Genomic DNA, 115,343 nt, shown 5'->3' with positions numbered 1-115,343 from the left:
AGGGCAACGACTGCAGCGGCCGTTGCGACTCCAAGCTTCACGGAATGACGCACTTGAGCCTCCATTGTTTTGACTTTTTGGTTGGCAGGTTGATTATCGTTTAAGTGCGGCCGCAGTCCTGTTGTGATCGGTGCGCAAACGAGTGAAAAATAATATGGGCCTGATGGTGCGTCAGCTCTGTGGTTCGGGAGGCTTCGGTGAACTCGCCGTTGGGGAGGGGCTCAATGGTGCGTGTGACCAGGCCCGCCCCACTGGCGACAGGCCGCCCTTTGCTATCGGCGTGCCCCGTGGCCAACAATCGTCCGGGAAGTCGCCTCCATCGCCGCCGAGCGTGGCGTCTCCCGGGCTCAGGTGGCGTTGGCGTGGGTCTCACGCAACCCCGTGGTCTCGGCACCGATCGTCGGCGCCACGAAGCCGCACCACCTCCAGGACGCGATCGGCTCCCTCGGCGTACCCCTGACCGATGAAGAGGTGGCGCGCCTCGAGGCCCCCTACGCGCCGCAGCCCCCCCGCCGGCTTCTGAACCCTCGTACCAACAGGAAAACGACATGACGCACGACCGCATCACCAGCTCGTTCGACGCAGCCTCCACCGCAGCCGAAGTCGTCGACGGGATCGACCTCCACGGCAAGCGAATGATCGTCACCGGCGGTTCCTCCGGCATCGGGAACGAGACCGCACGCGTACTGGCCGGTGCCGGTGCCGACGTCCTGAGCGCCGTGCGCGACCCGGAAGCCGGCCGCAGCGTGGCCGACGACATCAACACCGGCCTCGACTCCCCCGGGTCACGGTCGCTCAGCTCGACCTCGCCGACCTTCCCTCGGTACGACGCTTCGCCGCCGAGTGGGGCAGGACGCCCGTGCACGCCCTGATCGACAACGCCGGCATCACGGCGACCCCGCTGACGCGGACCGCATCCGGCTGGGAGGTGCAGTTCGCCACCAACCACCTCGGCCATTTCGCGCTCGCCAACGCCCTCCACGACGCCCTGGCGGCCGCGAACGGCGCCCGGATCGTCTCGGTCAGTTCCCGCGGCCATCTGCGCTCGCCCGTCGTGTTCGACGACATCGACTTCACCGAGCGCGAGTACGACCGTGGCTCGCCTACGGGCAGTCCAAGACCGCCAATGCGCTCTTCGCCGTCGACGCGACCCGGCGCTGGGCCGACGACGGGATCACCGCGAACGCGCTGCACCCGGGCGGGATCTGGACAAATCTGGTCCGCCACCTGCCCGAGGACGTGCTCGAGGGCCTGCGCACGGACCCGACGGCCGTGTACAAGACCCCGGAGCAAGGAGCCGCGACGTCTGTGTTCGTGGCAACGTCGCCCCTGCTCGACGGTGTCCGCGGGCGTTACTTCGAGGACTGCAACCAGGCCGTGCCGTATGAGGGCGGCCCGGAGCGTGTCGGTGTCGCCGACTACGCCCTCGACCCCGAGGCCGCACAGCGCCTCTGGGATCTCTCGGCAGACGCCATCAGCAACTGAAGCCACGGGCGAGGGCGGCCCGAGCACCGGTCCTGGGGGCCGGCCCCGGTTCGACGTGATCGGTGGCGCCCCCTTCCCGATGGGGAGGGGGCGCCGGGACGGAGGACTCGTGCCGGCCCACCGAGGCCGCCCGCTCGTCCGCCGTGAGCGGTTCAGTCTCCGCCCGAACCCGAGCCGTAGAGCGCGGCGATGTCCTTGGACGTCGTCCACCGGCTGTAGGTGGGCGACTGGGGCCAGCCCTCCGGTGAGTCCTGCCATTCCTCCTGTCGTCCGTACGGCAGGAGATCGACCAGCGCGAAGGTGTGACCGAGCTGCTCCGTACCACGGCCGTTGGTGTGCCAGGTGCGATAGACGGTGTCGCCGTCGCGCAGGAACACGTTGACCGCGAACCCTCCGTCGGGCGGTGCGCCGACATCGGCCCCGAACGAGCTGTCGGCCGTCGAGTACCACGGCATCCGGTTGCCGACCCGCTGCTTGTAGGCGAGTGCCTCTTCGATGGGGCCCTGGGTGACGATGACGAATCGCGCATCGTAGTTGTCCAGGAACTCCAGGCGGGTGTACTGCGAGGTGAACCCCGTGCAGCCCGGGCACTGCCACTCCTGGCCGGCGAACCACATGTGGTTGTAGACGATCAGTTGCCTCTTGCCTTCGAAGACGTCCGCCAGCCGAACGGGGCCGTCCTCACCCTCGAGGGTGTAGTCGGGCATCTCGACCATCGGCAGGCGGCGACGCTCGGCGGCGATGGCGTCGAGCTCCCGCGTCGCGGCCTTCTCCCGGGCACGCAGTGCTTCGAGCCGCTGCTCCCAGGTCGCGGCGTCGACGACGGGTGGTAGGGCGTGGGTGGTCATGGTCCCCTCACAGAGTTCGTGCGCGGCTTTCCCTTGTGCAGAGGCAGACCCCACCGGGCTCCGGAACTCATCGGTCGCCCCGCCCGATCTCATCCGCACGCGCATCACGGTCATGGTGGACATCACCACGCTGCTGCTCGTACGAGGTCGGCTCGGCCTGGCATCGGGCCCGGCCGCGTGAGAGCCTGGGCGGCGTGGTGGCGGCGATGCGCCGCCCGGCCGTGTTGTCGTTGTGCGTGCGTGCCACCCGCGTGGGGTGGGGGAAACCCCCGTGAGAACAGGGACGTTGCCCGGATGGGACGGGCGGGCGTGATCCGCGAGGCTCGTGTGTATGAAGAAGAGCATGCGCACAAGGGCCGCCTGGACGGCCGTCTCCGCCGCTGTCCTCGGCCTCGCCGCCCCCTTATCCATGTCCCCACCCGCGTCCGCGGCGCCTCCCGCCCCGGTCTCCTCCCTGCACTGGACCCGCTGCGCGGACACCGGGCTCGATCCGCGTCAGGAGTGCGCGTCGGTGAAGGTGCCGATGGACTACGCGCACCCGGGCGGCCGGAAGATCGACGTCGTCATCTCCCGGATACCCAGCGAGAAGCCGGCCACCCGCCGGGGCGCGCTGCTGCTGATCCCCGGCGGCCCCGGCGGTTCCAGCCTCGACGACCCCTCGGGCAAGGGACAGAAGCTGCCGCAGTCCGTACGGGACGCCTACGACCTGATCGGCTTCGCCCCTCGCGGCCTCGCGCCCTCCACCTCGGTCAACTGCGGCCTCGACCACGGCGACCTCGCCGTCTCCAAGCTGCGGCCCTGGCCCGCCCCGGACGGGTCCATCGGACAGAACATGGTCACCGCCCGGCGGATGGCAGCCGCCTGCGTGCGCAACGGCGGCGAGCTGATACGGCACATCAGCACGGCCGACGAGGCCCGCGACATCGACCGCATCCGGGCGGCACTCGGCCAGCACAGACTCTCCGCCTGGGGCGTCTCGTACGGCACGTATGTCGGCGCCGTCTACAGCCAGTTGTTCCCGCACCGCACCGACCGCATCGTGCTCGACAGCAACGACGACCCTGACCCCACCCGGGTCTCCCGGGGCTGGCTCGCCGCCTACGAGACGGGCGTCGAGGACAGTTTCCCCGAGTTCGCCAAGTGGGCCTCGGCGTCCGGCAATCCGGACCGAGTGGCGGTGTCGGCGGCCGAGGTGCGGCCCCTGTTCCTGCGCCTCGCCGCGCACCTCGACCGGGCACCGATCCCCTGGCCCGGTGCCAACCCCGAGGAACTGAACGGCAACGTGCTGCGCCAGACCATGCTGGACAGCCTCTTCTCGCCCAACCGTTTCCCGGCCCTGGCGAGGTTGATACGGGCGGCCCGGCACGGCACCGTGCCGCCCGCACCCACGGCGCCTTCGGACGCGGCGCGGCAGAACGTCACAGCGGTCGCCGCCACGACCATCTGCAACGACGTGGCATGGCCCAAGTCGGCGGCCGAGTACCGCAGCGGGGTCGCTCGGAGCCGCGAGGAGCACCCGCTGACGGCGGGCATGCCGCGGAATGCCATGGTGTGCGCGGCCTGGCCGTACCCGCCCGAGCACGCGCCCGTACGGATCACCGCCCAGGGGCCGTCCAACATTCTGCTCGTGCAGAACGAACGCGATGTCGCCACGCCGCTGAGCGGTGCCATGAAACTGCGCGACGCTCTGGGCACCCGTGCCGTCATGGTGGCCGTGGACTCCACCGGCCACGGTTCCTATCTCGCCAACGGGAACGCGTGCGGCGACGACACCGTCTCCCGTTTCCTGGCGACCGGAGAGCGACCCGACGGGGATATTCGCTGCGCGGTATGACTTCAGGTTGAACCTCCGGCAGATCCGGCAGCGCATTCGAGCGGGGGCGGCCGGGAATCCGTCAGGTCGATACTTTCACACGATGATAGATGGATTCATGTGAGGGAATGAATTCCCTCACATGGTCGAGAAATCCGCTGGCGGGTGGCGGGTGGCGGGGTGGGTGCCCGCTCCCGCGGCCCGTGGGCGGGGGAGGAGCAGCCTTGTGGGTCACGGAGATGGTCAGGGGTGGCTTCTGTCAGGGGAATATGCGCGAGTGCGGTCGCAGCTGCGAGGACCTCTTTCCTGGAATCTCTTAAAAGTAGTGCAATCTCGGCGCGTTCCCGATTGGGGCGGGCTGGCCGGGTGATATTTGGGCGGACGCTCCTGGGCGGTGTTCGCGTGAAGCCTTCTGCGGGCCGATATTGGCGCTTCATGGCAGAGCGGGGCGGGTGTGTTCTGCGCATGCGCAGGGCGCCACAGGTGCGCAGGGCGAGACCGGCGCTCAGGGGCCGTCCGGCGGTCCGCAGGGTCCGCAGGGAGCGGCAGGCACTCAGGGGCCCGTCGGCGGGCCGCATGGTGTTCAGGGTGCCGACGGCACACAGGGTCCGCAGGGCCTCCAGGGAATCACCGGCGCTCAGGGTACGAGCGGGGCGCAGGGCACGGCGGGTACGCAGGGCTCGACCGGCGCTCAGGGTTCCGTCGGTCCGCAGGGCTCCAGCGGCGTCCAGGGCGAGGCCGGTGCCGATGGCCCGCAGGGTGTCCAGGGCGCGACCGGTTCGCAGGGTTCCACCGGCCCGCAGGGTTCCACCGGAACTCAGGGGAGGACGGGCGTTCAAGGCGCGCAGGGCTTCCAGGGGTCCGCCGGTGCGCAGGGCTCCCGGGTGCGCAGGGCACGCAAGGTGTCCAGGGCGCGACGGGTGCGCAGGGTGCGCAGGCAAGCAGCGGTGCGAACGGAGCGCAGAGCGTCGTGGTGTTCCGTACTCTCGCGGGCGGTCAAGGCGCCGGTACCTTCAACACGGTGACCTGCCCCGCGGGTTCGTACGCCACGGGCGGCGGCGCGTATGACCTCAACACGAGCACAGGGAGCGTCTCCGACTTCCGGGGAGGATGGCGTCCGATCGGTTCGCCCCCCACCGGCTACCAGTCACAGCTCTCCAGCAACACCAGCAGCAACGAAAGCACCGTGGTGTTCGCGATCTGCCGGCCGTAGGCCCACGGAGCCGATGATCCGTATCGCATCGCCGAGCGCCCTCCGCGCCTGGAGGGGGCTCGGCGCTTGCTTTTCCTGCGCGGTTCCTCGGGACCCTCTTCCGGTGGATCTTCTTGGAGCGGGTGCAAGAGGGACATGAACGGTGCCCACGCCCGTCGGGCGCATCGTCCCTGGGCACGGTCCCGGAACCCCGCGAGTTCCGGAGGATCTCCCTCCGGGAACCGATGGCCGGGCGGACACGTAGTCTTGGTAGCAGGATGACCGCTCTCACGAAGGACTGAACGACACTGGGCAAGCGACAGCCCGAAGGCCCGCCGCCCGCACCCGCGGTGCAGCGCATCCGACTGCGCTACACAAAGCGCGGCCGCCTCCGGTTCACCAGCCACCGTGACTTCCAGCGCGCCTTCGAGCGTGCGCTGCGCCGTGCCGAGGTGCCGATGGCGTACTCGGCGGGGTTCACGCCGCATCCGAAGGTGTCGTACGCCAATGCCGCACCCACCGGCACGGGCAGTGAGGCGGAGTATCTGGAGATCGCGCTCACCGAGGCGCGCGACCCGGACAAGCTGCGTGAGCTCCTCGACGAGTCGCTGCCCGCCGGGCTCGATGTCATCGAGGCGGTCGAGGCCCACACCTCCGGGCTCGCCGACCGGCTCACGGCATCGGTGTGGGAGCTGCGCCTGAACGGCGTGGACCCCACGGACGCCGAGCGTGCGGTCGCGGCCTTCAACGAGGCAGGCACCGTCGAGGTCCAGCGCATGACCAAGAACGGTGTGCGCACCTTCGACGCCCGCCCCGCGGTCGTGAGCCTGGAGAGCGTGGACACACACAGTTCGCATGCCGATAGGCCGACCGACCAGCCCTGTGCGATACTGCGGCTGGTTGTTCGGCACGTGACGCCTGCCGTACGACCCGACGACGTCCTGTCCGGTCTCCGCGCCGTGGCCGACCTGGCGCCGCCGGTCCCCGCAGCGGTGACCAGGCTGGCGCAGGGGCTGCTCGATGAAGAGACCGGCACGGTGACCGACCCGCTCGCGCCCGACCGCGAGGCAGCAGCGACCGAGCCGGTGACGGCCGGTGCGACTGCCGCCGCGACGGCGCCGGCGTAAGGGAGGTCCCGCGTAGGGACGGACGTCGTAGCGCCACCCTTGTACTCGGGAGCCACCTGGGTCGGGCAGCGCATCGACCAGAAGACTTTCGCCAGGCCGTGCGCACATGGGCGTACGGAACCGGTGAGACAAGACACAGAGAGCTCCCGTGCGGCGCCCGCGCCCCGGACGGCGGCACCGCGCATCGCGCGAGCCGCGGACGTCACCGGCGATGCCGGACCAGGCACGGCGCCCGGGAGCCTGACGGGAGAAACGCCCGCATGCTCGAACCGACCGAGCCCACCGAGGGCTCCGAGAACAACACCCCCAGCGACACCCTGCCGCCGCGCCGTCGGCGCCGTGCCGCGTCGCGTCCGGCGGGCCCGCCGACGGCCGCGGCCGACACCGTGACCTCCGAGGCCACGACGACCGAGGTCGTGACCGGGGCGGCATCGGCCATACCGACCGGGCAGCCCGCCGAGGCCGCCCCGGCAGCGGAGGCCGTCGAGGCCACTGGGGCAGAAGAGAACGAAGAGACCGAGGCCGCGACCGCCGTCACCGGTGGGGCCGAGCCGACGGAGCCGGTGGCCGAGGAGGCCGCTCCGGCTCGTACGCGCCGCCGCGCCACGCGCCGCGCGTCCGCGCCGACCGGTGCGCCCGAGTCCGCCGAGCCGGTGGAGGTTGTGATGGCCGCTGGTGCGGAGGGTGCCGAGGCGCCCGCGCCTGCCGTGGAGACCCCGGCCGAGGCCGAGGAGGCCGCTCCGGCTCGTACGCGCCGTCGCGCCACGCGCCGCGCGTCCGCGCCGACCGGTGCGCCCGAGTCCGCTGAGACGGTGGAGGTTGTGATGGCCGCTGGTGCGGAGGGTGCCGAGGCGCCCGCGCCTGCCGTGGAGACCCCGGCCGAGGCTGAGGAGGCGGCGGTTCCGGCTCGTACGCGCCGTCGCGCCACGCGCCGCGCGTCGACGCCTGCCGGAGCGCCCGAGTCCGCCGAGGTGGCGGAGGTCGTGGTGGCCGCTGGGGCTGAGACTGTCGAGACGCCCGCGGCCGCTGCGGAGACCGAGCCGTCGGTTGAGGAGGCCGCCCCGCGCCGTGCGCGTCGCCGTGCCACGCGCCGCGTGTCCGCGCCCGCCGGAGCGCCCGAGTCCGCCGAGATCGTCGAGGCTCCCGTCGCCGAGGAGGCCGCCCCCGAGGCACCGGCGGCCGCCGAGGAGACCACCCCCGAGACTCCCGCCGCCGAGGAGGCCCCCCGTCGCGCCCGTCGGCGTGCCACCCGTCGGGTGTCGGCGCCCGCGGACGAGACCGCCGCAGCGCCCGAGGAGGCGCCCGTGACCGCCGCCGAGGCCCCCGAGGCACCGGCGGCCGCCCCGTCGCAGGCGGAGCCGGTCGCCGAGGAGGCCGCCTCGCGCCGCTCCCGCCGTCGCGTCGTGCGCAAGGCCGCCACCGGGTTCTCGGAGCCCGCGCGGTCCGCCGGCGACGAGTCGTCCGAGGCCGCACAGCGCCCCGCGCGCCCCGCCGTGGCCGTCTTCCAGGCGCCGGTGTTCGCCGAGCCGATGTTCCAGACTCCGGAGCGGGCCGCCGCCGCTGCCGCCGCCGAGGCCGCGGAGCAGCACGAGACGGTCGTCGAGGAGGAGCCGGCCGGTCAGCGCCGTCGCCGTCGTCGCCGCGGTGGTGACGAGGAGCCGGTGGCCGTGGCGCCCGAGACCGCCGACGAGGCGGAGGAGGCCGAGGAGCCGGAGGAGTCCGCCGAGGTCGAAGAGGCCGACGAGACGGAGGAGACCGGTTCGCGCCGTCGTCGCCGCCGTGGTGGCCGTCGCCGCCGTCGGGGCGAGGCCGCCGAGGGCGAGGAGGCCGAGGAGCTCACCGCCGAGCAGGCCGCGCAGGACGCCGAGGACACCGCCGAGCAGCTGGACGAGGACGCCGAGGACGCCGAGGACGCGTCTGAGGAGCACGGCGAGGAGTCGTCGGCCGGCGGCTCCAGCAGCAGCCGTCGCCGCCGTCGGCGCCGCCGCCGGGCCGGTGACAGCGGCGTCGACAGCGAGCCGTCGTCGGACGACCCGGAGCGCACGGTCGTCAAGGTGCGCGAGCCCCGCAAGAAGGACGAGCGCTCCGGTGACGGCACCGACGAGGTGCAATCCATCAAGGGCTCGACCCGTCTCGAGGCCAAGAAGCAGCGCCGCCGTGAGGGACGCGAGCAGGGCCGTCGCCGTGTGCCGATCATCACCGAGGCCGAGTTCCTGGCCCGGCGCGAGGCCGTCGAGCGTGTGATGGTCGTGCGGCAGAGCGGTGAGCGCACGCAGATCGGCGTCCTGGAGGACGGCGTGCTCGTCGAGCACTACGTCAACAAGGAGCAGTCGACCTCGTACGTCGGCAACGTCTACCTCGGCAAGGTGCAGAACGTGCTGCCGTCGATGGAGGCCGCCTTCATCGACATCGGCAAGGGCCGCAACGCCGTCCTGTACGCCGGTGAGGTCAACTTCGAGGCGCTCGGGCTCTCCGGCGGCCCGCGCCGCATCGAGAGCGCCCTCAAGTCCGGGCAGTCGGTCCTGGTGCAGGTCACCAAGGACCCCATCGGACACAAGGGTGCCCGTCTGACCAGCCAGGTCTCCCTCCCGGGCCGCTACCTGGTGTACGTCCCCGAAGGCTCCATGACCGGCATCAGCCGCAAGCTGCCCGACACCGAGCGGGCCCGGCTGAAGACCATCCTCAAGAAGATCGTCCCCGAGGACGCGGGCGTCATCGTGCGCACCGCCGCCGAGGGCGCGAGCGAGGACGAGCTGCGCCGGGACGTCGAGCGACTGCAGGCGCAGTGGGAGGACATCCAGAAGAAGGCGAAGAACGGCAACGCGCCGACGCTGCTGTACGGCGAGCCGGACATGACCGTCCGGGTCGTGCGCGACATCTTCAACGAGGACTTCTCCAAGGTCATCGTCAGCGGTGACGAGGCATGGGGGACGGTCCACGGATACGTCGCGCACGTCGCGCCCGACCTGGCCGACCGTCTGCAGCGGTGGACCAGCGAGGTCGACGTCTTCGCCACGTACCGGATCGACGAGCAGCTCGCCAAGGCGCTGGACCGCAAGGTCTGGCTGCCCAGCGGTGGTTCGCTGGTGATCGACAAGACCGAGGCCATGGTCGTGATCGACGTCAACACCGGCAAGTTCACCGGCCAGGGCGGCAACCTCGAAGAGACCGTGACCAGGAACAACCTGGAGGCGGCCGAGGAGATCGTGCGCCAGCTGCGGCTGCGCGACCTCGGCGGCATCGTGGTCATCGACTTCATCGACATGGTCCTGGAGTCCAACCGCGACCTCGTGCTGCGGCGTCTGCTGGAGTGCCTGGGCCGCGACCGTACGAAGCACCAGGTCGCCGAGGTGACCTCGCTGGGCCTCGTGCAGATGACCCGTAAGCGGGTCGGCCAGGGTCTGCTGGAGTCCTTCTCCGAGACCTGTGTCCACTGCAACGGCCGTGGCGTGATCGTGCACATGGAGCAGCCGTCCGCCACCGGCGGCAAGCGCAAGAAGCGCGGCCGGGGCGGTGCTGAGGCCGAGCCCGAGACGCACGAGGCCGTGGCCGCGGAGGTCGAGGAGGCCGTCGAGGCGGTTCCCGCCGTCGCGGAGTTCGAGGCCGAGGTGGCTGCCGAGATCGCGGCCCCGGCCGCCCTGCCGGAGCCGGCGTTCGCCCCCGACGAGGAGCTGTACAGCAGCGTCGCCGAGGCCGAGGCCGCCGCTTCCCGGGGTCGTTCGCGGCGCCGGGCGACCCGGCGGGCATCGGCTCCCGCGGGCGCGCCGCGCAGCGAGGAGCGGGCGCCGAGGTCCCGTAAGGACGAGCGTGCTCCGAAGCCGCGGCAGGACGCCGAGGCGGAGCCGGTGGCGGTCGAGGACCCGGTCGTCGAGGCGCCCGCGCCGGTCGAGGAGGAGGCCGCGCCCAAGGGCCGTACGCGCCGCCGTGCGACCCGCAGGGTGTCGGCGCCCGCAGGTTCGCCCGCGGAGGCCGTGGTGACGGTCGGCGAGGCCGCACCGCAGGCCGAGGCCCCTGTCGCGGCGGCTGTGGCGACCGTCGAGGTCCCCGAGGCGGTCGAGACGGCCGAGGCCGCGACTCCGGCCCGTCCGCGCCGTCGCGCCGTGCGCAAGTCCACCGCGCCCACCTCCTCCGAGGAGGCGGCCGTCGTGGTCGTCCCGTCGGCGGCCGAGGAACCGGCTCCGGCCGGGGAGCCGGCGGCGGAGGCGGAGGCCGAGGCCGAGGCCGAGGAGTCCGCGCCCGCCAAGAAGGCGGCCCGCAAGACCGCCAAGAAGGCGACGGCGAAGAAGGCCGCCACGAAGAAGACGACGGCCAAGAAGACGGCTGCCAAGAAGACCGCCGCGAAGAAGACCACCGCCAAGACGGCGGCGGCCAAGAAGACGGTCGCCAAGAAGACGGCCGCCGCCGAGCAGCCGGCTCAGCCGACGGTCTCGGTGACCACGGAGGACTGACCCACCGACCCCTCCACGGTCACGGCATCGCACGACGGCGGCCCGCCCCGGTACCTCCCGGGGCGGGCCGCCGCGGTGTGCGACGCGCCGTCAACGTGGCCGCTGCCGCTGCCTTCGAGGAGTCGCCGGCCGCTTCGTACGTCGTCAGGCCGAGCCCGGTTTGACCCGTCAGGCCCGTCCCCGTAACCTTGACCGTCGGCGTGTCCACTGATGCGCCACATCCCCGTAAACCTCTTCCTTCCGGGCGCCGGGCGCCTCGGGAGAGGCCGTTCGCGGTGTCGGACGGCTGGACTGCGGGGGTGCCGTTTCCCGAGTGATGAGAGTGAGATCCGCGTGTACGCCATCGTGCGCAGCGGTGGTCGCCAGCACAAGGTTGCTGTCGGCGACATCGTTGAGGTTGACAAGATTTCCACTGCCAAGGTTGGCGACACGGTCGAGCTCTCGACCCTGCTCGTGGTCGACGGCGACGCTGTGACCAGCGACCCGTGGGTGCTGGCCGGCATCAAGGTCCAGGCTGAGGTCGTGGACCACCACAAGGGCCAGAAGATCGACATTCTGCGCTACAAGAACAAGACCGGCTACCGTCGTCGGCAGGGCCACCGCCAGCAGTACACGGCGATCAAGGTCACGTCGATCCCCGCGGCTGCGAAGTAAGGGACTGAGGAGAAATGGCACACAAGAAGGGCGCATCGTCCACCCGGAACGGTCGCGACTCCAACGCCCAGCGGCTCGGCGTGAAGCGCTTCGGCGGTCAGGTCGTCAGCGCGGGTGAGATCCTGGTCCGCCAGCGCGGCACCCACTTCCACCCGGGCTCGGGCGTCGGCCGCGGCGGCGACGACACGCTGTTCGCGCTGCAGCCCGGTGCGGTGGAGTTCGGTACCCACCGCGGCCGCAAAGTCGTGAACATCGTTCCGGTCGCCTGAGACATCCCCTTTCGGGTTCAGGCGCCGTAGAGCGTTGCGTGAGGCGGACCTCACTTCCCGGTAGGGAAGGCGGGTCCGCCTTTCGCTTGTTACTCAAGCACACCCCGTACGTTTCTGGAGGCACCCACCATGACCACCTTCGTGGACCGCGTCGAACTCCATGTCGCCGCGGGTAGCGGAGGCCACGGCTGTGCCTCCGTACACCGCGAGAAGTTCAAGCCGCTCGGCGGCCCCGACGGGGGCAACGGCGGCCGGGGCGGCGACGTGATCCTCACCGTCGACCAGTCCGTCACCACGCTTCTCGACTACCACCACTCCCCGCACCGCAAGGCCACCAACGGCAAGCCCGGCGAGGGCGGCTTCCGCGCCGGCAAGGACGGCCAGGACCTGCTCCTGCCGGTGCCGGACGGCACGGTCGTGCTCGACAAGGCGGGCAACGTGCTGGCCGACCTGGTCGGGCACGGGACGTCGTACGTCGCCGCCCAGGGCGGCCGCGGCGGCCTCGGCAACGCGGCGCTGGCCTCCGCCCGCCGCAAGGCGCCCGGCTTCGCGCTGCTCGGCGAGCCCGGCGATCTGCAGGACATCGTGCTGGAGCTGAAGACGGTCGCGGACGTGGCCCTCGTCGGCTACCCCAGCGCGGGCAAGTCCTCGCTGATCTCCGTGCTGTCCGCGGCCAAGCCGAAGATCGCCGACTACCCGTTCACCACCCTCGTCCCGAACCTGGGCGTGGTCACCGCGGGCGAGACCGTCTACACGATCGCCGACGTGCCGGGGCTCATCCCGGGCGCCAGCCAGGGCAAGGGGCTCGGCCTGGAGTTCCTGCGGCACGTCGAGCGGTGCAGCGTGCTCGTGCACGTGCTGGACACGGCCACCCTGGAGTCCGACCGCGATCCCGTCTCCGACCTCGACATCATCGAGGCCGAGCTGCGCGAGTACGGCGGGCTGGACAACCGCCCTCGCATCGTCGTCCTCAACAAGACCGACGTTCCGGACGGCAAGGACCTGGCCGAGATGGTGCGACCGGACCTGGAGTCGCGTGGCTACCGCGTCTTCGAGGTGTCCGCCGTGGCCCATCTCGGGCTCAGGGAGCTCTCGTTCGCCCTCGCCGACCTGGTCGCGAGGGCCCGCGCCGCCAAGCCGAAGGAGGAGGCGACGCGGATCGTCATCCGGCCGAAGGCCGTGGACGACGCGGGCTTCACGGTGACGCGCGAGGACGAGGGGCTGTTCCGGGTGCGCGGCGAGAAGCCCGAGCGCTGGGTGCGGCAGACCGACTTCAACAACGACGAGGCCGTCGGCTACCTCGCCGACCGGCTCAACCGACTCGGTGTCGAGGCAGCGCTGATGAAGGCGGGCGCCCGGTCCGGCGACGGCGTCGCCATCGGACCCGAGGACAACGCGGTCGTCTTCGACTGGGAGCCGACGGTCACGGCCGGTGCGGAGATGCTCGGCCGACGGGGTGAGGACCACCGGTTCGAGGCGCAGCGGCCCGCCTCGCAGCGGCGCAAGGACCGGCAGGCTGAGCGGGACGAGGTCCTCCAGGAGTTCGACGACTTCGAGCCGTTCTGACGGACGGCGGGTTCCGCGGAACCCGCGGACCTGTAGCAGGGCCGGGGTGGTGGCCGTACTGACGGCCGCCACCCCGGCCTTTGCGTACGTGCCCCCGGTCGCCCTTCATGCGGTTGTCATGCCCGCGCTGTGCATCGTTCAGCGGTCGGGTCGCCCCGCCGGTGAGCCTCCCTCTGTCCGCGAGGCCACCGACGCAAGGGAGTTCGCCCATGACCGGACCAGCCCTGCCCGATCGCCGACGCCTTCTCGCGGCGGGCGCCGCGGTACTCGGTGCCGGCGCCACCGCCCAGTTATGGCGGCCGCGGTCCGTGCGCGCCGCGGAATCCCCGCTGCCCGACGGCGTGTTCAGCCTCGGCGTCGCCTCCGGGGACCCGTTGCCCGACGGCATCGTGCTGTGGACCCGGCTCGCCCCCGCCCCGCTGAACGGCGGCGACATGCCCGCGCGGCCGGTCCTGGTGGAGTGGGAGATCGCCGAGGACGAGCGGTTCCGCACCGGCGTACGGCGCGGCACCGCCCCGGCGCTGCCGGAGAGCGGCCACAGCGTCCACGTCGACGTCCGCGGACTGGGGGCCGGCCGCACGTACTGGTACCGCTTCCGCGCCGGCGGCCAGGTCTCACCCGCCGGGCGCACCCGGACCGCTCCCCCCTCGGACCGCTCCGGCGGACATCTGCGCATCGCGCTCGCCTCCTGCCAGAACTGGCAGTACGGCTACTTCACGCCGTACGCCGACATGCTCGACCAGGACCCGGACATCGTGCTGTTCGTCGGCGACTACATCTACGAGTCCCGACCCTCCGCCACTGCGGTGCGCCGTCACGAGGGCGGCGACGAACCGTACAGCCTGGTCCAGTACCGCAATCGCCACGCCCAGTACCGCACCGACCCGCACCTCGCCGCGATGCACGCCGCCGCGCCCTGGGTGGTGACCTTCGACGACCACGAGGTGGACAACGACTACGCGGGCCAGGTCCCGCAGGACCCCGGCAAGCAGTCGCACGACGCCTTCGCGGCCCGGCTGGCCGCCGCCTACCAGGCGTACTACGAGCACATGCCGCTGCGGGCGAGCGCGATCCCCACGGGTGCGCACATCCAGATGTACCGGCGCCTGGAGTTCGGCCGCCTGGCCCGGCTCAGCGTTCTGGACACCCGGCAGTTCCGCAGCAACCAGGCGACCGGCCAGGAGGGTGCCGAGGACCCCACGACGACCATGCTGGGCGGCCGGCAGAAGCAGTGGCTGCTGGACGGACTGCACCGCTCGCCGGCCCACTGGAACCTGGTCGCCTCGCAGATCATGATGGCCGAGACCGACCTCCGGACCGGCCCGGGCAAGCTGTGGTACTACGACGCCTGGGACGGCTACCAGCGCGAACGCAACTCCCTGATGCAGGAGTTCACGACCGTCCGCAACCCGGTGGTGCTCTCCGGCGACCGCCATCTGACGATGATCAGCGATCTCAAGCGGGACTTCGCGGATCCCGGCTCGGCCGTGGTGGGCGCCGAGTTCGTCGGCACCTCGATCTCCAGCGGCGGCGACCAGAACCTGGACGCCTTCCATCGCGCGTGGGATCCGCGGATGGCGGACAACCCGCACTGGAAGCTGATCGACGCCCACCGCGGCTACCACCTCTTCGACATCCGCCCCGACGGCATCGACGCGGCGGTGCGGGTCCCGGAGACCGTGCTGCGACCGGAGGCCGCCTCCAGCACCTTCGCCCGGCTGCGGGTCGAGTCGGGTGTGCCCGGCGTGCGACTGCTGTGAGTCGCGGCACACAGGCCCGTACGACAGGAGCCCGGGACGCGTCCGTGTCCCGGGCTCCTCTCACCTTTGTCTCAGGAACGCCTCTTACTCTTTCTTCGACCTCTGCCCGTCGACACGACGGCCCATCCCGCACTCGGTCACCGAACGCTCAGGCGTGGCTGCCCTCGGTGAGCAGCCCCTGCTCCCGTCCGTCGTGACCGGAATGCAACACGGGTAAAGGGCGGCGATATCGCGTGAGAAACGTGTGGAGTCACTCACGGCAAATCCGGGCAATTCGCCCCAGCCTCTCGGCAATGACGGACGGTGCAAGGTAAATAACAGGTTGCGCGTACATATGCATCAGACGGCGCTCACCTTGCACTCCGCTTACCGAAAGTGGGACCATCCGACGGTTCCCTGAAGCCCCGAGGTAGGTCACCTGTGTCTGAGCGCATAGCCAAGCCCCGTACCACCGCAGTGATCCTGGCTGGTGGCACCGGTCAGCGCGTGGGTCTGTCGATTCCGAAGCAGCTGCTGAAGATCGCCGGCAAGGCGGTGATCGAGCACACGCTGACCACCTTCGAGAGCGCCGACTCGATCGACGACATCATCGTGCTGATGGCTCCGGGCTATGTGGCGGACGTCGAGAAGATCGTCGCCAAGGCGGGCGTCACCAAGGTGAAGCACATCATCGAGGGCGGAACGACCCGCAACGAGACAACCGAGCGTGCCATCGCCGTGCTCGGCGAGGGCCTGGCCGAGGGCGAGGACCGCAACGTCCTGTTCCACGACGCCGTGCGCCCCCTGCTGTCGCAGCGGGTCATCGACGACTGCGTCGCGGCCCTGGAGCGCTACCAGGCCGTGGACGTCGCCATCCCCTCCGCGGACACCATCATCGTCACCCGCACGCACGGCGAGGACGGCGAGTTCATCACCGAGATCCCGGACCGCTCCCGGCTGCGCCGTGGCCAGACCCCGCAGGCGTTCAAGCTGTCCACGATCCGCCGCGCCTACGAGGTCGCCGCCGGCGACCCCAACTTCCAGGCCACCGACGACTGCAGCGTCGTGCTCAAGTACCTGCCGGACGTGCCGATCCATGTCGTGGCGGGTGACGAGTACAACATGAAGGTCACTCAGCCCGTCGACGTCTTCATCGCCGACAAGCTGTTCCAGCTCGCCTCCACCACCGCGCCGGAGCAGAACGGCGAGGAGGTCTACCGGGAACTCCTCACCGGCAAGACCGTGATCGTCTTCGGCGGCTCGTACGGCATCGGCCAGGACATCGCCGACCTGGCCCGCTCCTACGGTGCCACGGTGTACGCGCTGGGCCGTTCCACCACCGGTACCCATGTCGAGAACCCGGAGGAGGTCGACGACGCGCTGTCCAAGGCGTACGCCGAGACCGGGCGCATCGACTACGTCGTCAACACCGCCGGCGTGCTGCGCATCGGCAAGCTCGCGGAGACCGACAACGCCACCATCGAGGAAGCGCTGAAGGTCAACTACCTGGCGCCGGTGCAGATCGCCCGCTCCTCCTACAAGTACCTCGCCGAGAGCGGCGGCCAGCTGCTGCTGTACACCTCCAGCAGCTACACCCGCGGCCGCGCCGAGTACAGCCTGTACTCCTCGACCAAGGCCGCCATGGTGAACCTCACCCAGGCCCTGTCCGACGAGTGGGCCGCCGACGGCATCCGCGTCAACTGCATCAACCCGGAGCGCACCGCCACCCCGATGCGCACCAAGGCCTTCGGCCAGGAGCCCACGGGGTCGCTGCTGTCCTCCGAGGCCGTGGCGCGCGCCTCGCTCGACGTCCTCGTCTCCGAACTCACCGGCCATGTCATCGACGTGCGCCAGCAGGACCCGACGGCCGGCGCGGGCAGGGCGTCCGGCTTCGAGGCGGCCCTGGCCGCCGTCCTGGACCGTCAGGACGGCGTGGCGTAATCAGCGGTTCACCGGTGTTCCGGAACTCAGGCCTCTGTGATGGCGCGGCGAACGTGCGGGCACAGGGGCCTGAGCCGTAGAACTCCGGTCCGGAAACACCGCAGAGATTCCGTTCCGGATTCCTTCCCCGGGCATTTCAGGAGCTCCTTTCCGAGCCTCATTCAAAGTCTCTCTCCGAACCGCTTTCCCTAGTCCTTTCCATCGCTTTCCCACTGCTTTTCGAATCGCTTCATCCGTACTTCCACCGGCACTCCCCTTCAAGAGCAGGTTCATCCGTGATTTCCACCGCTATACGCGTTGCCCGGGTGGGCAGTGCGGCCGAGCTGGCCGCGGCGGCCCTCATGATGCTGGGCTATCCCGCGCTCATGCTGGCCGCGCTCCTCCCGAGCGTCGGTGCCTTCGCGGCCGCGGCCGCAGTGACGTACCTGGCGGACCACTATCTGCACCGGCGCGGCAGCTATCTGATCAGCCGCCTCAGCAAGGTGCGGGCCGGTCTGTCCATCCGGTTCCTGATCCGGCAGCTGTTGCTGGTCCTGCTCCTGGCCCGGGCCCCCCTCGCGGACCTGGTCTTCTATGTCGCGATCGCGTGCTTCCTCGCCTTCTACGCCTTCCAGGCCCCGCACGGCGCCCTGGTCACGCTGATCCGCAACCGCCGCCGGATGCCGGTCGCCACCCGTAACGTGGACCTCGGCTCGCGGATCCGCATCCCGGACGCCCCGCCGCGGGGGCTGCTCAACCGCGCCGCGGAGAAGATGCTCCACCTCGACCTGGTGGCGGTCGCCGGTCTGCTCGTCACGGCGGCCACGGGCACGAACGTCTACGGCTACGTGGGCGCCGTGGTCACCCTGGCGCTGGCCTTCCTCTACGTCGCCGCGCTCGTCCCCTATGTGCGCGGCAAGAAGTCCCCGCCCAGGGCGGAGCGGGTGCTCGCGGCCGTCGACGGCTGGCTGCGCGAGTACCGCCCGCAGACGGTGTTGTACTTCTCGGGGTCCAAGGACTCCGCGTACCAGGTGAACATGTGGCTGCAGACGATGGAGCAGCTGGAGACCCGCCCGCTGATCCTCCTGCGCGAGCGCGCCATCCTGCAGAACCTCGCGCCGACCACGGTCCCCGTCGTCTGCGTGCCCGGAGGGGTGCACCTGATGAACATGGACCTGTCCAGCGTGCAAGTCGCGCTGTACGCGGCGAACGTCGGCAAGAACATCCACATGCTGCGCGTGCCCACCATGAAGCACGTGTTCATCGGCCACGGCGACAGCGACAAGCTCGCCAGCGTCAACCCGTTCAGCAAGGTGTACGACGAGGTGTGGACCGCCGGCCGCGCGGGCCGCGACCGCTATGCCATCGCCGACGTGGGCGTCCGCGACGACGACATCGTCGAGGTCGGCCGGCCGCAGCTCGCGCCCATCCGGCCCGCGGCGGGTGCGCCCGAGGACCGCATCCCGACGGTCCTCTACGCCCCCACCTGGGAGGGCTGGGACGACAACCCGGGCAACACCTCGATCCTGCTGGCCGGCGAGAACATCGTCCGCGCCCTGGTCCAGGCCGACCCGCCGGTCCGCGTCCTGTACAAGCCGCACCCGTTCACCGGCACCCGCAGCACCAAGGCGGCCGCCGCCCACCGGCGGATCACCGCCCTGGTCGAGAAGGCCGCCGCCGAGCGCGCCGCCGACGCGCGCTTCACGACCGACGCCGCCGCCCAGGCGCAGGCCAAGGCCGAGCTGGTGCGCATCGAGGCCCGCCTCGCCGAGCTGGCCGGGCCCACCGGGGACAGGGGCGACGAGGCCGAGGCGACCCGCGACGGCGTGGTCGACGTCGCGCGGCACGAGGGGATCGCGCGGCTGCGCGACGAGTGGAACGACGCCTACTGGCGCTCCTTCGGCAGCTGGGAGCACCGCGTCATCACGGGTGCCGAGCCGCGCCTGTACGACTGCTTCAACGTCTCCGAGGCGATGGTCTCGGACATCTCCAGCGTGGTCTCCGACTTCATCGCGAGCGGCAAGCCGTACGCCGTCACCGACTCCGCGGAGCTGGGCGTCGAGGAGTTCAAGCTGCAGAACACCGCGGTGCGCGCGGCCGTGATCCTGTCGAACTCGGCGCGCGAGCTGCCCGAGCTGCTGGCCGCCGTGCGCGCGCCGGAGGCCGACCCGCTGGCCGCCGAGCGCCAGGAGCTCAAGCGGTATCTGCTCGGACCGGACGAGCCCACGTCCATGGAGCAGTTCAACTCCGCGGTGCACCAGCTGGCGCAGAAGGCCGAGGCCCGCAACCGCGGCCAGGAGGCCGGCGGCCGGGCGGCCGCCGCCGGGAACGCGAACGCGGTGCCCGGCCAGCGCACCGCCGACCAGGCGAGCGACGCGATCAAGGGCTGACCGCGACGGGACACCGGGCCCGGTTGCCGAGGACTCCTCGGCAACCGGGTCCTTTCCCGTTTCTTACCGAAGTCGCATACGGTGTTTTCTGTATGTTCACCATGTGACCTGCGCCACGAAACCTTCGGGCGAAGGCAACCCCAGTCCGCCGATGGCTGTCTTGTCGTCAAGCGATCGATGCGATACGGGGAGATCCCGTGACGAGGGGGAAGTGTGACCGTTGCGCAGCCTGATGTGAGTGTGATCATCGGGGCGTACGAGGCGATGCCGTACCTGGTGGAGTGTCTGCGGTCCGTCGAGGACCAGACCCTCGATCCCGCACGCATCGAGGTGATCGCGGTCGACGACGGTTCGACCGACGGCACCGCGGACTACCTGGACGAGTTCGCCGAGCGGGCCCCCATGACGGTCACCGTCATCCACCAGGAGAACTCCGGCGGCCCCAGCGGTCCCCGCAACGTCGGCCTCGGCAAGGCGCGCGGACGCTACGTCTTCTTTCTCGACGCGGACGACCGGCTCGGCACCGAAGCGCTGGAGCGCATGGTCGCCATGGCCGACGAGCAGCGGACGGACGTCGTCCTCGGCAAGGTCGTCGGCGTCAACCGCACCGCCCCGAAGTCGATGTGGGGCAAGACCCTGCCGCGCACCGACGTCTTCTCGTCGCAGATCAAGTTCACGCTGAGCGCGCAGAAGCTCTTCCGCCACGAGCTGCTCACCCGGCACGGCATGCGGTTCGACGAGACGCTCAAGACCGGCGAGGACGCGCTGTTCACGCTGGAGGCGTACCTCCGCGCGGACGGCGTCTCCGTGATCTCCGACTACACCTGCTACTACCTGGTGGGACGCGACGACGGCAAGCACGTCACCAAGAGCGGCAGCTACACCCTGCGCTTCGACTCCGCCCGCGCCCTCATGCGGCTGATCGCCGACATGGTGCCGGCCGGGCCGCGCCGCGACTCCCTGATGCTGCGCCCCTTCCTCATCACCCTGCTTCCGCAGTTCGGCCCCGGCTTCCTGACGGACAGCGAGGAGGTCCGCGCCCACAAGCTCGAACTGGCGAAGCCGCTCATGGACGCCTACTGGCACGAGGGCATCGCCCGCCGGCTCAAGGTCAACGAACGGCTGCGGCTGCACCTGGTGGCGCGGGGCCGGGCCGATCTGCTCGCCGACGTCGTCCAGTTCGTGAAGGCGAAGAAGGCCCCCACCGCCCATCTGGACGCCCGCGCCGGCAAGGCGTATCTCGCCTACCCGCACTTCCGTGACCGCGCGGCGGGGCTCCCGGACGACTGGTTCGTGCCGACGACCCGCGAGACGGTCACCATCGAGGCGTTCAAGGCGACGACGTCGGTCGCCTTCCCGCGGCTGCGCAAGGCCGCCCGGAAGGTGCTCAAGGTCCGCCGCGCGGCCTGAGACCGGGCGTGAGCCCCCGGTCACTCCCCGATGGTCCGCCCACTGGACCGATGCACGGTGCCCGGCCCCCTTCGCGTAGATTGCGGGGCGGGGCAGGCGCATCGACGTGAGGGAACCGAGGGCAAGGTGTCAGGGGCAAGGCAGGCCGTGAGCGAGGCCCACAGGATCGTCGTCAAGGTGGGCTCGTCGTCGCTGACCACGGCCACGGGCGGGCTCGACGCCGATCGTGTCGACGCCCTCGTGGACGTCCTTGCCAAGCACCGCAGCGGGGGAGAGAAGGAGATCGTCCTCGTCTCCTCCGGCGCCATCGCGGCCGGCCTCGCCCCGCTCGGGCTGCGCCGCCGCCCCCGGGACCTGGCCCGGCAGCAGGCCGCCGCCAGCGTCGGACAGGGTCTGCTGGTGGCCCGCTACACAGCCTCCTGCGCCCGCCACGGCATCCGTGTCGGCCAGGTGCTGCTCACCTCCGACGACACCAGCCGCCGCGCCCACCACCGCAACGCCTCCCGCACCCTCGACAAGCTCCTCGCGATGGGCGCCCTGCCGGTCGTCAACGAGAACGACACGGTCGCCACGGACGAGATCCGCTTCGGCGACAACGACCGGCTCGCCGCGCTCGTCGCCCACCTCGTCCACGCCGATCTGCTGGTCCTGCTGTCGGACGTGGACGGTGTCTACGACGGGGACCCGAGCAGGCCCGGCACCTCACGGATAGCGGAGGTGCGGGGGCCGGAGGACCTCGCGCACGTGGAGATCGGCAGCGCGGGCAAGGCGGGCGTCGGCACCGGAGGCATGGTCACCAAGGTCGAGGCGGCCCGGATCGCCGCGGCGGCCGGCATCCCCGTGGTGCTCACCTCCGCCGTGCACGCCGCCGACGCCCTCGCGGGCCGCGACACGGGCACCTACTTCCATCCGACCGGCAAGCGCTCCGCCGACCGGCTGCTGTGGCTGCAGCACGCCTCCACCCCGCAGGGCGCCCTCGTGCTCGACGACGGGGCCGTGCGCGCGGTCGTCGAACGCCGCACCTCGCTGCTGCCGGCCGGCATCGCGGCGGTCGAGGGCGAGTTCACCGCCGGAGACCCCGTGGAACTGCGTGACAGCCAGGGGCGGGCGGTGGCGCGCGGGCTCGTGAATTTCGACGCCAAGGAGATCCCCCGGCTGATCGGCCGCTCGACGCGGGAACTGGCGCGCGAATTGGGTCCCGCCTACGAACGTGAGGTCGTCCACCGGGACGACCTGGTCCTCCTGCACCCGTAACGGCTCGAAAAGCCCGCATTGCGGGGCGGTCCGGTGGGGGACGTTCCGTAAAACCGCCCCGCGGACCCGTGCGGCCTGCTCAACTTTGTCTCGGGAACCCATTCCGCACGAGCACGGACACGAGCACTGCAAAGGAGGCCGTCGTGAGACGAGTGCGCCCTGGAGCGGCGACGTCCCGCGGTCGTGGCACCTCCGGCACCGTTCGCGGCGGTGCCCCCCGTGCGGCGGGCGAGGAGCGCGCACTGACCAGCGTCGCGGCCGGTCACGCCTGCGAAGAGCCCGGCGATGTCCCCCGCCTGTGGCATGTCACGCTCAGCCTCGCCGGAGACGAGGCGCCGCTGACCGAGGTACGGCGCGCCCTGGAACAACTCGCCCACGACCACCCCTTCCTGCTGACCAGCCGCTACGCGGGCGACCACGCGGAGATCCGCTACTGGGAGGAGGCCCGCGACCTGCACGACGCCGCCGCGGTCGCACTGCGGCTGTGGGGCGAGCACCGCCGCAGCGCGGGACTCCCGCCCTGGGAGATCGTCGGCCTGGAGGTCATCGACCGCGACACCTACCATCAGCGGGTCGCCGAGGGGCAGGGACCGCCGCGGGCGACACCGGTCGGAGTTCACCCGTTTTGAGGGCGTCTCGGGGTGCAAGACGTACGCCGGTCGGCCGCGCCCGCGCACTACCCTTCCCTCATGACCACGCTCCTGCCGTACGACTCCATGTCCCCGGTCGCCCAGACCGCCTACCGGGCCCGGGCCGCCGCCGCCGACCTCGCGCCGCTGCCGCGTGCGGACAAGGACGACGCGCTGCTCGCCGTCGCGGACGCCCTGGAGGTCCGTACGAGTGAGATCGTCGAGGCGAACGCCAAGGACATCGCCAAGGCCCGCGAGGCCGGCACCAGCGAGGCGATCATCGACCGGCTGACCCTCACGCCCGAGCGGATCCGTGCCATCGCCTCCGATGTGCGGGACGTCGCCGCCCTGCCCGACCCGGTCGGCGAGGTCGTGCGCGGCTCCACCCTGCCCAACGGCATCGACCTGCGCCAGGTCCGCGTTCCGCTCGGCGTCGTCGGCATCATCTACGAGGCCCGGCCGAACGTGACGGTCGACGCCGCCGCCCTGTGCCTGAAGTCCGGGAACGCGGTGCTGCTGCGCGGCTCGTCCTCCGCCTACGAATCGAACACCGCCCTCGTACGGGTGCTGCGTGACGCGGTGGGCGGCGCGGGGCTGCCCGCCGACGCCGTCCAGCTCGTCCCCGGGGAGAGCCGCGAGTCGGTGCACGAGCTGATGCGCGCCCGCGGCCTGGTCGACGTGCTCATCCCGCGCGGCGGCGCCTCCCTGATCCGCACGGTGGTGGAGGAGTCCACGGTCCCGGTGATCGAGACCGGCACCGGCAACTGCCATGTCTACGTCGACGCCCAGGCCGACATCGACATGGCGATCGAGATCCTGATCAACTCCAAGGCCCATCGGGTGAGCGTGTGCAACGCCGCCGAGACGCTCCTCGTCCACCAGGACATCGCCCCCGAGTTCCTGCCGCGCGCCCTGGACGCCCTCGCGGACGCCGGGGTCACCGTGCACGCCGACGCGCGGGTGACGGCCTACGCCAAGGACTCCCGGGCCACGGTGGTGGAGGCCACGCCGGAGGACTGGGACACCGAGTACCTGTCGTACGACATCGCCGCCGCGGTCGTGGACTCCCTGGACAAGGCCGTGCAGCACATCCGGCTGTGGAGCTCCGGTCACACCGAGGCGATCGTCACCACCTCGCAGCAGGCCGCCCGCCGATTCACCCAACTGGTCGACTCGACCACGGTCGCCGTGAACGCCTCGACGCGCTTCACCGACGGCGGCCAGTTCGGCTTCGGCGCGGAGATCGGCATCTCCACGCAGAAGCTGCACGCCAGGGGCCCGATGGGCCTGCCGGAGCTGACCAGCACCAAGTACATCGTCACCGGCGACGGGCATGTACGGCGCTGAGCGGGCGCTCGGCCAGGGGCGGTCCCTCGCCCCTGGCAACCACCTGTGAATCCCGTCTCGCCAGGCGGTTGAATTTCCTTACCGTCTGCCCAAATTGACCCCTCAGGTCTACTCTGGATCCGTGCCGGAGGACGTGGGGGGCACGCCGTTCGCTGACGGCCGGGAGCCCGACGACGACCGCGACCGCGGAGGTATGGACGAAGAGTTCGCCTCCGTGGTCTTCGACGAGGCCTTCGTACGGGCGGCCGTGGTCCACGAACCGACAGCCGTGGAGAGACTCCTCGCCGCCGCACAGGCCCGCGCGGAGGCCCAGGAGGCCGAGGCCCGCCGGGCGCACAGCCGGGGCACCCACGGCGACGAAGGGTTCGACCCCGACGAGGACGCCGTCTTCGCCCACCACCGCGAACTCGACGACCTGGACGACGCGGAGTTCCTGGAAGGCCGCTACGGCCCCTCGGGCTACTGGGGCAGGCCGTACGGCAAGGGCGCCCGCTGGCACCGCCCGGTCGCCTGGATGCTCGCCCTCGTGATGGGCATAGGCATGGTCGCGCTGGCCTTCACCGCGGTCTACCGGGGCGGGTCCGCGGGCCGGCAGGAGGTCCCGCCGACCGCCCCGACGGGTCTGGAGCAGGGCCAGGGCACCAGAGTCGCCCCGGGCCCCTCGATCTCCGCGGAGAGCTCGCCCCCGGCCTTCTCGGCCGTACCGCGGACGCCCTGAGGTCCGCTCGGGATTCCGTTCGAAAACCTGGTGAGAACCTGTCAGAAGTTGTCGTGTACCAGGGCGTTTACCGGAGCTCCGGGAGACCTACTCTGAAAGTATGGGCGGGCCTGGAGACCCACCTGAGGGGACGCCCGAGGGTGCTCCCGGTGGTGGCGAGGACGAGTACCGATCCGTCGTGTTCGACGAGTCGTTCGTCCGGGCTGCCCGCCTCCAGGAGTACTCCGCGCAGGAGCGCATGGCCGACCACGCCCCGGCCGTCCGCCGCCGCCCGCCGCTGCACCGCGGACTGCCCCGGCAGGCGCTGCTCCTCGTCCTGCTGGTCGCCCTCGCCTTCGGCACGGCCGTCTACATGGGAGTGCGCCACCCGACCCAGCTGCCCAAGGCCCAGATCGTCGAACAGCTGCGGATGACCGTGATACCACTGGCCCCCCAGTCCGCCGTGCCCGGCGCCACGAACCCCGAGGCCCTGTACGACCACAGCCCCGCAGCCCAGTTCCGCATCGGCGCCGAGGGCTTCACCCTGCCCCCGGTCCGGCGCACCGCGCACTTCTCCGAGAGCCAGGTCGTCGCCGCCGTCACCATCGCGAAGGACTACCTCGTGGCGTCCTCGCTCGACCCGGACGTCCTCACCGGCGACACCGTGCGCGGGGTGCGCCTCCTGGTCGCCCCCCAGCAGCTCGACCAGTTCGACCAGAGCTTCTACCGCCCGGCCGCGGACGGGCGGCACTCGCCCACCGGCTGGCTCGTCCGCTTCGACCCCGCGCACGCGCAGCTGGCCGACCACCGGATCCGCGTCCAGGGCACGCTCCAGGCGGTGGAGCCCAGCTCCGACGCCCTGGAGGTCACCGCCGACCACACCCTCGTCTACGCGCTGAAGCCGGCCGGCGCGGATGCCAGGGCGAAGTCCTCGCTGGTCACCGTGCGGCGCGAGCTGACCTTCCGCTTCGACCGCGACGACCTGCGGACGCACCAGGCCGAGCTGCTCACCTCGTACGTCCAGGCGGGCCCGCTCGCCTGCGGCGGGGACACCGCGGACCACCTCAGCCCGCTGCTCGCGGGGCAGACCGCCAAGGCGGGCGCACCGCCGGGCACCAACCCGTACGAGAAGGACAGCGCCACGGCCCTGTGCGGCACCCTGTCCTCCAGCGCGCAGCCGAGGGTCTGAGGCCGGGGGAGACCCGCGGGCGGCCTCCGGGCCCCGGTGGCCCCCAGGGGCCCCAGCGGGCGGCCAGAGCCCCGGGCGGGCCGCCGGGAGCCGTGCCCGGCCCGCGCGGGCGGCTCAGCCCTTGCCGCCGCCGGTGTCGTCGTCCGGGTGGCCGTCGCCCGGGCGGCTGTCGTCGGGGCCGCCGTCCTCGTCACGGTGGTCGCCGTGGTCGTGCGGGGCGTCCTTGGGGGCGCCGCCCGCGAAGCCCGTGAAGCCGCGCCGTACCCGGCCCCCGAGATCGCCCGCGCCGCCCGCCAGGTCGCTGACCAGCTTCATCAGCGGGTCCTTGGACTGCTTCACATCGTTCGCGTAGTGGGCGGCCGACTGGCGGAAGGAGTCCGACACCGAGGTGTCCTTGTCCTCGCTGCGCCGGTCGTAGTGACCGTCCATGATCCGCTGGTGGTCACGGGACTCGGCCCACAGCTTCAGCTCGGCCGCGCGGACCGCCGCGAAGGGATGCGTACGCGGCAGGACGTTCAGGATCTTCAGCACGGAGTCGCGCAGATCGCCCCCGGCCTCGTACTCCGCGGCCTGCTCCAGGAAGGCGTCCACGTTCATCTCGTGCAGATGGTTGCCGCCCGCGATCTTCATCAGCCCGCGCATCGAGGCCTGAAGATCCTGGCCGACCAGGAGTCCGGCCCGGTCGGCCGACAGCTCCGACTTGCGGAACCACTCCCGCAGCGCGGTCACGATCGCCATGATCGCGAGGTTGCCCAGCGGGATCCACGCGACCCGCACCGCGAGGTTGGTCAGGAACAGCAGGATGGTCCGGTAGACGGCGTGGCCGGAGAGGGCGTGCCCCACCTCGTGGCCCACGACCGCCCGCATCTCCTCCTCGTCCAGGAGCTCCACGAGCCCGGTGGTCACGACGATGATCGGCTCGTCCAGGCCGATGCACATCGCGTTCGGCTGCGGGTCCTGCGTGACGTACATCGGCGGGACCTTGTCCACGTCGAGGATGTGACAGGCGTCCCGCAGCATGTCGTTGAGGTGGGCGAACTGCGCGTCCGAGACCCGCACCGAGTCGGAGAGGAACAGCAGCCGCAGGCTCCGCTCGGGCAGCAGACCGCTGAGCACCTTGAAGACCGTGTCGAAGCCGCTCAGCTTGCGCAGGGCCACCAGGGCCGAACGGTCCGCCGGATGCTCGTACGTGCGTGAGGAGATCCCCGGAAAGCGCCGGCGCCGCCTGCTCGGCACGGCTCCGTGCCCCTGGCCGGACGCGTTCTGCCCAAGACCGTCGTCGGACATGTGTTCCCCCATGTGTCTGAAGGCCGGATGGTTCGTGGGTCCCTCGCGGATCGCGACCGCGCGACGAGCGACGACCCTGTGTGCCCCCGAAGCGGAGTCCAGCCTAGGCGGAGATACCGTGGCAGGGCAGCACACCGTAAGGAGCGATCCCATGGAGCACATGCCAGCCGCCTGGCTCACCGAGGCCGCGCAGGCCGCCGAACGACAGGGTGCGGGCGATCTGCTCCGTGTCGTGCTGATCGTGATGATCCTCGGCTGCATTCTCACCGCGTGGTTCCTGCTGCGCGGCTACAAGCGCAAGTGACGGCCCGCGGGCGCACGGCCACCGACGGCCCGTGCCCCGTTCCGGCGCCGGAGCCGCCTGACCGGAGCCGACCTGCCCCGGAGTCGGCGCGCGACGGCGGCGTCGGCCTGAACGGCGGAGTCGGCGTGATCGACGCGACGGCACCCGCATACGATGAGCCGACGTCTTTATCCCGCCCACACCGGATAGGTTCTGCTGAAGATGAGCTTCCACAGCACCGCTGCCCAGTTGGCCACCCTCGCCGAGGGCGAGACCGAGCGCCACGCGAGCATCAGCCCCTTCATGACGGGCGGCGCCGCCCTCGTCATCCTTCTTCTGCTGCTGTGGATCACCACCCGCTTCAACCGCGACCGCTGAGATTGGCCCCGGGTCCGGCCCCGGCCGCCCGCGGGGACCTGTCGGCCGGTACCCGTCGGCCGGGCCGGTAGGGTCTGCACGCATGGGAGAGCACCACATGCCCACCGGTCTTGCGAAGGGCACGAGAACCGGCCCCGGCAGCGGCCCGTCCAACCCGGGCAAACGCCGGCTCGGCGTCATGGGCGGAACGTTTGACCCGATCCACCACGGGCACCTTGTCGCGGCCAGTGAGGTCGCCGCGCAGTTCCACCTCGACGAGGTGGTGTTCGTGCCCACCGGGCAGCCGTGGCAGAAGACCGACCGCAAGGTCTCCGCGGCCGAGGACCGGTATCTCATGACGGTCATCGCCACCGCCGAGAACCCACAGTTCTCGGTCAGCCGCATCGACATCGACCGCGGCGGTCCCACCTACACCACGGACACCCTGCGCGATCTGAAGGCCCTGAACCCGGACACCGACCTCTTCTTCATCACCGGTGCCGACGCGCTGGGCCAGATCCTCACCTGGCGCTACACGGACGAGTTGTTCTCGCTGGCGCACTTCATCGGCGTCACCCGCCCCGGCCACACCCTGGCCGACCCGGGCCTGCCCGAGGGCGGCGTCTCGCTGGTCGAGGTTCCCGCACTGGCCATCTCGTCCACAGATTGCCGTGCGAGAGTCGCCAAGGGCGATCCCGTCTGGTACCTGGTGCCGGACGGTGTGGTGCGTTACATCGACAAACGCCAGCTGTACCGCGGCGAGTGAGCCGAGAGGGGCACCGGTGAACGACCGATACGACGGGTACGCGGGCGGCGACCAGTACGAACTCGTCGGCTACGACGAGTTCGGGCAGCCTGTGTACCGGCAGGTGCCGACCCAGCGCACCCCGCAGGGCTACGACCCCTACGGCACGCAGGCGCACCAGCAGCCCCAGGGCCATCAACAGCCCCAGGGCTACGGCTACGACCCCTACGCGAGCGGCCCCCAGCAGCCCCAGCCGCCGTATCACCACGGTCAGCAGCAACCCCCTTACGACACCGACACCGGCACGCAGCCGTCCACCGGGCCGTACGACTCCTACAACCCGTACGGCACCACCACGGCCGGCGGCTACGACCCGTACGGCCGGGCCTCAACCAGCGGACGGCAGCCGCGTGTTGCCGAGCAGACCGCCTACATCCCCCAGCAGGCGGGCCCGGCCGACAACGACTCGGCCGACCCCGCGGGTGCCCCCGAAGGCGGCGCGAGCGGACGGTCCGGGAGCGCCCGGAAGAAGCCGCACGGTGACCCCGACGCGGGCGACGGGCAGTTCGCCTTCGCCGAGGAGCCCGACGGCGACTCCGAAGACGTCATCGACTGGCTGAAGTTCACCGAGAACCGCACCGAGCGCCGCGAGGAGGCCAAGCGCCGCGCCCGCAGCCGGGTCGTCGCCCTCGTCGTGGTCGTCGCCCTGGCGGCCGTCGGCGGCGTCGGCTACCTCTGGTACTCGGGCGTCTTGCCCGGCACCTCCTCCGGCGGCAAGTCCGCCACGACCACGGCCACCGGCGCCCAGAACCGTGACGTGCTCGTCGTCCATCTGCACAACACCCAGGGCGGCGGCACCTCCACCGCGCTGCTCGTCGACAACACCACCCTCAAGCAGGGCGCCACCGTCCTGCTGCCCAACTCCCTCGGGCTGACCTCCGACGACGGCTCCACGACCACCCTCGCCAAGTCGGTCTCCGACGACGGCTCCTCGGGCACCAGCGACGCCATCGACTCCGCCCTGGGCACCAAGATCGAGGGCTCCTGGCGCCTCGACACCCCGTACCTCAACAACCTCGTAGAGCTGGTCGGCAACATCGAGGTCACCACCAACGCCGACGTCCCCGACCCCGGCGGCAAGAAGAAGGGCGGCTCCCCCCTCATCCACAAGGGGGAGGACCAGACCCTCAGCGGCAAGACGGCTGTCGCCTACGCCACCTACCGCGCCCCCGGCGAGTCCCAGGACGCCCAGCTGGAGCGGTTCGGCCAGGTGATGCAGGGCGTGCTGCGCAAGCTGTCCTCGGACCCGCAGGCCGCGACGACCACCGTGCAGACGCTCGCCCAGATCCTCGATCCGCCCCTGACCGACAAGGACCTCGGCAGCTTCCTCGCCAAGCTCGCCGACCGCGCCAAGGAAGGTGCCTACAAGACCGCGCTGCTGCCGGTCGGGTCCGACGGCACCGTGAACAACAACGACTCCGTGGTCAAGACGCTGCTCGGCGGCACCGTGAAGAGCCCCCAGGCCGGCGACGCCGTCCGGGTCGGCATCCAGAACGCCACCGGCTCCAAGGCCACCGCGGCACAGGCCCGCGTCGCCCTCGTCAACGGCGGCTACAGCTTCGTCGACGGCGGCACCGGAGCCGTCCAGGCCGCGTCCCGGGTCATCTACGCCGACGACGGCGACAAGGAGAACGCGATCGAGGTCGCCAAGACCCTCGGCCTGCCCACCAGCGCCGTGCAGAAGGGCAAGGTCACCTCGAACGCCAACGTCTCCGTCGTCCTCGGCCAGAACTACAAGGCGGGCTCGTGACGCGGGCCACACTCCGGGCGCGGGGCGTGCCCCGTTAATCACATGCGGTGCCGTCGGCGGTCCGTGAGACCCTTGAGGTATCACTGACCGCCGACCGAAAGCCTCGTAGTGACCGCCACGGACCGTTCTCTGGAGCTCATCAACGCCGCCGCCCAGGCGGCGGCCGACAAGCTCGCGCACGACATCATCGCCTACGACGTCAGCGATGTGCTGTCGATCACCGACGCCTTTCTGCTGGCCTCGGCGCCCAACGACCGCCAGGTCAAGTCGATCGTCGACGAGATCGAGGAGCGGCTGCTCAAGGAGCTCGGCGCCAAGCCGGTGCGCCGCGAGGGCGACCGCGAGGCCCGCTGGGTGCTGCTGGACTACGTCGACATCGTCGTGCACGTGCAGCACAGCGAGGAGCGCGTCTTCTACGCCCTGGAGCGGCTGTGGAAGGACTGCCCCGAGCTGGAGCTGCCCGCCGACGCCCAGGCCACCCGCGGCAAGGCCGAGGAGCACGCCCGGCTACAGGCCGCCGGGGACGCCGCCGCGCTGAACGCCGAGCTGGGCGGGGAACTGCGGTGACCGGCCCGGGCGCCGAGACCGGGAGGAAGGGCCGGGGCCGCCGGCTCATCCTGTGGCGCCACGGCCAGACGTCGTGGAACGTGGAGCGCCGCTTCCAGGGCTCCACGGACGTCGAGCTCACCGAGACCGGCGTCGGCCAGGCCCGCCGCTCCGCCCGCCTGCTCGCCTCCCTGAAGCCGGACGCCATCGTCGCGTCCGACCTCAGGCGCGCCGCCGACACGGCCGCCGAGCTGGCCGCGCTCACCGGCCTGGAGGTCACCGTCGACGAGGGCCTGCGCGAGACGTACGCGGGCGTCTGGCAGGGCCTGACCCACGAGGAGATCATCGGCCGCTACGGCGACGAGTACGCCGCCTGGAAGCGCGGTGCGCCCGTCCGCCGGGGCGGCGGCGAACTGGAGACCGAGGTCGCCGACCGTGCCGCCCCCGTGGTGCTGCGGCACGCCGAGAAGCTCCCCGAGGACGGCACCCTCGTCGTGGTCAGCCACGGCGGCACGATCCGCACCACCATCGGCCGTCTGCTCGGTCTGGAGGCCCGCCACTGGGAGAGCCTCGGCGGTCTCTCCAACTGCTGCTGGTCGGTCCTCGGCGAGGGCGTGCGCGGCTGGCGGCTCCTGGAGCACAACGCGGGCACCCTGCCGGAACCGGTCCTCGGCGACGACGACTGACACCGCCTCACGGGGCGCGCGACCCGGATTTCACTTTCCGGCAGGTCGCAGGCTAAAGTTCTTCTTGTTCGCCCCGCCGAGCGGAGCGAAGCACCAAGCGGCCACACCGCCTGGTAGCGAGGGGCTATAGCTCAGTTGGTAGAGCGCCTGCATGGCATGCAGGAGGTCAGGAGTTCAATTCTCCTTAGCTCCACGGATCGACACTATCGAGTGTCAGAGATCGACAGAAGATCCCGTCCCACGAGGGGCGGGATTTTTTCTTGCCGGATATCCGGCCGAGCGCCGCATCCCGCTGTGTCCTGCCTCACACCGACCGGGGCCTGATCCGGCGTCACCTCCTGGGTGAGGCGGAGCGGGACGCGACGAGCGGGCGGTTCGGCCGGCTCCGGGCCGCGGTCCCCGGCACACCGTTCTCGAACCGGCTTGAGTCACTTGGGGCCTCCGGGGCGTATACCTCTACGGACGCGCTCCTCCTGTGCACGTACGCGCTGGCCCTGACGGCCACACTGGGGGCCGTGTCCGGACTGGTACGAAGGCGTCGCTGACCGTATTGGTCCGGCCGTGGCAGAATCAAACGGCCGGAAGGGGGCGCGGCCCGACGGGAGGGAGTAGCGATGCCTGCGAGCATCCGCGGGGAGGTCCACGATCTCCCCGCAGTGGCGGTGACACGTCGGAATGCGACCCTCCTCGACTGCCCTTACTGCGGCTCGTCCCATGTCGCCCAGGTCCTCGGCGACAACGGCGGCATCTCGTACGTGTGCACGGCCTGCGGCCACAGCTGGAGCTGATCGATGGGTGCACACAGGCGGAAGTGCGACTGGTGCGGCAGCGGCACACCGATCGTCCGGGACATGGAGCCGGTCAACCCGGACTACCAGTACTGGTGTGAGGAATGCGCGCGGGCGCTGATCATAAAAGGCGACCCGATCGAGACGTATCGGGAGCTGGAGGGCGAGCCGATCTACGGCCGCCTCCTCGACGAGCACTGCACGCTCAAACGCTTCTACTCGTTCGCCACGGCTTGACCCGGGGCGCGCCCGCAACGGCCGCCGGCCCGTGTTCGCGCGCCCCAGGGAAACGATTTGGTGTTCCACCCGGTGGACCGTGTAATGTTGGCGTCGCCGCCAGGGAAACCGGGCGACAAGGTGAACATCCGGTTCCGCCGGATGGCCACGAGGGGCTATAGCTCAGTTGGTAGAGCGCCTGCATGGCATGCAGGAGGTCAGGAGTTCAATTCTCCTTAGCTCCACAAGAGTTGAAGGCGGTCCATCCGATCAGGATGGACCGCCTTCGTCGTATGGGCTGCCTTCCGTCGTGTGGACCACTGCCGGCCTCGTGAGGCGCCCCGCCTTCGCCCTGTGAGCCCGTGGAACGCCGACGGCGGGCCGCCCCCTCTCGGAGGCGGCCCGCCGTCGGCGATCTCGTGTCCGTGCGCGTCAGCGGCCGAGGGCCCGGCGCCCGCGGCCCTGAGACAGCACCGGGAGGTTGCTGCGGGACGGCGCAGACCGGGTGTCCTCCTCGATCCGCAGCGCGAGCGCGGGACAGCGGCGTACCGCCCGGAGCGCCTTGGCCTCCGCGTACAGCGGCACCGGCGCCTGGGCGACCGTCGGGAAGCCGTCGGCGCCCAGTTCGAAGACCTCCGGGAGGATGTCCGCGCACAGGCCGTGGCCGCGGCACAGCGTCCAGTCGACGTAGATCTTCTGCCGGCTGGCGCCCGCCTCGGGCTCGGCCTGGCCGCCGCCCGGGATCCCCGAGGGGGCCCGGCCGCCCTCGAAGAGCGGCAGCACGCCCTCCACGGGCCTGCCGCAGCCGTTGCCCAGGACATGCGCCGCGAGGTCGTCCGTGAAGGCCTTGATGGTCGATTCCAGGAACATCGCCGAGCCGTCCGGGTGCGAACAGGCACCACGTCTCTTCACGGCCTTGGCGACCTGCTTGAGGGCCTCCAGGGCGGCCGGACCGCCGCCGTTGAGGATGTCCTCCATGCCGCGCGCCGCGGCGGGCAGTCCGAGGTAGCAGGGGCCGCACTGACCCGCGCTCTCCTCGGCCAGCCACTTGGCCACCTGCAGGGACTCGCCGAGCGGGCAGGTCTCCTGGCTGATGGGCAGGATCGCGCCGGCGCCGAGCGCGCCGCCGACGGCGTCCAGGTTGTTGCGCGAGACGATCGCCTCGTTGACGGTCGCCGCGTCGATCCACTTGCCGTGGTAGCCACCGGTCAGCACGCCCTGCGGGACCGGCGGGGCGCCGGCCAGCTGGAGCACGTACCGCAGCGGCACGCCCGTGGGGACCTCGACCACCATGGGGCGGTTGACGGCACCCGAGACCGTGAGCATCACGGTGCCCGGCTCGTCGTACAGACCGGTGTTGCAGTAACGCTCGGCGCCGATCCGCGCGGCGATCGCCAGCTGCGCGAACGTCTCGGCGTTCGACAGCAGGGTGGGCGCGCCGCCCACGCCGCTCTGGGAGGCGCTGGTCTTGCGGCCAGGCGGGATGGCCGGCCCGCCGTCGATGGAGCGGATCAGCGACGCGGCGGCGCCGGTGACCATGCGCACCGGGTTTCGCTGCACACGCGCGCGTATCGGCGCGCCGCGGCGGTCGCTGAGGCCCCGCTCGGCCAGCGCCTGCTCCATCGAGCGCTCGGTGGAGGCCCGGGTCACGCCGACCACGAGCTGCCGGGCGCCGAGGGCCTCGGCGACCAGCAGCGCACCGTCCAGGATGAGGTGCGGCGCACGGTTGATCAGCACCGTGTCCTTGCGGCAGGCGGGCTCGTCCTCGCTTCCGTTGACGACCACCACGGGCCTGATGCCCCGCCGGATGGCCGACTCGGCGACCGAGCGCAGCTTCTTGTGGAAGGGGAAACCGGCGCCGCCGCGCCCCTTCAGGGAGATCTGCTCGGCCAGCTGCGCGAGCTGTTCGCCGCCCACCGGTTCGAGCGGGCCGTGCACCTTGAGGTGCATCGGAAGGTCGAGTCTCTCGACAAGGTCAAAGCCCGACGTGAGCTGCGGAAGGCCGACCACGCGGACTTCCGGGACGTCGGGCAGGGCCTCGTTCACTTAAAAACCTCCGGAAGGCGCGTTCCAGGGTTCGCCGGCCCCCGGCGTGGAGCCGGGGAGCGTTTCCGTCGCGGGACCGCTGTTGTACGTGTTGTTCGAGTTGTACGTGCCGTAGGCGGCGTTCGTCTCACCCGTGTCGTACATCTCACCCCCGCCGTACCCGTTGTATCCCGAATTGCCGTAGGCCGGGATGTTGTTGTAGCCGGTGTCCTGGAGTGGGTCGTACGCGGAGGGCGGTGCCTCGCCGACGGGCGGCGGGGAGGGGATCGGCCAGCTGCCGGAGGTGCTGCTCACTCCGTCGACGCGGGGCATCGCCTCCGTGACCTGCATGTCGATGCGCTGGGTCGCGTCGGGGGTCATCTGGCCCTGCGCGGTCGGGGTGCCCGACATGGCCCGGTAGGCCGCCGCGAAGCCGTTGCCCGGCTCCGGGGTCATCGTGCGGGCCGGAGGGGCGTCGTAGAGGGGCGCGGAGGGCTGCGGAGGAATCAGCCCCTCACCGCCGCCGCCACGGCTCGCGGAGCGCGCTCCCAGGCCCGCCAGAGCGGCCGCCGCCTCCGCGTTGCGGGCACGGCTGGCGTCCAGCTCGTCCCGTCCGTACCGGATGTCGGTCCCGATGATCGCGAAGATCTGGTCGGCGACCTTGCGCTTGAACGAGCGCGGGGCCGCACGCAGGCCCAGCGCCGCCATGACGCCGAGCAGGCACAGTTCGTACGACACCGTGAAGAACGGCTTCGCCGCGCGCCCCGCGTACAGGCCGTGGACCAGCGCGGCGCACCAGGACGGGTAGGCCAGCATGTGCATCGCCCGCCAGCGCGCGGCGACCGGCGCCGGGGTGGCGAAGTTGCTGCGCAGGGCGCCGGTGACGCCGACGAAGATCATGAGCAGTCCGGCCAGGGAGCCGAGGCCGATGAGCCCGCCCGAGCCGCTGATGCCCGTGCTGAAGGGGATCAGCGCGGCGATCAGCACGGTGTGGTCGAGTGCGAGCTTGACCGTGATGTGCACCAGGAGGAACGCGATCGAGGCCACCGCGGTGGTCCGGTGCACGGCCTGCGCCACGATGCGCTGGCGGATGTTGAGGAAGATCCGGTCCTGGGCGACGAGTCCCCAGATCACGGAACAGCTGAGGGAGACGAGCGAGAGAACGCCCGCTCCGAAGTTGAGGAAGTCCCGGACTGCGTTCCCGCCCGCGAGCACGATGACGGGTATCAGCAGCAGGACCACAGCCGACGCCACGCCGTAGGCCGAGCGGCCCGGCTTGGGTAGCGAGCTGTTACTACGTGGAGGGTTCATGGGGGCAACTCCGAACAGTTTCGGGAAGGCGGTCCCGCTGCCGCACTTTAAGGGGCTCCAAACCGAGCAGTACGAGGTTTGAGTTATTGCGTTGTTATCAAGAGGTGACGGCGCGGTAGCGTTGTCCGATTAGCTGCTGTTACGCGAAGTAACAGTTGAACTTTGTTCAGCTTTTCGGGACCTTCACAACCAGACCATCGGTGACTGAGTACGGTTCCGCTCCCCGTTGAGTTCAGTCACTTCGTACGCAGGTGTGCAGTCCCCGGCCCGTCGCGGTGCGCTCGGGCGCTGGGGTACCCTGGCGCCATGCGTGCCGTACGCCTTCTGCTTAGCGGGCCGCGCTGATCAGTCCCGACCACCGGTGCACCGGATGGTCGGCCTCGGCGCGGCGTCCCCTCCTGTGCGAGGGGATTTTTCGTTTCTTGGATGTCACAGCCGCAGGCAGAGACGATCGATGGAGCTTTGAGGACCATGAGCGAGACGAACCCCGCTGCCACCGCCGCGTCGGCAGAGGCCGCGCCGCACCGCTACACGGCCGCCATGGCGGCCGAGATCGAGGCACGCTGGCAGGACTTCTGGGACGCCGAGGGCACCTACGAGGCGCCGAACCCCAAGGGTGACCTGGCCGGCGACCCGGAGCTGGTCGCCAGGCCCAAGAAGTTCATCATGGACATGTTCCCGTACCCCTCCGGTGCGGGCCTGCACGTCGGTCACCCCCTGGGCTACATCGCCACCGATGTCTTCGCCCGGTTCCAGCGCATGACCGGCCACAACGTCCTGCACACCCTGGGCTTCGACGCCTTCGGCCTGCCCGCCGAGCAGTACGCCGTGCAGACCGGCACGCACCCGCGCGTGTCCACCGAGGCCAACATCGAGAACATGAAGGCGCAGCTGCGCCGGCTGGGCCTGGGCCACGACAGGCGCCGGTCCTTCGCCACGATCGACCCGGACTACTACCGGTGGACCCAGTGGATCTTCCTGCAGATCTTCAACTCCTGGTACGACGAGGAGGCCCGCAAGGCCCGCCCCGTCTCCGAGCTGATCGCCCAGTTCGAGTCCGGCGAGCGCGCCGTCCCCGGTGACCACGGGCGGGCGTGGAACGAGCTGACCGCCGCCGAGCGCGCCGACATCCTGAGCGAGTACCGCCTGGCCTACGCCTCCGAGGCGCCCGTCAACTGGTGCCCCGGCCTGGGCACCGTCCTGGCGAACGAGGAGGTCACCGCCGACGGCCGCTCCGAGCGCGGCAACTACCCGGTCTTCAAGGCCAAGCTGCGCCAGTGGAACATGCGCATCACCGCCTACGCCGACCGGCTGCTGGAGGACCTGGACGGGCTGGACTGGCCCGAGGCCATCAAGCTGCAGCAGCGCAACTGGATCGGCCGCTCCGAGGGCGCCCGCGTCGACTTCCCGATCGACGGCGAGCACATCACGGTCTTCACCACACGCCCCGACACCCTGTTCGGCGCGACCTACATGGTCCTGGCGCCCGAGCACCCGCTGGTCGACAAGTTCACCCCGGCCGCCTGGCCCGAGGGCACCCACGAGGTGTGGACCGGCGGGCACGCGACCCCGGCCGAGGCCGTCGCCGCGTACCGCTCGCAGGCCGGGGCCAAGTCCGACGTGGAGCGGCAGGCCGAGGCCAAGGAGAAGACCGGCGTCTTCACGGGCGCGTACGCGACCAACCCGGTCAACGGCGACCGCGTCCCCGTCTTCATCGCCGACTACGTCCTGATGGGCTACGGCACCGGCGCGATCATGGCCGTCCCGGCGGGAGACCAGCGCGACTTCGAGTTCGCCCGCGCCTTCGAGCTGCCGATCCACTGCATCGTCGAGCCGACCGACGGCCGGGGCACGGACACCTCGACGTGGGAGGACGCCTTCGGGTCGTACGACGCGAAGATCATCAACTCCTCCAACGACGACATCAGGCTGGACGGCCTGAGCGTCACCGACGCCAAGGCGCGCATCACCGAGTGGCTGGAGCGCAAGGGCATCGGCCAGGGCACCGTCAACTTCCGTCTGCGCGACTGGCTGTTCAGCCGCCAGCGCTACTGGGGCGAGCCCTTCCCGATCGTCTACGACGAGGACGGCGTCGCCCACGCGCTGCCCGAGTCGATGCTGCCGCTGGAGCTGCCCGAGGTCGAGGACTACTCGCCGCGCACCTTCGACCCGGACGACGCCGACACGCAGCCCGAGACCCCGCTGTCGCGCAACGAGGAGTGGGTCAACGTCACCCTGGACCTGGGCGACGGGCCGAAGAAGTACCGCCGCGAGACCAACACCATGCCCAACTGGGCCGGTTCCTGCTGGTACGAGCTGCGCTACCTGGACCCGCACAACAGCGAGAAGCTGGTCGACCCGGAGATCGAGCGTTACTGGATGGGCCCGCGCGAGGGCATGCCGCACGGCGGTGTCGACCTGTACGTCGGCGGCGCCGAGCACGCCGTGCTGCACCTGCTGTACGCGCGCTTCTGGTCCAAGGTCCTGTTCGACCTGGGCCACATCTCGTCGCCCGAGCCGTTCCACAAGCTGTTCAACCAGGGCATGATCCAGGCCTACGTCTACCGCGACAGCCGTGGCATCGCGGTGCCGGCCGCCGAGGTGGAGGAGCGCGACGGCGCGTACTACTACCAGGACGAGAAGGTCACCCGTCTGCTGGGCAAAATGGGCAAGTCCCTGAAGAACGCGGTCACTCCGGACGAGATCGCCGCCGAGTACGGGGCCGACACGCTGCGCCTGTACGAGATGGCGATGGGCCCGCTGGACGTGTCGCGGCCATGGGACACGCGCGCGGTGGTGGGCCAGTTCCGGCTGCTGCAGCGGCTGTGGCGCAACGTCGTCGACGAGACGACCGGCGAGGTCACCGTCGTCGACGCCGAGCCCGACGAGGACACCCTGCGCGCGCTGCACAAGGCGGTCGACGGTGTGCGCCAGGACCTGGAGGGGCTGCGGTTCAACACCGCCATCGCCAAGATCACCGAGCTGAACAACCACCTGACCAAGGCGGGCGGGGCGCTGTCGCGTCCGGTCGCCGAGGCCCTGGTGCTGCTGATCGCGCCGCTGGCCCCGCACATCGCCGAGGAGCTGTGGCGCCGGCTGGGTCACACCGACTCGGTCGTCCACCGGGACCTGCCGGTCGCGGACCCGGCGTATGTCGTGGACGAGACCGTGACCTGCGTGGTCCAGGTCAAGGGCAAGGTCAAGGCGCGTCTGGAGGTTCCCCCGTCGATCTCCGACGGGGAGCTGGAGAATGTGGCGCTGGCCGACGAGAAGGTCGTCGCCGCGCTGGGCGGTGCCGGGATCCGCAAGGTGATCGTGCGCGCGCCGAAGCTGGTGAACATCGTCACGGCGTAGCCTCCGGCGGCCGGTCCGGTCCACGCCGGTCACCGCCGTGTCCGGGGTGCCGGTGTCGGTATCGCGGGGGCTGTCCCGGCGGTGGTGTCGGCCGCTGTCGGGGTAGTTCCCTAAGGGCAGGTTCGGGGTTCTGACGGAACCCCGGACCTGCCTGCTGCGTTTAACGTGGAGAGCGGTGCAGCCGCCGTCATGGCCGGCCGGAGGAGGAGCGTCGTGGAAACCGTGTTGATCGTCATCGCGCTCCTGTTCGTCCTGTGCCTCGTGCTCGGGGTGTACGCGACGGTGAAGGCGGTCGGCGCCGCCAAACGCGGCGTGGACCGTACGATCGCCCAGGCCCGGCGCACGGTCGAGGACACCACCCTGCGGGCCAGAACCCTCGCCCAGCCGGGTCCGGCGGGTGAACTCGCGCAACTCCGCCTGACGCTGCGCACGTCGATGCGGGCCACCCAGGACGCGTTGCACGCGGGGGTCACCGAGGACGAGTCGCTGAAGGAGTCGCTGGGCCTCTTCGAGCGCCTCGACGTGCACGGACGCGAACTGGACGCCGAGCTGCGCCGCTTGGAGACCGAGCCGGACCGGGGCACGCTCGCCTCCCGGCTGCCCGACCTGCGCGAGCGCACCGAGCGGATCACACGGTCCGCGGACGCGCTGCGCTGGGCGGCGCACGACCGGGCCCGCCGGTTCGCGGACGACGACCTCGACAGCCTGAGCGCGCAGATCGACGTGGAGGCGGGCGCCTTGCGCCACTGGACCAAGGAGCGGCCGGCGTCGTCCGCCACCCCCTGGCCGGAGGCAGCGGAGCCCGAGGCCGACGCCGCCGACCGGCAGACCTGGCCGGAGACACCCGAGTCCCGCGCGGCGCACGAGCCGTCCCGGCCCGCTCTCGCCCCGCCCGGACAGCGGCCCGTGCACCCCTGGCAGAGGAAGCCCCGGCCCGAGAGCACCACATGATTCCGCCAAGGTACGACCAGGTGGGAGGGGGCGGACTGCCCCCCGCGCGCTCCGGCAGGTAACCTCCAGCACATGTCCCGCCATGTCGCTGTCGTCACCGATTCAACGGCCTATCTGCCGCAGTGGACGATCGAGCGCCACGGCATCACCGCGGTGCCGCTCACGGTGGTCCTGGGTGACCAGGCGCTCGAGGAGGGGACCGAGATCTCGGCCCGCTCCCTCGCCCAGGCCCTGCAGAAGCGACGGCCCGTCACCACGTCACGGCCCAGCCCCGAGACGTTCGCCGAGACCTACCGCAGGGTCGCCGAGGCGGGCGCGACCGACATCGTCTCGCTGCACCTGTCCTCCGAGCTCTCCGGCACGTACGACGCCGCCGTGCTGGCCGGGCGCAACGCCCCGGTGCCGGTACGGGTGGTGGACACCGGGATGGTCGCGATGGCCCTCGGCTTCTGCGCGTTGGCGGCTGCCGAGACCGCGGAGGCGGGGGGCAGGGTCGACGAGGCCGTCACCGCCGCACAGAAGCGGGCCGCGGACACCTCCGCCTACTTCTACGTCGACACGCTGGACTATCTCCGGCGGGGCGGCCGGATCGGAACCGCACAGGCGCTGCTGGGCTCGGCGCTCGCGGTGAAGCCGCTGCTCCAGCTGAACGGCGGACGCATCGAGCTGCTGGAGAAGGTGCGCACCGGGTCCAAGGCGATCGCCCGCCTGGAGGAGATCGTGGCGGAGCGCGCGGGCAGCGGGCAGGTCGACATCGCGGTCCACCATCTCGCCGCCCCCGAGCGGGCGTCGGCCCTCGCGGACCGGCTGAGCACACGGGTGCCCGGTCTGGGTGATCTGCATGTGAGCGAGGTCGGCGCGGTGATCGGGGCGCACACGGGGCCCGGACTGCTCGGGGTCGTGGTGTCGCCGCGCTGAGGGCCCGTCCCTCGCGTGGGTGACGGAGTTATCCACAACTGGCAAGTAGTCCCCGGGAATTGACCAAGATCATCGCGAGGCTGACGGTCTGCCCGATCCTCGCCGTATGGCACTTCGATCACGTTCACGCACGGTCGTCCCCACCAGCGGTCCGGGCCGCGGCCCCGCCTCCGACGGCCGCACCCGCCACCGCCCGCACCCCGCGCGGGAAGGTCCGCGGCGGCATCACAACACCCCCTCGGCCGACACACTGCGCCTGCGCGCGGAGGCCCTCTTCACCCCGGCACCGACGGACGGGCGGACCGGGGGGAACGGTCCGCCGGGGACGGCCCGGCAGAAACCGGCAGCCCACGACGTGGCCTTCCCGGCGGCCGGTGGCCTGGCCTTCCCGGCGGTCGACGCCCCTGCCGCCCCTGCCACCCCTGCGGTCCCCGCCGCCCCTGAGCCCCCGGCGACGGACATGCGGTGGCGGGAGCGGTTCGGTGCCGCTCTGCGGGAGCGGATGCCGCTGTGGCTGCAGTCGAGGTGCGGTCTGGAGCGCAGGAGCGTGGTCGCGCTTGGGGTGCTGCTCGTGGTGTCCGTCGTCTTCGCCGCGCAGCACTTCTGGTCCGGCCGGACGCAACAGGTGCGCGCACCGGAGGTGGTGCGGGCGGCGGCGCCCTACGGAACCCCGGACGCACGCGCGGCCAGGCGGCCCGCGGAGCCCGCGGCAACGCCGGGCCCCCGGCCCGCGGCCGGTACCGGGCCGACGGGCGCGGCGGTCGTCGTGGATGTCGCCGGCAAGGTGCGCAAGCCCGGACTGCTGACGCTCCCGGCCGGGTCCCGGGTCGCGGATGCCCTGCGCGCAGCGGGCGGAGTGCGCCCGGGCACGGACACCGACGGCCTCAACGGTGCGCGGCTGCTGGTGGACGGAGAGCAGATCGTGGTGGGCGGACCCGCACCTGCGCCGGGTCCGAACCCGGCCGCCGCGGCCACCGGCCGCACGTCGGCCGGTACGGCGCCCGCCGGTCCGGTCTCCCTCGGCACCGCGACCGTGGACCAGCTCGACACGCTGCCCGGGGTGGGGCCCGTGCTGGCCCAGCACATCATCGACTACCGCTCCCAGCACGGCGGATTCCGCTCGGTCGACCAACTCCGCGAGGTCAACGGCATCGGCGAGCGCCGCTTCGCCGACCTACGGAATCTCGTCCGGCCATGAGCCCGCCGCGGAAGCTGAGCGACACGGCCACCAGCGGCCTCGGGGACGCACATCCCCGCCAGGAGGGGCCGGTGGATCTGCGGCTGGCGGGGCCCGCGGCGGGAGCATGGGCGGCGGCCGCCTGGGCCCTGGGCGCCCCGGCCGGATCGGTCACCGTCGTGGTGGTCGTCGCTCTGGCCGTGGCCGGAGGGCTGCTGGCGGTGCGCAGAGGTGAAGCCGGGGGAGGCCGCCGTCGTATCCGCGGCTCATGGTCGACGGTGTCGGCGGCTGCGGCACTGCTCTGCGTCGCGGCCGCGGCGGCATCCGCCGGGCTGCAGGCGGCGGATCTGCGGCGGGGGCCGATTCCCGCGCTGACGCGTCGGTACGCCGAGGTGACCGCGGACATCGATATCACCTCCGATCCACGGCTTACCAGGCCCAGGATCACGGGGGACCACCCGGCGCCGACCGCCGTGCTGCTCGACGGGGAGATCCGGCGGCTGACGAAGGCGGACGGAACGGTGGTGCTGACCCGGACCCCGGTGCTGATGGTCGTCGACCTGAACACCCGTGGGGCCCGGCGCGGTTCGGCGGACGCCGCCGGGGGAGCCGTGCGGTCCCCGTGGTTGGCGCTGCTGCCTTCCGCACGGGTGCGGGTCACCGCCCCGCTGGCCCCCGCGCTGACCGGGGGCGACCGCGTCGCCGCCGTGGTGCGCCTACGGGACACACCGCCCCAGGTGGTCAACGGCCCGTCTGCGGTGCAACGGTGGGCAGGACGGCTACGGGCCGGGCTGCGTACGGCGACCGACGGGCTCGACCCGGACGCGCGGGCGCTGCTGCCCGCACTGGTCGTCGGAGACACCTCGCGGGTCGCGCCCGACCTGGACGACGCCTTCCAGCGGACGGATCTCGTGCATCTGCTCGCGGTGAGCGGGGGCAACTTCACGATCCTGCTGGCCCTGATCGTCGGCCCGGCCGGGCTGGCGCAGCGTGCGGAGCGCCGCGGGCTCGCACCCCGGCTCGGCATCCCGCTCCGGGGGACGGCACTGCTCGGCGGAGTGCTCACGCTCGGTTTCGTGGTCGTGTGCCGGCCGGACCCGAGTGTGCTGCGGGCCGCGTCCTGCGGGGCGATCACTCTGTTCGCCCTCGCGACCGGACGCCGTAGAACCCTGATCCCCGCGCTGGCCGCGGCGGTGCTGCTGCTGGTGCTCTGGGACCCCTGGCTCGCCCGGAGCTACGGCTTTCTGCTCTCCGTGCTGGCGACCGGTGCCCTGCTCGTCGTCGCCCCGCGCTGGAGTGCGGCGTTGCAGCGGCGGCGTGTGCCGCCGCGACCGGCCGAGGCGCTGGCGGCCGCGGCCGCCGCGCAGGCACTGTGCGCGCCGGTCGTCGCGGTGCTGTCGGCGCGGGTGAGCCTGGTCGCGGTGCCGTGCAATCTGCTCGCGGAGTTCGCCGTGGCCCCGGCCACCGTGCTGGGGTTCGCCGTGCCGGCGGTGGCGCCGGTGTCGATGCCGGTCGCCAAGGGGCTCGCATGGTGCGCGAGTTGGCCCGCCGGATGGATCGCGGACGTCGCGCGCACCGGTGCCTCGCTGCCGGGTGGCTCGGTGGCGTGGCCGGGCAGCTGGGCCGGAGCGGTGCTGCTGGCGGCGGTGACGGCGGCCGTCGTCCTCCTCGGCCGGCGGCTGCTGCGGCGCCCCTGGGCGGCCGGGGTCTGCGCCGTGGTGCTGCTGCTCGTGGTGGTGCGGCCGCCGCCGCTGATCCGGGTGATCACCGGGTGGCCGCCGCCGGGCTGGCGGTTCGCGATGTGTGACGTGGGGCAGGGAGACGCGACCGTGCTCGCGGCGGGCCGGGGCACGGCGGTGGTCGTGGACACCGGTCCCGATCCGGCGCTGGTCGACCGATGCCTGACCGCGCTCGGGGTCACCCGTATCCCCCTGCTCGTGCTGACCCACTTCCACGCCGACCATGTGGCGGGGCTGCCGGGGGTGCTGCGCGGCCGGTCGGTGGGGGCGATCGAGACGACCGGGTTCGAGGAGCCGCCGGAGGAGGCGGCGTTCGTCCGCGCCCGGGCGGCGGCCCGGCACATCCCGCTGACGCGGGCCCTGGCCGGGGAGCGGCGCCGTATCAACACCCTCGACTGGCGGGTGTTGTGGCCTCCGCCGGACCCGGCCCCCGCGCCGGACGGCCCGAACGACGCGAGCGTCGTGCTGTCCGTACGGTCGGCGGGCCTGACCCTGCTCCTTCTCGGCGACCTCGAACCTCCCGCGCAGGAGGCCCTGTTGAGATCGCCCGAGGGCGCCGGACTGGGACCCGTGGACGTGCTCAAGGTCGCGCACCACGGGTCGGCGTTCCAGGCCCCCGAGTTGATACGGAGGGTCGCGCCACGGCTCGCGCTGATTTCTTGCGGCAGGGACAACCCGTACGGTCATCCGTCGCCGAACACGGTCGCGGCCCTGCGGGGCGAAGGCGCGCTGGTGCTGCGGACGGACCGGGACGGCGCGATCGCGGTGGTCGGAGCGGGCGATGAGCTGAGGGTCGCGAGAGACTGAGGCCGTCGTCAACCGCCGTTGTCCACCTCGGTGTCGTGCGGCCAGACGCGGCGGCTCAGTACCGGACGACCCAGTACCGGCTGTTTCCGAAGACGTCCTCACACTCGTAGTCGTGATCGGGGCCTTGGTCGTTGTACCGGTCGGCGGCGGCCTGGCAGTCCTCCTCGTGCGGATAGCCGGAACCGACGCTGCCACCGTCTCAGAGGCACTTGCGCGGCTCGCCCGGTTTGGTGACGGGAGCTCCCAGGATGCAGTGGGCGGCGGTTGAGGGAGTGACCGCACCGAACAGGCCGACGGTCAGGGTGGCGGTGGCCGCCGCAAGGATGACGCGCTTCATGCAGGATGCCTCTCGTCGGAGAAGTCGTCCCTCTGTCGGCACCAGCCGGGGGCGCCTTGAGACCGGTCACCGTGGTGGACGAGGCCGTCGGAGCAGGCAGGGGGCCCAAGGCCGCGAGAGACTGGGGCCATGGACTCCGCACAGGTTGACGCGTATCTCGACAGGATCGGCTCGGACCGTCCCGCATGGCCCACCATCGAGGTGCTGCGCGAGTTGCACCTCCGTCATCTGCAGACCGTTCCGTTCGAGAACCTGTCGATCCATCTCGGCGAGGAGATCGTGCTGGAGGAGAAGCGGCTGTTCGACAAGATCGTCGGGGCCCGCCGGGGTGGCTTCTGCTACGAACTCAACGGCACGTTCGCGGCGTTGCTGACGGCGCTCGGCTTCGACGTCACGCTGCTCGCGGGGCGGGTCCACGGGGAGCAGGGGCGGCTCGGGGTGCCGTACGACCACCTCGCTCTGCGGGTGCGGACGGTGGACGGGGGCGACTGGCTGGCCGACGTCGGCTTCGGGACGCACAGCCACTTCCCGCTGGAGATCGCGGCGCGGGGCGAGCAGCGGGATCCGGGCGGTGTGTTCCGGGTCATCGAGGCCACGGTGGACGCGGCGGGGGTACGAGGGGGCGGGGGTTCGGCGGATTCCTCGGACCTCGATGTGCTGCGGAACGGCACGCCGCAGTACCGGCTGGAGATGCGTCCGCGGGTGCTCGAGGACTTCGTGAGCGGGGTCTGGTGGAACACCACCTCGCCGGTCTCGCACTTCGTGCGGTCGCTGGTGTGCTCACGGGTCACCGAGGAGGGGGGACGGATCACGCTCAGCGGCCGCCGTCTCACGGCGACCGCACCGGGCGGGCAGAAGGAGGTGTCGGACCTGGCGAGCGACGAGGAGGCGCTGGAGGTGTACCGGGAGACGTTCGGGATCGTCCTGGACCGGGTGCCGACGGTGCGGCAGGGCGGCCGGAACGACTGACCGGGACCCGGGTCCACGGCGTCGGGACGTCACGACGGCGGCGCGTTCGGTGCGCGGGGCGGTGCGGGTCCCAGGTGCGCACCCCGGCGTCGGTGGTGTCCTTTCGTAGCGGAAGATGTCCGTGTGAGCGATGTGAGACATGTGCTGGTACTGCCCGACCGCGACGCGGCGGAAGAGGCGGCGGAGGCACTCGGGGAGCGGTTCGTCCTGGACGAGGAACCGAGGATCGTGCGGGACGCGCTGGCCGGTGAGGACGACGCCGAGGACGCGCAGTGGCTGGTGGTGCTGCGGGACGAGGACGAACGTCTCGACCCGGCGGCGCTGGACACGTTCGCGGCCGAGTGGGACGGCTGGCGGGAGGAGCCCTAGGCCCGAACTCCCGCCTGCCCCGCGACGCCATGCACGCTCCCCCACGCTCGACTTCGCTCGCGCGGGCGGTGCCCCCACCGCCGCACCGGGCGAAATCCCGCGTACATCCAGTACGAGGGCTTCCGCCCGGCACTGCCCCAAGCTCTTCGAGCAGGGGGTACCCCCAGAGCACGCTCCCCCACTCTCGGCTTCGCTCGAGCGGGAGGGGCCCCCACGTCGCCGCAGAGCCCGCCCTCCGGGCGGACGGCGGCAGTTTGACGACAGGACCTAGAGCTCCGAGTGACAGGGGCGCCGCTCCGGGGGGCCGGTCGGGCGGGGCGGTGGCCGGACCGCGATGTCAGTGGCGCGTGCGATGCTGTCCGTGATGGCCAAGAAGACCGCGAATGACGACCCTCTCGCCCCCGTCACCCTTGCCGTGGGCCAGGAGGACCTTCTCCTCGACCGCGCCGTGCAGGAGGTGGTGGCCGCCGCCCGGGCCTCCGACGCCGACACGGACGTGCGGGACCTGACCTCGGACCAGTTGCAGCCCGGCACGCTCGCCGAGCTGACGAGTCCGTCGCTGTTCGCCGAGCGCAAGGTCGTGGTCGTGCGCAACGCGCAGGACCTGTCGGCCGACACGATCAAGGACCTGAAGGGGTACTTCGGCTCGCCCGCCGAGGAGATCACCCTCGTGCTGCTGCACGCGGGCGGAGCCAAGGGCAAGGGCCTGCTCGACGCCGCCCGCAAGGCGGGGGCGCGCGAGGTGGCCTGCCCGAAGATGACGAAGCCGGCGGACCGGCTGGCGTTCGTGCGGGGGGAGTTCCGCGCGCAGGGCCGTTCGGCGACGCCGGAGGCGTGTCAGGCGCTGGTGGACTCGATCGGCAGCGATCTGCGGGAGCTGGCGTCCGCGGTGTCCCAGCTCGTCGCCGATGTCGAGGGCACGATCGACGAGGCGGTGGTCGGGCGGTACTACACGGGACGCGCCGAGGCGTCGAGCTTCACGGTCGCGGACCGGGCGGTCGAGGGACGTGCCGCGGAGGCGCTGGAGGCGCTGCGGTGGTCGCTGGCCACGGGCGTGGCGCCGGTGATGATCACGAGTGCGCTCGCGCAGGGCGTGCGGGCGATCGGCAAGCTGTCCTCGGCCCGTGGCGGGCGTCCGGCGGACCTCGCCCGGGAGCTGGGCATGCCGCCGTGGAAGATCGACCGGGTGCGGCAGCAGATGCGGGGATGGACGCCGGAGGGGGTGGCCGTCGCGCTGCGAGCGGTGGCCGAGGCCGACGCGGGCGTCAAGGGCGGCGGTGACGACCCGGAGTACGCCCTGGAGAAGGCGGTCGTCACGATCGCGAGGGCGGCCAGGTCCAGGGGCCGGGCGTAGCCCGAGGCCCAGGGCTCGTCCGCGCGCCGGGCGTAGACCGGGACCTGGGGCCTGGGGCTCGACAGCGCGCCGAGCGTAGCCCGAGGGCTCGCCCACGCGCCGGGCGTGGCCCGATGCCCCAAGTTCACCCGACGCCCCGAGTCCACCCGCCGCGTCCGTACGGCGGTGCACATGCCGAAGGCCCCGCCCGTCCGTCCTGGGGAAGGACGGGAGGCGGGGCCTTCGGTCAAGCTCGTGGGTCCGTACCCGCGTGGCGAACGCAGGCCGCGTACGGACCCGGGTGCCGGGTGGGAGCGGATGAGAGAGGGCCCGCTCGGTTCCCCCCGGCGTCAAATCAAGTGTCAGCCCTTGAGGGCACCGACCTTGGAGGCCAGCGCCGACTTCTTGTTGGCAGCCGCGTTCTTGTGGATGACGCCCTTCGAGACGGCCTTGTCGAGCTGACGCGCAGCGGCGCGCTGGAGCTCGTTGGCCTTCTCGACGTCACCCGCGGCGGCGGCCTCACGGGCCTTGCGGATCGCGGTGCGAAGCGAGGACTTGACGGCCTTGTTGCGCAGGCGCGCCTTCTCGTTCGTCTTGTTCCGCTTGATCTGGGACTTGATGTTCGCCACGAATGAGCCTTTACAGGTTCAGGCACGCGAGACGGACCGTCCCACGCGCCGGTGATTTCTTGAGCGTGCCTCGCGCTGAGAGGGCATGAGACACAGCCACCCAGGCTACCAGCCGCCTTCCGGCCCGCCCAAACCGGTCTCGCCGAGCCCCGCCCCGGACGACTCTCGCACACCGTAAACCGGTGGCAAACCGGTCACAGCGCCCCCGAATGCGTCCCCGCGCACGCCACCACGGCCGGTCCCGGCACGGCCCTCACCGGTCGCAGCCTCCCGCGCGTGGGACCATGGAAGCTACGTATAGATCCGACCCGAGACCGCAGACACTGCGGACGCCTCAAGAATCAGGACCCTGCGTGCCCGCGATCCCTAGCCATGTGCCCGAACCGAGCCGTACCGACCCGGCTCTGATCCGCAATTTCTGCATCATCGCGCACATCGACCACGGCAAGTCCACGCTCGCCGACCGGATGCTCCAGCTGACCGGCGTCGTCGAGCAGCGGCAGATGCGCGCTCAGTACCTCGACCGCATGGACATCGAGCGCGAGCGCGGCATCACGATCAAGTCCCAGGCGGTGCGTCTGCCGTGGGCCCCGACCCACGATCCGGGCAGCACGCACATCCTGAACATGATCGACACCCCGGGGCACGTCGACTTCACCTACGAGGTCTCGCGGTCGCTCGCCGCCTGCGAGGGCACGGTCCTCCTCGTGGACGCCGCCCAGGGCATCGAGGCCCAGACCCTCGCGAACCTCTACCTCGCGATGGAGAACGACCTCACGATCATCCCCGTGCTGAACAAGATCGACCTGCCGGCCGCGCAGCCCGAGAAGTTCGCCGAGGAGCTGGCCAACCTCATCGGGTGCGAGCCCGACGACGTCCTCAAGGTCTCCGCCAAGACCGGCCTCGGCGTCGAGGCGCTCCTCGACAGGGTCGTGGAGCGGATCCCGGCGCCGGTCGGCGTCGCGGACGCGCCCGCCCGCGCGATGATCTTCGACTCGGTCTACGACTCCTACCGCGGCGTGGTCACGTACGTCCGTGTCGTCGACGGCCAGCTCAACAAGCGCGAGCGCATCAAGATGATGTCGACCGGCGCGACCCACGAGCTGCTGGAGATCGGCGTCAGCTCGCCCGAGATGCTCCCGGCGGACGGGCTCGGCGTCGGCGAGGTGGGCTACCTCATCACCGGTGTGAAGGACGTCCGCCAGTCCAAGGTCGGTGACACGATCACCAGCCTGTCCAAGGGCGCCACGGAACCCCTCGGCGGCTACAAGGACCCGAAGCCGATGGTGTTCTCGGGCCTGTACCCGCTCGACGGCTCCGACTACCCCGACCTGCGCGAGGCGCTCGACAAGCTCCAGCTCAACGACGCCGCGCTCGTCTACGAGCCGGAGACCTCCGCCGCCCTCGGATTCGGCTTCCGCGTCGGCTTCCTCGGCTTGCTGCACCTCGATGTGGTCCGCGAGCGGCTGGAGCGCGAGTTCGGGCTCGACCTGATCGCCACCGCGCCCAACGTGGTCTACCGCGTGATCATGGAAGACGGCGAAGAGCACGTCGTCACCAACCCGAGCGAGTTCCCCGAGGGCAAGCTCGCGGAGGTGTACGAGCCGGTCGTGCGGGCCACGATCCTCGCGCCCACCGAGTTCATCGGCGCGATCATGGAGCTGTGCCAGACCCGCCGCGGCACCCTGCTCGGCATGGACTACCTGTCCGAGGACCGCGTCGAGATCCGCTACACCCTCCCGCTCGCGGAGATCGTCTTCGACTTCTTCGACCAGCTGAAGTCCAAGACCCGCGGATACGCGTCGCTGGACTACGAGCCCACCGGCGAGCAGAACAGCTCCCTGGTCAAGGTGGACATCCTGCTGCACGGCGACAAGGTCGACGCCTTCTCGGCGATCACCCACAAGGACCAGGCGTACGCGTACGGCGTGCGGCTTGTAGCCAAGCTGAAGGAGCTCATCCCGCGGCAGAACTTCGAGGTGCCGGTGCAGGCCGCCGTCGGCTCCCGGGTGATCGCCCGCGAGACCATCCGCGCCATCCGCAAGGACGTCCTCGCCAAGTGCTACGGCGGTGACATCTCCCGTAAGCGGAAGCTGCTGGAGAAGCAGAAGGAGGGCAAGAAGCGGATGAAGATGGTGGGTTCCGTGGAAGTTCCCCAGGAGGCCTTCATCGCGGTGCTCTCCAGCGACGACAGCGCAGGCTCCGCAAAGGGCAAAAAATAGACGCCATCAGCGGTGCAAACCGGGTGGAACGAGGCCCGTCGTGCGCGGTACGGCGGGCCTCCGCGTGTGTCTCCGGCCGCTCCTCGGACGAACCGAGTGACCTGCACCCCTTACAAACCGGCTGGTCGGGCTCTACCCTGATCCCTGCTCGAACGTTACTCGCGAGTTAAACAGCGCCCGCGAGCAGAAACAGCAGGAATGAGCCAGCCGCACTGTCGCGGGCCCGGAGGATGTCGTGAGCCACACACAGACTTTGATCGAGAACCGTCCGCCCTCTGTCGCGGCCCTCTTCCTGGAGCGTGTGACGGCCACACCGGACACCGAGGCCTATCGCTACCCCGTGCCGTCGGCCACCGGCCAGGGCCCCGACGACTGGAAGTCGATGAGCTGGGGGCAGGCCGCCGAGCGGGTCCACGCGATCGCCGCCGGACTGATCGAGCTGGGTGTACGGCCCGAGGAGCGCGTCGCGCTCGCCTCCTCCACCCGTCTGGAGTGGATCCTCGCTGACCTCGGCATCATGTGCGCCGGTGCGGCCACGACCACCATCTATCCGCAGACCAACGCCGAGGAGTCGGCCTTCATCCTCTCCGACTCCGACAGCAAGGTGCTCGTCGCGGAGAACGCCGACCAGCTCGCCAAGGCCCTGGAGAAGCGCTCCGAGCTGCCCGAGCTCCACCATGTCGTCGTCATCGACCCGACGGGCGTCGAGTCCGGGGACTGGGTCCTCACCCTCGCCGAGCTGGAGGCCCGTGGCGCGGCCTATCTGGCCAAGCACCCCGGGCTGATCAAGGAGCGGGTCGGCGCGATCACCAAGGAGCAGCTGGCCACCCTCATCTACACCTCCGGCACCACCGGCCGGCCCAAGGGCGTGCGCCTGCCGCACGACAACTGGTCGTACATGGCCAAGGCCATCGCCGCGACCGGGCTGCTCGGCGCCGACGATGTGCAGTACCTGTGGCTGCCGCTCGCCCACGTCTTCGGCAAGGTGCTCACCTCCGGGCAGATCGAGATCGGGCACGTCACCGCGGTCGATGGCCGTGCCGACAAGATCATCGAGAACCTTCCTGTGGTGCAGCCGACGTACATGGCGGCCGTGCCCCGCATCTTCGAGAAGGTGTACAACGGCGTCGCTGCCAAGGCCCGCGCGGGCGGGGCGGCCAAGTACAAGATCTTCCAGTGGGCCGCCGGGGTCGCCCGCGAGTACGCCAAGGTCACCCAGGACAACTTCCGGCGCACCGGCACCGCCTCCGTGCCCTTCGCCCTCGCCGCCAAGCACAAGGTCGCCGACGCGCTCGTGTACGCCAAGATCCGCGAGGCGTTCGGCGGCCGGCTGCGGGCCTGTGTCTCCGGCTCCGCCGCCCTCGCGCCCGAGATCGGCTACTTCTTCGCCGGCGCCGGCATCCACATCCTGGAGGGCTACGGCCTCACCGAGTCCTCCGCGGCCTCGTTCGTGAACCCGGGCGAGGCGTACCGCACGGGCACGGTCGGCAAGCCGCTGCCCGGCACCGAGGTACGCATCGCCGACGACGGCGAGATCCTGCTGCGCGGCCCCGGCATCATGGAGGGCTACCACGGGCTGCCCGACAAGACCGCCGAGGTGCTGGAGGCGGACGGCTGGTTCCACACCGGGGACATCGGCGAGCTGTCGCCCGACGGATATCTGCGCATCACCGACCGCAAGAAGGACCTCATCAAGACCTCCGGCGGCAAGTACATCGCGCCCGCCGAGGTCGAGGGACAGTTCAAGGCGGTGTGCCCGTACGTCTCCAACATCCTGGTGCACGGCGCCGACCGGAACTTCTGCACCGCGCTCATCGCCCTCGACGAGCCCGCGATCCTCGACTGGGCGAAGGAGAACGGCCTGGGGGGCAGGTCCTACGCCGAGATCGTCGCCGCTCCCGCCACGGTCGAGATGGTCGACGGCTATGTCCGGGAACTCAACACCGGGCTCCAGCGCTGGCAGACCATCAAGAAGTTCCGGCTGCTGCCCCGGGACCTCGACGTGGAGCACGGTGAGATCACGCCGAGCCTGAAGCTGAAGCGCCCGGTGGTGGAGCGGGAGTACAAGCACCTCATCGACGAGATGTACGCGGGGACGCGCGAGTCGTAGGACCCGCTCCCGGACCCGGGCCCGCGGTCGGGTCCGGGGCCCCGGCGGGCATATTCCGCACGAGCAGAGGACGTAGATCCGTTGCTCGAATCCGACCGTCTTCGGGCACATCCGTAGCACGGTTCTCACCCATGACGGCCCACTTCGGTAACTCGGCGCTTATGAGCGGGTCCGGTCTGTCACTCTGTCCGCATCGCCGGAGGCGTATTCGTCGGAGTTCACCGGAACCGCTCGGGGAGCCGTCCATGGGGACCATTCCCACGCAACGGGAGACCATCTCCCGCGCCTCGGACATGCCCGTGCACGAGGGCGCGGCGCTGCACACGGTGGTCCGTACGACGCTGCCGGGCGGACCGCTCGCGCCGGGCGCCGCCCGCCGTTTCGTCCGCGCCGCCCTCTCCGCGTGGGCCGAGGCGGCCGAGCCCGACACCTTCACCGAGCGGCTGGCCGACGACGCCCTGGTCGTGGTCAGCGAACTGGTCACCAACGCGGTCGTGCACGCGGGCACCGACGTCGACATCGTCTGCCGTCTCCACGAGACGGAGGACGAACCCCCCGGTCTCCTCGTCGAGGTCTCCGACCACCACCCCTCGCGCCCGGTACGGGACGCCGCCGCCGAGCACACCTACGGCATACCCGAGTACGGTCGCGGGCTGCGCCTCGTAGGCGCGCTCGCCACGGCCTGGGGGATCACCTACCGCACCGCCACCAAGACCGTCTGGGCACAGCTGCCCCTCGACGGCGCCGCGGCCGGTGAGGACGGCATCGAGGCCTACGCCGGTGAGGACTTCCTCGCGGGCGGGCTAGGCACGGCCGAGATCCTCGGGCCCGAACCCGCCGCCTACGCCGAGCCCGGACGCGGTGTGCCCGACCGGGACTGGCGGGGCCGCGGCGCGCTCTCCTTCCTCGCCGAGGCCTCCGACCTGCTCGCGGGACAGCTCGACGAGGACCTGGTCGCCGCGCTCACCGGGCAGCTCCTGGTGCCGCGGCTCGCCGACTGGTGCGCGGTGTGGCTGGAGGACGAGGCGACCGGCTGGCACGGGCCCGAGGCGGCGGTCGCCACCGGGCCGCGCCTCGCCCGGGTCTGGCACGGCAGCGAGAACCGCATCGAGGAGCTGCGCCGGGTGCTGGAGAAGGACCCGCCGCGGCTGCCGGAGTCGGTGCGTTCCCGGGCGGTGCCCGTGCCCTGGCCGGGGGAGGCGCTCGGCCCGCGCGGCACAACCGGGGCGGCGCTCGCCTACCGGCTGATCGCCGGCGGCCGCCCGCTCGGCACGCTGGTCATCGGCCGTACGGGACTGCTGCGCTTCCCCGACGAGGTCACCGGGCTCGTCGAGGACCTCAGCCGCCGGGTGGCGCTCGCCATCGGGGCGGCCCGGCAGTACGCGCGCCAGGCCACCATCAGCAGGGTGCTGCAGCGGGGCCTGCTGCCCGGGGCCGTCGCCGAGATCCCCGGGGTGAGCAGCGCGCTCGTGTACGAACCGTGCGACAAGGGCGGCGGCCCCAGCGGCGACTTCTACGACCTCTTCCCGGCCGGCCGCGGACGGTGGTGCTTCGCCCTCGGCGACGTCCAGGGCAAGGGCCCGGAGGCGGCGGTCGTGATCGGGCTGGCCCGCCCCTGGCTGCGGCTGCTGGCCCGCGAGGGGTACGCGGTCCCCGACGTCCTGGACCGCCTCAACCAGCTCCTCCTGGACGACGCCACGGAGGCGGCGGACGCGGCGGCGCGGGCGCTGGTGGCGGCGGGCGCCCCCGTGCCGGTCGCCGACGGCGGCCCCCACGCGCGCTTCCTCTCCCTGCTCTACGGCGAGCTGGTCCCCTTCGACGGCGGGGTGCGCTGCACGCTCGCCTCCGCCGGGCATCCGCTGCCGCTGCTGCTGGGCCCGGACGGCGACGTACGGGTCGTGGCCCAGCCGCAGACCCTCCTCGGGGTCGTCGAGGACGTCACCTACGTGTGCGAGACGTTCGAGCTGTACTCCGGCGACACGCTGCTGTCCGTCACGGACGGGGTGACCGAGCGGCGCAGCGGCTCCCGCCAGTTCGACGACGGGGACGGGCTCGCGGCGGCGCTGGCCGGCTGCGCCGGGCTGAGCGCCGAGCTGATCGCGGAGCGGATCCGGACCCTGGTGCACGAGTTCGGGGGGCAGCCCCCGGAGGACGACCTGGCACTGCTGGTGCTGCGCGCCGAGTGACGTGCGTCAGAACGGTCACGTCGTCGGTGCTGGACAATGGAGGACATGCCTTCCGCACTCCCCGACGGCGAGCCCGTCCCCCACGACGGCGCACTGCCCGCGCACGCCCTCGCCGGAGCCGCCGAGCGCCCCCTCGGGTTCTATCTCCATGTGCCGTACTGCGCCACGCGCTGCGGCTACTGCGACTTCAACACGTACACGGCGACGGAGCTGCGCGGCACGGGCGGGGTGCTGGCGTCCCGCGACAACTACGCACAGACGTTGATCGAAGAGATCCGGCTGTCCCGCAAGGTGCTGGGCGACGACCCGCGCGAGGTCCGCACGGTCTTCGTCGGGGGCGGCACCCCGACCCTGCTGGACGCGTCGGACCTGGTACGGATGCTGGGGGCGATCCGCGAGGAGTTCGGGCTCGCGGACGACGCCGAGGTCACCACGGAGGCGAACCCCGAGTCGGTCGACCCGGCGTATCTCGAGACCCTCCGGGAGGGCGGCTTCAACCGCATCTCCTTCGGCATGCAGAGCGCCCGCCCCCACGTACTGAAGATCCTGGACCGCACCCACACCCCGGGCCGCCCCGAGGCCTGTGTGACCGAGGCGCGGGCGGCGGGCTTCGAGCACGTCAACCTCGACCTGATCTACGGCACCCCGGGCGAGAGCGACGACGACTGGCGGGCCTCCCTGGACGCGGCGCTGGGCGCGCGCCCCGACCATGTCTCGGCGTACGCGCTGATCGTCGAGGAGGGCACCCAGCTCGCCCGCCGCATCCGCCGGGGCGAGATACCGATGACGGACGACGACGTGCACGCGGACCGCTATCTGATCGCGGACGAGGTGCTCGGCTCCGCGGGCTACGACTGGTACGAGGTCTCCAACTGGGCCACCTCGGAGTCGGGCCGCTGTCTGCACAACGAGCTGTACTGGCGCGGTGCCGACTGGTGGGGCGCGGGCCCCGGCGCGCACAGCCATGTGGGCGGCGTGCGCTGGTGGAACGTGAAGCACCCGGGGGCGTACGCGGCGGCGCTCGCCGAGGGCCGCTCCCCGGGGGCCGGACGGGAGCTCCTGTCGGCGGAGGACCGCCGGGTGGAGCGCATCCTGCTGGAACTGCGCCTGAGGGAGGGCGTCCCGCTGTCGCTGCTGCGGGAGGAGGGGCTCGCGGCCGCACGCCGGGCCCTGACGGACGGCCTCCTGGAGAACGGCCCGTACGAGGAGGGCCGAGCGGTCCTCACCCTGCGGGGACGGCTGCTGGCGGACGCGGTGGTGCGGGACCTGGTGGACTGATCACTCCGGCGGGTGAATCGGTGCGGAACGCCGCGTCGGTCCCTAACCTGATTCGTAGGCTGCCGCCGACAGGACGCGGCGGATGTGGAGGGCCACGGAGATGACCGCTGTGGACGAGCGCGGGATGACCAGGTACTTCGAGGAGCTTGAGCCTCCCGAGGGCGTCAGGGTCGAGCTTCTTCGGGGGGAAATCGTGATGATGGCCAGTCCCGACCTGGTGCACAACATGATTGTGGAAGACGTGTTGGACCAGATTCCGCGCAACCGGTGGGCCCGCCTCCAGACCCAGGATGTCGATGTCCTCGACGAAGCCAGCGAGCCCGTACCGGACTTGGTGGTCCTGGAGCGTGACCTCATGCCCCGCTCCGGGCGCCTGCTGCCGTCCTCACTGATCACGATGGTCGTCGAGGTCGTCTCCAAAACCAGCGTCGCACGAGACTACGAGGTCAAGAGGTCGATCTACGCCGCAGGCAAGGTGCCCGCTTATCTCATCGTCGATCCGGTCATGGCGCAGTGTGTCCTGCTCACGAACCCCGATGGCGAGGGCGAGAGAGCCGACTACCAAACGCAGCACGTGACGAAGTTCGGCGCCGGCCTGCCGCTGGCGATCCTGGGAATCGAGCTGGACACCGGCGAATTCGGGACGTCTCCCGGTGTCAAGCCCCACCGCTATCCGTGACGAAGTCGATCAGTTCCTCCACCCGCCCCAGCAACTCCGGCTCCAGGTCCCTGTAGGACCGCACCCGCGCCAGGATCCCCTGCCAGGCCGCCCCCGTGTTCTCCGGCCACCCGAGCGCCCGGCACACGCCCTTCTTCCAGTCCTGTCCGTGCGGAACGCGCGGCCATTGAGCGATCCCCACGGCCGCGGGCTTCACCGCCTCCCAGATGTCGATGTACGGGTGGCCGACGACCAGCGCGTGCTCGCTGGTCACCGACTCGGCGATACGCCACTCCTTCGTACCCGGCACCAAGTGGTCCACGAGCACGCCCAGCCGCGCGTCGGGACCCGGCGCGAAGGACGACACGATCGAGGGCAGGTCGTCCACGCCCTCCAGGTACTCCACCACCACGCCCTCGATGCGCAGATCGTCGCCCCACACCTTCTCCACCAGCTCGGCGTCGTGGCGGCCCTCCACATAGATACGGCCGGCGCGGGCCACCCTCGCGCGCGCTCCCGGGACGGCCACCGAGCCCGACGCCGTACGGGTGGGACGCACCGGCGCGCTCGACGGGCGCACCAGGGTCACCACCCGGCCCTCCAGCAGGAACCCCCGCGGCTCCAGCGGGAACACCCGGTGCTTGCCGAAGCGGTCCTCCAGGGTCACCGTGCCCGCCTCGCAGCGGATCACCGCGCCGCAGAAGCCGGTGCGCGGCTCCTCGACCACGAGACCGGGGTCCGCCGGGACCTCCGGCACGGGCTTGGGCTTCTTCCACGGCGGGGTCAGGTCCGGCGAGTACTGGCGCATTCGGATGACGATAGGAGAAGCCCGGTCGTCACGGATGGGGAAGGCCTCACGACACGCCGAAACGGGACGCCAGCTCGTCGCGCTGCGCCCGGACGAACGCCGCGTCCACCACGGCACCGTGCCCCGGCACGTACACCGCGTCCGGGCCGCCCAGTCCGAGCAGCCGGTCCAGGGCCGCCGGCCAGTGCGCGGGGACCGCGTCCGGGCCCGCCTGCGGCTCGCCGGACTCCTCCACCAGATCCCCGCAGAACACCACCTCCCGCTCGCCGGGGACCAGAACCACCAGGTCGTGCGCCGTGTGGGCCGGGCCCACGTTCGCCAGCAGCACCTGCACCCCGCCCAGGTCCAGCGTCCGTTCCCCCGACACCTGATGGCGCGGGCGCACCAGCACGTCCCCGGCCTCGGCCGCCTCGGCCGGGTCCAGGCCGTGCCGTACCGCGTCCGCGACCAGCACGTCACGCTCCCGGAGGAACACCGCGTCCGTGCCCACCGCCCCGAACACCTCCACGCCCGCGAACGCCGCCGCCCCGAGGACATGATCGAAGTGGGGGTGCGTCAGGGCGAGATGTGTCACACGCCGGTCCCCGCCGAACGGCGCGAGCAGCCGTCGTGTCTCGGTGCGCAGCCGCGCGCCCTCGCGGAGACTCGACCCGGCGTCGATCAAGAGCGCTCCGCGCTCGCCGACCACCAGTCCCGTCGTGCAGTCCCATCCCGGCAGCCGCGTACGCCCTGCCCGGGCGCCGAGCGCCTCCCACCCGGACTCTTCCCACCTCACCGTCATGGGGTGACGCTATCCGCAGGCGCCCGGCCGGACAGGACAGGGCGGGACAGGTCGGTACACGTCGGCGCGGCACAGGTGCCCGCCCTTGCCGGGGGCGTACCCGACGGCCGTACACTTGGCCCGGGGATGCTGGCACTCACCCGCGCAGAGTGCCAGGGAAGCGCCAAGGGGAACGGACCGCTGGAGGTGTGCGCATGCTGAGTGAACGCAGGCTCGAAGTGCTGCGCGCGATCGTCCAGGACTACGTGGGCACCGAGGAGCCGGTCGGTTCCAAGGCGCTCACCGAGCGGCACAACCTCGGCGTCTCCCCGGCCACCGTCCGCAACGACATGGCCGCGCTGGAGGACGAGGGCTACATCGCCCAGCCGCACACCAGCGCCGGACGCATCCCCACGGACAAGGGCTACCGCCTCTTCGTCGACAAGCTCGCGGCCGTCAAGCCGATGACCCCGCCCGAGCGCCGCGCGATCCAGAACTTCCTGGAGGGCGCCGTCGACCTCGACGACGTCGTGGCGCGTACGGTACGGCTGCTCGCGCAGCTCACCCGGCAGGTCGCCGTCGTGCAGTACCCGTCGCTGACCCGCTCGACGGTGCGGCACGTGGAACTGCTGGCGATGGCGCCCGCGCGGGTGATGCTGGTGCTGATCACCGACACCGGCCGGGTCGAGCAGCGCATGATCGACTGCCCCGCGCCCTTTGGAGAAACGTCACTCGCTGATCTGCGGGCGCGGCTCAACAGCCATGTCACCGGCCGCCGTTTCGCGGACGTCCCGCAGCTCGTGCAGGACCTGCCCGAGGCCTTCGAACCGGAGGACCGGGGCACGGTCTCCACGGTGCTCTCCACCCTTCTGGAGACCCTCGTGGAGGAGACCGAGGAGCGGCTGATCATCGGCGGCACCGCCAATCTCACCCGCTTCGGGCATGACTTCCCTCTCACCATCCGCCCCGTGCTGGAGGCGCTCGAGGAGCAGGTCGTGCTCCTCAAGCTCCTGGGTGAGGCGAAGGATCCGGCCATGCGGGTGCGTATCGGTCACGAGAACGCTCACGAGGGACTCAACTCCACGTCGGTCGTCTCCGTGGGCTACGGTTCGGGCGGCGAGGCAGTAGCGAAACTCGGCGTGGTCGGACCGACCCGCATGGATTACCCGGGAACGATGGGAGCGGTACGAGCGGTGGCACGGTACGTCGGACAGATCCTGGCGGAGTCGTAAGTGGCCACGGACTACTACGCCGTACTCGGCGTGCGCCGCGACGCGTCGCAGGAAGAGATCAAGAAGGCGTTCCGCCGGCTCGCCCGCGAGCTGCACCCGGACGTCAACCCTGATCCCAAGACGCAGGAGCGGTTCAAGGAGATCAACGCCGCGTACGAGGTGCTCTCGGACCCGCAGAAGAAGCAGGTCTACGACCTCGGTGGCGACCCCCTGTCCCAGTCGGGCGGCGCGGGCGCGGGCGGCTTCGGCGCGGGCGGCTTCGGGAACTTCTCGGACATCATGGACGCGTTCTTCGGCACGGCGTCGCAGCGCGGACCGCGCTCGCGCACCCGCCGCGGCCAGGACGCCATGATCCGGCTGGAGATCGAGCTCGACGAGGCGGCCTTCGGCACCACGAAGGACATCCAGGTCGACACGGCCGTCGTCTGCAACACCTGCAACGGCGAGGGCGCCGCGCCCGGCACCTCGGCGCAGACCTGTGACATGTGCCGCGGCCGCGGTGAGGTCTCGCAGGTCACGCGGTCCTTCCTGGGCCAGGTCATGACCTCCCGGCCCTGCCCGCAGTGCCAGGGATTCGGCACGATCGTCCCGAACCCGTGCCCGGAGTGCGCGGGCGACGGACGGGTGCGCTCCCGCCGGACGCTCACCGTCAAGATCCCCGCGGGCGTCGACAACGGCACCCGGATCCAGCTCGCCGGCGAGGGCGAGGTCGGCCCCGGCGGCGGTCCGGCCGGTGATCTGTACGTCGAGATCCACGAGCTGCCGCACCCGATGTTCCAGCGCCGCGGCGACGACCTGCACTGCACGGTCACCCTCCCGATGACGGCGGCGGCCCTCGGCACCAAGGTGCCGCTCGAGACGCTGGACGGCATGGAGGAGGTCGACATCCGCCCCGGCACGCAGTCCGGGCAGTCGATCCCGCTGCACGGCCGAGGCGTCACGCATCTGCGCGGCGGCGGCCGGGGTGACCTGGTCGTGCATGTCGAGGTGCAGACGCCGTCGAAGCTGGACCCCGAGCAGGAGCGCCTGCTGAGGGAGCTGGCGCAGCTGCGCGGCGAGGAGCGGCCGCAGGGCCAGTTCCAGCCGGGACAGCAGGGGCTGTTCTCGCGCCTGAAGGACGCCTTCAACGGGCGCTGACCCTCCGCGACACCCCAATGGCGCCGGCTCCCCTCGGACCGGCGCCGTTGTGTTTCCCGGGGCTGCCGTCGGCTGCCGCTCCGGCCCGTTCCGGTCGCCCGTGAGCACCCCCACTGCCCTGACCCGCGGACCTTTCCGGGGGCATATGCCAGCGGAAGCCCGGATTCGGACTTGTTCGAAGGACGTGACAACATGCCGTCATGTCCTCCGTGCTGACCGATCTCCTCCGCCATCCGATCGTGCAGGCCCCCATGGCGGGCGGAGTCTCCGTGCCACAGCTCGCCGCCGCCGTGTCCGAGGCGGGCGGCCTCGGGTTCCTCGCCGCGGGTTACAAGACCGCCGACGGCATGTACCAGGAGATCAAGCAGCTCCGCGGGCTCACCGCCCGTCCCTTCGGCGTGAACGTGTTCATCCCGCAGCCCGACCAGGCGGACCCCGCCGCCGTCGAGGTCTACGCCGAACAGCTCGCCGGCGAGGCCACCTGGTACAAGGCCGAACTGGGCGACCCCGAGAGCGGCCGCGACGACGGCTACGACGCCAAGCTCGCCATCCTGCTCGACGACCCGGTGCCCGCGGTCTCCTTCCACTTCGGCGTCCCCGCCCCCTCGGTCCTTCAGTCCCTGCGCCGCGCGGGCACCTTCACCCTGGTCAGCGCGACCACCGCCGAGGAGGCCCTCGCCGTACAGGAGGCGGGCGCCGACGCGGTCATCGCACAGGGCGTCGAGGCCGGCGGCCACCAGGGCACCCACCGCGACAGCGCCGAGAACGACGGCTCCGGCATCGGGCTGCTCACCCTGGTCACCCAGATCCGTGAGGCCGTACGCATCCCGATCGTCGCGGCCGGCGGACTCATGCGCGGCAGCCAGATCGCCGCGGTGCTCGCGGCGGGCGCGAACGCGGCCCAGCTGGGCACCGCGTTCCTCGCCAGCCCCGAGTCCGGCGCGCACCCCCTGCACAAGCAGGCGCTGACCGACCCCCTGTTCGTCCGTACGGAGCTGACGCGCGCGTTCTCCGGGCGCCCGGCCCGTGCCCTGGTCAACCGGTTCATGCGGGAGCACGGGCCGTACGCGCCCGCCGCCTACCCCGAGATCAACCACCTCACCTCGCCGCTGCGCAAGGCGGCCGCCAAGGCCGACGACCCGCAGGGTATGTCGCTGTTCGCCGGCCAGGGCCACCGTCTGGCCCGTGACCTGCCCGCCGGACGCCTGGTGGAGGTCCTGGCGGCGGAACTCCGCGAGGCCGCGACAGCGTTGTCCGCGGGCGGTGCCGGTCGATGACGGCACCCGTGTTCGTCGTGGACCGGCTCGACGCCGTCGGTCCCGAGTTCGTGCTCGACGGCCCCGAGGGGCGGCACGCGGTCTCGGTGAAGCGGCTGCGGCCGGGGGAGGCCGTCGTCCTGACCGACGGCGCCGGACGCCGGGCGGAGTGCGAGGTCGTCGGCACCGAGGGCAAGGACCGGCTGGTCGTCCGGGTGACCTCGGTGTCCGAGGAGCCGCCGCAGACACCCCGGATCACCGTCGTCCAGGCCCTGCCCAAGGGCGACCGGGGCGAGCTGGCCGTGGAGACCATGACCGAGGTCGGCGTCGACGCGATCGTCCCCTGGCAGGCCTCCCGCTGCATCACCCAATGGAAGGGCGACCGGGGGCTGAAGGCCCTCGGCAAGTGGCGGGCCACCGCCCGCGAGGCGGGCAAGCAGTCCCGCCGGGTGCGCTTCCCCGAGGTCGCGGACGCGGCGACGACCAAGCAGGTTGCGGCACTTCTCGCCAAGGCCGACTTCGCGGCGGTCCTGCACGAGAGCGGCGAGGACCCCCTCGCGACCGTGGAACTCCCCACCGAGGGCGAGATCGTGCTGATCGTCGGGCCCGAAGGGGGCGTCGCCCCCGAGGAGTTGACCCTGTTCGAGGAGGCGGGTGCGCGGGCCTTCCGGCTGGGGCCCACCGTGCTGCGCACCTCGACCGCCGGCACCGCGGCGGCCGCGCTGCTGCTCGGCCGCACCGGACGCTGGTCCTGACCTTCGGGGGTACACCATGGAACTCGCCCAGGTACGGCTGCTGGTCTCGGACTTCGCCGCCTGCTACCGGTTCTACGCCGACGTCCTCGGCCTCAAGCCCCAGTCGGGAGCCGGGGACGGGCCGTACGAGAAGTTCTCTCCCGCCGTCGGCTCGGCGGGCATCGCCCTGCAGGACCGGGAGATGATGGCCCGCGTCCTGGGCGAACTGGGCGACGCCGCGATGGGCCACCGCTCCCTCGTGGTGCTGCGCGTGGACGACCTGGACGCCTACTGCGAGCGCATCGTCTCCCGCGGCGCGACCCTGCTGCATGGCCCGGCCCCCATGACCGACCGTATGCGCGTCGCCCACCTCAAGGACCCTGAGGGCAACCTGGTCGAACTCCAGGAATGGCTGCTGCTGCGCGGCTGACGGCGCGTCGGGGGAGTGACACGGGAGCGCTCGGTGGCCGTATGCGCTCTACCGCTGACGGCGGGTAAGTGGCAGGCTGCCCTCCATGGGGGCATTGAGGCGGATTCGGTGGCGCCCGCGGGGACGGCGGGCCCTGGCGGCGACCGGACTCGTGGCGGTCGCCGTCGGCGGAGCCGTGGCGTGCCAGCCCGGTGACCTGAGTACCGTGGCGGCGGCGTACACCACCGACCAGACCGCGACCAGGGAACTCCAGCAGCACCATGTGAAGGTGCGCTGGCTGAGCTGCACGGGCGGCTACGGCACCGGCGCCACCGCCACCCGCTCCGCGAGGACACCCGCACCGACCGAGACCACCGTCGTCAGCGTCGACTGCCAGGGCAAGACCGACGACGACAAGGACATCACCGTCAAGGGCAGGATCACCCGGGTCGTCGACGGCAGGTGCGTCCGCGGGGACCTGCGGGCCACCGTGGGCGGCAGGCAGTGGTTCCATGTGAGCGGCCTCGGCAACTGCGACGGCCCGCCGACCCCGACGTACCAGCCGCCCGGCACCTACCAGCCGAACCCCGGCCTGCCCGGCCCCACCGTCACCGTGACGAGGACCATCTGGTGCCAGGGCGACCCCACCTGCTGGCCCGTCCAGGGCAAATGATCCGCTCGACCCTCACGGCCACGCACGACGAGCCGGGGCGACTGACAAAACCCCTGTCCGTGAACACACTTGCTGCTTAGGGTGACCTGGTGACTCAGTCCACATCGCCCGCGTACCTCCGCTTCCCGCATCTGCACGGCGAGTCGGTCGCCTTCACCGCCGAGGACGACGTCTGGGTCGCCCCGCTCGACGGCGGCCGTGCCTGGCGGGTCAGCGCCGACAACGTCCCGGTCAACCACCCCCGGATATCCCCGGACGGCCGGACCGTGGCCTGGACCTCGACCCGCGACGGCGCTCCCGAGGTGTACGCCGCCCCGATCGACGGCGGTCCGGCCCAGCGCCTGACCCACTGGGGCAGCGGCAAGACCCAGGTGCGCGGCTGGACCCCCGACGGACGGGTGCTCGCCGTCAGCACGGTCGGCCAGGCCTCCCTGCGCCGCTCCTGGGCGCACTCCGTACCGCTCGACGGCGGCCCGGCCACCACGCTGCCGTACGGGCCCGTCGGCGAGGTCGCCCACGGCCCGGCCACCGTGCTGCTGTCGGCGCCCATGGGCCGCGAGGCCGCCTGGTGGAAGCGGTACCGCGGCGGCACGGCGGGCAAGCTGTGGATCGACCGGTCCGCCGACGGCGAGGGGGCCGGGGAGTTCGTCCGGCTGCACGAGGACCTCGACGGCAACATCGAGTACCCGTGCTGGGTCGGGGAACGCATCGCCTTCCTCTCCGACCACGAGGGCGTCGGAGCGCTGTACTCCTCGCTCGCCGACGGCTCGGACCTGCGCCGCCACACCCCCCTCGACCACTTCTACGCCCGGCACGCGGCCACCGACGGAACCCGGGTCGTGTACTCCTCCGCCGGTGAACTGTGGCTCCTGGAGGACCTGGACGGGGCCGAGCCCCGCCGGCTCGACATCCGGCTCGGCGGACAGCGCGTGGATCAGCAGCCGTATCCGGTGAGCGCGAACCGCTGGTTCGGGGCCGCCTCGCCCGACCGCACCGGGCGCGGCAGCGCGATCTCGGTGCGCGGCGCCGTCCACTGGATCACCCACCGCTCGGGGCCCGCCCGCGCGCTCGCCGCCGAGCCCGGCGTACGGGCCCGGCTGCCGCGCACCTTCCGCGCCGACGGCGAGGAGTGGGTGGTGTGGGTGACGGACGCGGAGGGCGACGACGCGCTGGAGTTCGCGCCCGCCACCGGAGTCGCACCCGGCGCCACCCCGCGGCGGCTCGCGGGCGGGCGCCTCGGCCGGGTGCTCGGGCTCGCGGTCGCCCCCGACGGCAGCCGGGTCGCGGTCGCCGCGCACGACGGGCGGGTGCTGCTCGTCGAGCGGGACAGCGGCGAGGTGCGCGAGGTCGACCGCAGCGAGGACGGCGAGGCCGACGGGCTCGTCTTCTCCCCGGACTCGGCCTGGCTGGCCTGGTCGCACCCCGGCCCCCGCCCGCTGCGCCACCTCAAGCTCGCCAACACGGCCGATCTGTCGGTCACGGAGGCGACCCCGCTCCGTTTCCGGGACTACGCGCCCGCGTTCACCCTGGACGGCAAGCACCTGGTGTTCCTCTCGGCCCGCTCCTTCGACCCCGTCTACGACGAGCACGTCTTCGACCTGGCCTTCGTGGGCGGCTCCCGGCCGCATCTGATCACCCTCGCCGCGACCACCCCGTCCCCCTTCGGGCCCCAGCGGCACGGCCGTCCCCTCCAGGCGCCGGACAAGGACGAGACACCCGACAGCGAGGGCGCGCCCACGACCCGGGTCGACCTGGACGGCCTCGCCGACCGGATCGTGCCGTTCCCCGTCGAGGCCGCGCGCTACTCCGGCCTGCGGGCCGCCAAGGACGGCGTGCTCTGGCTGCGGCACCCGGTGCGCGGAGTCCTCGGCACCTCACGGGCCACCCCCGACGACCCCGACCCCCAGTCCGAACTGGAGCGCTACGACCTCGTCCAGCAGCGCATCGAGCATCTCGCCTCGGACGCCGACCACTTCACGGTCACCGGCGACGGCAAGCGGGTGCTGCTGTGGACCGACGGCAAGCTCAAGGTCGTGCCGAGCGACCGGCGCGCCCCGAACGACGACGACAGCGACGCCAACATCACCGTGGACCTGTCCCGGATCCGGCAGACCGTCGACCCGGCGGCCGAGTGGCGGCAGATGTACGAGGAGACCGGCCGCCTCATGCGCGACAACTTCTGGCGGCCCGACCTCGGCGGGGTCGACTGGGACGGCGTGCTGGACCGGTACCGGCCCGTCCTGGAGCGCATCGCCACGCACGACGACCTGGTGGACCTCCTGTGGGAGGTGCAGGGCGAACTGGGCACCTCGCACGCGTACGTCACACCGGGCGGCTACGGGCCCGGCGCTGACCGTAGGCAGGGCCTGCTCGGGGCCGACGTCTCCCGGCACCCGGACGGCAGCTGGCGCATCGACCGGGTGCTGCCGTCGGAGACCTCCGACCCGGACGCCCGGGCGCCGCTCGCCGCACCCGGAGTGGCGGTACGGGCCGGGGACGCGATCGTGGCGGTCGGCGGCCGGCCCGTGGATCCGGTGGCCGGGCCGGGACCGCTGCTGGTCGGGACGGCGGGCAAACCGGTGGAGCTGACCGTCTCGCCGGCGGGCGGGGGCGATCCGCGGCATGTCGTCGTCGTGCCGATCGCGGACGAGGAGCCGCTGCGGTACCACGCGTGGGTCGCGGACCGGCGGTCGTATGTGCACGAGAGATCCGGCGGACGGCTCGGCTATCTGCATGTGCCGGACATGGTGGGCTCCGGGTGGGCGCAGCTCCACCGCGATCTGCGGGTCGAGGTCGCCCGGGAGGGTCTGGTCGTGGACGTCCGGGAGAACCGGGGCGGCCACACCTCCCAACTGGTCGTGGAGAAGCTGGCGCGGCGGATCGTGGGCTGGGACCTGCCGCGCGGGCTGCGCGCGTACAGCTACCCGGAGGACGCTCCGCGCGGCCCGGTCGTCGCCGTCGCCAACGAGTTCTCCGGCTCGGACGGCGACATCGTCAACGCGGCGGTCAAGGCGCTCGGCATCGGACCGGTGGTCGGGACGCGGACCTGGGGCGGCGTCATCGGCATCGACAGCAGGTACCGGCTGGTCGACGGGACGCTGGTGACCCAGCCCAAGTACGCGTTCTGGCTGGAGGGCTACGGGTGGGGCGTGGAGAACCACGGTGTCGATCCCGACATCGAGGTGGTCCAGACGCCCCAGGACCACGCGGCCGGGCGGGACGTCCAGCTCGACGAGGCGGTGCGGCTGGCGCTGGCCGCCCTGGAGGAGCGCCCGGCGAAGCGTCCCCCGGAGCTGCCGGCCCTGTGAACCGCCGTACCGCGGCGGGCATTCCCCGGCCCCGCCCGCCCTCCGGCCCTTTCCGGACCGGCGGGCGGGGCCGATACGATGCCGTCGTAGTGATCAGTCCGTGTGAGGAGGAGGCACGCACATGGCGGGAGAGCCGCAGGACGACTGTCTGTTCTGCAAGATCGTCGCGGGGCACATCCCGGCGACGATCGTCCGGGAGACCGACACCACGATCGCGTTCCAGGACATCAATCCCCAGGCACCCACGCACATACTGATCATCCCGAGGCTCCACCACCGGGACATCGCGACCCTCGCCGCCGCCGCACCGTCGGTGGCCGCCGATGTGCTCCGCGAGGCCGGCGAGGTCGCCGCGCAGGAGAAGCTGGAGAGCTACCGCGTCGTCTTCAACACCGGCAGCGGCGCCGGGCAGACCGTCTGGCACGCCCACGCCCATGTGCTCGGCGGCCGCGGTCTGCAGTGGCCCCCCGGATGACGCGCCATGTCCGCCCGTGAACTGGTGGTGCTCGGCACCGCCAGCCAGGTCCCGACCCGGCAGCGCAACCACAACGGCTACCTGCTGCGCTGGGACGGCGAGGGCATCCTCTTCGACCCCGGGGAGGGCACCCAGCGGCAGATGCTCCGCGCCGGGGTCGCCGCCCACGATCTGCACCGGATCTGCGTCACGCACTTCCACGGGGACCACTCGCTGGGGCTGGCCGGGGTCATCCAGCGGATCAACCTGGACAAGGTGCCGCACGAGATCACCGCGTACTACCCGCGGTCGGGACAGCGGTTCTTCGAGCGGCTGCGGTACGCCACCGCCTACCGCGAGACCGTCCGGCTGACCGAGGCACCGGTCGCCGAGGACGGGGTGCTCGCGACGACCGCCGCGTACACGCTCGAGGCGCGCCGGCTCTCCCATCCCGTGGAGTCGTTCGGCTACCGGCTGGTCGAACCCGACGGGCGGCGGATGCTGCCCGAGCGGCTCGCCGAGCACGGGATCACGGGCCCCGACGTGGGCCGTCTCCAGCGCGAGGGCTCCCTCGGCGGTGTCCCGCTGGAGGCCGTGAGCGAGGTGCGCCGGGGACAGCGGTTCGCGTTCGTCATGGACACCCGCCTCTGCGAGGGGGTGTACGCCCTCGCGGAGGGCTGCGACCTGCTCGTCATCGAGTCGACCTTCCTCGACGAGGACGAACAGCTCGCCGTCGAGTACGGCCATCTGACGGCTGGTCAGGCGGCCCGGGTGGCCCGGGAGGCGGGGGTGCGGCACCTGGTCCTCACCCACTTCAGCCAGCGCTACTCGGAGCCGGAGGAGTTCGAACGGCAGGCACGGGCCGCCGGGTTCGAGGGAGAGCTGACCGTGGCGCACGACCTGCTCAGGGTGCCGGTCCCGAAACGGCGCTGACCAGGCCTTACGATGCTTTGATGCCCCTCCCCAAAGCTGAACTGCACCTTCACATCGAAGGCACCCTGGAGCCGGAGCTGGCCTTCGAGCTGGCCGCCCGCAACGCCGTCGAACTGCCGTACGCCGACACCGACGACCTGCGCAAGGCCTACGCCTTCGAGGACCTCCAGTCCTTCCTGAACCTGTACTACGAGCTGATGGCCGTGCTGCGGACCGAGCGGGACTTCGAGGATCTCGCCAATGCGTATCTGGAGCGGGCCGCCGCGCAGGGCGTGCGGCACGCCGAGATCTTCTTCGACCCGCAGGCCCATATCGCCCGGGGCGTCCCCATGGGGACTGTCGTCGAGGGCCTGTGGCGCGCGCTCGGCCGCAGCGAGGAGAACCACGGCGTCTCCACCCAGCTGATCATGTGCTTCCTGCGGGACGAGTCCGCGGACTCGGCGATGGAGACGCTGCGGGCGGCCGAGCCGTACCTCGACCGGATCGTCGGCATCGGCCTCGACTCCGCCGAGGTCGGCCACCCGCCCGCCAAGTTCCGCGAGGTGTACGAGGCCGCCGCCGCCCTCGGGCTGCGCCGGGTCGCGCACGCGGGCGAGGAGGGGCCGCCGGAGTACATCACCGAGGCCCTCGACGTGCTCGGCGTCGAGCGCGTCGACCACGGTCTGCGCTGCATGGAGGACCCGGCGCTGGTGGAGCGGCTGGTGCGGGAGCAGGTGCCGCTCACGCTCTGCCCGCTGTCCAACGTCCGGCTGCGCGCGGTCGACGTCCTGGCGGAGCATCCGCTGCCCGCGATGCTGGACGCCGGACTGCTGTGCACGGTCAACTCCGACGACCCGGCGTACTTCGGCGGCTATGTGGCGGACAACTTCCACGCCGTGCACGACACCCTCGGGCTGAGCACCGAGCGGATGCGCGAACTGGCCCGCAACTCGTTCCTCGCCTCCTTCCTGGACCACGACGAGGAGCGGCGGGCCCGCTACCTCGCCGAGGTGGACGCGTACGAGTTCACCGGGAACTGAGGGGTTCTACGGGGTACCGGGTCCCGGCGCGGCGGTCGTCTGCCGGGGCCCGGCCGTGCCGTAGGCCCCCTGGTCCGGGGCCGCCGGTGTGTCGAACGGGATCTCCACGACGGGCTGTTCGGTGGTGTCGGCCGGTGCGATCGCGCCCATCGCGCCGCCCGGCGACACGGCGACCACGGTGACCTGGACATCCCGGCGGCGGCGCACGCCGCCCCGCAGCAGCGGACGGCCGCCCGGCTGCCGGGCGACGGCGGCCAGCGGGAGGGCGATCGCCAGCAGGCCGGCCGCGAGGATCGTGCCCATCGCCGGGAAGCCCGCCCGCGCGGCCAGCACACTGCCGGTGAGGGGCCCGGCCGCGGTGCCGAGCGAGGACGCCGAGCCGACGAGGACGGCCCAGCGGCCACGCCGGTCCAGGGAGGCGGCGAGGCCGATCAGATACGACAGCACGATCGGGTAGAGCGTGTTCCAGGCGATCTCACCGCTTGCGAAGGTGCCGAGGCCGGTGGCGGAGGCGCTGAGCGCGATACAGCCGGCGATGAGCGCGGTGCCCACGCCGACGGGGAGCGCACGGCCGAGTCGCGGCCCGAGCACGCTCGCGCCGATCACGCCGAGCAGCCCGGCGCCGAGTGCGACGGCGAAGACCAGACCGACGGTGACCTCGCTGAGGTGCGCCTGGCTGAGGCCGATGCGCCCGCTGACGCCCCACAGGGAGTTCTGGGCCAGGGACCAGCACAGGATGCCGCCGGCCAGCACGAGCCCGGAGCCGCGATGGGGCAGCCGGCCCGTCTCGCGGGGAGCCGTTGCGACGGGCGCGGGGGAGGAGAGGCGGCCGGTCGCGGGCCACACCAGGAGGGCGGTGAGCGCGATCGCGGCGAGCGGGAGGCCGTGTCCGGGGCCGAGGTGGGGGATCGTCAGGTAGACCGCTCCGGCGAGCGCGGAGACACCCAACAGGCCCAGCGTGGAGACCCGGTGCGGGTCGCGCTGGGCGGCGATGCCGGTCGCCGCGACCGTGGTGGCGGTGCCCGACCCGAAGCCGCCGGCGACCGCTCCCGCGACGACCACGGGGATGCTGTGGCTGACGGCGGCCGTGCCGTATCCGGCTGCGGCGAGCAGCAGCCCCAGGCGGGCCAGCCGCCGGGGGCCGACGCGATGGACGTGGGCGGCCAGCAGAAAGCCCGCGGCGGCCGAACTCAGCAGCAGGGCACTGCCGATGGAGCCGGCCTCGGTGGCGGAGAGCGGCAGACCCGCGTCGAGTCTGCCGACGGTGGTGGGCAGAAGGTACGCGGCGAGATACCCGGCCGTGAAAAGGGCGACGAGGGGCCAGGGCGGGGCGGTGCGCGAGGACACGGGCGTTCCAGGGCGTGCGAAAGGACGGCTCAGAAAAAAGGGGGGGTGGGCGCCGTCCGTCGACCGACAGGAACGCGCGGGCAATTTGTATCAAGCACGCGGTTCGAGAAAAAGCGCGGGATGTGTGATCTGAGTCACTCGCAGGTTTGTGGCTGGTGAGCTCGGGTATACGAGCGCGATTTCCGGGTGGCCGGGCCGGGTTCAGCGCCAGTGCGGCGCCCCCGCGAGGCCCGGCCCGGCCCCCTCGATCCCGGCCCGCACCTCCCGCATCACCGCCACGATCCGCTCCTCGTGCTCCGGTGTCAGCCGGGCCACCGGCACCGAGCAGCTGATCGCGTCCAGCGCCGGGGTGTCGTAGCGCAGGGCGAAGCCGAAGCCGACGATGCCGGTGACGCTCTCCTCGCGGTCGACCGCGTGACCGCGCTCGCGGGTCGCGGCCAGGTCCGCCGTCAGGGACGCCCGGGTCGTGCGGGTGTTCGGGGTGAGTGCCGGGTAGGGGCCCGGGGGCAGTGCCTCGTCGGGCCGTTCGGCCAGCAGTGCCTTGCCGAGCGCCCCCGCGTGGGCGGGCAGGCGCCGGCCGACCCGGCTGATCGTCCGCAGATAGGCGTGCGACTCGCGGGTGGCCAGATACGCCACGTCCATGCCGTCCAGGCGGCCCAGATGGATCGTCTCGCCCAGCGCCTCGGACGCCTGGTCCAGGAACGGGCGCACGGCACGGACGCGCGGGTCGGAGTCCAGATAGCTCGTGCCCGTCAGCAGGGCGCTGATGCCGATGCCGTAGAGCGAGCCCGTGACGTCCGTGCGGACCCAGCCCCGCGAGATCAGGGTCTGCAGCAGGGCGTACATCGAGCTGCGCGGCACCGAGAGCTGGTCGGCCAGTTCCTGAAGCCGTGCCGGGCGGTCGCCGCGGGCCGCGAGCACCTCGAGCAGTTCGACCGTGCGCGCGGCCGACTTCACCTCGCGGACGCCCCCTGTGTCTGACATGCGCCGATCGTAATCCGGGCACGGGAGGGCACCGCCCGGCGCACGCCGGGCCATTGACGAGCCCCGTTCACCTACTTAGGCTTCATCTTCATACATAGACGGTGTCTCCATGGGGAGACTGCCAGAGGAGGACAGTCAGGGGAAGACCGGCTCATGCCCCTGCTCACCGCCGCACCCGACCTCTTAGGAGCCGCCCCGTGACCGCCGCGACCCGCCCCGGCCTCACCATCGACGAGGTGCGTCTGACACCGATCCTGGTCGCCGACCCGCCGCTGCTCAACACCCAGGGCGTCCACCAGCCGTACACGCCCCGGCTGATCGTGGAGGTGGTGACCGCCGACGGGACCACGGGGGTCGGAGAGACCTACGGCGACACGAAGTACCTCGATCTCGCCCGGCCCTTCGCCCAGCGGCTGATCGGCCGCCAGGTGACCGACACCACCGCCCTGTTCGACCTCGCCGACGAGATCGGCGTGGCGGGCTCCCCCGGCGGCGACCGGCTCGACGTGGGCGGGCTGCGCGGGGTCCAGACCGCCGACAAACTCCGGCTGTCCGTCGTCTCCGCCTTCGAGGTCGCCTGCCTCGACGCCCTCGGCAAGGCGCTCGGGCTGCCCGTGCACGCCCTGCTCGGCGGCAAGGTGCGGGACGAGGTCGAGTACAGCGCGTATCTGTTCTACCGATGGGCCGGGCACCCCGAGGGCGTGGCCGCCGAACAGGACGACTGGGGTGCCGCCCTCGACCCGGCGGGAGTGGTCGCACAGGCCCGGACCTTCAAGGAGCGGTACGGCTTCGGCTCCTTCAAGCTCAAGGGCGGGGTGTTCCCGCCCGACGAGGAGGTCGCCGCGATCCGCGCCCTCGCCGAGGCCTTCCCCGGACACCCGCTGCGCCTGGACCCCAACGGGGCCTGGACCGTCGAGACCTCACTGAAGGTCGCCCGGGAGCTGGACGGCCTCCTCGAGTACCTGGAGGACCCCGCCCTCGGGACGGACGCGATGGCCGAGGTCGCCGCGGGCACCGGCATGCCGCTGGCCACCAATATGTGCGTGACCACCTTCCCGGAGATCGAGAAGGCGTTCACCCGCGGTGCCGTCCAGGTCCTGCTGTCCGACCACCACTACTGGGGCGGCCTGCGCAACACCCGGGAACTGGCCGCCGTCTGCCGCACGTTCGGGGTCGCGCTGTCCATGCACTCCAACACGCACCTGGGCATCTCCCTCGCCGCGATGACCCATGTCGCCTCGACCGTGCCCGACCTGCACCACGCCTGCGACACCCACTACCCCTGGCAGTCCGAGGACGTCATCACCGAGCGCCTCACTTTCGAGGGCGGCAGGATCGCCGTACCGGACGCGCCCGGTCTCGGCGTCACCTTGGACCGCGACCGGCTGGCCGCCCTGCACGCCCGCTGGCTCGCCGACGACGGCACCCTGCGCGAGCGCGACGACGACGCGGCGATGCGCGTCGCGGATCCCGGCTGGGTCACTCCGGTGGTGCCCCGCTGGTAGGCGCACGGCTCCCCACGACGGCGGTGGGTGACGGTCGCCGGTGGCGGCCGCGGGCAGCGGCTGCGGACAACCGCCGCCGCGCACCGTGACGATTGGTGCACACTGGCTGGATCCGCACCACGTCAGGGAGCCCACCGTGACCGCCACCACCGGAGAGGGACCGCACCGCCACCCCGGCACGCAGGAGAAGCCGCACCCCCATCCCCACATCGGGGACGAGCCGCACCGTACCTCCCAGGTCGACCCCCTGGCCGCCCTGCGCGCGCCCGGGGACCCGCCCCGGGACGTGTACCTCACCGGGACGGTCTTCCTCGACATCATCTTCACCGGGCTGGAATCCGCCCCCGTGCGCGGCACCGAGTCCTGGGCGCGCGGGATGGGGTCGAGCCCCGGCGGTGTCGCCAACATGGCCACGGCGCTGGCCCGGCTCGGTCTGAAGACCTCCCTGGCCGCGGCCTTCGGCGACGACCACTACGGCGAGTACTGCTGGGACGAGCTGGAGCAGGGCGAGGGCATCGACCTCTCGCCGTCCCGGCGGGTCCCCGGCTGGCACTCCCCGGTCACCGTCTCCATGGCCTACGAGGGTGAGCGGACCATGGTCTCCCACGGCCACGAGCCGCCGCCGGAGCAGCCCGCACCCGCCTGCCCGCCCCGTGCCCGGGCCGCCGTCGCCTCGCTGACCCCCGGCCGGCGCGCCCCCTGGATCGCCGAGGCCGCCAAGCGGGGCACCCGTGTCTTCGCCGACGTCGGATGGGACGACACCGGGGCCTGGGACCTCGCGGGCCTCGCCGACCTCGAACACTGCGAGGCGTTCCTGCCGAACGCCGAGGAGGCGATGCGGTACACGGGCACCGACTGCCCGCGCGCCGCCGCGCACGCGCTCAGCGCCCATGTGCCGCTGGCCGTGGTCACCCTCGGCGCGGAGGGCGCGTACGCCGTGGACGGACGCACCGGCGACAGCGCCGCCGTGCCCGCGATCGCCGTCGAGGCGCTGGACCCGACGGGCGCGGGCGATGTCTTCGTCGCGGGCTTCGTCACCGGCACGCTGGCCGAGTGGCCGCTCGCCGACCGCCTCGCCTTCGCGGGCCTGACGGCCGCGCTGTCGGTGCAGGAGTTCGGCGGGTCGCTGTCGGCGCCGGGGTGGTCCGAGGTCGCCGCGTGGTGGCGCCGGGTCCAGTCCTACGAGGACCAGGACCCGGCGGCCCTCACCCGGTACGCGTTCCTCGACCGGTTGGTCCCGGAGGGGCGTGTGGAGCCCTGGCCGCGGCGGCGCGCCGTTCCGACGATCGGGTTCCGCCGATCGGCGTGAGCACGTCCGGCGATCGGCGTGCGCACGTCCGGCGATCGGCGTGCGCACGGCCGCCGCCGGGTGCGGGCCGCTCAGAAGCCCAGCCGGCGCAGCTGCTTCGGGTCCCGCTGCCAGTCCTTGGCCACCTTCACATGGAGGTCCAGGAACACCGGGGTCCCGAGCAGCGCCTCGATGTGCTTGCGGGACTTGATGCCGACCTCCTTCAGCCGCTTGCCCTTGGGACCGATGATGATCCCCTTCTGGCTGGGACGCTCGATGTAGACGTTCGCGTGGATGTCGAGGAGCGGCTTGTCCGCCGGACGGTCCTCGCGCGGCAGCATCTCCTCCACCACCACCGCGATGGAGTGCGGCAGTTCGTCCCGCACGCCCTCCAGGGCCGCCTCCCGGATCAGCTCGGCCACCATGACCTGCTCCGGCTCGTCCGTCAGATCACCCTCGGGGTAGAGCGCGGGCCCCTCGGGCAGCAGCGGGATCAGCAGCTCGGCGAGCAGCTCCACCTGCTTGTCCCCGGCCGCCGACACGGGCACGATCTCCGCCCACTCGATCCCCAGCTCCTTGCCGAGCTGGTCGATCGCGATCAGCTGCTCGGCCAGGGCCTTGGAGTCCACCAGGTCCGTCTTGGTGACGATCGCGACCTTCGGGGTCTTCTTGATCCCCGCCAGCTCCTTGGCGATGAAGCGGTCACCGGGGCCGATCTTCTGGTCGGCGGGCAGACAGAAGCCGATCACGTCCACCTCGGCCCAGGTCGTGCGCACGACGTCGTTGAGCCGCTCGCCGAGCAGCGTCCGCGGCTTGTGCAGGCCGGGGGTGTCCACCAGGATCAGCTGCGCGTCCGGCCGGTGCACGATGCCCCGTACCGTGTGCCGGGTCGTCTGCGGCCGGTTCGAGGTGATCGCCACCTTCTGCCCGACCAGAGCGTTCGTGAGGGTGGACTTGCCCGCGTTGGGACGGCCCACGAAACAGGCGAAGCCCGCCCGGTGGACGGCCTCGCTCGGCTCGGATGACTGACTGCGCACGCTCATGACGCCCATTCTCCCTGATCCACGGAGCCCCACCGCACGCTCGTGCGCCCACCGGGGTCCGGTGAGGTCCCGGAAACGCCGACGCAACACGAAACGTCACGGAAACACACGCGTACAGGACCGGAAACGCGCGACCGCGCCCCTCGGACGAGCCCGCCCCCCGAGGAGACCCGCCTGTGGAGATCGTCCTGGCCGCCGGAAAGGCCCCCGCCCTCGACACCGGCGACACCGCCTGGCTGCTCGCCGCCACCGCCCTCGTCCTGCTGATGACCCCGGGTCTGGCCCTCTTCTACGGCGGCATGGTCCGCACGAAGAGCGTCCTCAACATGCTGATGATGAGCTTCGTGTCGATCGCCCTGGTCACCGTGGTGTGGCTGACCGCCGGATACTCCCTGGCCTTCGGCGACGACAGCGCGGGCGGACTGATCGGCGGCCTGAGGCACGTCGGCATGGCGGACATCGGCCCCCAGAGTCTGCACGGCAGCGTCCCCACCCTGCTCTTCGCCACCTTCCAGCTCACCTTCGCGATCATCACGGCGGCGCTCGTCCACGGTGTCCCTGCTCGGCGCGCTGGTCGTGGGCCTCGCCGCCGGGGCCGTCTGCTCGTACGCCGTGAGCTGGAAGTTCAAGCTGAACTACGACGACTCGCTCGACGTCGTCGGCGTCCACCTGGTCGGCGGTGTCATCGGCACCCTGCTCATCGGACTGTTCGCGGTCGAGGAGATGACCGGCGGGGCGAAGGGCCTGCTGTACGGAGGCGGACCCGCCCTGCTCGGCAAGCAGTTGCTGGCCGTGGTCGTGGTGGCCGTCTACGCCTTCGCGGTGACCTACGCCCTCGGCAAGGTGATCGACAAGCTGATGGGCTTCCGCGCGAGTGAGGAGCAGGAGCACACCGGCCTGGACCTTACGGTGCACGCCGAGACCGCCTACGATCACGGAGTCCTGGGGCATGGCGCCCCGGTCGCCCACTCCGCCGCCCAGAAGGTCACGTCCCAGGCATGAAGCTCATCACCGCGATCGTCAAGCCCTTCCGCCTCGACGCGGTCAAGACGGCCCTGCAGGAACTCGGTGTTCAGGGCCTCACCGTGACCGAGGCCAGCGGCTACGGCCGTCAGCGCGGCCACACCGAGGTCTACCGCGGCGCCGAGTACCAGGTCGACCTCGTACCCAAGGTCCGCATCGAGGTGGTGGTCGAGGACGCCGACGCCGACGCGGTGATCGACGCGGTGGTGAGCGCGGCGCAGACCGGCAAGATCGGCGACGGCAAGGTCTGGGCGGTACCCGTGGACACCGTCGTACGGGTGCGCACGGGCGAGCGCGGCCCCGACGCCCTCTGACCCGAAGGGCCGCACCCCCCCGGGGGAACGGCCTTAGAGCTCATCAACCCGCCGTCACGCTCGCGCGGACCGTGCCGTCCGGGCCCGCCACCAGCACCGGCGTCGCGGGGCCGCCCAGGTCCCGCACCGCCGCCCGGTCCTCCGCGGACGCGGACTCGGCCTCCGTGACCACGGCCGCCGCCTCCAGCGACTTAGCGCCCGACGCCACCGCCATCGCCACCGCCGTCTGCAGGGCGCTCAGCTTCAGCGACTCCAGGGCGACGGTTCCGGCCACATACGTACGCCCGGTCTCGTCGCGCACGGCGGCACCCTCCGGCACGCCGTTGCGGGCCCGCGCCGAGCGGGCCAGGGTGACGATCTTGCGGTCCTCGGGGTCGAGCGCGCTGTTGTCGGTCATGATCCGAGCATACGGATGCGACCGGACCGGACGGCCCTCAGGGGCGCACGTCCGAGCCGGGCCGGGAAGCGGGACTTCTCCCGCGCTCCCGGCCGCCGCCGACTCACTCCGGCTGCGGCTCCTGCGCCGCGGGCTCGGTCTCGCCCACTGGCTCCACCAGCACGGTCACGATCTTGTTCCTGCGGCCCGCCGCGGCTTCCGCGGTCAGCTGCAGCTCCCGGCCGTCGGGGAGCTCGACCACGGACGACGCCCCGGCGATCGGCACCCGGCCGAGCGCCTTCGCGAGCAGTCCGCCCACCGTCTCCACGTCCTCGTCGTCGTACGCCTCCAGCCCGTACAGCTCGCCGAGGTCGCCGATGTCGAGGCGGGCGGTGACGCGGTAGCGGTCGTCGCCCAGGTTCTCCACCGGCGGCAGCTCACGGTCGTACTCGTCGGTGATCTCGCCGACGATCTCCTCCAGGATGTCCTCGATGGTGACGATCCCGGCCGTGCCGCCGTACTCGTCGATCACGACGGCGACGTGGTTGCGCTCCTTCTGCATCTCCCGCAGCAGGTCGCCCGCGTTCTTGGTGTCGGGCACGAACGCGGCCGGCCGCATGGCGGTGGACACCAGCTCCGACTCGGCGTCCCGGCTGATGTGCGTCTTGCGGGCCAGGTCCTTCAGATACACGATCCCGACGATGTCGTCCTCGCTCTCCCCGGTGACCGGGATCCGCGAGAAGCCCGACCGCAGGGCCAGGGTCAGCGCCTGACGGATGGTCTTGTAGCGCTCGATGACCACCAGGTCCGTCCGCGGGACCATCACCTCCCGCACCAGGGTGTCGCCCAGCTCGAACACCGAGTGCACCATGCGGCGCTCCTCGGCCTCGATGAGGGACTCCTTCTCGGCGAGGTCGACCAGCGCGCGCAGCTCCGCCTCGGAGGCGAAGGGGCCGCGGCGGAAGCCCTTGCCGGGGGTGAAGGCGTTGCCGAGCAGGATCAGCAGGAACGGGATCGGGCCCATGATCCGGGCCAGGGGCACCAGGACGTACGCCGCCACCGTCGCCGTGTTCAGCGGGTGCTGGCGGCCGATGGTGCGCGGGGAGACGCCGACGGCGACATACGACACGAGGACCATGACCGCGATGGCGACCAGCAGGGCCTCGGCCGTCCCGGAGAACTCCCGCAGACAGGCGTAGGTGACCAGCGCGGCGGCGGCCATCTCACAGGCGACCCGCACGAGCAGCGCCACATTGAGATAGCGGGTCGGGTCCGCCGCGACCTGGGCGAGCTTGGCGCTGCCGCGCCGGCCGCTGCGCACGGCCTCCTCGGCCCGGAAGCTGGAGACGCGCGCGAGGCCCGCCTCCGCGCAGGCGGCGAGCCACGCGACGACGACCAGTGCGACGGCGCCGACGACGAGCTGGGGGCTCATGACACGGTGGGGGCCGGGGACGGGCCGGTCAGGCCCTTCTCCGCACGCCAGCCGTCCACGATGGCGGCCTGCAGGCCGAACATCTCGGCCTTCTCGTCGGGCTCCTCGTGGTCGTAGCCGAGCAGGTGCAGCACTCCGTGGACGGTCAGGAGCTGGAGCTCCTCGTCCATGGAGTGCTGCGTCGGCGCCTCGGCGCCCTGCCGGGCGGCGACCTCCGGGCAGAGCACGATGTCACCGAGAAGCCCCTGCGGGGGCTCGTCCTCGTCCTTGGCCGGGGGCCGCAGTTCGTCCATCGGGAAGGACATGACATCCGTCGGCCCCGGCAGGTCCATCCACTGCACGTGCAGCTGCTCCATGGCGTCGGCGTCCACGACGATCACCGAGAGCTCGGAGAGCGGGTGGATGCGCATCCGCGCGAGCGCGTAGCGGGCGATGTCGAGGATCGCCTGCTCGTCGACCTCGGTGCCGGACTCGTTGTTGACGTCGATCGACATGGTGCTGCTGTTCTACTTCCCCTTGTGCGCGTGCCCGGCCTTGCCGCGGCCGGGCTTGTGCGTGCCGTTCTCGGTGCCGTTCTTGCTGTCGTACTTCTCGTAGGCGTCGACGATACGGCCGACGAGCTTGTGCCGTACGACATCGTGGGACGACAGACGGGAGAAGTGGACGTCCTCGACGCCTTCCAGGATCTCCTGCACCTGCCGCAGACCGCTCTTGGTCCCGTTGGGCAGGTCCACCTGGGTCACGTCACCCGTGATCACGATCTTCGAGTCGAAGCCGAGGCGGGTGAGGAACATCTTCATCTGCTCGGGGCTCGTGTTCTGGGCCTCGTCCAGGATGATGAAGGCGTCGTTCAGCGTGCGACCGCGCATGTACGCGAGCGGTGCGACCTCTATGGTCCCGGCGGCCATCAGCCGCGGGATGGAGTCGGGGTCGAGCATGTCGTGCAGCGCGTCGTAGAGCGGGCGCAGATACGGGTCGATCTTCTCGTACAGCGTGCCGGGCAGGAAGCCCAGGCGCTCGCCCGCCTCGACGGCCGGACGGGTCAGGATGATCCGGTTGACCTGCTTGGACTGCAGGGCCTGGACCGCCTTGGCCATCGCGAGGTACGTCTTGCCGGTACCGGCGGGGCCGATGCCGAAGACGATCGTGTGCTTGTCGATCGCGTCGACGTACCGCTTCTGGTTGAGCGTCTTGGGGCGGATCGTCCGGCCGCGCGAGGAGAGGATGTTCTGTGTCAGCACCTCGGCCGGGGTCTCGGGTCCGTCGCCCTCACCGTTCTCGCTCGCCCGGAGCATGGCGATCGAGCGTTCCACTGCGTCCTCCGTCATCGGCTGCCCGGTGCGGAGCACGAGCATCATCTCTGCGAACAGGCGCTGCACCACGGCGACGTCCGCCGGATCGCCGACCGCGCTGATCTCATTGCCCCGGACATGGATGTCGACCCCCGGGAAGGCCGTCTCGATCACGCGCAGCAGGGAGTCACCGGAACCCAGCACCATCACCATGGGGTGCTGGGCAGGGACGGTGATCTGCGTTTTCGCCTGCCCCTGCGCGGGGGTGTGAGCTGTGGGTGTCTGCGTCATGGGCCGGCTCGTAGGCCTGCGATTCCTCCTCCGTACGGCCGCGTAGCTGAGGGCGGCCTCGCGGTTTCAAGAGTACGACGCGGCACTGACAGAGCCGTAGGACTTTTTTGTGTGCTTGTACGACCCACATTCGCAGTGGGACGCCCCTGACCCGTCTCCCGCACCGTCCCGGCTCTCACCGCACCACCCGGATCCGCCCCACCAGCACCGCCCCCGCCAGCCCGATCACCGCCGCGACCAGGTACAGCACCCGGTATCCGCCCAGATGCGTGACGATCGGAGCCGCCAGGACCGGAGCCGCGACCTGGGGGAGGGCGTTGGCTATGTTGATCACTCCCAGGTCCTTGCCGCGGTCCAGGGCCTTCGGCAGGACGTCCGTCATCAGCGCGAAGTCCACCGAGGTGAACACCCCGAAACCCACCCCGAGGACCGCCGCCGCGACGACCGTGCCCGTCCAGGTCTGCCAGCCCGCCAGGGCCGCCGTCGCCACCGCCATCAGCACCCCCGACCAGACCACGAACGGCTTGCGGCGCCCCACCCGGTCCGACCAGAGCCCGCCGACGACGACCGTGGCGAGCAGGGTGACGCCGTTGACCGCGGTGAGGACGAGGACGCCCTGCTCGGCGTCGTGCACCGGGATCCCCCCTGCCCCGGAGCCCCGGGGAAGGATGCGGTCCCGCAGGTAGTACAGGAGATACAGCAGCACCAGCGCGTTGCTGAGGTTGATCAGGAAGCGGGTCAGCCAGGCCCACCCCAGGTCGGGATGGCGGCGCGGACCGAGCCAGAACCCGGCCAGAAAGCCCCGCCACGACCAGGGCGGCCGGTCCGCCGCCGACAGCCGCAGATCCGCGTGCCACAGCACGTACGGCGCAACGCCCACCACGGTGAACACCGCGCACGCCGCATACCCCGCCCCGATGCCCCCGGCCGCCGTCGCCAGGCCCGTCCCGCCGACCACCCCGAGGATCTGCGCCGCCCCCAGCCAGCCGCCCACCGAGCCCCGCTGGAGCCGCGGCACCCGGTCCGGCACCGCCGCCGTCACCGCTGCGAAGGCCGCGTTCAGCGTCAGCTGCACCAGGCACCAGCCCAGCGCCATGGTCCAGGGGCCGTCCGCCCCGGCCAGCAGCAGGAGCGACAGCGCCCCGCCCGCCGCCCCCGCCACGATCCACGGGGTGCGGCGGCCCCAGCGGCCCGTGGTGCGGTCCGAGAGCGCGCCGAAGAACGGGTTCGCGACCAGGGACACCACCGCGCCCGCGCCCGTGACCCAGGCCAGCATCGTCTCCTTGGACATCCCGGAGCCGGGCGCGAAGTCCTTCGCCTGCGAGGCCAGCAGGATCTGCAGCGGGCCGTACCAGCCCACCCAGATCGCCCCGTTGGCCAGCGACAGGGCCGAGACCCAGCCCCGGCCGACCCGCTCGACGGGCTCGGCGAGGGCGTCCACGGGCCGACCGGCGGGCCGCTTCGCCGTCGTCATCCCCGCGCCCGCAGCAGCTCCCGCAGCCAGGCGTACGACGCCTTCGGGGTCCGCCGAAGCGTCGCGTAGTCCACGTGCACCAGCCCGAAGCGGCGCGCGTACCCCTCGGCCCACTCGAAGTTGTCCAGCAGCGACCACACGAAGTAGCCGCGCACATCGACCCCGGCCTCCACCGCCCGGTGGAGCGCCCGGATATGGCCGTCCAGATACGCGATGCGCTCCTGGTCGTCGACGCCCTCGTAGGAGCAGCCGTTCTCGGTGATGACGACGGGCGGGAGCCGGTCGCCGTAGCGCTCGCGGAAGCCGGTCAGCAGCTCGGTCAGTGCCTCGGGAACCACCGGCCAGCCGAAGTCGGTGACCGGGTGGCCCTCGATCTCCCGTACGGAGAAGGGGAGTTCGGCGGGCAGGGGGATGCCGCCGAACTCGATGTCCGCGCCCTGCGGGGCGCCCACCCGCGCCGGTGCGTAGTAGTTGATCCCGTACCAGTCCAGGGGCTCGGAGATGACCTTCAGATCGGACTCCACGACCTCGGGTCCCTCGGGCATCAGCGCCTCGATGCCGTCCGGGTAGCGGCCGAGCAGCAGCGGGTCGGAGAACAGCCGGTTGAGCAGGACGTCGTAGAAGTCCGCGGCCGCCACGTCCTCCTGCTCCTGGGAGGCGGGCCGGACCGGTCCGTGCGAGTTGGCGATCCCGATGTCGCCCGCCCCGGCCGCACGCAGCGCCCGTACCGCCAGCCCATGGGCCAGCAGCTGGTGGTGGGCCACCGGCAGCGCGTCGAACATCAGCTGTCTGCCCGGCGCGTGGACGCCGAGCGCATGGCCCAGCAGGGTGTGCTCGGCGGGCTCGTTGAGGGTGATCCACTTGGCCACGCGGTCGCCGAGCCGCTCGGCGACGACCGACACGTACTCGGCGAACCGGAACGCCGTGTCCCGCTCCAGCCAGTCCTGTGTGACCGGCAGATCCCAGTGGAAGAGGGTCACGACCGGGCGTACGCCCGCCGCGCACAGCTCGTCCACCAGCCGGTCGTAGAAGTCCAGTCCGCCGGGGGAGTTCACCCGGGGCCAGGAGACCGAGAAGCGGTACGCGTCCACCCCGAGGTCCGCGAGCAGGGCCACGTCCTCGCGGTAGCGGTGGTAGTGGTCGCAGGCCACCGCCGCGGTCGAGCCGTCCTTCACCCGGCCCGGCTCGGCGGTGAACACGTCCCACACGGAGGGCTCGCGCACATCGGCCGCGCCCTCGATCTGGTGGGCCGAGGTGGACACGCCCCACAGAAAGCCGGCGGGGAACTGGGGTATGGGGTTCGTCGCCATGCGCCGGATCATCCTTACCGCCGGTAAGCCGCGTCAACGGGCAGGAACGAACTGCCCGTCGACACGTGGCGCGTGGTTCACGCCCCTTCCTTCAGCACCCGGGAGACCAGCGCCCGCTGGTCCTCCGTGAGCCGGGGATCCGCGCAGTACACGGTTCTGCCGTCCACGGTGATCTCATAGCTGAAGCCGTCCGGTACACCGGCCGGCGGCGTGCCCCGGCCGGCGGCCAGGACACGCTCGGCCAGGGCGTGCCACTCCTGGGCGTCGGCCCGTCCCGAGGTCTCCACCTCGGCCCGGCGCTCGATGCCCGCGAACCCGCCCGTACGCCTCACCCGAATATGCATGGCACCTGTCTAGTACGGGACGGGCGTCCGGGCTACGAGGTCTGGACCCCGACCTGCTCCCAGGCCTTGAGGACGGCCTCCTGCTCCGCGCCCTCGTGATAGCGGGACAGCGCCGCCGCCACCGTCAGCCTCGCGAAGTCCGCGAAGGTCGCCTGGGTGTCCAGCTCCCCGCCGGTCAGCACGTCATACCAGATCTGTCCGGCCCGTTCCCAGGCGTGGCCGCCGAGTTCGGTGGCGACCAGGTAGAACGCGTGGTTGGGGATACCGGAGTTGATGTGCACCCCGCCGTTGTCCTGGCCGGTGCGCACATAGCCGGCCATGGTCCCCGGCTGCGGGTCCTTGCCGAGCACGTCGTCGTCGTACGCGCTGCCCGGCTCCTTCATCGAGCGCAGCGCCTTGCCGTGGACGCGCGGGGCGAGCAGTCCGGCGCCGATAAGCCAGTCGGCCTCGGCGGCGGTCTGGCCGAGCGTGTACTGCTTGATCAGCGAGCCGAACACGTCCGACATCGACTCGTTGAGGGCGCCCGACTGGCCGAAATAGGCGAGGTTCGCGGTGTACTGGGTGACGCCGTGGGTGAGTTCGTGGCCGATGACGTCGACCGGGGTGGTGAAGTCGAGGAAGACCTCCCCGTCCCCGTCGCCGAACACCATCTGCTCGCCGTTCCAGAAGGCGTTGTCGTACTTCTCGCCGAAGTGGACGCTCGCGTCCAGCGGCAGGCCCTTGCCGTCGATGGAGTCGCGGCCGTACGCCTGCAGATAGAGCTCGAAGGTGGCGCCGAGGCCCGCGTACGCCCGGTTGACCGTGGCGTCCTCGCCCGGCTGGTCGCCCTCGCCGCGAACTTTGGTGCCGGGCAGGCTCTGCTGGTGCCCGGCGTCGTAGACCGTGCGCTGCGGTGCGCCGGCACCGGCGGCGGGCGGGGTGGCCGCGTGCGCGCCGATGACGGTGGTCAGCCGGCGGCGGGTGCGTTCCATGGCGTCCCGCTCCAGGGTGCGGCGGGCGGGAGTGGCGAGCGCGGTGTCCTCGTGCTGGGCGAGCTTGTCGAGGACGTGCGGTGGCACGATGGTGCAGAAGACGGGCTCAAAGCCCCCGTTGGTGTCCATGTCGGGCACCATCGCACTGTGTGACTGATCTGTCACTACCCGCAACCATGATTGCTGAAAAGCCACGCCATGGAGCTACCCGCTCCACGACGAGGTGACATGGGGGCGGGGTGCGGCGGTGGGGCGTGGGGGCCGGTGCCGACTGTGAGGTGCCGCACTATTTGTCCGAATTATCCCCACGGTCCCGCATACTGATACGGGCCTTCGTATCCGGCGCGGCTGGACTAGCATGCGGAGCATCATGCGTTTCGGGCTGCTCCTCCTTAGCTGCCGCGGCGAGGGCCTGTAGTCGAGGCCGACCCCCTCCCCGCGGAGTTTGGCGTTGCGCCGTCGGCCGTCCTGCCGGACACCCCTGAGGAGCCCACGCACCATGGCCAACCGCCAGCAGCCCACGTCCATGCCGGTCCACAAGTACCGCCCGTACGACCAGGTCGACATCCCCGACCGCACCTGGCCGGACCAGCGCGTCAGCCGCGCTCCGCGCTGGCTCTCCACCGACCTGCGCGACGGCAACCAGGCCCTGATCGACCCGATGTCCCCCACGCGCAAGCGGGCGATGTTCGACCTGCTGGTGAAGATGGGCTACAAGGAGATCGAGGTCGGCTTCCCCGCCTCCGGCCAGACCGACTTCGACTTCGTGCGCTCGATCATCGAGGAAGAGGGCGCGATCCCGGACGACGTGACGATCTCCGTGCTGACCCAGGCCCGCGAGGACCTGATCGAGCGGACCGTCGAGTCCCTGAAGGGCGCGCGGCGGGCCAACGTCCACCTCTACAACGCGACCGCCCCCGTCTTCCGACGGGTCGTCTTCCGCGGCTCCAAGGACGACATCAAGCAGATCGCCGTGGACGGCACGCGGCTGGTGATGGAGTACGCCGAGAAGCTGCTGGGCCCCGAGACGGAGTTCGGATACCAGTACAGCCCCGAGATCTTCACCGACACCGAGCTGGACTTCGCCCTGGAGGTCTGCGAGGCGGTCATGGACGTCTGGCAGCCCGGCCCGGGCCGCGAGATCATCCTCAACCTGCCCGCCACGGTGGAGCGCTCGACCCCCTCCACCCACGCGGACCGCTTCGAGTGGATGCACCGCAACCTCTCCCGCCGCGAGTACGTCTGCCTGTCGGCCCACCCGCACAACGACCGCGGCACCGCCGTGGCCGCCGCCGAGCTGGCCGTGATGGCCGGCGCCGACCGCGTCGAGGGCTGCCTGTTCGGCCAGGGCGAGCGCACCGGCAACGTCGACCTGGTCACCCTGGGCATGAACCTCTTCTCCCAGGGCGTCGACCCGCAGATCGACTTCTCCCACATCGACGACATCCGCCGCACCTGGGAGTACTGCAACCAGATGGAGGTCCACCCCCGCCACCCGTACATCGGGGACCTCGTCTACACCTCCTTCTCCGGCTCCCACCAGGACGCCATCAAGAAGGGCTTCGACGCCATGGAGGCCGAAGCGGCCGCCCAGGGCAGGACGGTCGACGACATCGAGTGGGCGGTGCCGTACCTGCCGATCGACCCGAAGGACGTCGGCCGCTCCTACGAGGCCGTCATCCGGGTGAACTCGCAGTCCGGCAAGGGCGGCATCGCCTACGTCCTGAAGAACGACCACAAGCTGGACCTGCCGCGCCGGATGCAGATCGAGTTCTCGAAGATCATCCAGGCGAAGACGGACGCCGAGGGCGGCGAGGTCACGCCGACGGAGATCTGGAGCGTCTTCCGGGACGAGTACCTGCCGAACCCGGACAACCCCTGGGGCCGCATCCAGGTGAGGACGGGCCAGACCACCACCGACAAGGACGGCGTCGACACCCTGACGGTCGAGGCCACGGTCGACGGCCGGGACACCGTCCTCACCGGCTCCGGCAACGGTCCGATCTCGGCCTTCTTCGACGCGCTGCAGTCCATCGGCATCGACGTACGCCTGCTGGACTACCAGGAGCACACGATGAGCGAGGGAGCCTCCGCGCAGGCGGCCTCGTACATCGAGTGCGCGATCGACGGCAAGGTCCTGTGGGGCATCGGCATCGACGCGAATACGACACGTGCCTCGCTGAAGGCTGTCGTCTCCGCGGTCAACCGCGCCGACCGCTGACCCTCTGACCGGCACGTTCCCGGCCCCGTCCGCCCTTCAGGGCGGACGGGGCCGCGTCGTGGACCAGCCATTTCGGCCGAAGATCACGGAGAGGTCTCGTCCGGGGTACTGACTCCGCATCAACAATGTGGCTAACATCACGCCAGCGCGGCGATGTTGCCGTGGGGTTACGGAGGTGCGACGTGCTGCCAGGACGGGGACGCAACGGCCGTGGAGTCCGCAGGGCCCGTGCCGCGCAGTTTCTGGGCATCCGTACCGCATGGACCGCGGTGGGGGACGGCGAGTTCTTCTGTCCCGGCTGCGGGGGCGACCGCAACTACCAGCGCCTCACCGGGCGCCGCCGCCTCGCCCTCGTGGGCGTCCCGGTCCTGCCGCGCGGTGAGACGGGCCCGGTCGTGGAGTGCGCGGCCTGCGGCCACCACTACGGCACGGACGTCCTGGACCACCCCACCACGACCCGCTTCTCCGCGATGCTCCGCGACGCCGTCCACACGGTGGCTCTCGCGGTCCTCGCCGCGGGCGGCACCTGCTCCCGTACGGTCCTGGAGACGGCCGCCACCGCGGTCCGCGCCGCCGGTTTCGAGGACTGCACGGTGGACGGGCTCGACGCCCTGGTCGAGGCCCTGATCGCCGACACCGGCCGGGTCTGCGGCGAACCGGGCGGCGCCAGCCTCGCCATAGAGCTGCACGAGGCCCTGGACCCCCTGGCCCCGCACCTCGCCTCCGCCGGCCGCGAGTCGATCCTGCTCCAGGGCGCCCGCATCGCCCTCGCGGACGGCCCCTACACCCCCGCCGAACGCGAGGTGCTCACCACGGTCGGCGCGGCCCTGACGATCTGCTCGGACGACGTGACCCGACTGCTGGCGGCGGCGCGTACACCCTCCTGACGGAATCCGGCGGTCCGTCACCGGTCCGCTCCAGGGCCCCGGAACCTTGCTCCTCAGCGGCCTCGCCACGCGATCGGCGGGGCACAATCGTCGTACCGGTACGTGCTGGGGGACGAGGGGGAGCTCGTGAGGCACGGCATACGCTGGGCGCTGGTGGCGGTGCTGAACGTCCTGGCGTTCGCGGGCGTCTTCCTGCTCTTCTACGCCGCCGGAGTGCCGCTGCTGCCGACGTCCGACGACAACCGTGTGGCCGTGGGGGTCGCGGCGGCCACCGTCGCGGCCACGGTGGGCGGGGCCTGGGGCGCCTGGTGGGTGCCACGGGCCGCGGGGACCACCGAACCGGCCCCACCGGGTGCCCGTCTGGAGTTCCCGAACGCGACGGTCACCGTCGCGGCACCGCAGAGCGACCCGGCCCCGCTCCGTGTCCGCATGGGCGACCTGCCCCGTGAACCGGTCGGCTTCCAACCCCGCGCGGACCTGCTCGACGAGCTCGCCGAGGCCACCGGGCGGCACGGTCTGACGGTGGTCCACGCGGTCACCGGCGCCCGTGGTGTGGGCAAGACCCAACTGGCCGCGGCCTACGCGCGGCGCCGCATCGAGGAGGGGTGGCCCGTGGTCGCCTGGATCACGGCGGAGGACGGCGGCCAGCTGACCTCCGGGCTCGCCGAACTGGCCGCCCAACTGGGCGTGCGGGCGGCCGACGACGACGCACCCGCGGCCGCCCGGGCGGCCCTCACCTGGATCGCCCGGAACCCCGAGCCGTGCCTGCTGGTCCTGGACAACGCCACCGATCCGGACGAGATCGCGGGCCTGCTGCCGACGGCCGGGCGGGCTCAGGCGGTCGTGACCACCACCTCGCAGGCGTTCGAGAACCTCGCCGGGGCGCGCGTGGACGTCACCGTGTTCACCCAGGAGGAGGCCTTGGACTTCCTGAGCCGGCGGACGGGCGTGCCACCGGACGACGGGGCGCGTGACGTGGCGGAGGAACTGGGACGGCTGCCCCTGGCGCTCGCCCAGGCCGCCTATGTCATCCGGGCGCGTGGGACCGGCTACCGGGCCTATCTGGAGCGGCTGCGGGCGTATCCCCTGCGGACGGTGCTGGAGAAGGTGCCGGGCGAGAGGTACCCGCACGGCGTGGCCGAGGCCGTGCTCCTGGCGGCGGAGCAGGTCGGACAGCGGCACCCCGTGGTGCGGCTGCTGCTGGACGCGCTGTCGGTCCTGGCACCCTCCGGCGTGCCCCGGGACGTACTGCGCGGGGTGGCGAAGGAGGCCGGGGCCGACGACACCGCAGAGGTGGAGGCCGGGCTGGGCGCCTTGACCCAGGCATCGCTCGTCACGGACGCCGGCGCGGACGCGGTGAGCGTGCACCGGCTGGTGCAGCGGGTGGTGCGGGAGCGCGCCGGGGAGGCACTGCGGCCGGTGGTGGGGGCCGTGGTCCGGCATCTGCACGAGGTGCTCGTGCCGGAGGAGGACGCCTGGGAGCGCCGGGAGTTCGCAGGGCAGCTGGTCGATCAGATCGGTGCGCTGTGGGCGGTGGCGCGCGGGGACCTGGCGTCGTACGACCAGGAGATGCAGAACTCCCTGGTGGGTCTGCGGCGCTGGGCGGCCTACGACCACCTCGGCCATGTGGGCGCGATGGCGCGGGCGGTGGAGTGGGCGGGTGAGACAAGGCGGGACTGCGAGGAGGCGCTCGGCGAGGAGGCGGCCGCCTTCCGCCTGGCGGTCCGGCTCGAAGGGGAGATGTACGCGTGGTCGGGCCGCACCGAGCAGGCCATCACCGCGTACCGGAGACTGCTGGAGCTCTCCGACCGGTGCCTCGGGCCCGAGGACGAGGGCACGCTCGAGGCCCGCCGCCACCTCGCCCGGTCGTACCAGTCGGCGGCGCGTTACGAGCTGTCCGTACCGATGTTCGAGGAGTTGGAACAGGACGTGCGCCGGCTCGTCGGCCCGGACCACGAGCGCACCAGGAAGGCCCTCGACGATCTCGCGTACGCCTACGCCGCGGCAGGGCGGCGGACCGAGGCGGTGTCCCTTCTGGAACGGCTGCGCGCCGACTGGCCCACGGGCGGTGGAGCGTCACGCTCCAGACTGGACTCCCTGCGGAGCCTCGCCGAGACCTTCGAAGAGGTGGGCCGGGCCGAGGAGGGCGTCGCCCTGCTCCGCCGCCATCTGCAGGAGAGCGAGGCGGAGCACGGTCCCGACGCCCCCGAGACCGTCTGGGCCCGCAACAGCCTTGCTCTCCACTGCGCCGACGCGAGCCTGCACGGGGAGGGCCTCACCGCCGCGACGCGCGCGGTGGAGGACGCCCGGCGTGTCTTCGGCCCCCGGTCACCGGACACGTTCGAGATCCAGGACACCCTCGCCACCTGCCTGCTGTACGCGGGGCGTCACGAGGAGTCCATGGAACTGTTCGGCCGGCTGGTCGAGGAGCGGACCGCCCTGCACGGACCGGACGACGGGCGTGTGCTGCTGGCACGGCGGAGGCTGGTCTGGTCACTCGGCCGGGCATGGCGGCCCGACGAGGCCTACGCCGCCCAGGTGGTGCTGATCGCGGACCTGGAGCGGCTTCTCGGCAGCGAGGCACCCCAGACCTTCGAGGAGCGCCGCACCCACATCCATGTGTGCGCCCAGGCCGGTCGTCCCGAGGAGGCGGTCGCGTACGCGCGAGGGGTTCTCGCCGACCACGAGAGGGTGCGCGGCCCCTCACATCCCCAGACGTTCGACGCCCGGACCGGGCTCGCCGATGCGCTGCGGGATGCCGCCCGGTATCCGGAGGCGGTCGAGCTGCTGGAGCGGATGGTGCAGGACGCCGCACGGACCTTCGGTCCGGGGCACCCGCGGACGCTCTCCTCGCGAGGGCGCCTGGCCCGGGTGCTGCTGGAGGAGGGCAGACCCGACCCGGCCCGCGAGCTGCGCGCGGAGAACCTGCGGGAGAACATCCGGGCCTACGGCGACGATCACATCAACGTGGTGTGGGCCCGCAGCGACCTCGCCGACGCGCTCACCTGGTGCGGGGAACACAACGAGGCGCTCGCGGTCCACCGCAGGGTCGTGGAGGACGTGGACCGCATCCTGGGCGCCGACCATCAGGCCGCCGTGCTGGCGCGCCGCTGGCTCGCCACGGCGTACGGCGAGGCGGAACGCCACCGGGAGCAACTCACCGTCACGGAGCAGGTGGTGGCCGACAGCGAACGGCTGTACGGCCCTGACAACGAGCTGACCTTGTTCGCCCGTTCCGAACACGCCTCGGCGCTCACCGGACTGGGGCGCGGACGCGAGGCCCGGCGACTGATCCGGGAGACCGAGGCGAGCGCACGGCGCCTTCTCGGAGTCGAACACCCGTACACGGTGTATCTGCTCGGCCGGGTGGCTGACGGACACCGCGCCGTTCAGCGCCGCTTCAAGGCGCTGCGCATCCGCCACCAGGTGGTCCGGGCGTGCGAGGCCAGGTCCGGCTCCTGGAGCTGGGATGCGACGGCGGCACGCCGCCGGTTGGGCCATGCCTACGCCTCGGTCGGCCGCGTCCGGCGCAACGCCGTTGTCCAGCGGCGTCTGCTGACGGACCTGACCGACCGGTTCGGCACGGATCACCACGCCGTCCTGGGGCAGCGGTACTGGTGGACGCATGCGCTCTGGCTCTCCGGCCGCTGGCGCACGGCGCGCGAGACAGCCCGCGCCCGCCGCGCCGACCACGAGCGGCTCTACGGACCCGACCACCCCTGGACCCTCGAGTCCCGCTGGCTGGTCGCCGCGACGGACCGCCGGACCGGCCGTCTGCGCACCGCTGTCGACGCGTATACGGTCCTGGCCGCCGACCGTGCACGCGTGCACGGCACGGACCACCTCCTGGCCTGGTACGCGCGCTGCGGTACCGCCTACGCCACCCTTTGGGCGCTGCGCCCGCGCCGTGCCGTGGTCCTGTACGACACGGCGCTCCAGGACGGCATCCGCATCCTCGGCAGGGACAGCCGCCCGGTCGAACGCCTCGTACCCCGCTACGCCCTGCTCTGCCTCGTCACCGGCCACTGGCTCCGCCTGCGCGCGGCCGTCCGTGTACTCCGCACGAGGGGCTGACCGCACACCAGAACCCCCACCCGGCAGGTCTACCGCGATGGCATCGGTGGCAGATTGATCACGACGGGGCATCACATGTCCCGTGCCCACCACAGCGCAGGGAGCATGCCATGACGCCCATCCGCCGCATCGCCGTCCGAGCGACGGTCGCCGCCGGGCTGCTCAGCGTCCTGCCGATGACGCAGGCCGCGTCCGGCGAGCCGGTCGCGCACCGCGGCGGCTGCCTCTCCTCCGTGCCGTACAGGGCCGGTCAGGGCGGCTACCACACCTACCGGATCCCCGCGGTGGTCGTCACGCGGAAGGGGACCGTGCTCGCCTTCGCCGAGGGGCGGCGGGGCAGCGCGGCGGACAGCGGCGACATAGACGTCGTCCTCAGACGCTCCCAGGACGGCGGCTGCACCTGGGGGCCGCTCGCGGTCGTCGCGGCCGGCAAGGGGGACACCCGGGGCAACCCGGCGCCCGTCGTGGACCCGCGGACCGGGCGGATCGTCATCGTCACGTCGTACAACAGCGGTGCGGTGACCGAGGCGCAGATCATGCGCGGCGAGGTGACGCACCGCGAGAGCCGCCGGGCCTTCGTACAGACGAGCGGGGACGACGGACGACACTTCTCCGCCCCACGGGAGATCACCGCCGAGGTGAAGCGGGCGGACTGGCGGTGGTACGCCACCGGCCCCGGCCATGCGATCGCCCTCACCCGGGGCCCGCACACCGGCCGTCTCGTCGTGCCCGCCGACCACTCCACCGCGCCGCCCCCCGGTTCCTCCGACACCGGACGGGAGGGCCGGTACTACGGCGGCCACGCGATCTACTCCGACGACGGCGGCACCACCTGGCACCTGGGCTTCAGCGACGACTCGGCCTACGGCCACGACAACGCCAACGAGACCAGCGCGGCCCAGCTCCCCGACGGACGGATCTACTTCAACGCACGGGACCAGGACGGCGGCAGCGCCGGGAACCGCCTCGACGGCTACTCCGACGACGGGGGCAGGACCCTGGAGCACCCCTACGCGGTGCAGCACACCCTGGACGACGTCCCCGTCGTCCAGGGCAGCGTCCTCCAACTCCGAGGAGCACACGCCCCGTTGCTCTTCTCCGGGCCCTCGGTGCCCACCGCGCGCGAGGCGATGGCGATCTGGCGCAGCACCGACGGCGGGAGGCGCTTCACCCAGGTGCTGACGCTGTCCCGGCGGAAGGCGGCCTACAGCGATCTGGTCCAACTGCCCGGCGGGCAGACCGCGATCCTCTACGAGACCGGGGCGAAGGGACCGTACGAGACGATCGAGTTCCGGCGGACCCTGCTCGGCGTCCCGCAGTGACGGCTACAGCAGCCCCGCCGCCGCCAGATACTTGCCCACCTGCTCCGTCTCCGCCTCCGACAGGGCCACCTGCGGCTCGGCCGTCGCCGGGCACGCGATCACGCCCCGCAGGAACAGGGCCGCCTTGAACGCGCCGAGCCCCGACGAACTGCCGCCCATCCGCGCCGGGTCACCGGCGCCCGTCATGGCGAACAGCGCGCACAGCCGCTCCTGCTCCGCCCGTGCCGCGGCCCAGTCGCCCGCCCGGCACAGCCGGTCCAGGCGCACATACCCCTCGGGGTCCACATTGGCCAGCCCCGGGACCGCCCCGTCCGCACCCAGCGCCAGCGCCGAGTCCACGACCAGTTCGGAACCCGTCAGCACGCTGAAGCCCCTGATCCCGGGGCGCGTCCGGGCGCCCGTCACCACCGCGCGGAAGGCGGCCAGATCGCCGCTGGAGTCCTTCAGCCCGGCCAGCGTTCCCTCCCCGGCCAGCTCCAGGACCAGTTCCGGGCGCAGCTTGGTGTGGACGGCCACCGGGATGTCGTACGCGAACACCGGCACCGGGGAGCGCTCGGCGACCAGGCGGTAGTGGCGGGCGACCTCCGCGGGATGCGTGCGCGTGTAGAAGGGCGCCGTCACCACCACCGCGTCCGCGCCCGCGGCGGCCGCGTACGCCACATGGTCCAGCACCCGGGACGTGGTCATGTCGATCGCCCCGGCCAGCACCGGGACCCGGCCGGACACATGGGACACGACCGTCTCCACCACCAGCCGGCGCCGGCCGTCCGTCAGATACGCGGCCTCCGAGGACGACCCGAGCACGAACAGGGCGTCCACCCCGGCCGACAGCAGATGGTCCACGAGCCTGACGAGCGAGGGGACGTCCACCTCGCGGTCCGGTGTCAGGGGGGTGCAGACGGGCGGTACGACACCGGTCAGCGGGGTGGGCAGGGTCATCAGGGCTCCCGGGCGTGTTTCTGGTCGGGCAGTACGTGGTCCGGCGCCCCCTCGGCCATGGCGGTGGCCGGGGAGGGCCGTGCGGCCTGGCGCACGAGGTCGCGCGTCGGCTCGCCCTCCTCCACAGGATGGTGGCAGCGGAAGCGGTGACCGGCGGACGACGCGCCCGAGGAGCCCGGCATCGCCTCGGCGCACACCTCGTCCGCCTTCCAGCAGCGGGTGCGGAACGGGCAGCCGCTCGGCGGCCGGGTGGCCGACGGCACCGGACCGGCCAGCGGGATCGCGTCGATCGGGTCCAGCAGACCGGGCGTCGCGGAGAACAGGGCACGGGTGTACGGGTGCCGGGCGTGCTCGGTGACCCGACCGGCCGGGGCCTCCTCGACGATCCGGCCCAGATACATGGTGATCACCCGGTCGCTCATCCGCCGTACCGTCTGAATGTCGTGCGAGACGAAGACGAGCGCCAGGCCCAGGCGTTCCCGCAGATCCAGCAGGAGGTTGAGGACCTGCGCGCGGACCGACACGTCCAGCGCGCTCGTCGGCTCGTCGGCCACCACCAGCTCGGGGTCGAGGGCGAGGGCGCGGGCGATCGCCACGCGCTGCCGCTGACCGCCGGAGAGCTGTCCGGGCAGGGCGTCGGCGAGGGCCCGGGGCAGGCCCACGAGCGACATCAACTCCCCTACCCGCGCCGCCCGTTGCCGAGGTGTGCCGCGCCGGTGCACATCCAGCGGGTCGCGCAGGATCCGGCGCACGGTCAGCCGGCGGTTCAGCGCCGTCGAGGCGTCCTGGAAGACCATGCCGGTGCTCGCGCCGACCGCGGCCCGGCGTTCGGCGGGTGGCATCGACCACAGGTCGCGGCCCCGGAAGAGCACCGTGCCCGAGGTCGGCCGCTCCACGCCCACCAGCACCTTCGCCAGCGTCGACTTGCCGCATCCCGACTCGCCGACCACACCGACCGTCTCACCGGGCGCCACGGCCAGTTCCGCGCCGGTCAGGGCGTACACCCGGTCCCGGGTGAACAGGCCGCCGCTGCGCGCCTTGTGGACGACATGGGCGTCGGAGAGTTCCACGATCGCGCCCGGGGCGCCCGAGGGCTCGGCGGTCCCACTCATGTCACGGCCTCGCTCTCCTGCGTCGTCACCAGATCGACCGCCGGGTGGTGGCAGGCCGCGGTGTGCGTCCGGGTGCCCGCGAGGCCGGGCGCCGTGGTCCGGCACACCTCGCTCGCCCGTGGGCAGCGGTCCGCGAAGCGGCAGCCGGCCGGGAAGCCGGCGGGGGCGGGCACGACGCCCTTGATCTGCGTCATCCGCTCGGCGGCCGACTCCAGCGACAGCACACTGCCGAGCAGCCCCCGGGTGTAGTGGTGGGCGGGCGCCTCCACCAGATCGGCGGTCACCCCGGTCTCCACGATCTGCCCGCCGTACATCACCACCACCCGGTCCGTGACGTCCGCCACCAGCGCCAGGTCGTGCGAGACGAGGATCAGCGCGAACCCCAGCTCCGCCCGCAGCCCGAGCAACAGCTCGATGATCTGCGCCTGAACGGTCACGTCCAGCGCGGTCGTCGGTTCGTCCGCGATGATCAGCCCGGGGTCGCGGGAGAGCGCCAGGGCGATCAGGACCCGCTGCCGCTGGCCGCCGGAGAGTTCGTGCGGATAGCTGCGCAGGGTGCGTTCGGGGTCCAGGCCGACCATCGTCAGCAGTTCGGCGGGACTTCGGCGGCCACCGCGCCGTACGACCTGTTTCAGCTGTGCCCGGATCGTCATCGCCGGGTTCAGGGAGGACAGCGCGTCCTGGTAGACCATCGCCATCTCATGGCCGAGCAGCCTGCGCCGTACGCGCATCCGCTCGGCCAGCAGATCCCGCCGGCCGAACCGGACCCGGCCCCGCACCCGGGCCCCCTTCGGCTGGAGCCCCATCACCGTGAGCGCGGTCAGCGACTTCCCGCACCCCGACTCGCCCACCAGCCCGAGGACCTCCCCGGGGTGCACCTCGAAGCTGATGCCGTCCACGATGTCCACGCCCGCGTGCCGGCCGGGGAAGCCGACGGCGAGGTTCTCCACCGCGAGCACGGGCGGCCCGCCCGGCAGGGGACGGGCCCGCGAGCGCAGCCGCCGCGCCGCCTCGACCAGCCCCGGCAGCGCCACCACCTCGCCGCTGCCGGGCTGTGGCGCCTGGAGCCGGTCGCCCTCGTCCCGCGCCTCGACGGCCCGGGCCGCGGGCGCCGCCCACGCGTCCGAGACGCCCTCGGACAGGATGTTCAGCGACAGGACGGTGACCAGCATCAGCAGGCCCGGGAAGACCGTGGCCCACCAGCCGCCGGTCAGCACCATGTTCTTGCCGTCCGCGATCACGCTGCCCCACGAGGGGTCCGGGGGCCGTACGCCCGCCCCGATGAAGGACAGCGACGCCTCGAACACGATGGCCTCGGCGACCTGCACCGTGCAGAAGACCAGCACGGGCGCGGCGCAGTTGACCGCCACGTGCCGCAGCACGATATGGGGAGTCCGCGCGCCGATCACGCGTTCGGCGGTGACATAGTCCTCGCCGTACTGGTCCAGCACGTTCGCCCGGACGACCCTGGCGACGGGCGGGGTGAACAGGAACGCGATCGCGCAGATCAGCACGGTGATCCCGCCGCCGAAGACGGAGATGAGGACGGCCGCGAGCGCGATGCCGGGGAACGCCATCACCACGTCCAGACAGCGCATCAGCGTCTCGTCGACGGCCTTGCGGGAGGTCGCCGCGACCGCGCCGAGCAGCGCCCCCACCACCAGGGCCAGCGCGGTCGCCCCGAGCCCGATCGCGAGCGACCAGCGGGCCCCGTACATCAGCCGGCTGAGGATGTCCCGGCCGAGGCTGTCCTGGCCCATCCAGTGACCGGCCGAGGGGTGCCCGGTGCCGTCGACCGGCTCCTGCTGGTCGAGCGGGTCGTGCGGGGCGATGACCGGCGCGAGCAGCGCCACCAGCACGACGACCGCCAGAATGCAGACCGCGGCCTTCGACGGCGGCGGCAGCCGGCGCCAGCCGCGCAGCCGGACACCGGGACGGGACAGGGCCCGGGCGAGGCCCCTGCGTGTGGTGATCATCGGGCCGCATCCCTCAGTCGCGGGTTGACCAGCAGATACAGGATGTCGATGACGAGGTTGACGACCACGAAACCGGTCGCCGTGGTCAGGACGACACCCTGGACGACGGCCGGGTCGCCGTTCTTGACGGCGTCGATCATCAACTTGCCCATGCCGGGCAGCGAGAAGATGGTCTCGATGACGACCGCCCCGCCCAGCAGATACCCGACCCGCAGGCCCAGCACCGTCAGCGGGTTCATGAGCGCGTTGCGCAGCACGTTCCGGCCGACCACCACCCGCGGCGGCAGCCCGCTGCCGATCGCCGTGCGCACATAGTCCTTGTCCAGCTCCTCCACCACGGCCGTGCGCACGATCCGGGTCAGCTGTGCCGCCACCGGCAGCGACAGCGCGAGCGCGGGCAGGGTCATCGTCCGCAGCCACCCGGTGAAGGAGTCCGCCGGGTTGATGTAGCCGCCGGCCGGGAACCAGCCCCGGTCGACCGCCAGATACTGGATCATCAGCAGCGCCAGCCAGAAACCGGGGGCGGCGACCCCGGTAAGGGACACCACCCGGATGATCTGGTCCGGCAGCCGGTCCCGGTGGATGGCGGCCGTCACCCCGCCGACGAGGGCGAGCACCACCGCGACACCCAGCCCGAGAAAGGTGAGCTGAAGGGTGAGCGGGAGCGCGGTGGTGACCTGGTCGACCACCGGCGCCCGGGTCAGGGCGCTGGTCCCCATGTCGCCGTGGAGCAGATCGCCCACGAAGTGGACGTAGCGCACCGGCAGCGGGTCCAGCAGCCCGTTGTGCTCCCGGAAGTCGTGCAGTTGCTGCGGTGTCGGGTTGGCGCCCTGGAAGAACGCGGACGCCGGGTCGACGTCCGAGAACCGCATCACGAGGAACACGAACAGCACGATGCCGAGCATCAGCGGCACGAGCAGCAGGACACGGCGGACCAGGATCCTGGCGACGGCGACCATGGACCAACTCCTGACGTGGCTAGATCCACTTGGCCTGGAGGAGGTTGATGCCCGGGTAGGGCTGCGCCCTTATCCCGGTGAGTTTCCTGGGGTTCCAGGCGGTCATCAGCTCGTTGTGGACGACCGGGTAGAGCACGGCCTGCTCGGCGACGACGTCGATGTAGTCCTGGATCATCGCCGTCTTCCGCGCCGGGTCGGACTCCCGGGTCGCGCGGTCCATGTCCGTGAAGAGCTTCCTGGCGACGGGGTTGTCGGCCCAGCGGGCGTAGCCCATCCACAGGTTCTGCGGGCCGTAGTTGTAGTGCATGATCAGGTCGGCGTCGAGGCCGAACTGGTTGGGGTTCGAGGCGGCGGCGACGACCTGGTAGTCCTGCTTCTGGTCCATCTTGGTGAAGACCGCCGTGGTCTCCTGCGGCGACAGCGTCGTCTGCACACCGATCGCGTCCCAGGAGGCCTTGATGGTGGGCAGGCAGTCGACGATCCAGCTCACGTTCACCGCGAGGACGTCGATCTTCAGCCCGCTGACCCCGGCCTGCTTCAGCAGTGCCTTCGCCCGGTCGGGGTCGTGGTCGTAGACCGTCTTCGCCCGTCGGTAGGCGGGGTTGCCCTCGTTGAGGAAGGAGGACGACGGCTTCCCGTGCCCTTTCAGGGCCACCTCCACCATCTTGCCGGTGTCGATGGCGTAGTGGAGGGCCTGCCGGACCCGGACGTCGTCGAAGGGCTTGTGCCTGGTGTTGAACATCAGGAACAGGTTGTTCATCCCGGCTCCGCCCCGGACCGTCATCCCGCTCGCGGTGAGCTGCCGGATGTTGGCGTACGGGATGTTGTCCGCGATCTGCGCCCCCGCGGCCGTGCCGGAGATCCGCGCGACGCGCGGCGCGGCGTCGACGATCGTCAGCCAGTTCATCTTCTTGAACGCGGGCCTGCGCGGCCCGTTGTAGTCGGCGAACGCCTCGAAGGTCGTGTTGGACTTCGGGTGGTGCGCGGTCTGCCGGTACGGCCCCGAGCCCACCGCCAGCCCCTTGATCGCGTCGTCCCAGGCGCCGGGCCGGGAGAACACGTGCTTGGGCATGACCTTCGCCAGCGTCAGCCGCGAGAGGCCGTCCGGGAAGGGGAACTTGAGCACCAGCTCGACGGTCCGTGCGTCGACCTTGCGGACCTCGCTCAGCCAGCTCGCGAAGAACCCCTTGGCCAGGGTCTGGGTCCTGGGGTCCAGGATCCGGTCGAAGACGAACACCACGTCGTCGGCCGTGACCGGCTGTCCGTCGTGGAACTTCGCGCCCTCCCGCAGAGTGAACCTCCACGAGGTGCTGCCGGTGTCCTCAGGCACCTCGGTCGCGAGCGCCGCGTAGGGCTCCCGCGTGATGGGGTCGGTGTCGAGCAGGCCCTCGTAGATGTGGTTGTTGGCGGCCATGCAGAAGGCCGATGCGGTCTGGGTGGGATCCCAGCTGCCGTCGTTGCCGTAGCCGATGACCGCCGTCAGCGTCCGGTTCCTGCCGCCCTCGCTGCCGGTGTCGTTGGTGGACTCCGGGCCCGAGGAGCAGGCGGCCAGCGACGAGGACAGGGCGGCGGCCGCACCCAGCGCGCCGGAGTACCTCAGAAACGCCCGGCGGTCCGGCGCCGGTACGTCGGGAATCACGTCGCGCACGGTTCCTCCAGCAAATGGTTGTCCGGATGAGGGATATGGGGCTGGGCTCGAGGATGGGGAGATACGACGTCCTACGTCATGGCGGCAGCGTGACCATAAGTGGGGCCGTGGGGGCGGTCAAGGGAAGACACACGAATGGCCGAACCGTCACAGGTGCGACCAATGAAGGCTTGAAATGCGGGTAGTTGACGTATTCATACCCTCCGAGGGCGGGACGCCCGAGAGGCACGCGCGTACGATGCGGCGCATGTCCGATGCCACCGGGAACCGACGCAGGACAGAGCGGCGCGTCAGCAGCCGGATCCAGCGCGAGGTCATGCAGCTCATCCTCGATCGCAAACTCCGGCCCGGTGCGCCGCTGCCCACGGAGTCGGAGCTGATGGAGGACCTCGGGGTGAGCCGCAACTCGGTGCGGGAGGCGCTCAAGGCCCTTCAGGCACTCGACATCGTGGAGATCCGGCACGGCTACGGGACCTATGTCGGGCAGGCGTCGCTGACCCCGTTCGTCGACGGTCTCACCTTTCGCACGCTCACCCGGCCCGACGAGGAGATGGACGCCCTGAACGAGATCCTCCAGGTCCGTGAGGTGCTGGAGGAGGGCCTGATCAGACGGGTCGCCATGACGCTGTCCGAACCGGAGCTGGACCGTCTGGAGGCGGTGGTGTCCCGGATGGAGGCGGCGGGCCGGGAGGACCGGTCCTTTGCCGAACTGGACCGCGAGTTCCACGAGTTGCTCTACGGCTCGCTGGGCAACGCGCTGGTGCCGCAACTGCTGAGCGCGTTCTGGACGGTGTTCCGGCGGGTCGCCCGGGTCCGGGACTGGCCGGACGGCACGACCCCGCAGCTCACGGCGCGCCGCCACCGCGACATCGTCACGGCCCTGCGGGCCCGGGACGTCGAGGGCGCGGAGCGGGCGATGGCGGACCACTTCCGGGGCATCGAGGACCGCACGGCCCGGGAGTACGGCGAACCGTCCGGCGGCTTCTGAGTACCGCCGCGGCCCGTCCGCGGGCGGGAACGGTGCGCCCGCGCCCATCGCCGCCCGATACTGGGGCGATGGAGGACAGCGGCGGGTGGGAGCCGGGCGCGCCCGGTGTGCTGCGGCTGCCGTCCGGCCGGCTGGTGCGCGGGCGGGGGCTGCGGCGACCGCTGCCCGAGGGCCCGCCGCCCGCCTACGGGGTGTACCTCCTCGGCCGACGCCCCCCGGACATGCCCTGGGCGTACGGCTGGCTGTACTGGCCCGACTTCCGGCTGCCCGGCAGCCGTATCGAGGCACGACGGCTGTTCGCCGAGGCCTGGACCCGGTCCCGGACCGACCGCGTCGAGATCGCCTGCGGCGGCGGCCGTGGCCGTACCGGCACGGCACTGGCCTGTCTGGCCGTGCTGGACGGTGTGCCGCCCCACGAGGCCGTGGCGTTCGTACGCACCCGCTACCACCGGCACGCCGTGGAGACCCCCTGGCAGCGGCGCTATGTGGAGCGCTTCACCGGCTGAGAGCTCGACCGAAACGGGCGCCCGGCTGGCGACGCGGCCCCCCTCGTCCACCGGTCAGAGGCTCAGGCCCAGCACGAGGCGGTGCTCGCCGGGTCCGAAGTAGTTTCTGCGGAGCCCGCCCTCGGCTGTCGCGGGGGCGAAGCCGGAGGACTTGTAGAGGGCTATCGCCGCCGCGTTGGTGGGGTCGACGGTCAGTCTGACCTCCCGTATGCCGTCGTTGCGCAGCCGCCCCAGGATCTCCAGCATCAGCCGCCGCCCCAGGCCCTCCCCGCGGCGCGCCCGGGCGACGCCCAGTCCCAGCACCCAGCCGAGCCCGGAGTCGTCCCCGGTGCCGGCCAGGACGTAGCCCTGGAGGGCCTCGCCGTCGTCCAGGACCAGGAGATGGTCCGCGTACATGTCGAACAGCTGGCGGAGCATGAAGTACGGATAGGCCACCTCCTGGAAGACCTCCCGGTCGAGGCGGTGCAGCTCCGGCAGGTCCGCCTCGGTGACCCCCCTCATCCGTACCGGCCGCTGCCGGGCGGGACGGAACACCTGGCCGGTGAGCGACGCGAAAGGATCTCCTGAGTGTTCCGCTGGATAAGCGGCCATGCCACCCCCTGGTCAAAGGACAGGGCACACCGGCCCCATATGGGTGAATAAGACTCGGATGGCGCACACCCCGCCGTCCGGGTTGCTTTCGACAGGGTTCGGACCAGCATCACCCGTCAGTGTCCGGCCGCTCAAGGAGGGTTCAGGACCAAGGGCCGATTCTTCGTGATCTCGTGCCCCCGGCACGGGTTCGAGGCATCGAGGCAAAGGGGATCCGTGCCGTCACACCCGTTGGTACCGTGAGTCAATGGACCTGGAAGCCCCGCCGAGGGCACCTAAACTCAACGCTGATGCCCCGTGGGACGCATTCGACCCTCACGCGTACATCGATCGAAATTACCGTGAGCTGCTCGACGTGGACGCGGAGATCATCGCGTATGTACGCGATCACTTCGGCGATCATTTCCACAAGCGTTTCGAACGGCCGGTTCTCGGTATTGACGTAGGTGCAGGTGCCAACCTCTATCCCGCGCTGTGCATGCTCCCGTGGTGCAAGGAGATCACCCAGCTGGAGCTTTCGAGTGCGAACGTGGAGTATCTGAGGGACCAGCGGGTCAACTTCGGTAAGGGGTGGGAGAGTTTCTGGCAGGTGCTGCGCAAGGATCCCGCCTACGAAGAGATCCACGAAAACCGGAGGGCGCGATTCACGGACACGGTCCGCGTCGAACCCGGCAACCTGTTCGATCTGGTGCGTCGCCCCGCGCACTGGGCCATCGGAACGATGTTCTTCGTCGCCGAGTCGATGTCCGACTCCCACGCGGAGTTCCGCAGCGCTGTCGCGTGTTTCCTGCGGGCCCTGGCGCCAGGCGCTCCCTTCGCCGCCGCGTTCATGGCCGGCTCCACGGGGTATGACGTGGGCGACGAGTATTACCCGGCGTGCGATGTCGACGAGGCGCAGGTGCACGAGGCCCTGAGGCCGTTTGCCGAAAACCCCAGGGTTCTCAGACTGGACAAGCCGACGGACATGGTGCGCCCGGGACACGAGGGAATGATTCTGGCCCTCGGCCACCGGAATTCCACCGTTCATTTCTGACCGGGCGCACGGAATACAGGGCAGCGCGACCTGTGTGAGGGGCATGGGGATGCAGATCAAGCCACGGCAGCACCTGCTGGACATCTGGCAGGCCATGGCCCGCCACTCGTTCGACGGCGGCAAGTGGTCCTGGGGGGAGTGGGGCGGTCTCAGCAGTGTCGCGGACGCCGAACGGCTGCTGTGCCTCATGTACCCCGCCACCGAGATCCCCGCCTTCCGCCTCGACGAGCCCGACACGACCCAGACGGACGTGGAGAAGGCGCTGCGACGGGTGGGCGGGCGCACCGAGATCCCCGCCGCCCTCGTGACGGTCCTCGACCAGTTCATGCGCACGCACACCGGCCCGGACGCCACCCCCACCTTCGCCGGCGGCTACTACTTCACCTCCCAGGACCCCAAGCAGGAGGTCACCCGGGAGCAGCGCGAGATGGGCGTGGTCGACTCCTTCTCCATGTCGGTCACGCTGTGCCTGGCCACGCTCGGCTTTCTCAAGGTCTACGAGGACCGCACCTCCCGCAGCGACGTGCGGAACGCCATCGCGCAGCTGAAGGAGGCGACCAGCACCCGGCTGACCGCCGCGATGGTCAGCCTGCTGCGCTCCTTCACCGTCAACGTCTTCGACGCCGACTCCGGCCAGGGACAGCGACTTCGCCGACTGGTCGGCCAGGGACAGTTGTCGGAGCGTGCCGTGCTCCAGCAGTTCCAGCGCAGATTCAAGCCGCTGCGCGCCACGATCACGGAGAGCTTCGTCCTCGGTGTCGACGTCGAGGAACGCCTCAGGGACGACAACCAGCTCTTCGAGTGCGGCTGGGCCTGGAGCCTTGTCAAGGACGCGCCCAAGGTGGAGACCAGCGACCCGATCGGCACCCAGCCCGACGGCGCCGCCGACGCGGTGCCCTATCTCTACTTCACCGTGGTCGCCCTCGACGGTATCCAGGACCTCTTCTCCGACCGCACCCTCACTCTCGGTCTACTCAACCCCGAACAGCAGAAGCTCGCCGAGGCGCTGCGACTACGCTGGGAGATCACCCAGCAGTACTGGTCGGGCATCGCCCGCTTCGACCCCGAGCGCTGGCCGCTGGAGGACCTGCCCTGGCGCACCACCGGTCAGTTGCTGGAGTCCGAGTACTTCTCGCTCTCCGTCGCCGCCATCCTGGTCCACGACCTGGTGCGCCGCAGGGCCACCGACGAGGACCTCACCCGCACCGTCACGGTCATGGAACGCCTCGCCGAACGCGGCCGCATCACCAGCCGGATGACCCGCGACGACCCGAACGTACGGCTCCACAACCCCGGCGTCACCCTGCCCCTGCAGGGCAGCGAGGACGCGGGCGGCCCGGCCCTGCAGTGGACCATGACCGACTTCTCGGCCCAGCTCCTCAAGCGCACCATCCAGCTCAGCGAGCTCTCCCGCAACATCACTGCCCAGGACCGCCTGCTCCGGCTCGCCGAGGAGATCTTCGGCCATCTGTGGCAACGCCGCATCCAGGAGGGCGAGGGCATCGGGCTCTGGGACAACGTCCGTGCCGTGTACCCGGGTTCGCCCGAGGGGCCGGGGCAGGTGTCCTGGAGCGTCACCGAGCGGGTCACCGAGTGCATGGTGGCCGCTCGCAAGCTGTATGTGCAGCGCCCGATCCGCAGTGCCGAACTGGCCGTCCTGGCCCGTGCGTTGCTCAGTGAGTCCACCCATCTGTTCGGCTACGAGCAGATGGAACCCACCCTCGCCGTCGACGGCGAACGCGCGAAGTCACTGCGGAGCATAGAGATCAGGCTGCGGCGGGCACGCCGGATCCTCGACGAACAGCCGGGCACGGCCTGTGCCCTGACCCTGTCCGTGCTCGGTGAACTCGACGTCCTGGCCCAGGCCCGCGACGCGGCCCGGGAGGTGTGACACCGTGCTCGTCTTCGCCGCCTCCGACAAGGGAGGCACGGGCCGCTCCGTGACCAGCGCGAACCTCGCCTACCAACGCGCGCTCGCCGGTGACGACGTCTGCTACGTCGACTTCGACTTCGGCTCGCCCACGGCCGCCGCCGTCTTCGACGTGCCCGGAGAGCTGGGCATCGACCAGGGCGGTCTGCACACCTATCTGGAGGCCGGCACGGTCGAACCCGCCCGCGTCGACATCTGGGCCCACACCCTGCACCCGGTGCTGCGCAACCGGCCCAACGGCTCCGGCCGGCTGGTCCTGCTGCCGGGCGACGCGAGCGGCGGGGAGTTCGCCACCGACCAGGACACCCTGCGCCGCTGTGTCGATCTGCTGCTGCGCCTCAACAGCGAGTTCGACGTCATCATCGTGGACCTCAGCGCCGGACGCAGCTACGCCATGGACATGGTGCTGGAGGCGACGGCCCAGCCCGAACTGCGCGGCGTCCAGGCCCGCTGGCTGGTCTTCCACCGCTGGACCCGGCAGCACGTGCTCGCGGCGTCGGGACTGGTCTTCGGCGAACACGGCATCCTCAACGGCGCGGCGGCCGGCCTCCACGACAGGGAGGCGCTGCGCCGGTCGATCCGCTTCGTGCGGGCCGCGGTGCCCGACCCCGAGTCCGCGCTGTGGTCCCAGGTGTCGCCCGCCCAGTCCGTGTGGATGCAGCGGTGCGACGACTACCTGCGGCACCTCGCCTCCGACCGGAAGATCGGGGACAGCGTCGTCCTCGCGACCATCCCGCTGGAACCCGTCCTGCAATGGCGTGAGCAGCTGATCACCGAGGAGGACGTGCTGTCCACCCAGATCGCCAACAAGGAGACGCTGGAGGCGCTGGAACAGCTCGCCCGCAAACTGACCGACGACGCCCACTGGGAGGTGTCGTGACGGAGTCCAGGTTCCGGGAGACCGCCGCCGAGCCGCTCACCCGCTCCCTGGCGCTGTCCCATCTCTCCCTGGAGCTGGGGCATCTGTACATGGAGGACTTCGAGGGCGGCCCCGCGCGGCTGCGGCAGCACTTCGAACGAGTGAAGCCCTGGGCGGACGCGGCCCGCGCTGACGCCGCCGCCCGAGCGGAAGCCGCGGCCACCGGCCGCCGGGGCGGTTCCCGTCCCCGTATCAGCACCTGCTTCCTCATTGACGACTACTTCACGCGCTTCTCCACCCCCGCCGAGGTCGTGCCGGTCCTGCTCGACGAGGCCGCGCGCGCGGGGCTGGTCATCGACTACCTGGCCAGGGAGTCCGGCTGTGCGGTGGCGGACAAGGTGCCGCTCGCGGAATCGGTGGCCGGCCGGCTGGTCGAGTCCCCGCCGCCCGGCAGCTACGGCCTGCGCCCGCCCGTCGGCCAGACCGGCTGGCTCGCCAACGGGGTGCGCACCCCCGCCCAGCGCGCCCAGGCGATGAAGCGGTCCGGAGCCTGGCAGCCTCCCCAGGAGACCGCCGCCCACCGCCACTCCGTGTTCCTGGACGTCGAACTGTGGGACGACCAGGACGGGCACCGCACCTGGTCCTGTCCCTTTCTCGCCGCGGTCTGGCAGCTGACCCGCCTCGGCCTGCTGCGCAACGAGGGCGAGCCCGTGTTCGTCCCGCGCACCCACACCTCGGGCGGCTTCCCCACCGAGTGGGACCAGTTGGCGCCGCTGCTCCAGCTCAACCCGTCCGCCGCCCCCTTCAACGCCTACCGCACCTGCTCCGTGCTGCCGTCGCGGTTCCTTCCCGTCGAACACGCCGTGCGCGTCATCCTCGACCAGACCGAGGTGGACGTGGGCGCGCTGCGGAAGGTCGCGTCGCGCTCGGCGGACGAGGGCATCGCGGTGCCCGACTCCGTGGCGGACCGGGTCTCCTACGTCTTCTACCCGGGGTGGTGACATGGGGATCCCGGGACAGGCGAGGTCCACGACACTCGCCTGCGGCGAAGTGCGCACCTGTCTGCTGCCGACGTCCCAGGCACTCGATCTCCGGGCGGCCGGCCATGTGCTGCGGTTGAGGGCCGACGAACGCGTCCTCGTCTCCGAACGCCCCAACCTGTACGCCCTCTCACCGGACACCCTCATGGGCGTCGACTGCCCGCTGCCCGCCGCGGGCGGCGCCAAGGTGCGTGCCGTCGGCACGGTGGTCGCCCGGGCGGCGCTCACCGAGGGCCGGGTCCTACAGGCCGGTTCGTCCTTCCGTGTTCCCGCGACGGGACCCGACCAGCGGCAGCCGTGGGGCTACTACCTGGTGCGCCCGGGGATGGTGGAGCCCCTCGGGAAGCTGCCCGCGCAGGCGGTCGCCGACGGGCTCCTCAAGGGCGGCCGGCCCGGGGAACTCGACCCGGGTCTGATCGCCGAGGGGTTGCTGACCAGGCTGCTGCGGCACCCGCTGCTGGACCAGAAGAGCCCGTTCAAGAGCCGCCGCACCCGGCTGCGCTGGGCGGCCCTGCCCGTCCCGGATGGCCACGCCCCCTTCATCCACTTCACGGTCGTCGACGACGAGCTGCGCACGGTGCGGCTCGGGATCCCCGAGGACACCGAGCCGACCGCCGTCGTACGGCTGTGTGAGGACCTCGCGCTGCACGACTGGCTGCTCACCACGCTCGTACGGATGCTCGACGGCAGCCGTTTCGGGTCGGCGGACGGGCCCCAGGCCGTCCTGGCGCTGCGCCCCGCCGTCGACCATCTGCTGCATCTGTGGATGCCCCGGGCCCGGCTGGACCGGACGCTGTCCGCGCTGTGGGAGGCGCTGGAGGAGCAGCCGGGATTCAGCCGCCAGTGGCAGGCGCTGGTGCAACGCATCCGGGACCAACTGGCCCTCCAGGCAATTCCGCTGCTCAGGGAGGCACTCACCGCACGCTGAGCACACCGCGAGCCGCATCGGCCCGCGTTCCTGAAGGATCCGACGGGGGAGGAAAGGAATGACCGCTACGCAAGGTACGACCAACACGCCACGGCCGGAGGGCCTGCGCGTACCACCGCTCCTGCTGAAGACGCTCGTCACCGTGGTGGTGTCGATCATCGCCTACGTCCTCACCAACGCGCTCAACCAGAAACAGGACGAGGTCTGGAAGCTGACGATCTCCATCGTGATCGGCGGATCCGCACTGATCATCCAGTACATGGTCGACTTCGAGCGGCGGCTGGAGGCGATGGAGAACGGACAGCGCACCCGCATCCGGGAGATGAAGGACAGTCTGTCGGAGCACCACCGCGAGGTGCACGGCCATCTCAGCGATCACCGCCGGGAGATGACGGACCTGGTCGACGACCGTTTCGCCCGTATCAGCGAGGCGACCGAACTGTTCAGCCAGGTGGACCGCTCGGTACTGCGCTCCGACGGGGTGACCAAGCTCGCCCGCAGCGCCACCAAGGCGGGACTGCTGAACAACGAGCTGGTGAAGACCTTCGCCAGCGAGGAGATCGACCGGCTCGCCCAGCTGCTGGAGAACCTGAGCAACAACATCGCCGACTGCCTGGGGGAGAACCAGGACTGGCTCATCGACCTCACCCGGTGCATCAAGAAGACCCTCGACGCCACCAGCACCTCCGTCGACCGGGATTTCTGGAACAGCGAGCCCGCGAGCCGCTATCTGGAGGCGCAGAGCGACGCGATCCTGCGCGGGGTGAAGATCAGGCGGCTGTTCATCGTCGACACCGAGCAGGAGATCGACGGCAAGCTGACGGAACTGTGCGAGAGCCAGCGTTCGCTGGGCATCGACGCCCGTGTGGTGGCGCTGTCGCAGCTGCCGCACCGGGTGCAGCTGGGGACGCACAGCGACTTCATCATCTTCGACAACGAACTCACCTACGAGATCGACCAGGACACGAAGAAGGTCAACGCCAAGACCACCCTCAACGCCCGGGCCGCTCTGGTCGAACACCGGATGAAGCGCTTCAACCGGCTGTGGGAGGCCACCCAGGACCTCTCCGCCTGACGCGAGGCGGTCCGGTGATCCCCTCGCGGACCGGGAGACGAGCCGTCAGCGGGCGGCGAGGTCGTGCTCCTTGGTCCGCGGGGAGTAGCTGAAGTCATGGAACGGCCAGCTCTGCCGCAGCCATGCGCTGACCAGCTCGTACAGCGGCGCGTCCAGCTCGGCGTGATCCTCGCGCACCCATGAGCGGACGGTGGCGTGGCCCGGCCGGCCGGCCGGATAGATGTAGACGCAGCCGATGACGTCGTCGCCGATCAGGACGGAGTAGGTGAAGCCGACACGGTGCTCGAAGTCCTCGCGGTGCCTGCGCAGATCCCGCAGGTTCTCCTCGGGTGTCATCGGCACGGGCCAGTCGTACCGTTCGAAGCCCGGGGTCCGCTGAATGTGATCCATGCTCGACGTCCAGGCCCGGTAGTCACGGTCATTGTGCTCCGGGCCGAGCGGAACCAGATGGAAGGTCGCATCCCTGAAACCACGGGGGACGGTGAAGTCGGCCGGTACGAATGAGGCACCGGATTCCCCGGCGCGGCCGCTCCCGTCGTGCACGGTGTTCCTCGGCTCGTCTGCTGCCTGGCTCATCTGGTGTCCACTCAGTCCACGTCGACCTGGGCCTTCCTGAGCGCGCCACTATACCAACACCGACGTGTGTGGTCCGCGTGACTCATATGGGTTTCGCGGACGCCCAGTCACGGCCGAATTGACGAAGCGTCGACTGCAGGTAGACGGGCTCTATGGTCACCCCGCCCTGGGCATCGGGACGCTCGATCGACAAATAGGCCCAGACACCCTCGGGTGAGATGTTGTCCTGGTGCCGTTCCCACAGGATGGGCTCCTGGCGTTTGATCAGCGGGAGATCCAGGTCGAGGATGCAGACGGAACTGACCAGTTCCTGGGACAGCCAGCGGAACTGTAGATTCTCGCGCGACAGCTCGACGGGTACTCCGCTGTGGGTGACGAGTTCCCGGAATTTCTCGACCGACGGCCGCCAGGAGTCGCCCTCTCCGTAGAGCAGATACTGATACGGACGGCCCAGCCTCAGATTGTGGATCACCACATCCATGAACGCGCCCGGTTCCCCCTCGTTGACATCGGACTGGAACAGACGCGTCATGATGCGCATGCGACGCACACAGGCCTCCATGCCGATCGCCTCCGCATCCGTCACAAAACCGACCGGGCCCTGGTTCTCGCTCTGTTCGATGAGCGCCCTGGCCGTTTCGTCGATCTTCGCCTGCAACCGACGGCTGATCCGCGTGACCATGTCCAGATGGCGCCCGCTCGCGTCACTGGCCTCCACGACCGCCCGGCGGATCTGCGCGCGCACACCGGCCGGGTCGTCCTCCGCCTGAGCCCGGGGGCGCTCGCCGAACACCAGATAGTCCAGGCTGATATTGAAGTGGTCGGCGATGCGCACGAGAGTCTCGAAACTGGGCCTGATGCGGCCGTTGAGATAGTGGGAGATCGTCGCCTCGTTCACGCCGAGCGCGCGCGCCAACTTTTTTCTGCCTCCGGATATCGCGGGGCTGTCGAGAAGATCCCGCAGAACTGTCTCGAACTCAACGTGGCGCTGGCTTGAGACCATGATCGCTACCTCAGCACAACCGGTGAACGCGATGGCCGCGCCCGGAGGTTACCCAGACTATCGGCGGCTGCTCCGTCGGTACAGACGGCCGTTGCCGCACCGTGCCGGCCTCCGTATCGTGGAGGAAACGGGGAGGAGGAGCGGCCATGATAGGCGCGAAGTTCCGGTTGTTCAGGTCGCGGAAAAGGCGGCGTCAACTCGTCACCGGAACACTCGCTCTCGGCCTGTCCACGGTACTCATCGCACGTCCGGATCTCTGGCAATTCCTCACCGCGGCGCTCGTGGTGCACGATCTGCTCATTCGGCTGCACGGCACCGAGAAGGACGACAGCGGGCAAGAACCGGTGGCTGTTGAGAACGAAGGGGGAAACCATGACGCAACCGACCCGGCTGCCGAATCTGACACAGTACGAGCGGATCGCATTCGATCGTGAAATCAATCTCGCCGACGGTCACGCCCACCAACGCGCGGACGCGGCACAGCGTGAGATCACCCGGCGCCTGCCGGACCTCTATGAGAAAAGCGAACTGAGCCGGCAGCAGGACATCGAGGACGTCTTCAAGGAGACGTTCTACCGGCTGGCCGGACAGCACTCCGCGATCCGCCACCCGCATGCGCTGCTGTGCTACTCCGCCTCCCTCTCGATCGACCTGGTCGGGGCCTTCCTCGCGAACGCGGGAATCGGGGCGTGCCTGTTGCAGCCGTGCTTCGACAACCTGGCCGCCCTCCTCGTACGCCGAGGCGTCGCGCTCACCCCCGTCGCTGAGGAGTCGGTGACCGGACCGCAGCTGGCCCGGCTGCTGGCGGGGGCCGACGCGCCCGGGGCGCTCTTCCTCACGCTGCCCAACAACCCCACCGGCTTCACCCTGGACGCCGCGGACTTCCGGCGTGTCGTGGACGTCTGCGCCGCCACCGGCACCCTGCTGGTGATCGACTGGACGTTCCGCTTCTTCGGCCGGGGCGAGCTCTGGGACCAGTACACGGTGCTGGACCGCTCCGGGGTGAGCTACCTCTGCATCGAGGACACCGGCAAGACCTGGCCCACCCTCGACGTCAAGTGCAGCATCCTCGCGATGAGCGCCGACGTCCACGAGGGCCTCGTGGAACTCCACAACGACGTGCTGCTGAACGTCAGTCCGTTCGTCCTCACCTTCCTCACCGCGTATCTCGACGACTCGGCGCGGCGCGGTCTGGACGCCTCGGTGCGCCGGCTGATCCGGATCAACCGCAGGGCCCTCCACCGGGCCCTCGACGGTTCCGTACTGGAGCCAGGCCCACCGGAGCGCACCATCAGCGTCGAGTGGATCCGTATCGCGGCCGAGTCGCCGAGCGGCCTGGAGGTCGTCGAACTGCTCGGCGGCCTCGGCATAGCCGTGGTCCCCGGCGACCATTTCTACTGGCACGACCGCGACCTCGGGTCCCGCTACATCCGCATCGCCCTCGCCCGCGACCCCGTCCTGTTCGCGAGGGCCTGCGAGGGCCTGCGCGACGCGGTGTGGACACTGCCGCAGCTGCGGGGGAGTGATGCCCGATGAAGATCGTCTACCTCGACGAGCCGACCTATCTGCCCGAGTGGTGGCGGGCCAAGTTCGCCACGCTCGGGGACTTCGAGGTCTTCACCGACCGCCCGGAACCCGAGACCGCCCTGCACCGGCTGTGCGAGGCCGACCTCGCCGTCGTGGAATGGACACAGCTGCCCGCCGGCCTGCTGAGCAGGATCACCCGGCTGCGTTATCTGACGATGGTCTCCACGAGTTTCGACGGGGTGGACCTCGATGCCGCCGCCCGTGCCGGGCTCACCGTCGCGCACTGCCCGACGTACTCCCGGCAGGCCGTCGCCGAGCACGTCTTCGCCTCGCTGCTGGCCCTGATCCGCCGGCTGCTCGCCGCGGACCGGGCGACGCGGGCCGGAGCCAGCCATCTGTACCGGCCGTTCCTCGGGCTGGAACTGCACGGCAGGACCCTCGGGCTCGTGGGCACCGGCCGTATCGCCACGGCCGTCGCCCGGATCGCGGCCGGGTTCGGGATGGAGGTGATCGGCGCCAACCGTACGGGCCGCACGGCGCCCGGCATCACCGTGCTGCCGCTCGACGAGGTGCTGCACCGCAGCGACGTCCTCTCGCTGCACGCCCCCCTGAACGCAACCACACGCGGACTGCTGAACGCCGAGCGCCTCGGCACCCTCAAGCCCTCCGCCGTCCTCGTCAACACCTGCCGGGGCGCGCTCCTGGACCAGGGCGCGCTGGTCCGGATGCTCACCACCGGGCGGCTGGCGGGCGCCGCCCTGGACGACATGACCGCTCAGGACGCCGGGCTGCTGCGCACGCTGGACAACGTGATCCTCACCCCGGGCACCGCCTGGTACACGGACACGGCCCGGTCGGACAACCTCCAGGAGGTGTACGACAACCTCGCGAGCTATCTCGCCGGCTGCCCGCGCAACGTTCTCACCGGGCCGGGCGTGCGGTGACCTCCGCGGGGAGAACGCGGGAGCGGCATGGCGGTCATGGCGTCGCCGACGGGGCCGCCGCCGTGCCCGGATGAGGCATCACCCGTACATCTCAGACAAGTCCGGGTGTCCGGCGGGCAGCATGGCTGCGTCAGCACGAAGCCGCTGTTCACGGCATGTGCGTAGAGCTCGCGGCTCCTGGGACGTATGTCCGGGCAGGCCGGCGAGCGGCACGAGCACCCGGGGGAACGGCCGCGGCCGGAAGAACCGCGTGGTCGACACGAGCGACCGCTTCCACCGGAACGGCGTGACCGAGTTCCCCGAGCAACCGCATGTGCGGTGCCAGCAGGCGTTGCTGTAGCGGTGGACGGCCTCAAGGATGCGCGTGAAGACATCGAGGTCCGGGGCGAGCGGCACCAACGTCCGGTCCGTCGGGCCCTCCAGCCCGCTCCAGATGTGCACGGACCCGTCGTGGCGGTGCAGGTACAGGTCGCCGTACTCGGATGCGCCGAGGGCGATCAGATCCGCGGCGGCCACACCGCTGGGCAAGGTGTCCTCGGACAGGGCGCCGTCGGTCGGGGACGCATGGCGTCGGCCGCGTGGGTCGTGTACGAGGCTTCATGGCACGTCCACCACGCGGGCAGGCCGATGTCCCGCAAGTGCAGCCTGCTCGTCGGGTGTTCGAGCCCCTCCGGCAAGGCGTTCTCGGGTATGCGCACCACGTGCCGTTCCCCGAAGGCGTCGTCGACCCGGGCCGCGCTGAGCGGGCCCGTCTCCGCGTCGAGCCAGAGCGGGCCGCGCTGGTCGACCACCTCGATGAGCTCCCGGCCTTCGTGCAGTCGGCGGTGGACCTGGTAGTAGTCGCCGTTCAGGCTGGGGTGGGCCATGAACCAGTTGGCCGGCCGCCACCATGCCCACACCGTGCGCCACGGCATGCCCGGCTCGGCCGTCGCGATCTGCTCGGCGTACTCCTCGTGGCCGGTCGCCTTCGCCGCGAAGTGCAGCCAGGAGGCGAACTCGGCGGCGGTCACGTCCGCGACGCCGAAGATCGCCTCGGCTTGCAGGAAGACCTCGCGCCCTACGTTCTCCGTGGCGTCAGCGACGTCACTGGCGTCAGTGGCACCCGTGTCGGTGAGTGATGTGGCCGCGTACCTCCGCGCGGTCGGCGGTCAACAGCCGTGCGGGGGCGGCCAGTATGCCGTCGAGGTGGTCACTCATACGGCCATCCTGTCACCGACCGCCGACACTCCTTGCCCAGGTTCGACGTGCGCGGCCGTCGTCATGTTCGTGCGCGGGCGCCACGCCCGCGCAGGCGGTGGACGAGGTCGGCGGCGGCCTCCGGCCAGTGCGGGTGGTCGAAGGTGAAGCCCGCTTCGAGTAGGCGGCCCGGGACGACACGGCGGCTCTTGAGCAGCAGTTCGGTGTCCGTGCGCAGCGCGTAGGCGCCGAGTTCGGCCATCCATTTCGTCGCGGGCAGGCCCACCGGGACACCCCATGCGGTGCGCATCGAGCGCATCAGTATGCGCTGCGGCACCGGGGCGGGCGCGGCGAGGTTCACCGGTCCGCCGATGTCGTCCCGGGCGACCAGGAACTCCACCGCGCGGACGAAGTCTTGGTCGTGGATCCACGACACGTACTGGGCACCGCCCGCCACCGGTCCGCCGAGACCGAGCCGCGTCAGCCACAGCAGGACGTCGAAGACGCCCCCTCGATCGGGGCTCATCACCATCGCGGAGCGCAAGGCGACCTTGCGGGTGCCCGGGGTGTCGGCCTTCTCCTGCTCCCGCTCCCAGGCCTTGGCGATGTCGATGCTGAAGGCCCAGTAGCCCGGAACGCCGGGTTCGGCTCCTCCGATGACACCGGTCTCCTCGTCGTTGGGTGCGTCGAAGCGGTGGGCGTAGATCGTGGCCGTGCTCATCTGCAGCCAGACGCGAGGTGGTCGGGCGGCCGCGGCGATCGCCTCGCCCACGACCCGGGCGGAGTCCACGCGCGAGTCCATCATCGCCTGGAGATTGTCGGCGGTGTAGCGGCAGCTGACGCTACGACCGGCCAGGTTCACGACGACGTCACTGCCGTCGAGCGCCTCGACCCACGGGCCCAGGGTCTTTCCGTCCCACGGGACTTCACCCGGGTGCGCGGGCCGCCTGCTCAGCACCACGACCTCGTGCCCGGCGGCGGTCAGCGCGCGGTTCAGGATCGTACCCACCTGCCCGGTTCCCCCGGGTATCACGATCTTCATCCGACCTCTCCCCCTCAGTGGTGGAGCCGAGTCTAGCTCGGATTTGAACGCGTTCAAAAGAGGGGAGAGTGGGGTGGGGTAGGCAGGTGCCGGGGTGGGCTGTTGCCGGCCGGTGGCGGTGATCTGACTGTGGGGGCCGCCCGCTTCTTGGCCGGTGTCGTGCTTCCGCGGTCCGAGTAAAGGGTGCTCCACTCCGCTGCGC

General features: G+C 71.4%; 97 protein-coding genes, 2 tRNA genes and 2 pseudogenes (1 of these 101 running past the window's edge). 70 read left to right on the top strand and 31 right to left on the bottom strand.

From position 1 onward, the window contains the following. Positions 1–53: the beginning of a hypothetical protein gene (locus tag ACFYX0_RS05690; RefSeq protein ID WP_388966706.1), read on the bottom strand. The gene continues 211 nt to the left of window position 1, outside the view; the window shows 53 of its 264 coding nt (coding positions 1–53); the start codon lies at positions 51–53; the stop codon falls past the left edge of the window. A 244-nt stretch (positions 54–297) separates the two neighbouring features. On the opposite strand from ACFYX0_RS05690, the gene ACFYX0_RS05685 reads away from it, so the two are divergent. Both ACFYX0_RS05685 and ACFYX0_RS05680 read left to right on the top strand, forming a co-directional pair. Further along, complete coding sequence (locus ACFYX0_RS05685) at positions 298–552, top strand: aldo/keto reductase (protein WP_388967003.1); 255 nt, start codon at positions 298–300, stop codon at positions 550–552. Beyond that, positions 549–1,485: pseudogene (locus ACFYX0_RS05680) on the top strand (SDR family NAD(P)-dependent oxidoreductase). Before ACFYX0_RS05685 ends, ACFYX0_RS05680 begins: the two are co-directional and overlap by 4 nt. Positions 1,486–1,637: 152 nt before the next feature. Here the strand turns inward: ACFYX0_RS05680 and ACFYX0_RS05675 are convergent. After that, entirely contained in the window at positions 1,638–2,333 is a 696-nt protein-coding gene (locus ACFYX0_RS05675; protein ID WP_388966704.1) for a DUF899 domain-containing protein, read from the bottom strand. 331 nt (positions 2,334–2,664) lie between these two features. Here ACFYX0_RS05675 and ACFYX0_RS05670 point away from each other — a divergent pair, with 331 nt between their 5' ends. The 16 genes from ACFYX0_RS05670 to ACFYX0_RS05595 all read left to right on the top strand — a co-directional run bounded on the left by ACFYX0_RS05670 (position 2,665) and on the right by ACFYX0_RS05595 (position 25,977). Then, positions 2,665–4,167, top strand: coding sequence for an alpha/beta hydrolase (locus ACFYX0_RS05670; RefSeq protein WP_388966702.1), 1,503 nt, complete (start codon positions 2,665–2,667; stop codon positions 4,165–4,167). Between the two features lie 949 nt (positions 4,168–5,116). After that, positions 5,117–5,359, top strand: a complete 243-nt coding sequence (locus tag ACFYX0_RS05665) for a hypothetical protein (protein ID WP_388966700.1) — start codon at positions 5,117–5,119, stop codon at positions 5,357–5,359. Positions 5,360–5,688: 329 nt separating this feature from the next. After that, on the top strand, positions 5,689–6,465 hold the full coding sequence (locus tag ACFYX0_RS05660; protein WP_388966698.1) for a TIGR03936 family radical SAM-associated protein: 777 nt from the start codon (positions 5,689–5,691) through the stop codon (positions 6,463–6,465). A gap of 260 nt (positions 6,466–6,725) precedes the next feature. Further along, entirely contained in the window at positions 6,726–10,913 is a 4,188-nt protein-coding gene (locus ACFYX0_RS05655; RefSeq protein WP_388966696.1) for a ribonuclease E/G, read from the top strand. 333 nt (positions 10,914–11,246) lie between these two features. Then, positions 11,247–11,567 carry a 50S ribosomal protein L21 gene (rplU, locus tag ACFYX0_RS05650; RefSeq protein WP_030749991.1) on the top strand — a complete coding sequence of 107 codons (321 nt, stop codon included), beginning with the start codon at positions 11,247–11,249 and terminating at the stop codon, positions 11,565–11,567. Between the two features lie 14 nt (positions 11,568–11,581). Further along, positions 11,582–11,836, top strand: a complete 255-nt coding sequence (gene rpmA / locus ACFYX0_RS05645; protein WP_388966694.1) for a 50S ribosomal protein L27 — start codon at positions 11,582–11,584, stop codon at positions 11,834–11,836. 129 nt (positions 11,837–11,965) lie between these two features. After that, complete coding sequence (gene obgE, locus ACFYX0_RS05640) at positions 11,966–13,402, top strand: GTPase ObgE (protein WP_388966691.1); 1,437 nt, start codon at positions 11,966–11,968, stop codon at positions 13,400–13,402. 209 nt (positions 13,403–13,611) lie between these two features. Then, complete coding sequence (locus tag ACFYX0_RS05635) at positions 13,612–15,162, top strand: alkaline phosphatase D family protein (protein ID WP_388966688.1); 1,551 nt, start codon at positions 13,612–13,614, stop codon at positions 15,160–15,162. Positions 15,163–15,582: 420 nt separating this feature from the next. Continuing rightward, entirely contained in the window at positions 15,583–17,082 is a 1,500-nt protein-coding gene (locus ACFYX0_RS05630; RefSeq protein WP_388966686.1) for a D-ribitol-5-phosphate cytidylyltransferase, read from the top strand. A gap of 275 nt (positions 17,083–17,357) precedes the next feature. Then, a complete protein-coding gene (locus tag ACFYX0_RS05625; RefSeq protein ID WP_388966684.1) occupies positions 17,358–19,451 on the top strand; it encodes a hypothetical protein in 2,094 nt (697 codons plus the stop codon). A gap of 213 nt (positions 19,452–19,664) precedes the next feature. Then, positions 19,665–20,861, top strand: coding sequence for a glycosyltransferase family 2 protein (locus tag ACFYX0_RS05620; protein ID WP_388966681.1), 1,197 nt, complete (start codon positions 19,665–19,667; stop codon positions 20,859–20,861). A gap of 147 nt (positions 20,862–21,008) precedes the next feature. Continuing rightward, positions 21,009–22,115, top strand: coding sequence for a glutamate 5-kinase (gene proB, locus ACFYX0_RS05615; RefSeq protein WP_388966678.1), 1,107 nt, complete (start codon positions 21,009–21,011; stop codon positions 22,113–22,115). A 143-nt stretch (positions 22,116–22,258) separates the two neighbouring features. Continuing rightward, positions 22,259–22,744: a hypothetical protein gene (locus ACFYX0_RS05610; protein WP_355919824.1), complete on the top strand. Its 486-nt coding sequence runs from the start codon at positions 22,259–22,261 to the stop codon at positions 22,742–22,744. Positions 22,745–22,804: 60 nt separating this feature from the next. Beyond that, the gene (locus tag ACFYX0_RS05605) at positions 22,805–24,091 is read left to right on the top strand and encodes a glutamate-5-semialdehyde dehydrogenase (protein ID WP_388966676.1); all 1,287 of its coding nucleotides are present in this window, start codon (positions 22,805–22,807) and stop codon (positions 24,089–24,091) included. A gap of 94 nt (positions 24,092–24,185) precedes the next feature. Further along, positions 24,186–24,809, top strand: a complete 624-nt coding sequence (locus tag ACFYX0_RS05600) for a hypothetical protein (protein ID WP_388966673.1) — start codon at positions 24,186–24,188, stop codon at positions 24,807–24,809. 100 nt (positions 24,810–24,909) lie between these two features. Beyond that, positions 24,910–25,977 carry a hypothetical protein gene (locus ACFYX0_RS05595; protein ID WP_388966670.1) on the top strand — a complete coding sequence of 356 codons (1,068 nt, stop codon included), beginning with the start codon at positions 24,910–24,912 and terminating at the stop codon, positions 25,975–25,977. A 114-nt stretch (positions 25,978–26,091) separates the two neighbouring features. On the opposite strand, the gene ACFYX0_RS05590 is transcribed toward ACFYX0_RS05595, so the two are convergent. Beyond that, positions 26,092–27,264 carry a M48 family metallopeptidase gene (locus ACFYX0_RS05590; RefSeq protein WP_388966667.1) on the bottom strand — a complete coding sequence of 391 codons (1,173 nt, stop codon included), beginning with the start codon at positions 27,262–27,264 and terminating at the stop codon, positions 26,092–26,094. Between the two features lie 151 nt (positions 27,265–27,415). Between ACFYX0_RS05590 and ACFYX0_RS05585 the strand changes: the two genes are divergently transcribed. The 10 genes from ACFYX0_RS05585 to ACFYX0_RS05540 all read left to right on the top strand — a co-directional run bounded on the left by ACFYX0_RS05585 (position 27,416) and on the right by ACFYX0_RS05540 (position 32,940). Continuing rightward, entirely contained in the window at positions 27,416–27,568 is a 153-nt protein-coding gene (locus tag ACFYX0_RS05585) for a hypothetical protein (RefSeq protein WP_355919809.1), read from the top strand. Positions 27,569–27,769: 201 nt separating this feature from the next. Next, positions 27,770–27,925, top strand: coding sequence for a hypothetical protein (locus tag ACFYX0_RS05580; protein WP_355919806.1), 156 nt, complete (start codon positions 27,770–27,772; stop codon positions 27,923–27,925). A gap of 82 nt (positions 27,926–28,007) precedes the next feature. After that, positions 28,008–28,670, top strand: coding sequence for a nicotinate-nucleotide adenylyltransferase (gene nadD / locus ACFYX0_RS05575; RefSeq protein ID WP_388966665.1), 663 nt, complete (start codon positions 28,008–28,010; stop codon positions 28,668–28,670). A 16-nt stretch (positions 28,671–28,686) separates the two neighbouring features. Continuing rightward, the gene (locus tag ACFYX0_RS05570; protein ID WP_388966662.1) at positions 28,687–30,459 is read left to right on the top strand and encodes a LytR C-terminal domain-containing protein; all 1,773 of its coding nucleotides are present in this window, start codon (positions 28,687–28,689) and stop codon (positions 30,457–30,459) included. Between the two features lie 108 nt (positions 30,460–30,567). After that, entirely contained in the window at positions 30,568–31,026 is a 459-nt protein-coding gene (rsfS, locus tag ACFYX0_RS05565; protein ID WP_388966660.1) for a ribosome silencing factor, read from the top strand. Next, positions 31,023–31,691, top strand: coding sequence for a histidine phosphatase family protein (locus ACFYX0_RS05560; RefSeq protein WP_388966657.1), 669 nt, complete (start codon positions 31,023–31,025; stop codon positions 31,689–31,691). Before rsfS ends, ACFYX0_RS05560 begins: the two co-directional genes overlap by 4 nt. Before the next feature lie 120 nt (positions 31,692–31,811). After that, positions 31,812–31,884: transfer RNA gene (locus ACFYX0_RS05555), tRNA-Ala, on the top strand. Positions 31,885–32,305: 421 nt separating this feature from the next. After that, entirely contained in the window at positions 32,306–32,479 is a 174-nt protein-coding gene (locus ACFYX0_RS05550; RefSeq protein WP_355919792.1) for a hypothetical protein, read from the top strand. Positions 32,480–32,482: 3 nt separating this feature from the next. After that, a complete protein-coding gene (locus ACFYX0_RS05545; protein WP_016643127.1) occupies positions 32,483–32,716 on the top strand; it encodes a hypothetical protein in 234 nt (77 codons plus the stop codon). 151 nt (positions 32,717–32,867) lie between these two features. Beyond that, positions 32,868–32,940 (top strand) — tRNA-Ala (locus ACFYX0_RS05540). Between the two features lie 187 nt (positions 32,941–33,127). Here the strand turns inward: ACFYX0_RS05540 and ACFYX0_RS05535 are convergent. Further along, the gene (locus ACFYX0_RS05535; protein WP_355919788.1) at positions 33,128–34,741 is read right to left on the bottom strand and encodes an NADH-ubiquinone oxidoreductase-F iron-sulfur binding region domain-containing protein; all 1,614 of its coding nucleotides are present in this window, start codon (positions 34,739–34,741) and stop codon (positions 33,128–33,130) included. Then, positions 34,742–36,031 carry a cytochrome b/b6 domain-containing protein gene (locus ACFYX0_RS05530; RefSeq protein ID WP_388966654.1) on the bottom strand — a complete coding sequence of 430 codons (1,290 nt, stop codon included), beginning with the start codon at positions 36,029–36,031 and terminating at the stop codon, positions 34,742–34,744. A gap of 471 nt (positions 36,032–36,502) precedes the next feature. Between ACFYX0_RS05530 and leuS the strand changes: the two genes are divergently transcribed. From leuS to ACFYX0_RS05505, 5 genes are all read left to right on the top strand, one after another. Then, on the top strand, positions 36,503–39,385 hold the full coding sequence (leuS, locus tag ACFYX0_RS05525) for a leucine--tRNA ligase (protein WP_388966651.1): 2,883 nt from the start codon (positions 36,503–36,505) through the stop codon (positions 39,383–39,385). A 189-nt stretch (positions 39,386–39,574) separates the two neighbouring features. After that, positions 39,575–40,336, top strand: coding sequence for a hypothetical protein (locus ACFYX0_RS05520; RefSeq protein WP_388966648.1), 762 nt, complete (start codon positions 39,575–39,577; stop codon positions 40,334–40,336). Between the two features lie 72 nt (positions 40,337–40,408). Next, the gene (locus ACFYX0_RS05515; protein ID WP_388966645.1) at positions 40,409–41,254 is read left to right on the top strand and encodes a DegV family protein; all 846 of its coding nucleotides are present in this window, start codon (positions 40,409–40,411) and stop codon (positions 41,252–41,254) included. Between the two features lie 106 nt (positions 41,255–41,360). Beyond that, positions 41,361–42,452, top strand: coding sequence for a helix-hairpin-helix domain-containing protein (locus ACFYX0_RS05510; protein ID WP_388966642.1), 1,092 nt, complete (start codon positions 41,361–41,363; stop codon positions 42,450–42,452). Next, positions 42,449–44,977 carry a ComEC/Rec2 family competence protein gene (locus tag ACFYX0_RS05505; protein ID WP_388966640.1) on the top strand — a complete coding sequence of 843 codons (2,529 nt, stop codon included), beginning with the start codon at positions 42,449–42,451 and terminating at the stop codon, positions 44,975–44,977. Before ACFYX0_RS05510 ends, ACFYX0_RS05505 begins: the two co-directional genes overlap by 4 nt. 199 nt (positions 44,978–45,176) lie before the next feature. Here the strand turns inward: ACFYX0_RS05505 and ACFYX0_RS05500 are convergent, their stop codons facing one another. Further along, positions 45,177–45,314, bottom strand: coding sequence for a hypothetical protein (locus ACFYX0_RS05500; protein ID WP_388966637.1), 138 nt, complete (start codon positions 45,312–45,314; stop codon positions 45,177–45,179). A 129-nt stretch (positions 45,315–45,443) separates the two neighbouring features. Here ACFYX0_RS05500 and ACFYX0_RS05495 point away from each other — a divergent pair, with 129 nt between their 5' ends. From ACFYX0_RS05495 to holA, 3 genes are all read left to right on the top strand, one after another. Further along, a complete protein-coding gene (locus tag ACFYX0_RS05495; protein ID WP_388966635.1) occupies positions 45,444–46,283 on the top strand; it encodes an arylamine N-acetyltransferase in 840 nt (279 codons plus the stop codon). A 123-nt stretch (positions 46,284–46,406) separates the two neighbouring features. After that, positions 46,407–46,652, top strand: coding sequence for a hypothetical protein (locus ACFYX0_RS05490; protein WP_311698392.1), 246 nt, complete (start codon positions 46,407–46,409; stop codon positions 46,650–46,652). Between the two features lie 364 nt (positions 46,653–47,016). Then, on the top strand, positions 47,017–48,006 hold the full coding sequence (holA, locus tag ACFYX0_RS05485) for a DNA polymerase III subunit delta (protein WP_388966633.1): 990 nt from the start codon (positions 47,017–47,019) through the stop codon (positions 48,004–48,006). Positions 48,007–48,347: 341 nt separating this feature from the next. Here the strand turns inward: holA and rpsT are convergent, their stop codons facing one another. After that, complete coding sequence (gene rpsT, locus ACFYX0_RS05480; protein WP_311698394.1) at positions 48,348–48,614, bottom strand: 30S ribosomal protein S20; 267 nt, start codon at positions 48,612–48,614, stop codon at positions 48,348–48,350. Positions 48,615–48,967: 353 nt separating this feature from the next. Between rpsT and lepA the strand changes: the two genes are divergently transcribed. From lepA to ACFYX0_RS05455, 5 genes are all read left to right on the top strand, one after another. Next, positions 48,968–50,836 carry a translation elongation factor 4 gene (gene lepA, locus ACFYX0_RS05475; protein WP_355919369.1) on the top strand — a complete coding sequence of 623 codons (1,869 nt, stop codon included), beginning with the start codon at positions 48,968–48,970 and terminating at the stop codon, positions 50,834–50,836. A 235-nt stretch (positions 50,837–51,071) separates the two neighbouring features. Continuing rightward, positions 51,072–52,946, top strand: a complete 1,875-nt coding sequence (locus tag ACFYX0_RS05470) for an AMP-dependent synthetase/ligase (protein WP_388966631.1) — start codon at positions 51,072–51,074, stop codon at positions 52,944–52,946. A gap of 245 nt (positions 52,947–53,191) precedes the next feature. Beyond that, complete coding sequence (locus ACFYX0_RS05465) at positions 53,192–55,132, top strand: SpoIIE family protein phosphatase (protein WP_388966628.1); 1,941 nt, start codon at positions 53,192–53,194, stop codon at positions 55,130–55,132. A gap of 45 nt (positions 55,133–55,177) precedes the next feature. Next, positions 55,178–56,410, top strand: coding sequence for a radical SAM family heme chaperone HemW (gene hemW / locus ACFYX0_RS05460; protein WP_388966625.1), 1,233 nt, complete (start codon positions 55,178–55,180; stop codon positions 56,408–56,410). Positions 56,411–56,510: 100 nt separating this feature from the next. Beyond that, entirely contained in the window at positions 56,511–57,089 is a 579-nt protein-coding gene (locus ACFYX0_RS05455; protein ID WP_388966622.1) for a Uma2 family endonuclease, read from the top strand. Here the strand turns inward: ACFYX0_RS05455 and ACFYX0_RS05450 are convergent. Both ACFYX0_RS05450 and ACFYX0_RS05445 read right to left on the bottom strand, forming a co-directional pair. After that, entirely contained in the window at positions 57,067–57,876 is an 810-nt protein-coding gene (locus ACFYX0_RS05450; protein WP_388966620.1) for a DUF3097 domain-containing protein, read from the bottom strand. The genes ACFYX0_RS05455 and ACFYX0_RS05450 overlap by 23 nt on opposite strands. Positions 57,877–57,922: 46 nt before the next feature. After that, entirely contained in the window at positions 57,923–58,657 is a 735-nt protein-coding gene (locus ACFYX0_RS05445; protein ID WP_388966617.1) for an MBL fold metallo-hydrolase, read from the bottom strand. A 194-nt stretch (positions 58,658–58,851) separates the two neighbouring features. On the opposite strand from ACFYX0_RS05445, the gene hrcA reads away from it, so the two are divergent. The 10 genes from hrcA (at position 58,852) to ACFYX0_RS05395 (ending at position 69,791) form a co-directional block, all read left to right on the top strand. Further along, positions 58,852–59,868: a heat-inducible transcriptional repressor HrcA gene (gene hrcA / locus ACFYX0_RS05440; protein WP_311698402.1), complete on the top strand. Its 1,017-nt coding sequence runs from the start codon at positions 58,852–58,854 to the stop codon at positions 59,866–59,868. Further along, on the top strand, positions 59,869–61,005 hold the full coding sequence (gene dnaJ / locus ACFYX0_RS05435) for a molecular chaperone DnaJ (RefSeq protein WP_355919393.1): 1,137 nt from the start codon (positions 59,869–59,871) through the stop codon (positions 61,003–61,005). Positions 61,006–61,205: 200 nt separating this feature from the next. Then, positions 61,206–62,282: a nitronate monooxygenase gene (locus tag ACFYX0_RS05430; protein WP_355919396.1), complete on the top strand. Its 1,077-nt coding sequence runs from the start codon at positions 61,206–61,208 to the stop codon at positions 62,280–62,282. Next, complete coding sequence (locus tag ACFYX0_RS05425; protein WP_388966614.1) at positions 62,279–63,016, top strand: 16S rRNA (uracil(1498)-N(3))-methyltransferase; 738 nt, start codon at positions 62,279–62,281, stop codon at positions 63,014–63,016. The genes ACFYX0_RS05430 and ACFYX0_RS05425 overlap by 4 nt, the downstream gene beginning before the upstream one ends. A gap of 16 nt (positions 63,017–63,032) precedes the next feature. After that, positions 63,033–63,425, top strand: coding sequence for a VOC family protein (locus tag ACFYX0_RS05420; protein WP_311698406.1), 393 nt, complete (start codon positions 63,033–63,035; stop codon positions 63,423–63,425). Between the two features lie 85 nt (positions 63,426–63,510). Further along, a complete protein-coding gene (locus tag ACFYX0_RS05415) occupies positions 63,511–64,077 on the top strand; it encodes a hypothetical protein (RefSeq protein ID WP_388966612.1) in 567 nt (188 codons plus the stop codon). Positions 64,078–64,166: 89 nt separating this feature from the next. Beyond that, positions 64,167–67,385, top strand: a complete 3,219-nt coding sequence (locus tag ACFYX0_RS05410) for a S41 family peptidase (RefSeq protein WP_388966610.1) — start codon at positions 64,167–64,169, stop codon at positions 67,383–67,385. A gap of 121 nt (positions 67,386–67,506) precedes the next feature. Continuing rightward, on the top strand, positions 67,507–67,860 hold the full coding sequence (locus ACFYX0_RS05405; protein WP_355919408.1) for a histidine triad nucleotide-binding protein: 354 nt from the start codon (positions 67,507–67,509) through the stop codon (positions 67,858–67,860). Between the two features lie 6 nt (positions 67,861–67,866). Continuing rightward, on the top strand, positions 67,867–68,772 hold the full coding sequence (locus ACFYX0_RS05400; protein ID WP_355919411.1) for a ribonuclease Z: 906 nt from the start codon (positions 67,867–67,869) through the stop codon (positions 68,770–68,772). 20 nt (positions 68,773–68,792) lie between these two features. After that, positions 68,793–69,791 (top strand): adenosine deaminase, encoded by a 999-nt coding sequence (locus tag ACFYX0_RS05395; protein WP_388966608.1) that lies wholly within the window; start codon positions 68,793–68,795, stop codon positions 69,789–69,791. A 6-nt stretch (positions 69,792–69,797) separates the two neighbouring features. Here the strand turns inward: ACFYX0_RS05395 and ACFYX0_RS05390 are convergent, their stop codons facing one another. Together ACFYX0_RS05390 and ACFYX0_RS05385 are read right to left on the bottom strand one after the other, a co-directional pair. Next, positions 69,798–71,138 carry an MFS transporter gene (locus tag ACFYX0_RS05390; RefSeq protein ID WP_388966605.1) on the bottom strand — a complete coding sequence of 447 codons (1,341 nt, stop codon included), beginning with the start codon at positions 71,136–71,138 and terminating at the stop codon, positions 69,798–69,800. 201 nt (positions 71,139–71,339) lie between these two features. Then, positions 71,340–72,122 (bottom strand): IclR family transcriptional regulator, encoded by a 783-nt coding sequence (locus ACFYX0_RS05385; RefSeq protein WP_388966602.1) that lies wholly within the window; start codon positions 72,120–72,122, stop codon positions 71,340–71,342. Between the two features lie 197 nt (positions 72,123–72,319). Between ACFYX0_RS05385 and ACFYX0_RS05380 the strand changes: the two genes are divergently transcribed. Together ACFYX0_RS05380 and ACFYX0_RS05375 are read left to right on the top strand one after the other, a co-directional pair. Continuing rightward, a complete protein-coding gene (locus tag ACFYX0_RS05380; protein ID WP_388966599.1) occupies positions 72,320–73,627 on the top strand; it encodes a glucarate dehydratase family protein in 1,308 nt (435 codons plus the stop codon). A gap of 208 nt (positions 73,628–73,835) precedes the next feature. Beyond that, on the top strand, positions 73,836–74,936 hold the full coding sequence (locus ACFYX0_RS05375; RefSeq protein ID WP_355919442.1) for a PfkB family carbohydrate kinase: 1,101 nt from the start codon (positions 73,836–73,838) through the stop codon (positions 74,934–74,936). A 71-nt stretch (positions 74,937–75,007) separates the two neighbouring features. Here the strand turns inward: ACFYX0_RS05375 and era are convergent, their stop codons facing one another. Beyond that, positions 75,008–75,967: a GTPase Era gene (gene era / locus ACFYX0_RS05370; protein WP_388966596.1), complete on the bottom strand. Its 960-nt coding sequence runs from the start codon at positions 75,965–75,967 to the stop codon at positions 75,008–75,010. A 173-nt stretch (positions 75,968–76,140) separates the two neighbouring features. Here era and ACFYX0_RS05365 point away from each other — a divergent pair. Together ACFYX0_RS05365 and ACFYX0_RS05360 are read left to right on the top strand one after the other, a co-directional pair. Next, positions 76,141–76,960 (top strand): annotated as a pseudogene (locus tag ACFYX0_RS05365) (ammonium transporter). Further along, a complete protein-coding gene (locus ACFYX0_RS05360; protein ID WP_311698417.1) occupies positions 76,957–77,295 on the top strand; it encodes a P-II family nitrogen regulator in 339 nt (112 codons plus the stop codon). Before ACFYX0_RS05365 ends, ACFYX0_RS05360 begins: the two are co-directional and overlap by 4 nt. A 43-nt stretch (positions 77,296–77,338) precedes the next feature. On the opposite strand, the gene ACFYX0_RS05355 is transcribed toward ACFYX0_RS05360, so the two are convergent. The 8 genes from ACFYX0_RS05355 to ACFYX0_RS05320 all read right to left on the bottom strand — a co-directional run bounded on the left by ACFYX0_RS05355 (position 77,339) and on the right by ACFYX0_RS05320 (position 84,914). Further along, a complete protein-coding gene (locus ACFYX0_RS05355; RefSeq protein WP_311698418.1) occupies positions 77,339–77,692 on the bottom strand; it encodes a cytidine deaminase in 354 nt (117 codons plus the stop codon). 103 nt (positions 77,693–77,795) lie between these two features. Beyond that, positions 77,796–79,103 carry a hemolysin family protein gene (locus ACFYX0_RS05350; protein ID WP_355919433.1) on the bottom strand — a complete coding sequence of 436 codons (1,308 nt, stop codon included), beginning with the start codon at positions 79,101–79,103 and terminating at the stop codon, positions 77,796–77,798. Beyond that, positions 79,100–79,597, bottom strand: coding sequence for an rRNA maturation RNase YbeY (gene ybeY / locus ACFYX0_RS05345; RefSeq protein WP_311698420.1), 498 nt, complete (start codon positions 79,595–79,597; stop codon positions 79,100–79,102). The genes ACFYX0_RS05350 and ybeY overlap by 4 nt, the downstream gene beginning before the upstream one ends. Before the next feature lie 12 nt (positions 79,598–79,609). Continuing rightward, positions 79,610–80,686 (bottom strand): PhoH family protein, encoded by a 1,077-nt coding sequence (locus ACFYX0_RS05340; RefSeq protein ID WP_355919436.1) that lies wholly within the window; start codon positions 80,684–80,686, stop codon positions 79,610–79,612. Positions 80,687–80,861: 175 nt separating this feature from the next. Then, entirely contained in the window at positions 80,862–82,160 is a 1,299-nt protein-coding gene (locus ACFYX0_RS05335) for an MFS transporter (RefSeq protein WP_388966593.1), read from the bottom strand. After that, positions 82,157–83,482 carry a GH1 family beta-glucosidase gene (locus tag ACFYX0_RS05330; RefSeq protein ID WP_388966590.1) on the bottom strand — a complete coding sequence of 442 codons (1,326 nt, stop codon included), beginning with the start codon at positions 83,480–83,482 and terminating at the stop codon, positions 82,157–82,159. The genes ACFYX0_RS05335 and ACFYX0_RS05330 overlap by 4 nt, the downstream gene beginning before the upstream one ends. Before the next feature lie 65 nt (positions 83,483–83,547). Then, positions 83,548–83,814: a protealysin inhibitor emfourin gene (locus tag ACFYX0_RS05325; protein ID WP_355918978.1), complete on the bottom strand. Its 267-nt coding sequence runs from the start codon at positions 83,812–83,814 to the stop codon at positions 83,548–83,550. A 32-nt stretch (positions 83,815–83,846) separates the two neighbouring features. Then, entirely contained in the window at positions 83,847–84,914 is a 1,068-nt protein-coding gene (locus ACFYX0_RS05320) for a M4 family metallopeptidase (RefSeq protein ID WP_388966587.1), read from the bottom strand. Positions 84,915–85,284: 370 nt separating this feature from the next. Between ACFYX0_RS05320 and leuA the strand changes: the two genes are divergently transcribed. The 4 genes from leuA to ACFYX0_RS05300 all read left to right on the top strand — a co-directional run bounded on the left by leuA (position 85,285) and on the right by ACFYX0_RS05300 (position 93,289). Further along, on the top strand, positions 85,285–87,006 hold the full coding sequence (gene leuA, locus ACFYX0_RS05315) for a 2-isopropylmalate synthase (RefSeq protein WP_355918984.1): 1,722 nt from the start codon (positions 85,285–85,287) through the stop codon (positions 87,004–87,006). Positions 87,007–87,188: 182 nt separating this feature from the next. Beyond that, the gene (locus ACFYX0_RS05310; RefSeq protein ID WP_355918987.1) at positions 87,189–87,893 is read left to right on the top strand and encodes a TerB family tellurite resistance protein; all 705 of its coding nucleotides are present in this window, start codon (positions 87,189–87,191) and stop codon (positions 87,891–87,893) included. Positions 87,894–88,019: 126 nt separating this feature from the next. Beyond that, positions 88,020–91,967, top strand: a complete 3,948-nt coding sequence (fxsT, locus tag ACFYX0_RS05305) for an FxSxx-COOH system tetratricopeptide repeat protein (RefSeq protein ID WP_388966584.1) — start codon at positions 88,020–88,022, stop codon at positions 91,965–91,967. 110 nt (positions 91,968–92,077) lie between these two features. Beyond that, positions 92,078–93,289: an exo-alpha-sialidase gene (locus ACFYX0_RS05300; RefSeq protein ID WP_388966581.1), complete on the top strand. Its 1,212-nt coding sequence runs from the start codon at positions 92,078–92,080 to the stop codon at positions 93,287–93,289. Positions 93,290–93,292: 3 nt separating this feature from the next. Here the strand turns inward: ACFYX0_RS05300 and ACFYX0_RS05295 are convergent, their stop codons facing one another. The 5 genes from ACFYX0_RS05295 to ACFYX0_RS05275 are packed head-to-tail and all read right to left on the bottom strand — an operon-like array spanning position 93,293 to position 99,923. After that, the gene (locus ACFYX0_RS05295; RefSeq protein ID WP_388966579.1) at positions 93,293–94,228 is read right to left on the bottom strand and encodes a dihydrodipicolinate synthase family protein; all 936 of its coding nucleotides are present in this window, start codon (positions 94,226–94,228) and stop codon (positions 93,293–93,295) included. Further along, positions 94,228–95,340 carry an oligopeptide/dipeptide ABC transporter ATP-binding protein gene (locus tag ACFYX0_RS05290; RefSeq protein WP_388966576.1) on the bottom strand — a complete coding sequence of 371 codons (1,113 nt, stop codon included), beginning with the start codon at positions 95,338–95,340 and terminating at the stop codon, positions 94,228–94,230. The genes ACFYX0_RS05295 and ACFYX0_RS05290 overlap by 1 nt, the downstream gene beginning before the upstream one ends. Beyond that, positions 95,337–97,316: a dipeptide/oligopeptide/nickel ABC transporter permease/ATP-binding protein gene (locus tag ACFYX0_RS05285; protein WP_388966573.1), complete on the bottom strand. Its 1,980-nt coding sequence runs from the start codon at positions 97,314–97,316 to the stop codon at positions 95,337–95,339. The genes ACFYX0_RS05290 and ACFYX0_RS05285 overlap by 4 nt, the downstream gene beginning before the upstream one ends. Next, the gene (locus ACFYX0_RS05280; protein WP_311698433.1) at positions 97,313–98,275 is read right to left on the bottom strand and encodes an ABC transporter permease; all 963 of its coding nucleotides are present in this window, start codon (positions 98,273–98,275) and stop codon (positions 97,313–97,315) included. Before ACFYX0_RS05280 ends, ACFYX0_RS05285 begins: the two co-directional genes overlap by 4 nt. A gap of 19 nt (positions 98,276–98,294) precedes the next feature. Next, on the bottom strand, positions 98,295–99,923 hold the full coding sequence (locus ACFYX0_RS05275; protein ID WP_388966570.1) for an ABC transporter substrate-binding protein: 1,629 nt from the start codon (positions 99,921–99,923) through the stop codon (positions 98,295–98,297). Between the two features lie 238 nt (positions 99,924–100,161). Here ACFYX0_RS05275 and ACFYX0_RS05270 point away from each other — a divergent pair, with 238 nt between their 5' ends. Further along, positions 100,162–100,911: a FadR/GntR family transcriptional regulator gene (locus ACFYX0_RS05270; protein ID WP_388966567.1), complete on the top strand. Its 750-nt coding sequence runs from the start codon at positions 100,162–100,164 to the stop codon at positions 100,909–100,911. 68 nt (positions 100,912–100,979) lie between these two features. Continuing rightward, the gene (locus ACFYX0_RS05265; RefSeq protein ID WP_388966564.1) at positions 100,980–101,417 is read left to right on the top strand and encodes a protein phosphatase; all 438 of its coding nucleotides are present in this window, start codon (positions 100,980–100,982) and stop codon (positions 101,415–101,417) included. Positions 101,418–101,471: 54 nt separating this feature from the next. Here the strand turns inward: ACFYX0_RS05265 and ACFYX0_RS05260 are convergent, their stop codons facing one another. After that, complete coding sequence (locus ACFYX0_RS05260; protein ID WP_388966561.1) at positions 101,472–102,008, bottom strand: GNAT family N-acetyltransferase; 537 nt, start codon at positions 102,006–102,008, stop codon at positions 101,472–101,474. 247 nt (positions 102,009–102,255) lie between these two features. On the opposite strand from ACFYX0_RS05260, the gene ACFYX0_RS05255 reads away from it, so the two are divergent. The 6 genes from ACFYX0_RS05255 to ACFYX0_RS05230 are packed head-to-tail and all read left to right on the top strand — an operon-like array spanning position 102,256 to position 108,873. Next, on the top strand, positions 102,256–103,041 hold the full coding sequence (locus tag ACFYX0_RS05255) for an SCO2525 family SAM-dependent methyltransferase (protein ID WP_355919016.1): 786 nt from the start codon (positions 102,256–102,258) through the stop codon (positions 103,039–103,041). A gap of 49 nt (positions 103,042–103,090) precedes the next feature. Continuing rightward, positions 103,091–104,932: an SCO2524 family protein gene (locus tag ACFYX0_RS05250; RefSeq protein WP_388966558.1), complete on the top strand. Its 1,842-nt coding sequence runs from the start codon at positions 103,091–103,093 to the stop codon at positions 104,930–104,932. Between the two features lie 4 nt (positions 104,933–104,936). After that, complete coding sequence (locus tag ACFYX0_RS05245; protein ID WP_388966555.1) at positions 104,937–105,851, top strand: SCO2523 family variant P-loop protein; 915 nt, start codon at positions 104,937–104,939, stop codon at positions 105,849–105,851. Continuing rightward, entirely contained in the window at positions 105,848–106,831 is a 984-nt protein-coding gene (locus ACFYX0_RS05240) for an SCO2522 family protein (RefSeq protein WP_388966552.1), read from the top strand. Before ACFYX0_RS05245 ends, ACFYX0_RS05240 begins: the two co-directional genes overlap by 4 nt. Before the next feature lies 1 nt (position 106,832). Beyond that, the gene (locus tag ACFYX0_RS05235) at positions 106,833–107,798 is read left to right on the top strand and encodes an SCO2521 family protein (protein WP_388966549.1); all 966 of its coding nucleotides are present in this window, start codon (positions 106,833–106,835) and stop codon (positions 107,796–107,798) included. Positions 107,799–107,856: 58 nt separating this feature from the next. Further along, complete coding sequence (locus ACFYX0_RS05230) at positions 107,857–108,873, top strand: DUF6879 family protein (RefSeq protein WP_355919031.1); 1,017 nt, start codon at positions 107,857–107,859, stop codon at positions 108,871–108,873. A gap of 45 nt (positions 108,874–108,918) precedes the next feature. Here ACFYX0_RS05230 and ACFYX0_RS05225 read toward each other — a convergent pair whose 3' ends face one another. Together ACFYX0_RS05225 and ACFYX0_RS05220 are read right to left on the bottom strand one after the other, a co-directional pair. Beyond that, a complete protein-coding gene (locus ACFYX0_RS05225; protein ID WP_388966547.1) occupies positions 108,919–109,449 on the bottom strand; it encodes an N-acetyltransferase in 531 nt (176 codons plus the stop codon). Between the two features lie 82 nt (positions 109,450–109,531). Continuing rightward, complete coding sequence (locus ACFYX0_RS05220; protein ID WP_388966544.1) at positions 109,532–110,452, bottom strand: helix-turn-helix domain-containing protein; 921 nt, start codon at positions 110,450–110,452, stop codon at positions 109,532–109,534. 146 nt (positions 110,453–110,598) lie between these two features. Between ACFYX0_RS05220 and ACFYX0_RS05215 the strand changes: the two genes are divergently transcribed. From ACFYX0_RS05215 to ACFYX0_RS05205, 3 genes are read left to right on the top strand one after another with little or no spacing between them, the layout of a single operon-like run. Beyond that, a complete protein-coding gene (locus ACFYX0_RS05215; protein WP_388966541.1) occupies positions 110,599–110,886 on the top strand; it encodes a hypothetical protein in 288 nt (95 codons plus the stop codon). Then, positions 110,825–111,988, top strand: coding sequence for an aminotransferase class I/II-fold pyridoxal phosphate-dependent enzyme (locus ACFYX0_RS05210; protein ID WP_388966538.1), 1,164 nt, complete (start codon positions 110,825–110,827; stop codon positions 111,986–111,988). The genes ACFYX0_RS05215 and ACFYX0_RS05210 overlap by 62 nt, the downstream gene beginning before the upstream one ends. Continuing rightward, positions 111,985–112,923: a 2-hydroxyacid dehydrogenase gene (locus ACFYX0_RS05205; protein WP_388966535.1), complete on the top strand. Its 939-nt coding sequence runs from the start codon at positions 111,985–111,987 to the stop codon at positions 112,921–112,923. The genes ACFYX0_RS05210 and ACFYX0_RS05205 overlap by 4 nt, the downstream gene beginning before the upstream one ends. Positions 112,924–113,001: 78 nt before the next feature. On the opposite strand, the gene ACFYX0_RS05200 is transcribed toward ACFYX0_RS05205, so the two are convergent. The 3 genes from ACFYX0_RS05200 to ACFYX0_RS05190 form a co-directional block, all read right to left on the bottom strand. Next, on the bottom strand, positions 113,002–113,451 hold the full coding sequence (locus tag ACFYX0_RS05200; RefSeq protein WP_388966532.1) for a hypothetical protein: 450 nt from the start codon (positions 113,449–113,451) through the stop codon (positions 113,002–113,004). After that, positions 113,421–113,933: a hypothetical protein gene (locus tag ACFYX0_RS05195; protein ID WP_388966529.1), complete on the bottom strand. Its 513-nt coding sequence runs from the start codon at positions 113,931–113,933 to the stop codon at positions 113,421–113,423. The genes ACFYX0_RS05200 and ACFYX0_RS05195 overlap by 31 nt, the downstream gene beginning before the upstream one ends. Before the next feature lie 248 nt (positions 113,934–114,181). Continuing rightward, positions 114,182–115,141 carry a TIGR01777 family oxidoreductase gene (locus ACFYX0_RS05190; protein ID WP_388966527.1) on the bottom strand — a complete coding sequence of 320 codons (960 nt, stop codon included), beginning with the start codon at positions 115,139–115,141 and terminating at the stop codon, positions 114,182–114,184. Positions 115,142–115,343 lie beyond the last annotated feature (202 nt).

Source organism: Streptomyces sp. NPDC002573, from assembly GCF_042889625.1.
Taxonomy (GTDB): Bacteria; Actinomycetota; Actinomycetes; order Streptomycetales; family Streptomycetaceae; genus Streptomyces; species Streptomyces gibsoniae.
The sequence above is the reverse complement of the archived record's forward strand: the minus strand, read 5'-3'. Positions and strand labels throughout refer to the sequence as shown.

Excerpts from the sequence above, each read along its gene's own strand:
- ACFYX0_RS05675 (WP_388966704.1), bottom strand. The coding sequence starts at position 2,333 with ATGACCACCCACGCCCTACCACCCGTCGTCGACGCCGCGACCTGGGAG.
- ACFYX0_RS05670 (WP_388966702.1), top strand. The coding sequence starts at position 2,665 with ATGAAGAAGAGCATGCGCACAAGGGCCGCCTGGACGGCCGTCTCCGCC.
- ACFYX0_RS05655 (WP_388966696.1), top strand. The coding sequence starts at position 6,726 with ATGCTCGAACCGACCGAGCCCACCGAGGGCTCCGAGAACAACACCCCC.
- rpmA (WP_388966694.1), top strand. The coding sequence starts at position 11,582 with ATGGCACACAAGAAGGGCGCATCGTCCACCCGGAACGGTCGCGACTCC.
- obgE (WP_388966691.1), top strand. The coding sequence starts at position 11,966 with ATGACCACCTTCGTGGACCGCGTCGAACTCCATGTCGCCGCGGGTAGC.
- ACFYX0_RS05635 (WP_388966688.1), top strand. The coding sequence starts at position 13,612 with ATGACCGGACCAGCCCTGCCCGATCGCCGACGCCTTCTCGCGGCGGGC.
- ACFYX0_RS05605 (WP_388966676.1), top strand. The coding sequence starts at position 22,805 with ATGACCACGCTCCTGCCGTACGACTCCATGTCCCCGGTCGCCCAGACC.
- ACFYX0_RS05595 (WP_388966670.1), top strand. The coding sequence starts at position 24,910 with ATGGGCGGGCCTGGAGACCCACCTGAGGGGACGCCCGAGGGTGCTCCC.
- ACFYX0_RS05590 (WP_388966667.1), bottom strand. The coding sequence starts at position 27,264 with ATGTCCGACGACGGTCTTGGGCAGAACGCGTCCGGCCAGGGGCACGGA.
- ACFYX0_RS05585 (WP_355919809.1), top strand. The coding sequence starts at position 27,416 with ATGGAGCACATGCCAGCCGCCTGGCTCACCGAGGCCGCGCAGGCCGCC.
- ACFYX0_RS05580 (WP_355919806.1), top strand. The coding sequence starts at position 27,770 with ATGAGCTTCCACAGCACCGCTGCCCAGTTGGCCACCCTCGCCGAGGGC.
- nadD (WP_388966665.1), top strand. The coding sequence starts at position 28,008 with ATGGGAGAGCACCACATGCCCACCGGTCTTGCGAAGGGCACGAGAACC.
- ACFYX0_RS05550 (WP_355919792.1), top strand. The coding sequence starts at position 32,306 with ATGCCTGCGAGCATCCGCGGGGAGGTCCACGATCTCCCCGCAGTGGCG.
- ACFYX0_RS05545 (WP_016643127.1), top strand. The coding sequence starts at position 32,483 with ATGGGTGCACACAGGCGGAAGTGCGACTGGTGCGGCAGCGGCACACCG.
- ACFYX0_RS05530 (WP_388966654.1), bottom strand. The coding sequence starts at position 36,031 with ATGAACCCTCCACGTAGTAACAGCTCGCTACCCAAGCCGGGCCGCTCG.
- leuS (WP_388966651.1), top strand. The coding sequence starts at position 36,503 with ATGAGCGAGACGAACCCCGCTGCCACCGCCGCGTCGGCAGAGGCCGCG.
- ACFYX0_RS05520 (WP_388966648.1), top strand. The coding sequence starts at position 39,575 with ATGGCCGGCCGGAGGAGGAGCGTCGTGGAAACCGTGTTGATCGTCATC.
- ACFYX0_RS05515 (WP_388966645.1), top strand. The coding sequence starts at position 40,409 with ATGTCCCGCCATGTCGCTGTCGTCACCGATTCAACGGCCTATCTGCCG.
- ACFYX0_RS05510 (WP_388966642.1), top strand. The coding sequence starts at position 41,361 with ATGGCACTTCGATCACGTTCACGCACGGTCGTCCCCACCAGCGGTCCG.
- ACFYX0_RS05505 (WP_388966640.1), top strand. The coding sequence starts at position 42,449 with ATGAGCCCGCCGCGGAAGCTGAGCGACACGGCCACCAGCGGCCTCGGG.
- ACFYX0_RS05500 (WP_388966637.1), bottom strand. The coding sequence starts at position 45,314 with ATGAAGCGCGTCATCCTTGCGGCGGCCACCGCCACCCTGACCGTCGGC.
- ACFYX0_RS05495 (WP_388966635.1), top strand. The coding sequence starts at position 45,444 with ATGGACTCCGCACAGGTTGACGCGTATCTCGACAGGATCGGCTCGGAC.
- holA (WP_388966633.1), top strand. The coding sequence starts at position 47,017 with ATGGCCAAGAAGACCGCGAATGACGACCCTCTCGCCCCCGTCACCCTT.
- ACFYX0_RS05465 (WP_388966628.1), top strand. The coding sequence starts at position 53,192 with ATGGGGACCATTCCCACGCAACGGGAGACCATCTCCCGCGCCTCGGAC.
- hemW (WP_388966625.1), top strand. The coding sequence starts at position 55,178 with ATGCCTTCCGCACTCCCCGACGGCGAGCCCGTCCCCCACGACGGCGCA.
- ACFYX0_RS05455 (WP_388966622.1), top strand. The coding sequence starts at position 56,511 with ATGACCGCTGTGGACGAGCGCGGGATGACCAGGTACTTCGAGGAGCTT.
- ACFYX0_RS05450 (WP_388966620.1), bottom strand. The coding sequence starts at position 57,876 with ATGCGCCAGTACTCGCCGGACCTGACCCCGCCGTGGAAGAAGCCCAAG.
- ACFYX0_RS05445 (WP_388966617.1), bottom strand. The coding sequence starts at position 58,657 with ATGACGGTGAGGTGGGAAGAGTCCGGGTGGGAGGCGCTCGGCGCCCGG.
- hrcA (WP_311698402.1), top strand. The coding sequence starts at position 58,852 with ATGCTGAGTGAACGCAGGCTCGAAGTGCTGCGCGCGATCGTCCAGGAC.
- ACFYX0_RS05430 (WP_355919396.1), top strand. The coding sequence starts at position 61,206 with ATGTCCTCCGTGCTGACCGATCTCCTCCGCCATCCGATCGTGCAGGCC.
- ACFYX0_RS05425 (WP_388966614.1), top strand. The coding sequence starts at position 62,279 with ATGACGGCACCCGTGTTCGTCGTGGACCGGCTCGACGCCGTCGGTCCC.
- ACFYX0_RS05420 (WP_311698406.1), top strand. The coding sequence starts at position 63,033 with ATGGAACTCGCCCAGGTACGGCTGCTGGTCTCGGACTTCGCCGCCTGC.
- ACFYX0_RS05415 (WP_388966612.1), top strand. The coding sequence starts at position 63,511 with ATGGGGGCATTGAGGCGGATTCGGTGGCGCCCGCGGGGACGGCGGGCC.
- ACFYX0_RS05405 (WP_355919408.1), top strand. The coding sequence starts at position 67,507 with ATGGCGGGAGAGCCGCAGGACGACTGTCTGTTCTGCAAGATCGTCGCG.
- ACFYX0_RS05400 (WP_355919411.1), top strand. The coding sequence starts at position 67,867 with ATGTCCGCCCGTGAACTGGTGGTGCTCGGCACCGCCAGCCAGGTCCCG.
- ACFYX0_RS05395 (WP_388966608.1), top strand. The coding sequence starts at position 68,793 with ATGCCCCTCCCCAAAGCTGAACTGCACCTTCACATCGAAGGCACCCTG.
- ACFYX0_RS05385 (WP_388966602.1), bottom strand. The coding sequence starts at position 72,122 with ATGTCAGACACAGGGGGCGTCCGCGAGGTGAAGTCGGCCGCGCGCACG.
- era (WP_388966596.1), bottom strand. The coding sequence starts at position 75,967 with ATGGGCGTCATGAGCGTGCGCAGTCAGTCATCCGAGCCGAGCGAGGCC.
- ACFYX0_RS05360 (WP_311698417.1), top strand. The coding sequence starts at position 76,957 with ATGAAGCTCATCACCGCGATCGTCAAGCCCTTCCGCCTCGACGCGGTC.
- ACFYX0_RS05355 (WP_311698418.1), bottom strand. The coding sequence starts at position 77,692 with ATGACCGACAACAGCGCGCTCGACCCCGAGGACCGCAAGATCGTCACC.
- ACFYX0_RS05350 (WP_355919433.1), bottom strand. The coding sequence starts at position 79,103 with ATGAGCCCCCAGCTCGTCGTCGGCGCCGTCGCACTGGTCGTCGTCGCG.
- ybeY (WP_311698420.1), bottom strand. The coding sequence starts at position 79,597 with ATGTCGATCGACGTCAACAACGAGTCCGGCACCGAGGTCGACGAGCAG.
- ACFYX0_RS05340 (WP_355919436.1), bottom strand. The coding sequence starts at position 80,686 with ATGACGCAGACACCCACAGCTCACACCCCCGCGCAGGGGCAGGCGAAA.
- ACFYX0_RS05335 (WP_388966593.1), bottom strand. The coding sequence starts at position 82,160 with ATGACGACGGCGAAGCGGCCCGCCGGTCGGCCCGTGGACGCCCTCGCC.
- ACFYX0_RS05330 (WP_388966590.1), bottom strand. The coding sequence starts at position 83,482 with ATGATCCGGCGCATGGCGACGAACCCCATACCCCAGTTCCCCGCCGGC.
- ACFYX0_RS05325 (WP_355918978.1), bottom strand. The coding sequence starts at position 83,814 with ATGCATATTCGGGTGAGGCGTACGGGCGGGTTCGCGGGCATCGAGCGC.
- ACFYX0_RS05320 (WP_388966587.1), bottom strand. The coding sequence starts at position 84,914 with ATGGACACCAACGGGGGCTTTGAGCCCGTCTTCTGCACCATCGTGCCA.
- leuA (WP_355918984.1), top strand. The coding sequence starts at position 85,285 with ATGGCCAACCGCCAGCAGCCCACGTCCATGCCGGTCCACAAGTACCGC.
- ACFYX0_RS05300 (WP_388966581.1), top strand. The coding sequence starts at position 92,078 with ATGACGCCCATCCGCCGCATCGCCGTCCGAGCGACGGTCGCCGCCGGG.
- ACFYX0_RS05295 (WP_388966579.1), bottom strand. The coding sequence starts at position 94,228 with ATGACCCTGCCCACCCCGCTGACCGGTGTCGTACCGCCCGTCTGCACC.
- ACFYX0_RS05290 (WP_388966576.1), bottom strand. The coding sequence starts at position 95,340 with ATGAGTGGGACCGCCGAGCCCTCGGGCGCCCCGGGCGCGATCGTGGAA.
- ACFYX0_RS05285 (WP_388966573.1), bottom strand. The coding sequence starts at position 97,316 with ATGATCACCACACGCAGGGGCCTCGCCCGGGCCCTGTCCCGTCCCGGT.
- ACFYX0_RS05280 (WP_311698433.1), bottom strand. The coding sequence starts at position 98,275 with ATGGTCGCCGTCGCCAGGATCCTGGTCCGCCGTGTCCTGCTGCTCGTG.
- ACFYX0_RS05270 (WP_388966567.1), top strand. The coding sequence starts at position 100,162 with ATGCGGCGCATGTCCGATGCCACCGGGAACCGACGCAGGACAGAGCGG.
- ACFYX0_RS05265 (WP_388966564.1), top strand. The coding sequence starts at position 100,980 with ATGGAGGACAGCGGCGGGTGGGAGCCGGGCGCGCCCGGTGTGCTGCGG.
- ACFYX0_RS05260 (WP_388966561.1), bottom strand. The coding sequence starts at position 102,008 with ATGGCCGCTTATCCAGCGGAACACTCAGGAGATCCTTTCGCGTCGCTC.
- ACFYX0_RS05255 (WP_355919016.1), top strand. The coding sequence starts at position 102,256 with ATGGACCTGGAAGCCCCGCCGAGGGCACCTAAACTCAACGCTGATGCC.
- ACFYX0_RS05250 (WP_388966558.1), top strand. The coding sequence starts at position 103,091 with ATGCAGATCAAGCCACGGCAGCACCTGCTGGACATCTGGCAGGCCATG.
- ACFYX0_RS05235 (WP_388966549.1), top strand. The coding sequence starts at position 106,833 with ATGGGGATCCCGGGACAGGCGAGGTCCACGACACTCGCCTGCGGCGAA.
- ACFYX0_RS05230 (WP_355919031.1), top strand. The coding sequence starts at position 107,857 with ATGACCGCTACGCAAGGTACGACCAACACGCCACGGCCGGAGGGCCTG.
- ACFYX0_RS05225 (WP_388966547.1), bottom strand. The coding sequence starts at position 109,449 with ATGAGCCAGGCAGCAGACGAGCCGAGGAACACCGTGCACGACGGGAGC.
- ACFYX0_RS05220 (WP_388966544.1), bottom strand. The coding sequence starts at position 110,452 with ATGGTCTCAAGCCAGCGCCACGTTGAGTTCGAGACAGTTCTGCGGGAT.
- ACFYX0_RS05215 (WP_388966541.1), top strand. The coding sequence starts at position 110,599 with ATGATAGGCGCGAAGTTCCGGTTGTTCAGGTCGCGGAAAAGGCGGCGT.
- ACFYX0_RS05210 (WP_388966538.1), top strand. The coding sequence starts at position 110,825 with ATGACGCAACCGACCCGGCTGCCGAATCTGACACAGTACGAGCGGATC.
- ACFYX0_RS05205 (WP_388966535.1), top strand. The coding sequence starts at position 111,985 with ATGAAGATCGTCTACCTCGACGAGCCGACCTATCTGCCCGAGTGGTGG.
- ACFYX0_RS05190 (WP_388966527.1), bottom strand. The coding sequence starts at position 115,141 with ATGAAGATCGTGATACCCGGGGGAACCGGGCAGGTGGGTACGATCCTG.